This is a genomic window from Bifidobacterium sp. W8114, from assembly GCF_016101165.1.
In the GTDB taxonomy this organism is placed as follows: Bacteria; Actinomycetota; Actinomycetes; order Actinomycetales; family Bifidobacteriaceae; genus Bombiscardovia; species Bombiscardovia asteroides.
The window spans coordinates 115,344-230,686 of record NZ_JACFRA010000001.1 but is presented as its reverse complement, the minus strand read 5'-3'; the positions used below and the strand labels follow the sequence as shown (position 1 = coordinate 230,686).

The 115,343-nt window shown below is 59.5% G+C and carries 100 protein-coding genes, 2 tRNA genes, 2 pseudogenes and 2 riboswitches (2 of these 106 cut by a window edge); of the genes and pseudogenes, 51 read left to right on the top strand and 53 right to left on the bottom strand.

Going from position 1 to position 115,343, the window contains the following annotated elements; all coding sequences use genetic code 11:
• The 4 genes from H3T89_RS01000 to H3T89_RS00985 form a co-directional block, all read left to right on the top strand.
• On the top strand, positions 1 to 297 hold the 3' portion of the coding sequence (locus H3T89_RS01000) for a nitroreductase family protein (protein WP_198203475.1). It extends 483 nt beyond the left edge of the window; only the last 297 of its 780 coding nucleotides appear in the window; its start codon lies beyond the left edge, outside the window; the stop codon is at positions 295 to 297.
• A gap of 52 nt (positions 298 to 349) precedes the next feature.
• The gene (locus tag H3T89_RS00995) at positions 350 to 1,123 is read left to right on the top strand and encodes a histidine phosphatase family protein (RefSeq protein ID WP_198203474.1); all 774 of its coding nucleotides are present in this window, start codon (positions 350 to 352) and stop codon (positions 1,121 to 1,123) included.
• A gap of 137 nt (positions 1,124 to 1,260) precedes the next feature.
• A riboswitch (FMN riboswitch) is annotated at positions 1,261 to 1,395 on the top strand.
• Between the two features lie 5 nt (positions 1,396 to 1,400).
• On the top strand, positions 1,401 to 2,012 hold the full coding sequence (locus tag H3T89_RS00990; RefSeq protein WP_110417382.1) for an ECF transporter S component: 612 nt from the start codon (positions 1,401 to 1,403) through the stop codon (positions 2,010 to 2,012).
• Positions 2,013 to 2,045: 33 nt separating this feature from the next.
• Entirely contained in the window at positions 2,046 to 4,478 is a 2,433-nt protein-coding gene (locus tag H3T89_RS00985) for an energy-coupling factor transporter ATPase (protein ID WP_198215967.1), read from the top strand.
• Positions 4,479 to 4,898: 420 nt separating this feature from the next.
• On the opposite strand, the gene H3T89_RS00980 is transcribed toward H3T89_RS00985, so the two are convergent.
• The 6 genes from H3T89_RS00980 to H3T89_RS00955 form a co-directional block, all read right to left on the bottom strand.
• Positions 4,899 to 7,547 carry an ATP-dependent Clp protease ATP-binding subunit gene (locus H3T89_RS00980; protein ID WP_198215965.1) on the bottom strand — a complete coding sequence of 883 codons (2,649 nt, stop codon included), beginning with the start codon at positions 7,545 to 7,547 and terminating at the stop codon, positions 4,899 to 4,901.
• Positions 7,548 to 7,649: 102 nt separating this feature from the next.
• A complete protein-coding gene (locus tag H3T89_RS00975) occupies positions 7,650 to 8,654 on the bottom strand; it encodes a DUF3027 domain-containing protein (protein WP_198215963.1) in 1,005 nt (334 codons plus the stop codon).
• 68 nt (positions 8,655 to 8,722) lie between these two features.
• Positions 8,723 to 9,112: a cold-shock protein gene (locus H3T89_RS00970; RefSeq protein ID WP_015022102.1), complete on the bottom strand. Its 390-nt coding sequence runs from the start codon at positions 9,110 to 9,112 to the stop codon at positions 8,723 to 8,725.
• A gap of 86 nt (positions 9,113 to 9,198) precedes the next feature.
• Positions 9,199 to 11,154, bottom strand: a complete 1,956-nt coding sequence (locus tag H3T89_RS09075; protein ID WP_269748961.1) for a sensor histidine kinase — start codon at positions 11,152 to 11,154, stop codon at positions 9,199 to 9,201.
• A complete protein-coding gene (locus H3T89_RS00960) occupies positions 11,144 to 11,902 on the bottom strand; it encodes a response regulator transcription factor (protein WP_198215961.1) in 759 nt (252 codons plus the stop codon). The genes H3T89_RS09075 and H3T89_RS00960 overlap by 11 nt, the downstream gene beginning before the upstream one ends.
• Before the next feature lie 4 nt (positions 11,903 to 11,906).
• Positions 11,907 to 12,713, bottom strand: a complete 807-nt coding sequence (locus H3T89_RS00955; protein WP_198215960.1) for a TPM domain-containing protein — start codon at positions 12,711 to 12,713, stop codon at positions 11,907 to 11,909.
• 69 nt (positions 12,714 to 12,782) lie between these two features.
• On the opposite strand from H3T89_RS00955, the gene H3T89_RS00950 reads away from it, so the two are divergent.
• The gene (locus H3T89_RS00950) at positions 12,783 to 13,076 is read left to right on the top strand and encodes a WXG100 family type VII secretion target (protein WP_198215959.1); all 294 of its coding nucleotides are present in this window, start codon (positions 12,783 to 12,785) and stop codon (positions 13,074 to 13,076) included.
• 218 nt (positions 13,077 to 13,294) lie between these two features.
• Here H3T89_RS00950 and groL read toward each other — a convergent pair whose 3' ends face one another.
• From groL to H3T89_RS00935, 3 genes are all read right to left on the bottom strand, one after another.
• Positions 13,295 to 14,914, bottom strand: a complete 1,620-nt coding sequence (gene groL, locus H3T89_RS00945) for a chaperonin GroEL (RefSeq protein ID WP_015022107.1) — start codon at positions 14,912 to 14,914, stop codon at positions 13,295 to 13,297.
• Between the two features lie 318 nt (positions 14,915 to 15,232).
• Positions 15,233 to 15,436 carry a cold-shock protein gene (locus H3T89_RS00940; protein ID WP_015022108.1) on the bottom strand — a complete coding sequence of 68 codons (204 nt, stop codon included), beginning with the start codon at positions 15,434 to 15,436 and terminating at the stop codon, positions 15,233 to 15,235.
• Positions 15,437 to 15,604: 168 nt separating this feature from the next.
• Positions 15,605 to 16,249, bottom strand: coding sequence for a LytR C-terminal domain-containing protein (locus H3T89_RS00935; RefSeq protein WP_198215958.1), 645 nt, complete (start codon positions 16,247 to 16,249; stop codon positions 15,605 to 15,607).
• 150 nt (positions 16,250 to 16,399) lie between these two features.
• Here H3T89_RS00935 and H3T89_RS00930 point away from each other — a divergent pair, with 150 nt between their 5' ends.
• From H3T89_RS00930 to H3T89_RS00875, 12 genes are all read left to right on the top strand, one after another.
• Complete coding sequence (locus tag H3T89_RS00930; RefSeq protein WP_232347066.1) at positions 16,400 to 17,188, top strand: uracil-DNA glycosylase; 789 nt, start codon at positions 16,400 to 16,402, stop codon at positions 17,186 to 17,188.
• A gap of 47 nt (positions 17,189 to 17,235) precedes the next feature.
• The gene (locus H3T89_RS00925; RefSeq protein WP_415873464.1) at positions 17,236 to 18,291 is read left to right on the top strand and encodes an AAA family ATPase; all 1,056 of its coding nucleotides are present in this window, start codon (positions 17,236 to 17,238) and stop codon (positions 18,289 to 18,291) included.
• Positions 18,288 to 19,220 (top strand): DUF58 domain-containing protein, encoded by a 933-nt coding sequence (locus tag H3T89_RS00920; RefSeq protein WP_198215956.1) that lies wholly within the window; start codon positions 18,288 to 18,290, stop codon positions 19,218 to 19,220. Before H3T89_RS00925 ends, H3T89_RS00920 begins: the two co-directional genes overlap by 4 nt.
• Complete coding sequence (locus tag H3T89_RS00915; protein WP_198215954.1) at positions 19,217 to 19,750, top strand: hypothetical protein; 534 nt, start codon at positions 19,217 to 19,219, stop codon at positions 19,748 to 19,750. The genes H3T89_RS00920 and H3T89_RS00915 overlap by 4 nt, the downstream gene beginning before the upstream one ends.
• Positions 19,747 to 20,820 (top strand): vWA domain-containing protein, encoded by a 1,074-nt coding sequence (locus tag H3T89_RS00910; RefSeq protein WP_198215953.1) that lies wholly within the window; start codon positions 19,747 to 19,749, stop codon positions 20,818 to 20,820. Before H3T89_RS00915 ends, H3T89_RS00910 begins: the two co-directional genes overlap by 4 nt.
• Positions 20,817 to 21,845, top strand: coding sequence for a vWA domain-containing protein (locus H3T89_RS00905; protein ID WP_198215952.1), 1,029 nt, complete (start codon positions 20,817 to 20,819; stop codon positions 21,843 to 21,845). The genes H3T89_RS00910 and H3T89_RS00905 overlap by 4 nt, the downstream gene beginning before the upstream one ends.
• A complete protein-coding gene (locus H3T89_RS00900) occupies positions 21,842 to 22,393 on the top strand; it encodes a DUF6466 family protein (protein ID WP_110417395.1) in 552 nt (183 codons plus the stop codon). Before H3T89_RS00905 ends, H3T89_RS00900 begins: the two co-directional genes overlap by 4 nt.
• A gap of 337 nt (positions 22,394 to 22,730) precedes the next feature.
• Positions 22,731 to 22,922, top strand: coding sequence for a hypothetical protein (locus H3T89_RS00895; RefSeq protein WP_198215951.1), 192 nt, complete (start codon positions 22,731 to 22,733; stop codon positions 22,920 to 22,922).
• Positions 22,919 to 24,346 carry a PGAP1-like alpha/beta domain-containing protein gene (locus tag H3T89_RS00890; RefSeq protein WP_198215950.1) on the top strand — a complete coding sequence of 476 codons (1,428 nt, stop codon included), beginning with the start codon at positions 22,919 to 22,921 and terminating at the stop codon, positions 24,344 to 24,346. Before H3T89_RS00895 ends, H3T89_RS00890 begins: the two co-directional genes overlap by 4 nt.
• A 73-nt stretch (positions 24,347 to 24,419) precedes the next feature.
• Positions 24,420 to 25,865, top strand: a complete 1,446-nt coding sequence (gene purB / locus H3T89_RS00885) for an adenylosuccinate lyase (RefSeq protein WP_198215949.1) — start codon at positions 24,420 to 24,422, stop codon at positions 25,863 to 25,865.
• A gap of 2 nt (positions 25,866 to 25,867) precedes the next feature.
• The gene (locus tag H3T89_RS00880) at positions 25,868 to 28,339 is read left to right on the top strand and encodes a lysylphosphatidylglycerol synthase transmembrane domain-containing protein (RefSeq protein ID WP_198216175.1); all 2,472 of its coding nucleotides are present in this window, start codon (positions 25,868 to 25,870) and stop codon (positions 28,337 to 28,339) included.
• A 169-nt stretch (positions 28,340 to 28,508) separates the two neighbouring features.
• Positions 28,509 to 28,796: an HU family DNA-binding protein gene (locus H3T89_RS00875; RefSeq protein ID WP_015022121.1), complete on the top strand. Its 288-nt coding sequence runs from the start codon at positions 28,509 to 28,511 to the stop codon at positions 28,794 to 28,796.
• Positions 28,797 to 28,895: 99 nt separating this feature from the next.
• On the opposite strand, the gene H3T89_RS00870 is transcribed toward H3T89_RS00875, so the two are convergent.
• The 10 genes from H3T89_RS00870 to rpoZ all read right to left on the bottom strand — a co-directional run bounded on the left by H3T89_RS00870 (position 28,896) and on the right by rpoZ (position 40,396).
• Positions 28,896 to 30,311, bottom strand: coding sequence for a proteasome accessory factor PafA2 family protein (locus H3T89_RS00870; protein ID WP_198215948.1), 1,416 nt, complete (start codon positions 30,309 to 30,311; stop codon positions 28,896 to 28,898).
• 3 nt (positions 30,312 to 30,314) lie between these two features.
• Positions 30,315 to 30,518 (bottom strand): ubiquitin-like protein Pup, encoded by a 204-nt coding sequence (locus tag H3T89_RS09070; protein WP_015022123.1) that lies wholly within the window; start codon positions 30,516 to 30,518, stop codon positions 30,315 to 30,317.
• 24 nt (positions 30,519 to 30,542) lie between these two features.
• Positions 30,543 to 31,379, bottom strand: a complete 837-nt coding sequence (locus tag H3T89_RS00860) for an inositol monophosphatase family protein (RefSeq protein WP_015022124.1) — start codon at positions 31,377 to 31,379, stop codon at positions 30,543 to 30,545.
• A gap of 89 nt (positions 31,380 to 31,468) precedes the next feature.
• Positions 31,469 to 32,977, bottom strand: a complete 1,509-nt coding sequence (dop, locus tag H3T89_RS00855; protein WP_198215947.1) for a depupylase/deamidase Dop — start codon at positions 32,975 to 32,977, stop codon at positions 31,469 to 31,471.
• On the bottom strand, positions 32,974 to 34,536 hold the full coding sequence (arc, locus tag H3T89_RS00850; RefSeq protein ID WP_198215945.1) for a proteasome ATPase: 1,563 nt from the start codon (positions 34,534 to 34,536) through the stop codon (positions 32,974 to 32,976). Before arc ends, dop begins: the two co-directional genes overlap by 4 nt.
• 66 nt (positions 34,537 to 34,602) lie before the next feature.
• Positions 34,603 to 35,577, bottom strand: coding sequence for a methionyl-tRNA formyltransferase (fmt, locus tag H3T89_RS00845; protein WP_198215943.1), 975 nt, complete (start codon positions 35,575 to 35,577; stop codon positions 34,603 to 34,605).
• A 44-nt stretch (positions 35,578 to 35,621) separates the two neighbouring features.
• Positions 35,622 to 36,326 carry an HAD family hydrolase gene (locus tag H3T89_RS00840; RefSeq protein WP_198215942.1) on the bottom strand — a complete coding sequence of 235 codons (705 nt, stop codon included), beginning with the start codon at positions 36,324 to 36,326 and terminating at the stop codon, positions 35,622 to 35,624.
• A gap of 100 nt (positions 36,327 to 36,426) precedes the next feature.
• The gene (locus H3T89_RS00835; RefSeq protein ID WP_198215940.1) at positions 36,427 to 38,736 is read right to left on the bottom strand and encodes a primosomal protein N'; all 2,310 of its coding nucleotides are present in this window, start codon (positions 38,734 to 38,736) and stop codon (positions 36,427 to 36,429) included.
• A gap of 92 nt (positions 38,737 to 38,828) precedes the next feature.
• The gene (gene metK / locus H3T89_RS00830) at positions 38,829 to 40,049 is read right to left on the bottom strand and encodes a methionine adenosyltransferase (protein ID WP_198215939.1); all 1,221 of its coding nucleotides are present in this window, start codon (positions 40,047 to 40,049) and stop codon (positions 38,829 to 38,831) included.
• A 62-nt stretch (positions 40,050 to 40,111) separates the two neighbouring features.
• A complete protein-coding gene (rpoZ, locus tag H3T89_RS00825) occupies positions 40,112 to 40,396 on the bottom strand; it encodes a DNA-directed RNA polymerase subunit omega (RefSeq protein ID WP_015022131.1) in 285 nt (94 codons plus the stop codon).
• Positions 40,397 to 40,574: 178 nt separating this feature from the next.
• Here rpoZ and ilvD point away from each other — a divergent pair, with 178 nt between their 5' ends.
• The gene (gene ilvD, locus H3T89_RS00820; RefSeq protein ID WP_198215938.1) at positions 40,575 to 42,434 is read left to right on the top strand and encodes a dihydroxy-acid dehydratase; all 1,860 of its coding nucleotides are present in this window, start codon (positions 40,575 to 40,577) and stop codon (positions 42,432 to 42,434) included.
• Between the two features lie 85 nt (positions 42,435 to 42,519).
• Here ilvD and gmk read toward each other — a convergent pair whose 3' ends face one another.
• From gmk to H3T89_RS00770, 10 genes are all read right to left on the bottom strand, one after another.
• On the bottom strand, positions 42,520 to 43,155 hold the full coding sequence (gene gmk, locus H3T89_RS00815) for a guanylate kinase (RefSeq protein WP_232348401.1): 636 nt from the start codon (positions 43,153 to 43,155) through the stop codon (positions 42,520 to 42,522).
• Between the two features lie 97 nt (positions 43,156 to 43,252).
• Positions 43,253 to 46,627, bottom strand: a complete 3,375-nt coding sequence (gene carB, locus H3T89_RS00810) for a carbamoyl-phosphate synthase large subunit (protein ID WP_198203448.1) — start codon at positions 46,625 to 46,627, stop codon at positions 43,253 to 43,255.
• Entirely contained in the window at positions 46,620 to 47,849 is a 1,230-nt protein-coding gene (carA, locus tag H3T89_RS00805) for a glutamine-hydrolyzing carbamoyl-phosphate synthase small subunit (RefSeq protein WP_198216174.1), read from the bottom strand. The genes carB and carA overlap by 8 nt, the downstream gene beginning before the upstream one ends.
• Positions 47,850 to 48,045: 196 nt before the next feature.
• Positions 48,046 to 48,756: a transcription antitermination factor NusB gene (gene nusB, locus H3T89_RS00800; protein WP_198215937.1), complete on the bottom strand. Its 711-nt coding sequence runs from the start codon at positions 48,754 to 48,756 to the stop codon at positions 48,046 to 48,048.
• A 22-nt stretch (positions 48,757 to 48,778) separates the two neighbouring features.
• Positions 48,779 to 49,342: an elongation factor P gene (gene efp / locus H3T89_RS00795; protein WP_015022137.1), complete on the bottom strand. Its 564-nt coding sequence runs from the start codon at positions 49,340 to 49,342 to the stop codon at positions 48,779 to 48,781.
• A gap of 236 nt (positions 49,343 to 49,578) precedes the next feature.
• On the bottom strand, positions 49,579 to 50,778 hold the full coding sequence (gene tuf / locus H3T89_RS00790) for an elongation factor Tu (protein ID WP_015022138.1): 1,200 nt from the start codon (positions 50,776 to 50,778) through the stop codon (positions 49,579 to 49,581).
• Positions 50,779 to 50,973: 195 nt separating this feature from the next.
• Positions 50,974 to 53,100: an elongation factor G gene (gene fusA / locus H3T89_RS00785; RefSeq protein WP_015022139.1), complete on the bottom strand. Its 2,127-nt coding sequence runs from the start codon at positions 53,098 to 53,100 to the stop codon at positions 50,974 to 50,976.
• A gap of 26 nt (positions 53,101 to 53,126) precedes the next feature.
• Complete coding sequence (rpsG, locus tag H3T89_RS00780) at positions 53,127 to 53,597, bottom strand: 30S ribosomal protein S7 (protein WP_015022140.1); 471 nt, start codon at positions 53,595 to 53,597, stop codon at positions 53,127 to 53,129.
• Between the two features lie 3 nt (positions 53,598 to 53,600).
• Positions 53,601 to 53,972 carry a 30S ribosomal protein S12 gene (gene rpsL, locus H3T89_RS00775; protein WP_015022141.1) on the bottom strand — a complete coding sequence of 124 codons (372 nt, stop codon included), beginning with the start codon at positions 53,970 to 53,972 and terminating at the stop codon, positions 53,601 to 53,603.
• Positions 53,973 to 54,537: 565 nt separating this feature from the next.
• On the bottom strand, positions 54,538 to 54,906 hold the full coding sequence (locus H3T89_RS00770) for a DUF488 domain-containing protein (RefSeq protein WP_198215936.1): 369 nt from the start codon (positions 54,904 to 54,906) through the stop codon (positions 54,538 to 54,540).
• Positions 54,907 to 55,017: 111 nt separating this feature from the next.
• Here H3T89_RS00770 and H3T89_RS00765 point away from each other — a divergent pair, with 111 nt between their 5' ends.
• The 5 genes from H3T89_RS00765 to H3T89_RS00745 all read left to right on the top strand — a co-directional run bounded on the left by H3T89_RS00765 (position 55,018) and on the right by H3T89_RS00745 (position 58,386).
• Positions 55,018 to 56,016, top strand: a complete 999-nt coding sequence (locus H3T89_RS00765) for a YwiC-like family protein (RefSeq protein WP_198215935.1) — start codon at positions 55,018 to 55,020, stop codon at positions 56,014 to 56,016.
• Positions 56,013 to 56,582 (top strand): DNA-deoxyinosine glycosylase, encoded by a 570-nt coding sequence (locus H3T89_RS00760; RefSeq protein ID WP_198215934.1) that lies wholly within the window; start codon positions 56,013 to 56,015, stop codon positions 56,580 to 56,582. The genes H3T89_RS00765 and H3T89_RS00760 overlap by 4 nt, the downstream gene beginning before the upstream one ends.
• Entirely contained in the window at positions 56,572 to 57,030 is a 459-nt protein-coding gene (locus H3T89_RS00755) for an ASCH domain-containing protein (RefSeq protein WP_198215933.1), read from the top strand. The genes H3T89_RS00760 and H3T89_RS00755 overlap by 11 nt, the downstream gene beginning before the upstream one ends.
• Positions 57,031 to 57,150: 120 nt before the next feature.
• A tRNA-His gene (locus H3T89_RS00750) sits at positions 57,151 to 57,226 on the top strand.
• Between the two features lie 380 nt (positions 57,227 to 57,606).
• The gene (locus H3T89_RS00745) at positions 57,607 to 58,386 is read left to right on the top strand and encodes a hypothetical protein (protein WP_198215931.1); all 780 of its coding nucleotides are present in this window, start codon (positions 57,607 to 57,609) and stop codon (positions 58,384 to 58,386) included.
• Positions 58,387 to 58,429: 43 nt separating this feature from the next.
• Here the strand turns inward: H3T89_RS00745 and H3T89_RS00740 are convergent, their stop codons facing one another.
• Positions 58,430 to 58,627, bottom strand: coding sequence for a hypothetical protein (locus tag H3T89_RS00740; protein ID WP_198215929.1), 198 nt, complete (start codon positions 58,625 to 58,627; stop codon positions 58,430 to 58,432).
• A 1,186-nt stretch (positions 58,628 to 59,813) separates the two neighbouring features.
• Between H3T89_RS00740 and H3T89_RS00735 the strand changes: the two genes are divergently transcribed.
• Complete coding sequence (locus H3T89_RS00735) at positions 59,814 to 60,266, top strand: hypothetical protein (protein WP_198215928.1); 453 nt, start codon at positions 59,814 to 59,816, stop codon at positions 60,264 to 60,266.
• 1,171 nt (positions 60,267 to 61,437) lie between these two features.
• Complete coding sequence (locus H3T89_RS00730; RefSeq protein WP_198215926.1) at positions 61,438 to 62,013, top strand: DUF1643 domain-containing protein; 576 nt, start codon at positions 61,438 to 61,440, stop codon at positions 62,011 to 62,013.
• A gap of 437 nt (positions 62,014 to 62,450) precedes the next feature.
• Here the strand turns inward: H3T89_RS00730 and H3T89_RS00725 are convergent.
• Positions 62,451 to 63,295: pseudogene (locus tag H3T89_RS00725) on the bottom strand (DUF3737 family protein).
• Between the two features lie 406 nt (positions 63,296 to 63,701).
• On the opposite strand from H3T89_RS00725, the gene H3T89_RS00720 reads away from it, so the two are divergent.
• A complete protein-coding gene (locus H3T89_RS00720; protein WP_198215924.1) occupies positions 63,702 to 64,622 on the top strand; it encodes a LysR family transcriptional regulator in 921 nt (306 codons plus the stop codon).
• Positions 64,623 to 64,737: 115 nt separating this feature from the next.
• On the opposite strand, the gene H3T89_RS08835 is transcribed toward H3T89_RS00720, so the two are convergent.
• Both H3T89_RS08835 and H3T89_RS09095 read right to left on the bottom strand, forming a co-directional pair.
• Positions 64,738 to 64,941, bottom strand: coding sequence for a hypothetical protein (locus H3T89_RS08835; protein WP_232348366.1), 204 nt, complete (start codon positions 64,939 to 64,941; stop codon positions 64,738 to 64,740).
• 83 nt (positions 64,942 to 65,024) lie between these two features.
• Positions 65,025 to 65,120, bottom strand: a pseudogene (locus tag H3T89_RS09095) (VOC family protein); the annotation flags it as partial.
• A 325-nt stretch (positions 65,121 to 65,445) separates the two neighbouring features.
• Here H3T89_RS09095 and H3T89_RS00710 point away from each other — a divergent pair.
• Both H3T89_RS00710 and H3T89_RS00705 read left to right on the top strand, forming a co-directional pair.
• A complete protein-coding gene (locus H3T89_RS00710; protein WP_198215923.1) occupies positions 65,446 to 65,781 on the top strand; it encodes a carboxymuconolactone decarboxylase family protein in 336 nt (111 codons plus the stop codon).
• 136 nt (positions 65,782 to 65,917) lie between these two features.
• Positions 65,918 to 66,337, top strand: a complete 420-nt coding sequence (locus H3T89_RS00705) for an NAD(P)H-dependent oxidoreductase (protein WP_198215921.1) — start codon at positions 65,918 to 65,920, stop codon at positions 66,335 to 66,337.
• 209 nt (positions 66,338 to 66,546) lie between these two features.
• On the opposite strand, the gene H3T89_RS09150 is transcribed toward H3T89_RS00705, so the two are convergent.
• The gene (locus H3T89_RS09150; RefSeq protein WP_442859982.1) at positions 66,547 to 66,711 is read right to left on the bottom strand and encodes an aldo/keto reductase; all 165 of its coding nucleotides are present in this window, start codon (positions 66,709 to 66,711) and stop codon (positions 66,547 to 66,549) included.
• A gap of 13 nt (positions 66,712 to 66,724) precedes the next feature.
• On the bottom strand, positions 66,725 to 66,931 hold the full coding sequence (locus tag H3T89_RS00700) for a hypothetical protein (RefSeq protein WP_198215920.1): 207 nt from the start codon (positions 66,929 to 66,931) through the stop codon (positions 66,725 to 66,727).
• Between the two features lie 146 nt (positions 66,932 to 67,077).
• Positions 67,078 to 67,138, top strand: a riboswitch (guanidine-III (ykkC-III) riboswitch).
• A gap of 30 nt (positions 67,139 to 67,168) precedes the next feature.
• Between H3T89_RS00700 and H3T89_RS00695 the strand changes: the two genes are divergently transcribed.
• From H3T89_RS00695 to H3T89_RS00685, 3 genes are all read left to right on the top strand, one after another.
• Positions 67,169 to 67,468, top strand: coding sequence for a hypothetical protein (locus H3T89_RS00695; protein ID WP_198203433.1), 300 nt, complete (start codon positions 67,169 to 67,171; stop codon positions 67,466 to 67,468).
• Positions 67,357 to 67,818, top strand: a complete 462-nt coding sequence (locus H3T89_RS09145; RefSeq protein ID WP_442859977.1) for an ACT domain-containing protein — start codon at positions 67,357 to 67,359, stop codon at positions 67,816 to 67,818. Before H3T89_RS00695 ends, H3T89_RS09145 begins: the two co-directional genes overlap by 112 nt.
• A 351-nt stretch (positions 67,819 to 68,169) precedes the next feature.
• Entirely contained in the window at positions 68,170 to 69,072 is a 903-nt protein-coding gene (locus H3T89_RS00685; protein WP_198215919.1) for a hypothetical protein, read from the top strand.
• A gap of 158 nt (positions 69,073 to 69,230) precedes the next feature.
• Here H3T89_RS00685 and H3T89_RS00680 read toward each other — a convergent pair whose 3' ends face one another.
• Positions 69,231 to 69,389: a hypothetical protein gene (locus tag H3T89_RS00680; RefSeq protein ID WP_198203430.1), complete on the bottom strand. Its 159-nt coding sequence runs from the start codon at positions 69,387 to 69,389 to the stop codon at positions 69,231 to 69,233.
• A 176-nt stretch (positions 69,390 to 69,565) separates the two neighbouring features.
• On the opposite strand from H3T89_RS00680, the gene H3T89_RS00675 reads away from it, so the two are divergent.
• The 4 genes from H3T89_RS00675 to dcm all read left to right on the top strand — a co-directional run bounded on the left by H3T89_RS00675 (position 69,566) and on the right by dcm (position 74,765).
• Positions 69,566 to 70,756 carry an NAD(P) transhydrogenase subunit alpha gene (locus tag H3T89_RS00675; protein WP_198215918.1) on the top strand — a complete coding sequence of 397 codons (1,191 nt, stop codon included), beginning with the start codon at positions 69,566 to 69,568 and terminating at the stop codon, positions 70,754 to 70,756.
• Positions 70,753 to 71,121 (top strand): NAD(P) transhydrogenase subunit alpha, encoded by a 369-nt coding sequence (locus H3T89_RS00670; protein ID WP_015022152.1) that lies wholly within the window; start codon positions 70,753 to 70,755, stop codon positions 71,119 to 71,121. The genes H3T89_RS00675 and H3T89_RS00670 overlap by 4 nt, the downstream gene beginning before the upstream one ends.
• Complete coding sequence (locus H3T89_RS00665; RefSeq protein ID WP_198215917.1) at positions 71,118 to 72,527, top strand: NAD(P)(+) transhydrogenase (Re/Si-specific) subunit beta; 1,410 nt, start codon at positions 71,118 to 71,120, stop codon at positions 72,525 to 72,527. The genes H3T89_RS00670 and H3T89_RS00665 overlap by 4 nt, the downstream gene beginning before the upstream one ends.
• Before the next feature lie 969 nt (positions 72,528 to 73,496).
• The gene (dcm, locus tag H3T89_RS00660) at positions 73,497 to 74,765 is read left to right on the top strand and encodes a DNA (cytosine-5-)-methyltransferase (RefSeq protein WP_198215916.1); all 1,269 of its coding nucleotides are present in this window, start codon (positions 73,497 to 73,499) and stop codon (positions 74,763 to 74,765) included.
• Here dcm and H3T89_RS00655 read toward each other — a convergent pair.
• A complete protein-coding gene (locus H3T89_RS00655; RefSeq protein WP_198215915.1) occupies positions 74,734 to 76,116 on the bottom strand; it encodes a Sau3AI family type II restriction endonuclease in 1,383 nt (460 codons plus the stop codon). The genes dcm and H3T89_RS00655 overlap by 32 nt on opposite strands.
• A gap of 605 nt (positions 76,117 to 76,721) precedes the next feature.
• Here H3T89_RS00655 and H3T89_RS00650 point away from each other — a divergent pair.
• Both H3T89_RS00650 and H3T89_RS00645 read left to right on the top strand, forming a co-directional pair.
• Positions 76,722 to 77,747: a threonine aldolase family protein gene (locus H3T89_RS00650; RefSeq protein ID WP_198215914.1), complete on the top strand. Its 1,026-nt coding sequence runs from the start codon at positions 76,722 to 76,724 to the stop codon at positions 77,745 to 77,747.
• A gap of 272 nt (positions 77,748 to 78,019) precedes the next feature.
• A complete protein-coding gene (locus tag H3T89_RS00645) occupies positions 78,020 to 79,069 on the top strand; it encodes an NAD(P)-dependent alcohol dehydrogenase (RefSeq protein WP_198215912.1) in 1,050 nt (349 codons plus the stop codon).
• Positions 79,070 to 79,258: 189 nt separating this feature from the next.
• Here the strand turns inward: H3T89_RS00645 and H3T89_RS00640 are convergent, their stop codons facing one another.
• Complete coding sequence (locus H3T89_RS00640) at positions 79,259 to 80,164, bottom strand: sensor histidine kinase (RefSeq protein WP_198215911.1); 906 nt, start codon at positions 80,162 to 80,164, stop codon at positions 79,259 to 79,261.
• 49 nt (positions 80,165 to 80,213) lie between these two features.
• A complete protein-coding gene (locus H3T89_RS00635) occupies positions 80,214 to 80,906 on the bottom strand; it encodes a response regulator transcription factor (protein WP_015022157.1) in 693 nt (230 codons plus the stop codon).
• Positions 80,907 to 81,063: 157 nt separating this feature from the next.
• On the opposite strand from H3T89_RS00635, the gene H3T89_RS00630 reads away from it, so the two are divergent.
• Complete coding sequence (locus H3T89_RS00630) at positions 81,064 to 81,996, top strand: ABC transporter ATP-binding protein (protein ID WP_198215910.1); 933 nt, start codon at positions 81,064 to 81,066, stop codon at positions 81,994 to 81,996.
• Positions 81,993 to 82,757, top strand: coding sequence for an ABC transporter permease (locus H3T89_RS00625; RefSeq protein WP_015022159.1), 765 nt, complete (start codon positions 81,993 to 81,995; stop codon positions 82,755 to 82,757). The genes H3T89_RS00630 and H3T89_RS00625 overlap by 4 nt, the downstream gene beginning before the upstream one ends.
• Here the strand turns inward: H3T89_RS00625 and H3T89_RS09140 are convergent.
• Positions 82,735 to 83,289: a glycosyltransferase gene (locus H3T89_RS09140; protein WP_415873480.1), complete on the bottom strand. Its 555-nt coding sequence runs from the start codon at positions 83,287 to 83,289 to the stop codon at positions 82,735 to 82,737. The genes H3T89_RS00625 and H3T89_RS09140 overlap by 23 nt on opposite strands.
• Before the next feature lie 160 nt (positions 83,290 to 83,449).
• On the opposite strand from H3T89_RS09140, the gene H3T89_RS00610 reads away from it, so the two are divergent.
• The gene (locus tag H3T89_RS00610; protein ID WP_198215907.1) at positions 83,450 to 84,226 is read left to right on the top strand and encodes an ABC transporter permease; all 777 of its coding nucleotides are present in this window, start codon (positions 83,450 to 83,452) and stop codon (positions 84,224 to 84,226) included.
• Between the two features lie 12 nt (positions 84,227 to 84,238).
• Here H3T89_RS00610 and H3T89_RS00605 read toward each other — a convergent pair whose 3' ends face one another.
• From H3T89_RS00605 to H3T89_RS00585, 5 genes are all read right to left on the bottom strand, one after another.
• Entirely contained in the window at positions 84,239 to 85,411 is a 1,173-nt protein-coding gene (locus tag H3T89_RS00605; protein ID WP_198215906.1) for a glycosyltransferase, read from the bottom strand.
• Positions 85,412 to 85,501: 90 nt separating this feature from the next.
• Positions 85,502 to 86,365, bottom strand: a complete 864-nt coding sequence (locus H3T89_RS00600; RefSeq protein WP_015022162.1) for a MetQ/NlpA family ABC transporter substrate-binding protein — start codon at positions 86,363 to 86,365, stop codon at positions 85,502 to 85,504.
• Between the two features lie 33 nt (positions 86,366 to 86,398).
• A complete protein-coding gene (locus H3T89_RS00595) occupies positions 86,399 to 87,280 on the bottom strand; it encodes a MetQ/NlpA family ABC transporter substrate-binding protein (RefSeq protein ID WP_198215905.1) in 882 nt (293 codons plus the stop codon).
• 25 nt (positions 87,281 to 87,305) lie between these two features.
• On the bottom strand, positions 87,306 to 87,986 hold the full coding sequence (locus H3T89_RS00590) for a methionine ABC transporter permease (RefSeq protein WP_015022164.1): 681 nt from the start codon (positions 87,984 to 87,986) through the stop codon (positions 87,306 to 87,308).
• Positions 87,983 to 89,035, bottom strand: coding sequence for a methionine ABC transporter ATP-binding protein (locus H3T89_RS00585; RefSeq protein ID WP_198203419.1), 1,053 nt, complete (start codon positions 89,033 to 89,035; stop codon positions 87,983 to 87,985). The genes H3T89_RS00590 and H3T89_RS00585 overlap by 4 nt, the downstream gene beginning before the upstream one ends.
• Before the next feature lie 135 nt (positions 89,036 to 89,170).
• Between H3T89_RS00585 and purT the strand changes: the two genes are divergently transcribed.
• The 6 genes from purT to purD all read left to right on the top strand — a co-directional run bounded on the left by purT (position 89,171) and on the right by purD (position 99,075).
• A complete protein-coding gene (gene purT / locus H3T89_RS00580) occupies positions 89,171 to 90,478 on the top strand; it encodes a formate-dependent phosphoribosylglycinamide formyltransferase (protein WP_015022166.1) in 1,308 nt (435 codons plus the stop codon).
• A gap of 77 nt (positions 90,479 to 90,555) precedes the next feature.
• A complete protein-coding gene (gene purC / locus H3T89_RS00575; protein ID WP_015022167.1) occupies positions 90,556 to 91,308 on the top strand; it encodes a phosphoribosylaminoimidazolesuccinocarboxamide synthase in 753 nt (250 codons plus the stop codon).
• Between the two features lie 79 nt (positions 91,309 to 91,387).
• Entirely contained in the window at positions 91,388 to 95,167 is a 3,780-nt protein-coding gene (locus tag H3T89_RS00570; protein WP_198215904.1) for a phosphoribosylformylglycinamidine synthase, read from the top strand.
• A 17-nt stretch (positions 95,168 to 95,184) separates the two neighbouring features.
• A complete protein-coding gene (purF, locus tag H3T89_RS00565; protein WP_110417424.1) occupies positions 95,185 to 96,690 on the top strand; it encodes an amidophosphoribosyltransferase in 1,506 nt (501 codons plus the stop codon).
• 45 nt (positions 96,691 to 96,735) lie between these two features.
• Entirely contained in the window at positions 96,736 to 97,785 is a 1,050-nt protein-coding gene (gene purM / locus H3T89_RS00560; RefSeq protein WP_198215903.1) for a phosphoribosylformylglycinamidine cyclo-ligase, read from the top strand.
• Positions 97,786 to 97,803: 18 nt separating this feature from the next.
• The gene (purD, locus tag H3T89_RS00555) at positions 97,804 to 99,075 is read left to right on the top strand and encodes a phosphoribosylamine--glycine ligase (RefSeq protein WP_198215902.1); all 1,272 of its coding nucleotides are present in this window, start codon (positions 97,804 to 97,806) and stop codon (positions 99,073 to 99,075) included.
• Here the strand turns inward: purD and H3T89_RS00550 are convergent.
• A complete protein-coding gene (locus H3T89_RS00550) occupies positions 99,072 to 101,249 on the bottom strand; it encodes an LTA synthase family protein (protein WP_198215901.1) in 2,178 nt (725 codons plus the stop codon). The genes purD and H3T89_RS00550 overlap by 4 nt on opposite strands.
• A gap of 128 nt (positions 101,250 to 101,377) precedes the next feature.
• Positions 101,378 to 102,298, bottom strand: coding sequence for a metal ABC transporter solute-binding protein, Zn/Mn family (locus tag H3T89_RS00545; protein WP_015022173.1), 921 nt, complete (start codon positions 102,296 to 102,298; stop codon positions 101,378 to 101,380).
• Between the two features lie 219 nt (positions 102,299 to 102,517).
• On the opposite strand from H3T89_RS00545, the gene H3T89_RS00540 reads away from it, so the two are divergent.
• On the top strand, positions 102,518 to 103,882 hold the full coding sequence (locus H3T89_RS00540) for an alpha/beta hydrolase (RefSeq protein ID WP_198215900.1): 1,365 nt from the start codon (positions 102,518 to 102,520) through the stop codon (positions 103,880 to 103,882).
• A 53-nt stretch (positions 103,883 to 103,935) separates the two neighbouring features.
• Entirely contained in the window at positions 103,936 to 106,545 is a 2,610-nt protein-coding gene (locus H3T89_RS00535; protein ID WP_198215899.1) for a bifunctional lysylphosphatidylglycerol flippase/synthetase MprF, read from the top strand.
• Here the strand turns inward: H3T89_RS00535 and H3T89_RS00530 are convergent.
• The 3 genes from H3T89_RS00530 to purE form a co-directional block, all read right to left on the bottom strand.
• On the bottom strand, positions 106,517 to 106,960 hold the full coding sequence (locus tag H3T89_RS00530) for a Fur family transcriptional regulator (RefSeq protein WP_015022176.1): 444 nt from the start codon (positions 106,958 to 106,960) through the stop codon (positions 106,517 to 106,519). The genes H3T89_RS00535 and H3T89_RS00530 overlap by 29 nt on opposite strands.
• Before the next feature lie 69 nt (positions 106,961 to 107,029).
• Positions 107,030 to 108,196: a 5-(carboxyamino)imidazole ribonucleotide synthase gene (gene purK / locus H3T89_RS00525; protein WP_198203409.1), complete on the bottom strand. Its 1,167-nt coding sequence runs from the start codon at positions 108,194 to 108,196 to the stop codon at positions 107,030 to 107,032.
• Positions 108,180 to 108,686: a 5-(carboxyamino)imidazole ribonucleotide mutase gene (gene purE, locus H3T89_RS00520; RefSeq protein WP_198215898.1), complete on the bottom strand. Its 507-nt coding sequence runs from the start codon at positions 108,684 to 108,686 to the stop codon at positions 108,180 to 108,182. The genes purK and purE overlap by 17 nt, the downstream gene beginning before the upstream one ends.
• Before the next feature lie 179 nt (positions 108,687 to 108,865).
• On the opposite strand from purE, the gene H3T89_RS00515 reads away from it, so the two are divergent.
• Together H3T89_RS00515 and H3T89_RS00510 are read left to right on the top strand one after the other, a co-directional pair.
• Complete coding sequence (locus H3T89_RS00515) at positions 108,866 to 110,761, top strand: 1-deoxy-D-xylulose-5-phosphate synthase (protein WP_198215896.1); 1,896 nt, start codon at positions 108,866 to 108,868, stop codon at positions 110,759 to 110,761.
• Between the two features lie 45 nt (positions 110,762 to 110,806).
• Positions 110,807 to 110,883: transfer RNA gene (locus tag H3T89_RS00510), tRNA-Arg, on the top strand.
• 213 nt (positions 110,884 to 111,096) lie between these two features.
• Here H3T89_RS00510 and H3T89_RS00505 read toward each other — a convergent pair.
• Together H3T89_RS00505 and H3T89_RS00500 are read right to left on the bottom strand one after the other, a co-directional pair.
• Positions 111,097 to 111,717 carry an NUDIX hydrolase gene (locus H3T89_RS00505; RefSeq protein ID WP_015022180.1) on the bottom strand — a complete coding sequence of 207 codons (621 nt, stop codon included), beginning with the start codon at positions 111,715 to 111,717 and terminating at the stop codon, positions 111,097 to 111,099.
• Positions 111,718 to 111,738: 21 nt separating this feature from the next.
• On the bottom strand, positions 111,739 to 113,232 hold the full coding sequence (locus H3T89_RS00500; RefSeq protein ID WP_198215895.1) for a hypothetical protein: 1,494 nt from the start codon (positions 113,230 to 113,232) through the stop codon (positions 111,739 to 111,741).
• Positions 113,233 to 113,880: 648 nt separating this feature from the next.
• On the opposite strand from H3T89_RS00500, the gene H3T89_RS00495 reads away from it, so the two are divergent.
• Positions 113,881 to 114,126 (top strand): TM2 domain-containing protein, encoded by a 246-nt coding sequence (locus H3T89_RS00495; RefSeq protein ID WP_052108376.1) that lies wholly within the window; start codon positions 113,881 to 113,883, stop codon positions 114,124 to 114,126.
• 1,049 nt (positions 114,127 to 115,175) lie between these two features.
• Here the strand turns inward: H3T89_RS00495 and H3T89_RS00490 are convergent.
• Positions 115,176 to 115,343, bottom strand: partial view of an MFS transporter gene (locus H3T89_RS00490; protein WP_198215894.1) — the end only. 1,377 nt of this gene lie beyond the right edge of the window; only the last 168 of its 1,545 coding nucleotides appear in the window; its start codon lies beyond the right edge, outside the window — the gene reads right to left on this strand; its stop codon occupies positions 115,176 to 115,178.

Here is a 115,343-nt window from a genome sequence, read left to right as displayed (position 1 = left end):
CGAGCCTCCAAGAGCTATGAGGAGCTGACCTCAGCCATGAACGCGCAGGATCGCCAGGAGGCGCCGGAATGGTTCAAGGCCGGCGTGGCTGCCGCCGCCAAGGCTCCTTCTGCCATGAACGGACAGCCGGTGGTTCTCGCCTGGGACAAGGGCACAGGCGACGCCATCGCCACCTTGGACCCCTCGGTCGCCTACGGCTCCGCAGTTGACTTGGGCATAGCCAAAATGAACTTCCAGATCGGGGCCGGCGGCGGTACATGGACCTGGGGCGACGGGGGCCGTTTCATCAGATCATGAACATGGCTGTACCCCAGTGACCCGGCAAGGGGGCCGTGTAGGGTGATGAACTATGAACAATGGAGCATCATCATCGCAATCCGCCGCCGAACCGAGCGCTGAAAGAGGTTCGACAATCCTTTACCTGACCCGGCATGGAAGAACGACGGCCAATGTCATGCATTTGATGCAGGGCTGGTCCGATTTCCCGCTGACCAGGCAAGGCCGCGAGGACGTGCGCCAGTTCGGTCGGGGTCTGCGGCCCATTCGATTCCGGGCAGCCTGGAGCGGCAATCTGAGCCGACAGTATGAAACAGCCCGCCTGGCCCTTGACGTGTCCGGCAATGGGGACCTGCGCGTGGGCGTGGACCCCGACCTTCGCGAGGACAATTTCGGCAGTTTCGAAGGTCGGGACGAGCGCACTACCCTTAATCAGGTCTGCGCCGCCATGGGGTTCAAGGACTTTGCTGCAGCCAGGGCAGCCTACGGCAGGAACATTCCCATCCATATGCAGGACACCTTCCACAGGTTGGACGCCCAGGACATCCTGTCTGCCGGATTGGACGAACAAGATCGTGCCGAGACCACGGCCCAGGTCCGCAGCAGAATGATCGCGGTGATGACGCGCATCGCGCAGTCCGCCATCGAAGAGGGCGGCGGGCCTGTCCTGGTGGTCTCCTCAGGCATGTGCCTGCAACAGTTTCTGGTAGCCATCGACGACCACTCCCCAATCCCAGACATGGACAACACCGCCGTAACCAAGGTGATTTATGGGGATGACGGCTTCCGTCTGGCGGGCCCGGTCAGCTCCATGGAGTACTTCCAGGCAGGAAGCCGGGACAAGTAGCAGACAGAACTGCCAGGCGCGCTGCGCTTCTCCGGCTATTAGATTTTTATCGGTTTTATTTCCGTCCCGGCGTGTCTGGAAGTGCACCAGCAGCGAGAGGGAATTGACCATTCCAAGGACCGCAGCTATATTGAAATCGTCAGTTTCAGGGAAGGTGAAAGTCCTTACTGGCGGTATCCGGTTGAATACCGGGAGCCCGCGACCCGCGCAAGCGGTGGATATCGGTCAAAGTCCGAAGCCAACGGTTACAGTCCGGATGGAAGAAACGAGGCCCTCTATGAGCATGCCCAATTCTCATTCACATACCACTGCAAACGCAAACAAGGACACGCGCTTCGACGATGTCCACTCCACAGGTGCAGGCGGTTCAGGACGCTGGTCGACAAAGCGGATTGCGGTCTACGCGCTCTTCGTAGCCCTGGCCATGGTTCTGAGCTTCTTCTCCTTCCCAATCTTCCCTGCCGCCCCTTGGCTCAAATACGACCCCTCAGGCATCGTCGTCCTGGTATGCGGCTTTGCCTTTGGTCCGGCGGCTGCCGCCATCATCTCCATCCTGGGATTCGTCCCGCACCTGTTCACCAACCCCTTCGGTGCATTGATTTCGATGATTGTGGCCCTGGCACTGAGCGTGCCGGCAGCCGTGATCTACCGCAGGATGCACAGCCGTAAGGGAGCAGTCATCGGAATCGTCTCAGGCGCCATTCTGGGCGTGATCGCGGCCATTCTGTGCAACGTGGTGATCACCCCCTTCTATGCGCACATGTCCATGGCCAAGGTGATTGCCATGATCGTGCCGATCCTCCTGCCCTTCAACCTGATGAAGTTCGCCATCCACGGCGTGGTCACCTTCCTGATCTACAAGCCCATCTCCACGCTGATCAACAAGTAGGCCACGGCAGTTCGGAAAGTCATGGCAGTATCCATGACCCAAGCCACAGTCTCGGATTCAGCGGCATCGAAGGCAACGGTCGCCCGCCTCAGCCAGGTCTCCTTCTCCTATGACGGAGGCCGGACCTGGGCCTTGGACCACCTATCCATGGAGGTGCATGCAGGCGAGCATCTGTGCATCCTGGGAGCGAATGGTTCCGGCAAATCAACGCTGGGAAGCATCCTCTCGGGTGCGACTGCACCTGACCACGGCCAGGTCGAGCTTATGGGCCGGGCAGTCTGTTCAGATACCCCAGATCAAGGCCGACGGATTGACGCTGGAGCCTACCGACAGGCACGCCGACGCATCGGCATGGTCTTCCAAAACCCCGAGGACCAGATCGTGACCACAGTCGTCCAGGACGACGTGGCCTTCGGACCCGAGAATCTGGGCATGCCTCGACAAAAGATGCTCTCCTGCGTACCGGCTGCCTTGAAGCAGGTGGATCTGCAGACGCGGATGAATGACGATCCCACCCGTATGTCGGGCGGGCAACAGCAACGCTTGGCCCTGGCCGGCAGCCTGGCCATGAATCCAGGCATGATGGTGCTGGACGAACCCGGTGCCATGCTTGATGCGGCCGGCCGGCAGGAGATTCAATCAATCCTTTGCAGGCTGACGGCCCAAGGCACGGCTGTCGTCCACATTACCCACCTGCTCGAGCAGACCAGGCAGGCTGACCGGGTCCTCGTACTTGACCATGGGCGCATCGTGGCCTCCGGGAGTCCTGACGAAATCCTGACCAGGCAGGATCTGCCTGTTCTTTTTGACGAACCGAACCAAAATCCGCTGACTCAAAGCGGGGCATCAGATAGGAACGCGAAGATCGCAGTCGATGACCACGCCATCTCCATGGTCAAGTTGTCGGATGTCTCATACAGTTTTCCGGATGCCGGAAACAAAGCCCTCAGCCAGGTGAATCTGGAGCTTGCGCAAGGACATACCCTGGCCATTATCGGGCGCAACGGATCCGGCAAGTCCACCCTGGCCAGGCTCATCTGTGCCCTGGCCACCCCCGACAGCGGATCCATCCAGGTGGCCGGCCTGCCCCTGGCCGGACCCGACCGACCCAAGGCCAAGCATCTGCGACGCCAGAATCTCAAGCTTCTGCGCCAAAGGGTCGGCTATGTCATGCAATATCCCGAACATCAGCTTTTTGCGGATACTGTTGCCCAGGACATCGCCTATGGTCCACGCAACCTGGGCTATGGTCCCGATCAGGTGCAGCATCGGGTGGATGAGGCCATGCAGCTTTTAGGCATCAAAGATCTGGCCGACCGCTCCCCCTTCGACCTTTCGGGAGGTCAGCGACGCCTGGTGGCCATCGCCGGGGTCGTGGCCTGCAGCCCGCGACTGCTGGTTCTGGACGAGGTCACCGCCAGCCTCGACCCCCGGGCCTGCACACGCATCATGACACTGCTTCAAGTACTCCATAAGCGTGGGGTCACCATCGTCATGAGCACCCACACCGATCGCGAGGCCCTGGACCTGGCCGACCAGACCCTGCTCCTGGAACATGGGGAGACACTGGCCTATGGGCCTACTGCGGAAGTAGTGGAGCGCTACCATCAACTGCTCACCGTAGACGCAGCAGAGAAGCGAGCCGCTGGGGAGGAAGAAACAGGGAAGGAAACCGATCACACTCAGGCGGACCATAAACCCCCATCCTTGCTGGCAAGGCTTGACCCGCGAGCCAAGCTGGTGACCTTCCTCCTGGCCATGTTCACCGCCTTCGCCATCTCCACACCGGCGCAACTTGTTCTGGCACTGGTGGTCACTGTCGGCCTCTTCGCCGCCGCCCGCGCCCCGCTGCGTTCCATCATGAACTCGGTCAAGGGCTTTCTGGTCCTCATGCTTCTGCTGGCCCTGTTCAATCTTTTGGTCACCCAGACCGGTCATAGATTGGCTGCCTGGGGTCCATTCGTGCTGACCACCGGAGGCATCTGGGTGGCCGTACTATACGCCTGCCGCTTCATGTTGATCATCTTTTTGGGGGCGCTCCTGGTGGAGACCACCACCCCAACGCAGATGACCGATGCCTGTGAATCCCTGCTGAGCCCCCTGTCCAGGCTGGGTATCCACACCAACGAGATCGCCCTGGTCCTATCACTGGCTCTGCGCTTCATCCCCACCCTGGAGCGTGAGGTTCAGGCCATTGTGGAAGCCCAGGCCGCCCGTGGCGGATCCATCGAGTCCGGCTCGCTCTCGCAGCGTCTGCATGCGGCCATAGCCATCACCGTCCCTGTCTTCGCCGGAGCTCTGCGTCACGCTGACAACCTGAGCCGGGCCTTGGATGCCCGATGCTATGAGGGCAGCCGTCAACAGCGCACCCACTACCGACTGCTGCGATTGGGCAGGATGGACATCCTGTTCATCGCTCTCATGGCCCTCTATCTGCTGACCCTGCTGCTGCATCCCCTGTTCTGAGCGGGCAGACCGCATCAAGCGCTTACCCCGCTGTCCTTTCATCGTCACTTAGGCTTTCCTCCACGCCTAGCCTGAGTGCCCCATCACGCAACCGCCTGAATCACCAGCTACTTGAGCAAACGAGCAGGGATGAATGGAAGATTGATTTGGGAACATTAGCGTCACTTACTGTCAGTTTCATTGCAAACTTGAGTTTGATAGAAGAAAATAATCGAGCCTTTCTATGGACTCGTCTCTTAAGGCAGAACGACCGCAGATCTCACTCTGCCAATAGACGCCATATATCTCAAGTGACACTTCAAGAACGATATTGCAAAAAACAACACCAATCCTCGGCAATACAAAATAAGAGGGGCTGGAGCACATGGAGAGTGCTCCAGCCCCTCATAAGCTAGCTGCGTCAGGCATTAACCCTGTATCTCAGTCACTTGCAGGCGAACTCTGACCGGACTGCTCGGAACCCTGACCATCCTGGCTCTGGCTGTCGGCCTCGCCTACCGGTGGAACATCAACGTCGGAAGAACCAACCGAGGCTCCAACCAGTTCAGGGTCCTGGTTCTGCCCATCGGCAGGATTGGCCGCATGCCTGGGTCCCTCAAAGGGCTTGCCAGTGAAAGTGAACTCACCCAGAATGCCCTCGCCTTCGGCATCGACCTGGACGGACTCGTTGTCCGTAAGTTCGCCCATGAGGATCTTCTCGGAGACGGCATCCTCGATGTCCCGCTGGATGACACGGCGCAGGGGCCGGGCACCCAGGAGCGGATCGAAGCCCTTCTCGGCCAACAGATCCTTGGCCTTGTCGGTCAGATCCAGGGACATGTGGCGATCGAAGAGACGATCGTTAAGCTGGGCGATGTCCAGGTCGACGATCTGGCGGACCTGGGGCTCGGTCAGCTGCTGGAAGACGATGATGTCATCCAGGCGGTTCAGGAACTCGGGCCTGAACTGCTGCTTGAGCTCACTGGTCACCTGGTCCTTCATCCGCTGATAGGAGGTCTCGGTGTTGCCACTCACGTTGAAGCCGGTGTTGGCCGCCTTGGCGATGTCACGGGTTCCCAGGTTGGTGGTCAGGATGATGATGGTGTTCTTGAAGTCCACCATACGACCCTGCCCGTCGGTCAGATGGCCGTCGTCCAGCACCTGCAGAAGGGTGTTGAAGATGTCCGGGTGAGCCTTCTCGATCTCGTCGAAGAGAACCACGGAGAATGGCTTACGCCTGACCTTCTCGGTCAGCTCGCCGCCCTCTTCGTATCCCACGTACCCCGGAGGGGCACCGAAGAGACGAGAGGTGGAATACTTCTCCGAAAACTCGGACATATCCACCCTGATCAGGGCATCCTCGTCGTCAAAGAGGAACTGGGCCAGAGCCTTGGCCAGCTCGGTCTTGCCCACGCCAGTGGGGCCGGCGAAGATGAAGGAACCTGCAGGGCGCTTGGGGTCCTTGAGGCCCACACGGGTGCGCCGGATGGAGCGGGACAGGGCGGAGACGGCCTCATCCTGGCCGATAATCCGCTTGTGCAACTCCTTCTCCATACCCAGGAGCTTCTTGGACTCGGCCTGGGTCAGCTTGAAGACCGGAATGCCGGTGGTCGAGGAGACCACCTCAGCGATCACGTCCTCGTCGACGACCATCTTGACGTCGGACTCGCCCTCGTGCCAGGCCTTCTCCTTCTCCTTGCGCTCGGCCTCCAGCTTCTCCTGGCTGTCGCGCAGCTGAGCGGCCTTCTCGAAGTCCTGATCCTTGATGGCCTGGTCCTTCTGGGCGGAAATGCGATCCACCTTGGTGTCCAGCTCCTTGAGCTCCGGCGGGGCGGTCAGCCGCTTGATGCGCAGACGTGCGCCAGCCTCATCGATCAGGTCGATAGCCTTGTCAGGCAGGTTCCTGTCCTGGATGTAGCGTGCAGAGAGCTCAGCCGCTGACTGCAGGGCCTTGTCGGTGATAGTGACGTGGTGATGATGCTCGTAGCGGCCACGCAGACCCTTGAGAATCTCGATAGTCTGGGCGATGGTCGGCTCGGAGACCTGAATGGGCTGGAAGCGCCGCTCCAGGGCCGCATCCTTCTCGATGTACTTGCGGTACTCGTCGGTGGTGGTCGCTCCGATGGTCTGCAGCTCGCCGCGGGCCAGCAGGGGCTTGAGCATGTCAGAGGCACCCAGGGCCCCATCTGCCGAACCTGCGCCGACGATGGTGTGAATCTCATCGATGAAGAGAATGATGTCGCCCCGGGTCTTTATCTCCTTGAGCACCTTCTTCAGACGCTCCTCGAAGTCGCCCCGATAGCGGGAACCGGCCACCATGGAGCCCAGATCCAGCGAGTAGACCTGCTTGCCCTTGAGGGTCTCAGGAACATCACCGTTATGGATTTTCTGGGCCAGGCCCTCGACCACGGCTGTCTTGCCTACGCCGGGCTCTCCGATCAGCACCGGGTTGTTCTTGGTCCTCCTGGACAGGACGACCATGACCCTCTCGATTTCATTGGCCCGGCCGATGACCGGATCCAGCTTGCCTTCAGCGGCTTCCTGGGTCAGGTTCCTGCCAAACTGGTCCAGAATGGCCGAACCGGTCTGTCCACCCTTGTTGGAAACGCCGCCGGCATTGGCCAGATCGCCCTTGCCGGCATCGCCGCCTTCGTGGCTGCCGCGAATCATATCAATGGTGGCGGTCCGCAGATCGCTCAGATCCACACCCATCTTGATCAGCACCTGGGTGCCGACGCCTTCACCCTCGCGGATGAGACCCAGCAGAATGTGCTCGGTGCCGATGTAAGAGTGGCCAAGCTGAAGGGCCTCGCGCAGCGACAGCTCCAGGACCTGACGGGCGTGCGGTGTGAATGGGATGTGCCCATTGGGGACCGCATTGCCCTTACCGATCATCTCCTCGACCTGTTTGCGGGTGGCATCCAGCTCCACGCCCTTGGAGGCCAGGGCCTTGGCGGCGACACCGTCACCCTCCCTGATCAGGCCCAGGAGGAGGTGCTCGGTGCCGATGTAATTGTGCTGCAGGGTGCGGGCCTCTTCCTGCGCCAGCACAATCACCCGCCGCGCACGGTCGGTAAACCGTTCGAACATACTTGTCCTTCCCTTTGATCCGTAATTCACTCTACAGATTTACGGTGACGTTTATTCTCGGCCCACCGGGGATTGCGCTCTGAACGCAACGAGGCCTTGGAATCAGTCCTCTGAGTCGTCTTCTGACTCCATCTGCTCCATGAGTTCCACCTCAGGTCGCTCCTCGCGTGGCTTCTGCCTGACCACATCAATATGAAGATCGTCATAGGCGGGCTGGGACTGGACCCACAGATGGGACTCCTCCTGGGGCTCGATCTCGGAATGCTCGCCGCAGCCATGGTCCAGGGAGACAACACGCCCGTCGTCCGGACTCCAACGATTGGCGCAGACACCGAACATGGTGCCCAGATCACCTGCCAGGGGAATCATGAAGCCGCATGTCTCACAGGCCTTGCCCTTGGCCGTCCGGGTAGACAGGGACTTTGGACCGTGCTGCCCCTCGTACCAGCGCTTGGCAGTGGCGGACCGGGCCTCGGCGGTCATCACGTGTCGGCGGCTCAGAGCGAAGCAATCGACGGCCTCATCCAAGTCGGCGGAAGAGGTCTGTGCGTCAAGGGAAACCTGATTATTCGGTTCCTGCCCGTGAACGTCCTTATCGTCACCTGAGCGGTCTACCAGGCGGAAGACCGCACCGTAGGTCTCCTCGTCAGTACCGTCGGCATCAGCCGAGGCTGATTCTTTTTGGCTTTCTTCATCGTCCTCTGGGACTTGCCGTACTTCGGAATTCTGAGGTCCCGCCTGGGCAGGCTCGTATCCGGCTGTCAGCCTGGGGTCGTCGGGATCGGTTCCCATGACATCAGTCACGCTCAGATCCGAGGGCAGAAGGCGATCCTTCCAGGGAACCCATGCCGGGGGCTGCAGGGCCGCATCGGTGGGCACCAGAGAGGATTCATCCACAGTCCAGGTATCGGCATCCTCATCACGGTAGAGGGTGACCGACCACTGCCAGCCCTCGTAGCCCTTGATGGCCGAGGCGAACCGGTAGTCCCAGACACCATCCCCGATCAGGGTGCGGCCGACCAGCTGGCCGACCTCATCACTGTCGGCAGCCACGCTCAGAGCTACTCGCCTGGCCAGTCCCTCAGGATCCAGGTCCTCTTGAACCATCTATCACACCTTCATCATCAGTGGGACCGGACCAAACCGATCCACGTCGGATTCTTCTCGCCGTCCACTCAGTCCGGCACGTCAAAGTCATCAGCCACAGCCCTCAGGAGGGTGGCCAGCTTGGCGGATTCGGCCCGACCCGGGTAGTGGTGCCGACGCAGGCCATTGCCGGCCGAATCCAGCAGCTTGATCAAATCCTCCACGATGGCGGCCATATCGTCCGGATCGGGCCGCTTGGCACGCAGAATGGAGGGGGTCGGCCCCACAAGCTTCAGATCCAGGGCCTGGGGGCCCTTGCGGCCCTCAGCCACCGAGAACTCCACTCGGGATCCCTTGCGTATGGTGGACACCCCAGCAGGCAGGGCTGACGAGGGCAGGAAGACATCCCCGCCTTGCTCATCCGTGATGAACCCGAACCCCCGCTTGGCGTCGTACCACCGTACTCTCCCGCTGGGCATGCTCTGCCACTTCCTTACGTTGCTTCTTGAACAAATATATCCGGAATCAGTTTACCTGACCTGGACGCGCAGGACGACCCTTCTTGTCATAGGCGTACGGGACGGGCGGCGGCAGAATTGGCCTGGTCTTCAACGCCCCCCTGATCCCGCCTGACGCCCTGGGGTATGACGATGGTGAAGGTCAGGCCGCCTCCCGGGGTCTGCGAGGCGCATATGAACCCCTGATGGGCCTTGACAATGGACTGGACGATGGCCAGGCCAAGCCCCGTGCCGCCCTTCTCCCGAGCCCTGGACGGGTCAGCGGTATAGAAGCGCTCGAAGAGCCTGGACCTGGATTCCTCCGGGACGCCAGGCCCATGGTCGACCACGCGAATGATGGCATAGTCGGTGCCCACATGGCTGTTTTCCGCCACCTGAATCGCCTCGGCCAGGTGTCCCAGCGATGATTCGGTGGCATCCAACCTAGTCAGATCCGCTGGAGCGATGGTCGCCTTGACCAGGCCCAATCCCACCTGTACCGGCGAATCAGACGGGGTGTAGCGGTGGATGTTGCCCACGATATTGGTAATCACCTGACGTAGGCGGCTGGGGTCTCCTGTCACCTGTACCAAGGGCAAGGGTCCTTCCTGGATATCCAGACTGACCGATGGACCCAGGTGCCCGCCCACGGTTATTTTCTCCTTGTTGCGTCCCTTGAGGCCCGACAGTCCCTTGTTGGCCGTGGCCGGCATCTCGTGGGGGGCAGGCTGGTCCTCGGTATGCAGGCAAACCCTTCCGGTAGCCACATCCCTTCCCAAATCCAGGGCATGCAAGTCGTCCACTCCGTCTCGCACCAGTCCAGTCAGATCGACCGGCAGGGTCGTATCGATTCCCCTGCCCTCATCCAGACGAGCAAGCGAAAGCAGATCCGTGACCAGAACCGTCATTCTGGTTGAAGAGTCCTCGATGTGCTGGATGGACTTGTCGGCACGCTCCAGAGCCCCTGGATAGTCACGCTGCATCCTGTAGAGCTCTGCATAGCCATGGATGGCGGCCAGAGGAGTGCGCAGCTCATGACTGGCGTCCGAAACGAACTGCTTCATCTTTTCAGTGGTCTGGCGCTGCTCGTCGAAGGAATGCTCGATTCGCGCCAGCATGGCATTGAGGGATGCCGCCAGGGAGCCCACCTCGGTATTCTCCGGGAAGCTGGGAATGCGTTGGGAAAGGTCTCCGGCCGCTATCTTTGCAGCGGTCTTCTCGATGCGTTTGAGGGGAACCAGAGTGGACTGAATCAGCAGGACCGAAATGATTCCGCCCAGAAGAACCACCACGGCGGAGATGACCATGCAGAAAGCCGTCAGATCGTGTACTGCCTCATCCTGGTCGCTCATGGACAGTCCGATGAAGAGCACACCTCTGATTTCGGAACCGTCCAGTTCATTGCGCAGCTTCCACTGCATGGCCACTACCCGCCAGGAGGCCCGGGCTCGCTTCATGGTGTCCCGGTCGGGCGAGGCCTGTTGAGAGACGCGCACGTAGGCTGGTACCGTGGTCGGCTGGCCCAGGGGTATCGAACCCAGGCTACCGTCGGCGGGCAGACGCGGTCGGGAGATGACGCCGTTGACCTGCATGGGATTCAGATCGTCCGAAATGATGTGCAGGTCGTTGTCGCGGATCTGCAGGAAGTAGTCGGTGGGCCCCAGACCGTTCTTGCTCAGATCCTCCTGGCGCAGAAGGGTGGCGTTGCGGATGCCCAGGTTGGCCTGACGAATCAGCTGCGAGTCAGTGCGCTTCATCAGATAGTCGTCGGCCATCTGGCAGATGGCTACAGAGACGCCCACCGTGCCCACGATGAGCAGGATGAGCATGCTGGCCACAAGTTTGGTGCTTAGGGGTATGGCAGCCAGAGGCGACCTGGGCATGGAGCGACCCCTCGGCTTGCTGGAGCCGGCTGCCTTGCCGGAGTCCGGACCCATGAAAGACCTGGACCTGTCAGCCACCCTCGGATCGGGAGCGGACGACGGTTCTGTCTTGGGGACCGGACCCTGGGGATTAGTCGCCATCGCCGCCATCCGATGCGTTCTGCCTGGGTGCCCGGATCATGTAGCCGATGCCCCGCTTGGTCTCAATCAGCGGGGTGACCTTATGCTCCCCGCCATGTCCGTCGCTGACGGTGATGCCATCCACCTTCTTGCGTAGGTAGGAGATGTAGGATTCCACGATGGCCGCATCGCCTCCCCAATCGTATTGCCAGACGTGGTCCAGGATCTGGGCCTTGCTGAGCACGCGGCCTTCGTTGTCCATCAGATAGCGCAGCAGCTTGTATTCGGTCGGACTCAGGTCGATGGGTCGGCCGGCCCTGGTGACGTCGTGGGAATCCTCGTTGATCTCCAGATCGCCCACGCGGATGACCGGGTCGTCCTCCTGGTGCTCGCGGGTCCTGCGCAGTATGGCCTTGATCCTGGCAACGACCTCCTCCAGGCTGAAAGGTTTGGTCACGTAATCGTCGCCGCCCACAGTCAGTCCCATGACCTTGTCCTGGGTGTCATCCCTGGCGGTCAGGAAGAGCACCGGCGCATCGATTCCCTCCTGACGGATACGGGAGGTGACTGTAAATCCATCGATGTCAGGCAGCATGACATCCAGGACGATCAGATCTGGCTGGATACGTTCGATGACTTGAATGGCCTCGGAGCCGGATGCCGCGGTTTCGACAGCAAAGCCCGCGAAGTGCAGGGAGGCCACCAGCAGATCCCTGATGGACGGTTCGTCGTCGACCACGACCAGTTGTGCTTGCGTCGGTTTGCTCATGGTTTCAGCTTGCCGCCTCTTTCTGGGTATTGTCTGAAAGTTCGCTGACCGTCTTCGTCGGACGTGCCTCCTTTTTCGCGGCACTGGACTTGCGAATGTTGGACTTGCGATCATGAGCCCCGGTTCGGCTGCTCCGACGCCACCAGATCGCCACGGCCACGACCAGAATGACCAGGACCACGGCAGTCACCGAGAGAGCGATGATCATGACCCGGTGATGCCGCTGGTTTTGCTTCAGGGTCTCCACCTGGGTCATCATGGCCTTGGCCGAGCCCACCCAGTCAGGGTTCCGGCCCTTGGTGACCGGCTCCAGAGCAGCCTGCGAGAGCTGATCCACACTGGATTGGTCCTTGAGCCAGGCCTGCGAGTTACTCGAGACCGCCACGACCAATTTGCCGTCCTGAGAGGCCACGGCCAGCAAAACCGTGTCGTGGGCAGGCTTCATCGATTCGAGCACACGGGATGCCCAGGTCTCGGGCTTGACTCCCGCGTAGAAATGCGGCAGGTAGAGCAGTCGGACCGATACTCCGGTTTCCTCCGCAGTCTCCTTGATCGCATCCTTGACGGAACCCACATCAGAACCCAGCAGATTCTGCGGATCGGTGATCGTATCGGTCATGGTTCCGGCATCGGTCTGAGGTTCATCGGCATAACCCCTGGTAGGTCCAAGGGCACCGACCGCCAACACCATCGAGAGCAGGAGAGCCAGAACCCTCCTCATGGCCGAAAGGCTGAGCGGACTCGTCTTGTGGAGGGGAATTCGTTCGACCACATGGGTCCGTGGGAGGGGCAACTGCGTGAACACTGTCATAGTGTCCACAGTAGCGGTTGACGGTATTGGACTCCCCCACCATCGCCGCCATTCAAGGAAAGGACGACCATGACACGGTTCCAAGTTGATTCGGATCAGATACAGACGGCCTCCGGCGCGGTCAGCGGCTCGATAGGGGCCATCAGAGATGCCGTGGCGGGAATGTACACCAATCTGGACAATCTCCAAAGCGTCTGGCAGGGTTCGGCGGCCAGCCAATTCGCCACGGTGACCCAGCAGTGGCGTGCCTCGCAGGCCCAGATGGAACAGGCTCTTGAAGGCATCCAGGCGGCCCTGACCCAGGCTTCGGCCCTCTATGCAGACACAGAAGCCCAGGCCACCCGCCTCTTCGCCGGAGCCTGAGCGCCTGGCAGATGCACACGGACCTTCCGTCCGATCTTCCGATAGCAGACCGATGCAAAACCCGGAAAAACCAGATCCGGAAACCCAGATCCGGAAAACCGATAGTGCAGTGACAGAAAAGGCGAACAGGGGCCCGCACACCATTGTCCGGTGTGCAGACCCCTGTCCTTGGCGATCACCAGGTTCAGCCGAAAAGCATCTGGTTGAACCTATAAGGATCAGTAGCCCATATCACCCTGAGGCTGAGCGGCAGCAGGTGCCGGAGGCTCAGGCTTGTTGGCCACGACAGCCTCGGTGGTCAGGAAGAGCCCGGCGATGGAGGCCGCGTTCTGCAGAGCGGAACGGGTCACCTTGACGGGGTCGGCCACGCCGGCCTCCAGCAGATCCTGGTACTCGTTGTTGGCGGCGTTGAAGCCCTGGCCAGCAGGCAGCGAACGGACCTTGTTGATGACCACGTCACCGGAGACGCCGCTGTTCTCGGCGATCTGCTTGATGGGGGCCTCGATGGCACGGAAGACGATGGATGCACCGGTGGACTCGTCACCATCCAGCTTGACATCCTTCTCGGCCTTGGCAGCGGCCTGAACCAGAGCCACGCCGCCTCCGGGCAGCAGGCCCTCTTCGATGGCGGCCTTGGCGTTACGGACAGCATCCTCGATGCGGTGCTTGCGCTCCTTGGCCTCGACCTCGGTGGCTGCGCCGACCTTGATGACGGCCACGCCGCCGGCCAGCTTGGCCAGCCGCTCCTGCAGCTTCTCACGGTCGTAGTCGGAATCGGTGTTCTCGATCTCGGTGCGGATCTGGCCCACACGGGCGGAGACCTCGTCCTTGGAACCGCCACCGGAGACGATGGTGGTCTCGTCCTTGGAGACGATGACCTTCTTGGCTGTGCCCAGCACGCTCATGTCGATGGAGTCCAGCTTGAGACCGAGCTCATCGGACACGACCTGTGCACCGGTCAGAATGGCCATATCCTGCAGCATGGCCTTGCGGCGGTCGCCGAAGCCAGGAGCCTTGACGGCGCAGGAGTTGAAGGTGCCGCGAATCTTGTTGAGAATCAGGGTGGGCAGCGCCTCGCCGTCCACATCCTCGGCCACGATCAGCAAGGGCTTGCCGGTCTTCATGACCAGCTCAGCGATGTGGACCACGTCCTGCTGGCTGGAGACCTTGCCCGAGGTCAGCAGAATGTAGGGATCATCCAGAACGGCGGTCTGGTCGTCGTTGTTGGTGACGAAGTAGGGAGCGATGTAGCCCTTGTCGAAGCGCATGCCCTCGGTGAACTCCAGGTCCAGTCCGAAGCGGTTGTTGTCCTCGACGGTGACCACGCCGTCCTGGCCGACCTTGTCCAGAGCCTCGGCGATCTCATTGCCGATCTCGGGGTCGCCTGCGGAGATGGTTGCGGTGGCAGCAATCTGGTCCTTGGTCTCGACTTCCTTGGACTGGGCCACGAGCTCCTTGACGATGGCGTCAGCGGCCTTCTCGATGCCGCGGCGCAGGGCGATGGGGTTGGACCCGGCAGCCACGTTCTTCAGACCCTCATGCACCAGGGCCTGAGCCAGCACGGTGGCGGTGGTGGTGCCGTCTCCTGCGACGTCGTCAGTCTTCTTGGCGACTTCCTTGACCAGCTCGGCGCCGATGCGCTCGTAAGGATCCTCCAGGTCGATCTCCTTGGCGATGGAGACGCCGTCGTTGGTGATGGTCGGCGCGCCATAGGACTTGTCCAGCACCACATTGCGACCCTTGGGGCCCAAAGTGACCTTGACCGTGTCGGCCAGCTTGTCCAGGCCGGCAAGCATGCCCTGACGAGCTTCCTCGTCATACTCGATGATTTTTGCCATTGTTGCTTCCTCCGTCATGGCTTGAGGTTTCATGACCCACCGTCGGCGTGGAACGGAACCCGACCGTCAGCTGTCGTGTTATCACTCCCGCACCTCGAGTGCTAATTCAGCAGATTAGCACTCGTCGGGACCGAGTGCCAACCCGAGGCGAAAATACGCTGCAGGCTGTATGTCATATCGGCCCTTGCACATCGGTCGCGGCGGCGGATAATCCGCACTCTGCTCAGTCCTGGCTCGGCATCTGGGCATAGACAACGTGCCATAAAAAAGGACCCCGGAATGACCGGGGTCCCCCATGACGAATACAGAAGACGACAATCAGAGCTTGGTGACCTTGGTTGCCTGCAGACCCTTGGGGCCCTGCTCCACCTGATATTCGACCTTATCTCCCTCATCAAGGGTCTTGAAACCATCGGACTGAATGGCCGAGTAGTGCACGAACACGTCCTCGCCGCCATCGTCGGGATTGATGAATCCGTAACCCTTGCCAGCGCTGAAGAATTTCACAGTGCCTTGTGCCATAACTAACTTCCTTAACATAGGTGCCGCGTCACAACAGATACGAGACTGACCGCATCTGCCTGGTCGGCAAGGTCAGTTTAGGCCTATTTATGAGGCAATTGCAAAACGCCGAGCCGAAATTCTGAATGTTGCGCCGTCGCAATTCCTCCGCTGTCCGGCTGACCGAACTCACTGCATGAGGATGGCTTCCACCGGAGTGGAGGCCACTGAGGACTGCTCCACCTGGGTGATACCCAGCAGGTTGGCCACCTCTTGGGCAGTGGCCTTGTCGGCCTCGTTACGATAACGGACCGTGCTTACGCCAGGCAGGGCACCTTGCGGGTTGGATGCCGTGACCGCAGTGTAACCGGCATTGACCAGAACCTGGCGCTTGTTGCCGGCATACCCGGTGACCCTGGTTCCGTTGATGACAGTGACCTGCGTGCCCCGGTTGACTACAGGAGCCGGGCTGCTGCTGGAAGCGCTTGCCGAAGGCGATTGGGAAGACGGCTTGGAAGTCTGGTCCTGGGAGGCTTGATTGGTGGCGGTCGCACTGCTTGAAGCAGAGGAGGAGGCTGAGCGCTTCGGCAGATGGCTGCTGATGACCCGCGAAGCATCAGTGTGCGTCTGCTGCCAAGGCAGAGAACCGCTGACCGCGGCCCATACGCCCAGACCGCACAGCATCGCCAAGACAAGCACCAGCAGGTAGGGCAGAGCCCTGACCGACAGGGAACGAGGCCCACGATGCACGCCTACAGGCCCCTTGGGAGGGTTGTCGAACGCATCATGAACCTGAGGGCGCGCCTGCGTCCCATTGTCGCGCGTGCTAGCCATGAACTCTCCTCTGCTCCACCGAATCCTGAACCATTATAAGTAATGCGTCGCCGGGTCAACATTCCACTGACCATTCGACGTACTCCGCCAACCCTGGAGTGGCCAAGGCGACTCTGACCAGCCCATATGGCCAAGCGATATAGTGACCTTATGAACAGCAGCCAGCCTATTGCCGCAACCTCCCCTGAGCCGACGAACGGAACCGGTACTAACCCTCCGACCATAGCAGGAGGCCAGGGCCGACCCCAGCGCAAACCCCTAAGCGCCCTGGTGGACCCCGGCTGGGCTCGTGCCCTGGCACCGGTCGAGCCCAACATTCACCGGATGGGCGACTTCCTCAGAGCCGAGCTTGCCCAGGGCCACCGCTATCTGCCTGCCAGCAAGAACATCCTGCGCGCCTTCACCATCCCCTTCGACTCCATCAAGGTCCTGATTGTGGGCCAGGATCCCTACCCGACGCCCGGCCACCCGGTAGGTCTGAGCTTCTGCGTGGATCCTGCGGTCAGCCCCATCCCCGGCTCCCTGCGCAATATCTACACCGAGTTGAGCTCCGACCTGGGCCTGCCCACGCCTTCCAACGGCGATCTGACGCCTTGGACCAGGCGAGGGGTCATGCTGCTCAACCGCTGCCTGACTGTGCGGGTGGGCAAACCGGCCAGTCACCGCAACAAGGGCTGGGAGGAAATCACCGATGCCGCCATCCGCGCCTTGAACGACAGACGCGACCAGGAGGGTAAGGTCCGGCCCCTGGTCGCCATCCTTTGGGGACGGCAGGCCCAGAGCCTGGAGCCCCTGCTGACCAACGCCGCCATCATCAAATCCCCGCATCCCAGCCCCTTGTCGGCCCGGTATGGCTTCTTCGGCTCCCGTCCCTTTTCCAAGGCCAACCAGGCACTGGAGGCCATGGGCGCCCAGCCGGTGGACTGGTCCCTGACCTGAGTCCCTCTCTGGCTGGGTCGTCAGGAAATGCCGTTACCATGTCTGCTATGGCATTATTCCCACCCCGACCCAGTCAGTCCCCATCTGTTCAGCCCAGTCAGGATCGGCAGGTTCCACCAATCAGCCAGGACGACCTGCAACGCTGCCGTCAGTTGGCCGACCGGATCCGGACCCGCTTTTCAAGGACCCTGGTTGGTCAGGAGAACCTGCGTGAGGCCCTGATTTTGACTCTGGTCGCCTCAGGACACATCCTGATTGAATCCGTGCCCGGCCTGGCCAAGACCACTGCCGCCCAGACCCTGGCCACCTCGGTCTCCGGCAGCTTCAAGCGGATCCAGTGCACGCCCGACCTGATGCCCTCGGATCTGGTAGGCACCCAGGTCTACGACTTCTCCACACAGCGCTTCTCCACACAGCTTGGCCCTATTCATGCCAACTTCGTCCTCCTGGACGAAATCAACCGCTCCAACGCCAAGACCCAGTCGGCCATGCTGGAGGCCATGGCCGAGGGCGCCGCCACCATCGGCGGCGAGAGCATAGCCCTGCCCCGGCCCTTCATGGTGATCGCCACACAGAACCCCATAGAGGAGGAGGGTACGTACAACCTGCCCGAGGCCCAGATGGACCGATTTATGCTCAAGGCCGTCATGACCTATCCTGATGCCGACCAGGAGACCCGAATGCTGCAGATGCTGACCAATCGCGGCACTGATATGCCCGGCAAGGACGATCTGGACGCACTGACCATAGCCGACGTGGAATTCCTTAGGCAGAAGGCCCGGCAGGTCCACGTGGCACAGCCCATCATGCGATATGCAGTCGATCTTGCAGCCACCAGCAGGGGGGCTGGATCGCGGCCCATCCAAGGGCTGGCCGAACAGGTCAGGCTGGGAGCCAGCCCGCGCGCTTCCATCGCCCTGGTGCGCATCGGCCAGGCCAGGGCCCTGCTGACAGGCAGGGATTACGTCATTCCCGAAGACCTGAAGGAGTGGGCCCATTCTGTGCTCCGCCACCGTATCCTGTTGACATTCGAGGCCCAGGCGGACGGCGTCAGCAGCGACGACATCATTGACCAGATCGTCGACACGGTGCCGGTGCCATGAGCCGTCGACGCTCGGATCACGACCCGGTCCGCAGACGAATCGAGTCCTTGGACACCAGCCTGCGACTTCCCACGGTGCGCAGGGCCTTGGGTCTGCTGGAGGGCGAGCACTCCTCCGGCCGTTGGGGCGGTGGAGACGATCGGGCCGACCTGCGCGCCTATGAGTTCGGAGACGAAACCCGCATGATCGACTGGCACGCCAGTGCTCGGATGGGCCGCCCAATGGTGGTTGAGCGCGAGCGCCTGGTCACCAGCAGGGTCTGGCTGCTGCTGGACGTTGGTCAGGAGATGTCCGGAACATGCCCTGACGGAGAGCAGGCCATCCAGGTGGCGGCCAACGCCCTGTGCATGTTCGCAACCCTCTGCCTGCGCCGCAGCGATGAGGTGGATCTGGTTCTGGTCGATTCATCCGCCATCCGCCGCATACCCTGCCAGGGTGGCTTCGCCCGATTTGAGCAGACCCTGGACCGGGCTCTGGAGTCACCACTGAATCAGCCACGCAATCTTGAAGCCCTGCTGGGCTACGCCGCCGGCATCCAGGACCGACGGGCCATGTTGGTCATCGCCACTGACCAGTCGGCATTGAACGTTGACCTGATGCCGACCATCAGACGGTTGGCCACCACCCACCCCGTGAATCTCATCGGAGTGGAGACCATGAATCCACTGTGCCAGCAACCCAATATGGGCTCGGTAACGGATGCGCCCAGCGGACGGAAGATCCCGGCCTTCCTGCGCACTGCGAACGGGACAAGGGCTGTGGACCTGCACAGGCGTTATCAGATCGAGGCCTTTGGCCGGGAACTGTCCAGAGTCGGAGCCTCGCTGATCCGGGCCGACTCCAGCACAGCCATGTTCAACAGGTTTATCCACCTGCTTTCAGCCGGCCGACCAGGCATCCCCATGAGACGGACGGTGATGGCGGCATGAGTGCTGTCATCCTGACTCGTCTTGCCTCCGGTCATGGCCGAATCAAGGTCATGCCCACCATGACCCAGCCCACCTGGCTGCTGGCTCTGGCGACTACCGCCATCATACTGGCCCTGGCCCTGGCTGCTGCGGCTATTCTCCTGCCCGTGTTTCGACATCAGCAGGAGGTGCATCCGGCACAGGTGAGCTCCCAATCCCGCGATGCATGGCTCCAGCAGATTGATCAGGTGGTGGCCCGGTACGACAAGGGCCATCTGGACCGGAACCAGGCGATGACGGCCCTGGCCGCCATAGCTCGTGGATTTGCCTCCCGCTCCTGGAACAACGACATGAAGGCCAAGACTCTGGCCGAGATCCGGGCCCAGCCCCGTACGCCGAGCACACGAAAGGGCCTGGACCTGCTTCGACAGACCATTGATGCCCTCTACCCGCCTGAATTCGCCCCTCCGCGGGACAGCGCGGGAACGGACGCCACGGTGAATCAGGCAGCCGACTGGATACGGGATTTGATTGAACGGTGGCCGCGATGAGCATAGGCAATCTGTCCTGGAGGTGGCCCTGGCTGCCGGTTCTGGCCTTGGTCCTGGCTCTGGCATTCGGCCTGCTGGCCTACCGTAAGGACCGTCGTGGCAAGGACAAGGAACCAATAGCCCAGGTCTGGACCTTGAAGAGCGACCTGGACACCGAGGAGGGCCATGAGACCCTGCGGCGCTGGCGGCGATTGAACCGTTGCGCCGCAATCATGCTTTCCCTGGCCCTGCTGATGGCTTTGGGCCTTGCCGCAAGGCCTACCCGGGTCGATCGGACCTTGGAGCAGGGACATAACCGTGACATTGTCCTATGCCTGGATGTCTCCGGATCCACGCTGCCCTACGACCGTCAGGTGATTGCCTCCTATCTTGACCTGGTCCGCAACTTCCGTGGCGAACGCATGGCCCTGAGCATCTTCAACTCCACCTCGCGCACAGTCTTCCCCCTGACCGACGACTATGACATGATCACCGCCGAATTGAGCAAGGCGCGGCGGATCCTGGACGGGGTGCAGTCCCAGGACCGCATTGATGCCATGAGCGGACGACAATACCAGGACATCAGCGACTGGCTGGAGGGCACGCAGAACCGCCGGGACACCACATCCCTGATCGGAGACGGGCTTGTGGGCTGCGCTGCGCTCCTGCCCCAATTCGCTCCCAAGGACCAGAACGGATCGATAAAGGCCGACCAACGGTCAAGCTCCCTGGTTCTGGCCACCGATAACGTGGTTTCAGGCAAACCCACTTACACCCTGGAGGAGGCGCTCAAGCTGACCTCGGCTGCAGGAATCGCCGTGGACGGGCTCTATTCGGGACCGGAACAAGGCATTGAGGATGAGAGCACCCGGCAGATGCAGCGGCTGATCGAGGCACGCGGCGGCATCTTCCTGCGACGGCAGGATGGGAACTCCATCAACGCGCTGGTCCGCCAGATCGAGCATCGCCACGGAGCCGATCCCCGCCAGCAGGAGCAGTCCAGCCTGGTGGATGCACCCGGATGGTGGACTCTGGCCCTGGCCCTGACGCTGTCAGGATATTTGCTCCTGGCCTGGAGGCTGAAGCGATGAACATATTCAAGTCCCTGACATTTGAGCCCGCCCTGGGCCGGGTAGCCGGCGGCCTTCTGGCTGGCCTGTTATTGCTCCTGGCCATTGCACTGATCCTCCATGGCCTGCGCAAGGGGCGGGATACGGACGCCGATCGCTGGGCTCTGACCCGACGCACCGCCATGGTCCTGGTTCTGGCTCTCATGGTCCTGACGCCCAGCACAGTCAGCAAGACCACCAATAAAGCAGTCAACGCCACTGATATCTTCATTGCGGTTGACGTGACCGGATCCATGGCGGTCAAGGATGCCGGGTATGGCGACCAGGAAGGAATGAGCCGACTGGATGCGGCCCGGGCAGCCATCCACGACCTGACGATCATCTACCCGGATGCCTCCTTCTCGGCCTTGAGCTTCGGCGTCTCGACCAGCGTCGATCTGCCCCTGACCCCTGACGTGCGGGCTGTGGGCAACTGGGCCGGAGGGTTGGCTACAGAGCCCACATCCAGGTCCTCCGGCTCAAGCCTGGATGCTCCGCTGGATCGCCTGAGCCTCGTCTTGAAACAGACCAAGGACCGGCATCCCGAAGACCGAATCCTGCTCTACCTGATCAGCGACGGCGAACAGACCGGGCCTGATGAGCGGCGATCCTTCAGCGTTCTCAGGGAGGGACTGGACGATGCCTTCGTTCTGGGAACCGGCTCGGCCAAGGGCGGCATGGTGCCTTTGAGCTCCGATGTCGGTGGAAACGATGCCCACAGCTGGGTGACTGACCCCACGACCGGCCAGCCGGGCATCTCCGCCATGGACCCGAAAACCCTCAAGGCCATGGCCGACGAGATGAGCGGCCACTACCAGGCCCTGGCCAAGGGGACCACGGTGCGTGAGGGGGCCACGGCTGCGGCCTCCAAGCGCTACCGGGTGACCAAGGTCGACCAGGTCAGCCGGCATGTCACCCCGCTGGTCTGGCCGCTGGCACTGGTGGAGCTGGCTCTGATCCTGATTGAGGCGGGGCTCTGGATCCGCACTTCGAGGAGACTGCTATGAGTAGGAAGTCCCGGCAAGGCGCAAGAAGCGGACGCCGCCTGCGGGTGCGCCTGATTTTGGCTGGCTTGGCCTTGGTTGCAGCACTGGCCGGAGCCTGGTGCCTGATCAACGTCAAAGCCATCGCCACCTATAACGAGGGCACGCGAACGTTGAGCACCAACGTTCAACAGGCCCAAAACCCGCAGGCCGATCCTTCCTCCATCAAGGCCCTGCAAGACCAGGCCGAACACCTCTTCGACCAGGTCGAAAGGCCCGGACCCCTGATTCTGCCACAGACCAGGCAGGCTGCCCAAGCCAACCGGGCGGCCAACGCCGCGCTGGCCAGCCGCACCGAGCGTCTGCTCAAGGAGCAGAAGGCCGATAAGGCCCAAGACGGGAAAAACGGCTCCGGCAAGGGCTCCTCTTCAGGGCTGACCAAGCAGCAGGAGGCCGAGGTGGAGGATCTGCTCAAGCGCAACCAGCAGCAGAGCGAACCGTCGGCATCCCCGACACCAACAGGCAAGGCAAGTGACAACAAGGGTCAGGCGAAGAACGTCAAACCCTGGTGACCGGCCGCACACAGTCTTTCGCGTGAGTCATTTCACCGCCCCCTTTTCCAACAAATCGATCCCCATGCAGACGATTATCTCCCGGCTAACAGACTGACGGAATTAGTAGAAAATCCGTCCCCATCCAGACGAATCGGACCTCATTTGACCACATGGCCCTATGAGGCCCATTTCAGGATCACTGCCATGTTGTAGTAGAGGCATGTACAGGCCATCCTCTTCACTACCCACCCGGGGTCCCTTCCTGGAGCAAACCTCATACCTGACTGATCCGGACTCCGTTGGAAGCTGCCCCTGTCATGCGAGGGCGGCACGTTGCCGGGCCATACTGTCAGACATGGCTCGACAGTCACGAATCACTCTGGTCCATCTGAGTGAATTAGCCGACCAGGCTCTGAGGGTCGACTGGCAAGGGCGGGCCGCTGAAGCATATCGGGCCCAGGTGCGGGCCATGGATGCCCTCTGCCAGGATCAGCGCATCCAGGCGGGGCGCACACTGAACCTGATTGATCAAGAGAGCCGGCCATGAAGCGGACGATCACCGCTGCGCCCGATACCAACGGTTATACACGCACCGAGCTGGAACATCTGACCGGCATGGCGGACCGGCTCAACCAGGCAGGTGGAGCCCTGGCCACCTTGCAGTCGCAATGGATTCTGACCAACCAGGCCATCCGCAGAACCACACCCGGACTGCCGACCCTTATCTGCACCCAGACTGCCTTACCGCCGCCGGGTCACGCGCATCTGCCCCTGGATCTGATGGTGTCTTTCTGCAGTGACCAGGCCCAGGCCTGCGAAGACCTGCGCACCCGGCTCCAGTCTGTGGCCGACCGGCTGACCAAGGCCTACGGGCTGTACTCGCAGGCTGAATCATTCATGGACAGGCTGATGGGCTCCCTGACCTCCAAGGCCTTGACTGTCTTTCGACCCATTGCCCCGTTCATGCTGGGTTCCATCGGTCTAGGCCTGGGAGTAGCCAAATTGACCGACCACTTGGATGCATCGCAATTACAGGAATTTCTGGAAACCACGGCCAGCATCCAACAGCCCCTGCTGACCGCAGTCGCATCCGGCCTGTCCTCGGACCATCATGATCCCATTGGCGGATTGGTCACCGGCCCAGGCCTGCTGATGCCCTTGATACTCGCGCATTTCCAGGGTGATCGAATCGTGATGGATCCTGTTCATCCGCAGGGCAAGGGATTGGGCGAGGCCCATGACATCGCCGGTGCTCTGCACAACCTGGAGACCCTGGGATCCTGCCGGGACGGCATTCCCTACGCAACCATCGCCGTACAGCGTTATCGGAAGGCCGACGGCAAGAACCACTGGCTGGTCTACATACCCGGCACCAGCTCCCATTTGGACTCCCCAATCGGCTGGGCCCAGAACATCCAGCTCATGAGCGACAAGGCTGCAGTGCGCGGCAGGGCGGCCTCCATGCGTCTAGTGGACCAGGCCATGCGGGATGCGGGGGTGCGTCCGGACGATCCGGTCAGCCTGGTGGGCCATTCCCAGGGTGGCATCGTGGCCGCCACCATGGCCTCGGATCTTTCGGACCGCTACAGCTTCAATCATGTCGTGACTGTCGGCTCGCCCATCGCCCATCGCAGAATAAAGTCAGACACCTGGGTCACCAGCGTGGAGATGCGCGAAGAGCTGGTCTCCAGCCTTGATGGAGCCGACAATCCCTCCCGACCCAATCAGCTGACAGTAAGGGGAAGAGCGGGCGGACCTCCCCCTCCAGGCGGCAACCAGACTGGCCGGACAGTGACCACTGCCGAACCCGGAAAGGAATCAACCCATGGCATGGCCTACCAGCAGGCGGCCTGGGCTGATGCCCGGGATCAGAACTCACCAGCGGTACGACGTCAGGACGATCACTTCGCCCAGGCCATCGATGGCGATTTGCAGGAGACCCGCTACTACCGTGGCAGGCTACGACGATGAGCGGGACACGCCCCCCCCCCGAGAGCACCCATGCCGGTTCCTGCTGGTTGACCCGGTCGTCTAGGCTGGAGGCATGAACCTGAGCCGAATCACACCAGTCATCCCCCTCAATCCCTTGGACGGACGCTACCGCAGACAGACTGCCGATCTGGTGGACTATTTGAGCGAACCCGCCTTGAACCGCGAGCGCATGCGGGTCGAGGTCGAATGGATGATCATGCTGTCCAATGGTTACCAGGGCAATGGCCAGCAACCGGTCCTGCCGGGCGTGGAGCCCCTGACCGAGGCCGAACAGGCCTACCTGCGAGCCATTCCCGAGGATTTCGACGCCGAAGGCATCACCGAACTGGCGGGCATCGAAGCCCAGACCCGCCACGATGTCAAAGCTGTGGAATACTACATCGACCGCCGTCTGGAGGCTGCAGCCACAGCCCTTGGCCCCGGGTCCCAACTTCCCAGGCTGGCGCCCCTGGTCCACTTCGCCTGCACCAGCGAGGACATCAACAACCTGGCCTATGCCCGCTGCATCCGAGGCGGGGTCGAGCAGGTCTGGCTCCCCAAGGCCTCCAGGATCGAGAACCATCTGGCAACCATGGCGGAGCAATACCGGAATCTGCCCATGCTCGCCCTGACCCACGGCCAGCCTGCCACACCCACCACCCTGGGCAAAGAAATGGCGGTCTACGTCCACCGGCTGCACCGGCAGTTGAATCGGATCCGCAATCAGGACTACTTGGGCAAGATGAATGGCGCCACTGGAACCTTTGGCGCCCATCTGGCCGCCCTGCCGCAGGTGGATTGGATCGATCTGACCCGGACCTTCATCGTGGAGCGAATGGGCCTGGTCTGGAACCCACTGACCACCCAGATCGAGTCCCACGACTGGCAGGCCGAGCTCTTCGGCAATATCGCCCACCTGGGCAGGATTATGCACAACCTGGCCGTGGATGTCTGGATGTACATCTCCCGCGGTGTCTTTGCCCAGGAACCCGTCAAAGGCGCGACAGGGTCCAGCACCATGCCCCATAAGGTCAACCCCATACGCTTCGAGAACGCCGAGGCCAATCTGGAAATCTCAGGAGCCCTGCTGGACACCTTGGCCACCACCCTCACCGAAACCCGCTGGCAGCGGGACCTGACCGACTCCACCACCCAGCGCAACATCGGTTCGGCCCTGGGCTATAGCCTGCTGGCTTTGGACAACCTGGACGGTGGCCTGCAGACCATTCACCCTGACGAGGCCCTGATGGCCCGCGAGCTGGACAGCAACTGGGAGGTCCTGGGCGAGCCCATACAGACGGCCATGCGGGCCGCGGGACTGGCTGGACGTTCAGGCATGGATCATCCCTATGAGCAGGTCAAGAAGCTGATGCGCGGCAAGAGGATCGGCCGGGAGGATGTCGAGCAGTTCATCGATGGTCTGGACCTGGACCAGGACACGGCCAGTCGGCTCAAAGCCTTGACGCCGGCAACATACACCGGCGCAGCTGGAACCTTGGTGGACTTCGATCGCGATTGACCATGTCCCCGTCCCAGTCGACCATAACCCCCGAGGACACCGATTCCACCGACCCTGTTAAGGCAGATAAGGTCGTCATCCGGGATACCCCGCCAGAACGAGTCCATGACGCCGAGGACCTGCTGCGAGCCCTGGCGGCTCTGATCCTGGGAATCCTGGTCACCCTGGCAGCCGTCTACCTGAAAGGCATAGCGGCCGGGGTCGAGTCGGACATGCGCCAGGCCGGCAATGCCATGGACTGGCTCATGGACGTACCTACCGCCTTCCTCCAGCAGGCAGTGACCGTGACCGTGGTCCTGACCGTGATTGTCCACCTGCTGGTCAACAGGGAATGGATTCAGGCGATCACTGCCCCCCTGGCCATGTTCCTGGGGTTTGGACTGGTCATGCTGACCTCCAACCTGATACTGAAGGCCGGCAACCCGACCCTGATCGCCTCATTCAGCTCACAGAACGCCATAGGGTCGCCCGTCCTGTTGCCTGACTTCTATGCCGGTCTGGCTGCCTTCCTGAGCGCAGCAGGACCCCGTCGCTTGAGAAGCTCGGTCAAATGGGGATGGAACGCTCTATATATTGTGGCCATCATCATGGTCGCCATATCCTCCAATTCAGCCAGTGGGGTTCTGGTCTCGCTGATTCTGGGACGAATCATCGGCATGGTGGTCCGATACCTGGCGGGCACTCAGAACAAGGGTGCCTGGGGACAAGGAGTGGTACAAGCCATAGCCTCCATCGGCATCCATGCCGTCAGCCTGGAACGTCAGGACTCCAGTCTGGACGCCGATGGTCAGCCCCTGCCCGCACTTGCCGACGACCTGATCGAGGCCTCCCGCATCTACAGGGTTCATGACAAGGATGGCCGAACCTACACGGTGTCGGTCATGGACGGCCAGCTGCACACCATGGGCTATCTGATGCAGCTCTGGCAGTGGATCAAGCTGTCCGGAGTCTCCATGCGCCGGGACCGGTCGGTCAGAAACTCCATGCAACACCACATGGCTATCCTGGCTGAATTGCGAGACCTGGGGCTGACCGCCATGCACCCCTATGGCCTGGCTGAGAGCGCGGAATCCTCAATCCTGGTCCTGGAGGATGACGTCCACCTTCGGCCCCTGAAACCCGGAAGCCTGGATACGGACAAGGCCAAGCAACTGATGGATTACCTTCGCCGGGCCAACGAGCGCGGATTTACACACCGCCGCATCCGCCCGGAGACCCTGGCCGTAGACCAGTCAGATTCCATGGTCATCGCCGGCTGGGAGAACGGCGACAGCGCCAGCTCCCAGGCCAACATCGCCCTGGATCGAATCCAGCTTCTGGCTCTGATTGCCACGCTGATCGGGGTGAATCAGGCCATTGAGGCCGCCCGTGCCTCCTGGGGGATCAAGACCCTGGCGGGGCTGTCGCCTTTCTGCCAGATGGTGGCCATTCCTTCAAAGACCCAGGACCTGCCCGGCTGGGACCGACAGATTCTTACTGACCTGCGCAAACAGTTGCAGTCCTTGGCTCCCCCTGAGTCGGTGGCTGAGACCGGCCAGGTGACCCTTTCCCGCTTCAGTCTGCGCAGTTTCGTGGCCCTGGCCCTCCTGGTAGTGGCGCTGGCGGTCATCGTCACCCAGTTCAACCTGCCCCAGGTCATCAGCGCCGTCCGCAACGCCAACCCTTGGATGGCCGGACTCTCCTTCCTACTGGGGTCACTGTCCTGGGTGGGCTGCGCCATCACCCTGGGAGTCTTCATCGACCCGGCCAAGCGCGACTTCAAGGGCATCTTCCTGTCCCAGGTCGCGTCCTCGTTCACCTCGGTCTCCATGCCCGCCGGGGTGGGGCCTGCCTTCGTCAATTTGCAGTTCCTGCGGCGGGACGGTTATGACAACACCATGGCCACAGCCATCATGAGCGCCGTGGTGGCCGTCCAGTTCGCAACCACCTTCTGCCTGCTGATCGTCATCGGGCTGTTCACCGGACGGAACACCCTATCCGGGATGATCCCCACCAACACCCTGGTCATCGTCATCGGGACGGTGGCCATCATCGCGGCCCTGATCATGGCCGTGCCTTACACACGGCGGCTGGTCATGGAACGGCTGATGCCCATCGTGGCCTCCTATGCTCATCACCTTGTTGAGATTCTGACTCAGCCCAGGCAACTGGTGGTGGCCGTCCTTGGGGCCGTACTGCAGTCAGCCGCCCTGGGCATGAGTTTCTGGGCCGCCCTGATGGCCTTCGGCTGCCGAACCAACGTTTTCGAAACCACCTTCGTCTTCCTGCTGGCCAACACGCTGGGATCGGCCGTCCCCACGCCCGGCGGTCTGGGGGCCATAGAGGCGGTGCTCTTCTCCGCCTTCCGCCTGGCTGGCGTTCCCTCAGGTGTGGCCATCTCGGCCACGCTGGTCTTCCGGGTGGCCACCTACTGGCTGCGCATCCCCCTGGGAGCCCTGGCCATGCGCTGGCTGAGCAGCCACAATCGCATCTGAAGAGCCCTTGGGGCATTCCCAATCTCGAGGACCTCAAAAAACGCTTGATGAAATGTCGGAAACCCCCGGAAAATGCGGTGTTTGGGCCTAATCTGCGGTAATATCGGTCATTGACCGTTGGGCTTTCCCCAAATCAAGCAATGGGAGGCCCCCGAAAGAAGGATGTTCTATGGCATACAACAAGTCTGATCTCGTTTCGAAGATTGCGCAGAAGTCCAACCTGACCAAGGCTCAGGCGGAAGCTGCTGTCAACGCCTTCCAGGATGTCTTCGTCGAGGCCATGAAGTCCGGTGAGGGTCTGAAGCTGACCGGTCTGTTCTCGGCCGAGCGTGTCAAGCGCGCCGCCCGCACCGGCCGCAACCCCCGCACCGGTGAGACCATCAAGATTCCGGCCAGCTATGGCGTGCGTATCTCTGCCGGCTCGCTGCTGAAGAAGGCCGTCACCAACAAGAAGTGAAACCAGCCTTGCTGCAGGGCCCCGGCATCCGTGGATGGATGCCGGGGCCCTTCTTGTTGGAGAAGACCTAAGGGAAGTCCCGCAGTGCGAACTGGGCTTCTAGACGCAAGGTTCCGCGGCACTCTTTAGAAAGTCCATCAGGCAGTGATATCGAGGCGGGCCCAGATGGTCGAAGGGGTCGGGCAGGCCCACCTCGACTCGGCGAGAACCCCCTAGGACCAGGTGGCTCCAATCACATGACCATGTGCGTGTTCCCGTGTCTGCTGCACGGACGAATTCACCACGCAGACGGGCCCGGGTATCCTCTGGAGGTCGATTCATGGCATGCTCCACCTCGGAGTCGTCGACAGGCGAGCGCATGAGCCCATGCCTGACCAGGCCGGGGAAGGATCTTCCCGCACTCAGATCGTGATAGTCCAGATTCATCGCATCGGCCAGATCCTGTCCGGCGCCTCGTCGGTTCAAGCCCTTGAGCAGCCGCAGCTTGGCAGCCCAATCCACCCAGTCAGCCAGATCCTGCCAACGCCCTGCGTCCAGCGCATCCAGGGCCGACCTCCAAAGATGCAGGGCGCGCAGAGCCTGGGATCGGTCGATGCCTATATCCTCCTGCTGATCCACCAAGGCATTGCAGGCCGACCAATAGGTCTCTTGCAGATTCAGAGCGCTGATGCCACCGGTCTTTGTGGCAAGGGTTACCCTGCCGGTCCGATCCCTGCTGACGGCTCGGATGGCTGCACCTGGATCAGCCAGGGCCCAGTCGGCCAGGTCCGGCCGGCAGCCCCGGCGACAGGCCTGCTCAATCAGGTTCAGGACCAGGTGGGTGCTGGCCATCTTGAACCAGGTAGCCAGCGGAGACCGGTTGGTATCCCCTACGATCACATGCAGACGCCGCCATCGTTCAGGATCAGCCAATGGCTCGTCACGGGTATTGACCATGGGACGGGCACGGGTGGTGGACGAGGAGACCGCTTCGTCCAGAAAGTCGGCCCGCTGGCTGAGTTGGAATCCATCAGGACTCAGACGACCCGCCCCGGTGATCAGCTGCCGGGTGACCAAGAAGGGGACCAGGCAGGCCCCTACCATGTCCAAGGGGACTCGCCGGTCCAGCAGGTAATTCTCATGGCAGCCGAAGGCATGGCCTTGGGCATCCACATTGTTGGCAAAGACGTGAACCTTCACTGGCCTGCCCAGGTTCTCCGCCAAATGTTTCCGGGCGCGCTCCGCAAGATCGGTCATGATCCGCTCCCCTGCCAGCACCTGTTTCAGGGCTGTCAGCGGATCACGGGCCTCGGCAGTGGCATACTCCGGATGGGAGCCCACGTCCAAGTAGAGCCGGGCGCCATTGGGCAGATAGATGTTGGTTGACCCGTGCTTCTCAATCAGAGGCCGGAACATGGCCATAGCCACCCTGCCGGCGGTATATGGGCCACTGGCGCCGGTCAGGCTCAGTCCATACTCGGTCTCGATGCCGAATATCCTGCGAAAGTCCGAGTCAGTACCCTGCCCGTCCGCCATGAATCACTGGCCGCCCTTCTGGACGAAGCCCTGAACATATTCCTTGGCGTTGGTCTCCAGGGTGGTCTCGATGTCATCCAGGACGGCATCCAGATCGGACTCCGCCGCCTGGTCCTGCTCACGTGCCCCGGTCTGCGGCAGGTCCTCTTCCTGTTCCTGCTGCTGCCCGGCTACTATGCGCCGTCCCTGCTGTGATGCCTCAGCCATGGTCACTCTCCTTCCCGGCGCGGATCAGCGCCCGCTCAGATAGGTGTCCAGATCCTCCGCGATAAGTCCGTTGGTGGCCACCACGTCGTTGCTGCCCTCCCAGCGCACGTGTCCTCCGTCCCAGCGCCAGAGGGTACCCTTGGCCTCCCGGACCACGACAGCCGCCGCGGAGACAGCGGGGATGTCCCAGGAGTGCAGGGCCGGTTCGAAGTAGGCGTCGTAACTACCGTCCGCCACCCTGCACAGGTCCAGCGAGACCGGACCAACGCGCTTGATATCAGCAGGCTTGCCAGCCATGCGTGAGACGATCTGCAGTACCTTTTCGGACTCGTTGGGGAAGTATGACATGCCGAAGCTGATCACAGATCCATTCAGGGTGGTCATAGTGGAGGGGATGATCTTCTCCCGCTTGTCACCCACGATAGTCCGTCGGATTCTGATCGCGCCCTGGCCCTTGGCGGCCAGATAGGTCAGGCCCAGGACCGGCGCGTGCACGATGCCCAGGACCGGTGATGCGTGGCCCTTCTCATCCACGGCAAAGAGGGAGATGGTCAGCGTCCATTCGGCCATGTTGCGTACATAATTGACCGGTCCGTCGATGTGGCCCAGGCACCAGTAGCGGCCACCCGGACGACGGTTGCCGGCCTCCTCCTCCCAGAAGCCGTCCATAGGGTCCAGGGCGGCGATCTTGGTCCTGCAGTATCGGATCAGACGCGTGTCGATGCCCGGCGAGAACTGGGTGCCCTGGCCGATGGCAGAGGTGGAGCGGGGATCGTGGGGGTTGATCTGGTCCTGAAGGGCATGACGGCCGGCCTCCACAGCAATAGTGGCGGCCTGCATGGCCAAATCGCGCAATTCCATACTTCTCTTCTCTTTCAAACGGATGGTCAGGCATTGCCGACCGTGGTCAACCGGTGGTCGTCCGGTCGAATATCGAACTATTTTCTGCGCTATGAGCAGTATATGTCGCGGTCATCCCGGCAGGAAGACCGTGTGTGACCCAGCGGATCGGACAGGTCCACAACCCTGGTTGCAGGCCCTCCCTCCGGTCCCTGCTCCTCAAGAACGACACGACTCCAAGAGACGGCTCTGACCGCATCGGGACAGCGGTGAAGCAACTGGGAACGGCACCAGGCCCGAGTCTGCTCCGGACCCTGGTCCATGGCCCTGACGACCAGGTCGGAATCGGCCAGTTGCAGGACGGATCCCCTGAGTCGCCAGGGCAGGTCACGGCCGGGATCCACTCGCGCCCAGGCCAGATCCAGGGCCGCCAGACGGGCATCCGACCAGTCCGGCATGGCCCGGCGACGACGCAGACGCTCCAAGAGCTGCCACTTGAGCAGCCATTCCAACCTGCCTGCCTGGTCGTGCATGACCAAACGGGCCTCGTCATCACCCGAACGCACCATAACCAGATCCTCGAGCACCTGGTTCCATAGGTCCAGAACCCGGTCATCGGCACAATCCGGCCGGTCAGAATCGCGTCTTACCTGCCTGGCCGCATCCAGCAACGCACCTTGGATGGTCAGTGCATCGGCGAATCCTCCGTTCGCCAAGGCCAGTGGCTTGGTCAGGGTGAAATCTCGTGAAACCGTGTGCAGGGCCGACACCGGATCATCCAGCGTCCAGCGATCCAGCAGCTCATCGACCTGGCTGGTCGAATCGCCCTCGGACTCCAAGAGACCCAGCAGCAGATCGGTTGTTCCCAGCTTGAGAACCAGGGGCGCATCCAACCGGTTGGCATCACCCACGATCACGTGAAGACGGCGACTGTCCGGCCCTGCATGTGACTCGTCCCTGGTATTGATGATCGGCCGACCGAAGGTGGTCTGCAGTCCAATGCGGCTGGTCAGATAGTCGGCGCGCTGGCTGAGCTGGAAGCCGGCCCCCTCGCTCCTGGGCCCCAGGCCCACTCTGCCAGAACCGGTGTAAATCTGCCTGGTGACGAAATGAATGGTCATCAGAGCCGCCACCCTGGCGAAGGGCACCGCCCTATCCATCAGATAATTCTCATGGGATCCCCATGCGGCACCCTTGCCGTCCACGTTGTTCTTGTAAAGAGCCAGGCCCCCGGCCCTTTCCGCGGCCCGGGCCATCATCCGGTCCCCCGCGCGGTCCTGGACCAGCGCGTCGAAGGCATTCACTGTTTCCGCCGAGGCATACTCGGGATGAGCATGATCCACGTAAATCCGAGCGCCATTGGGAGCTGCCACATCGATCAGTCGGGCACCGGGCGCATCAGTGAGCATGCTCGGAGCGGCAGCGGAACGCGGCAGCCGACCTCCCCTGGCATCATTGACCGGATCCTCACTCCCGTAGTCCCAGCGGATGTGAGCCAGGTCCGGCTCGGCTGCAGCTCTTACCAGACGCAGGGCCAGTGCACGCGGATCAGCGTCAGGATCCCGGGGGTCGGCAATGGCGTACTCAGTCTCGGTGCCCATAACCCGCCCGGCATTCATGACCGCTCCTCTGGCTCGCCGACCGGGCGAACCTCCTGGACCTGTCCTGGGCGCAGTCCGGCCAGATCGGCCCAGCGGTCCGGGTCCTGTCCGCGAAGTTCCTCCAGAGTGTCCTCATACTGCCCGTGGACCGCCCTCAAGCAGAACCGACGGTCAAGACCAACCTGTCGGCCTTGTTGGATGGAGGCCTTGACCGCCATGGTCTTGACCCGATCAACCAGGTTGTGCAGCATGGCGCCGGAGACCACAGACTCCAGGTAGAGGGGCTGCCAGCGGCCCGTGGCATCCATGATTCTGCCCAGCAGGTGGTCATCATCCCGGGCGAAGAGTCCGTCGACCAGTACCCTGATCAGCCCTTCAGGCCCGGCACCATCGTCCATGGGCATATCGGAGCCCAGGTACTTGCCCAGAATCGCGGCTGACCTGGTCCTGTCGGGCCGGTCGATGCGGATTTTGACGTCCAATCTCCCCGGGCGCAGAACCGCCGGGTCAATCATGTCGATGCGGTTGGAAGCGCCGATGACCATGACCTGGTCCAGGGACTCGACACCGTCCAGCTCTGTCAGAAACTGGGGGACGATGGTGGTCTCCACATCCGATGAGATGCCTGACCCCCGAGTGCGGAGCAAGGCGTCCATCTCGTCGATGAAGACCACCACTGGACCACCCTGGCCTGCCAGGCTGCGGGCCCGAGCGAAGAGACGGCGAATCAGGCGTTCGGACTCGCCCACGAACTTGTTGAGCATCTCGGGGCCCTTGACCGAAAGAAAGACCCCGTGGCCGTCGCTCTCCTGGGCCAGGGCGCGGGCCAGTGCCTTGGCGATCATGGTCTTGCCATTGCCAGGCGGCCCGTAGAGCAGAACACCCTTGGGGGCCCGAAGCCCGTAACGATGCATCAGATCAGCGTGCTGGAAGGGCAGCTGGACAGCATCACGGATACGCTCGATCTGCCTGTCCAAGCCGCCAATATCAGAGAAGTCCACGTCAGGAGTCTCCTCCAGCAGCATGTCGGATTGGTCCGACTCAGGCAGAACAGCCAGGGCCACTGAGCAGCTTTCGTCCATGAGCAAAGCGCTGCCCGCCTCGATGGGCAGGTCCTGCAGAGACCCTGCCCGTGCAGCGACGCGGGTCTGTCCGGAGGAATCTTCCACCAGCAAGGCACCGGATTCCAAGGTCTCCCGTAGCGTGCGGACCTGCCCTGTCACCGGCTGATCGCCCACACGCACCACAACCATATCGGCGTTGAGCAGAACCTCCTGGCCGGCCCTGATCCGTTCGGCGCGGATATTGGGTGCCAGGGGCACCACCATCCGCCTGGAACCGTTCAGGATCAGCAGGCGGGCCTGCTGCACCCCCTGGCTGTCATAGGCGACAGAATCCACTCCCAAGGCCAGGGCGACCGACAAGGGCGGCTGGCCCAGCTGGGCCAACTGACTCTTGGCCTTGGCCAGTTCCTTGGCGGCCCTGGTCAGCGCCGCAGCCAGGGCCCGGTTGCGCCGATCCCCGGCCTGGTCCTGGTCATTTGCATCGTCGGCCTGGTCAACATCATCGGACTGCATGGCTTCTCTCCTTCGTCCGTCCCTGGAATCCCCGCTCGGCCTGGACAGCCAGCCGAGCGGAAGGGCTCAGCTGCAGCATGCCCCTTCCTCCAAGCGAGCGCCGCGGGCCCAGTCCATGGCCTTCATGGCACGCTTGCCGGCAGCCTTGACCATCTGCAGCTCCAGTGGCAAGGTCTTGGTGCCCACCCAGAGGTGGCGACGGTCCATGGCCAGGCGACCCGGTTCCAAATGCGAGGGAAGACCGGGCTCATCCCCTCGGGCTGGTGCAGCCTTGAGTACGGTCAGTCCCGTCTGCCCGTCCTGCGGATCATCGCCCTGCCGGTACATGCACCAGGCTCCCGGTTCCGGGTTGCAGGCCCGGATCTGCCGATCCAGGGCAAAGACGGGCACGTCAAAACGCATGCGGGCATCCTGGTGGGTGATTTTGGCAGCCACCTGGTAGGCGCCCTGCGGCTGCTCCTTGGGTTGAATCCGACCTTCCGCAAGGGCCTCCAGGCTGGCGGCCAGCAGGTGGGATCCGTCCTCAGCCAGCCGACCCAGCAGCTCGCCCGAGGTCTCGTGCGGTCCGATCTCCACCGTGGACTGGGACAGGATAGGCCCTTCATCCATACCGGCCGTGAGCCGAAAGACCGTGGCTCCAGTGATGGTGTCCCCGGCCCAGATGGCACGCTGGACCGGCGCTGCACCCCGCCACTGCGGCAGCAGGGAAAAGTGCAGGTTGTACCAGCCACCCTCAAAGGCATCCAGGACCGGCTGGCGCAGAATCCGCCCGTAGGCCACCACAGCCGCATAACTGGCACCCGTATCCTGCAGCCGCGCCGGAAAATCCGGATCGGAAGGATTGTCCTCAAGAACGGGAATCCCCAGCTTCAGGGCCTCAGCCTTGACCGGGCTGGGATGCAGATGCCTTCCACGACCCTGGGGAGCGTCGGGCCTGGTGAGCACGGCAGCAACCCGGAAATGCTCCTGGTCGGCCGCCAGCAATCTCAGAGATGGCAGAGCGACCTGAGGTGTGCCCGCAAACAGCAATGTCATGACCATATCGGCAATCTCCTTTTCATCTGGCGGCTTTCGACCTCTGCATTTCACTGCACCTGAGGAATATTCACCCCTGCCTCGATCAGGGCGGTGCGCAATCCGTAGGGGTCACTGAATCGCAGGCTGCGGATGCCGGCCTTGTTGGCACCCACTACATTCATACCCTTGTCATCCACAAAGAGGGTTCTGTCAGCTTGGATTCCGAACTGATCAAGGGCATAGTGGTAGATGGCCGGGTCAGGCTTGCGCATGTGGATGGGCCCGGAGACCACCACCCCATCCAGCCTATGCAGGAAGGAGTCGCCGTCCCAGGCGTAATGGAAGAGCTCGGCACCCCAGTTGGTCAACCCCCAGACGCCTATACCAGCCGCCTTCAGGTCCTCCACCAGCATGCGGGCACCGGGAACAGGACCGGTCAGTGAATCGATAAAGTGGTCACAGTAGTAGGCGAACATGGCATCCCAGGGAGCCCCGCAGTTGGCGCCCACCCAATCACGGGCCTGGGCACAGGTGGCTCCGCCGTCCATCATGTTGTTGGCCCGGTAGAAGCCGGAACGGCTATCGTCCAGCATGGCCTCGATGCTCCTGCGCCCGTATCGGGCCACCATGGCCATCTCGGGCTGCCAACGAATCAGGACATTGCCGAAGTCAAAGATGACCTGTTCAATGGGCCGACCCTGGGCTTGAGCCGCTTCCTGCTCAGCCTGGATCACATCTGCCTCAACCCGGATCTCGCCCGGCCATCCCTTCATGACTCTCCGCCTTTCCTGAATCCGTTCATATGCGCCTCTCCTGCGCCCCCTCATGAAACCACGCCGCATAGACCCCGTGCATATCCGCCTGGAGCGCCAATCAGGTCAGATCCTTGGGATCCATCCGGAAGCGCAGCTCTCCTCGCCCGCGACCGGCCACGTACCTGGCCTGAGCCTGTTTGAGATCGTCAGCCAGCTTGTCCCGGCGGCTGGTGGGCACCCGAACCAGGGCTCTGACCCTGTCCTGGGTTCCCTCCAGATAACCCACTTTCAGTGTGGACGGCGCTGGTATGGGCACAGGCCCAAGTAGGGCAGGGACCGGCTCAGGGCCAACTTCTGTCACAGCCTCCTGACCCGGCGCGATCCCGACGGCGTCCAGCATCCAGATGACGGCCTCCCTTTCGCCCCAGATTGCAGCCATGCCGACCGCAGGGGGCATGGCAGTCAGCCGACGGTCCTTCAGGTCGGCAGCCGCCAACACCGGCCCCTGCCAGGTCATCAACGCCTGGGCCAGCTGTGGATCACACTCTCCCAGAAGAAGCACCTGCCCCCCCTTGGCCCGGGGGCGACAGAATGATGCCACGCGCATCCAGGCTCCCAGAGTGTCCATACGTGCATCGACGCCAGGGGCATACAGGCTGGTCCAGGCATCCAGAATGGCCACGGCCCGGTATCCTCGCGACAGCCGTGGCAAACCCGAATCGCCAGTGTCCTTATTGTTATTGTTGCCATCGACGCTCGAGCCAACCACCCTGGGCTCAGCGCCCGGGGTGGCGATGACCAGACTGGGACGATCCTGTACACGCTCGACCACCCCACGGGGCTGACTGGCCGAAGATATGACGATTGGTACATTTCTGAAAAGCATGCGCAGCTCCTGTGCCGTCCCGGCGGCGCCCACCCTGACCACTCGGAGCCGTGAACCCCCGCAATCCGGACAAGACCAGTCCGTGGCCGCAGCCCCGCACCAAGCGCATCGGGGCGCGCCAGGCCGCCGCGCCCGCAGGGGCCCGGTGCAACGCGAGCAACGAGCCTGATGATGGCAGCGAGCACAACTCAGGCTTTCGAAGATGCCGTCCTGAGGGATGGACAGTAGAACCGGACCACGCTCCAAGGCTTTGTTTATAACGGCGACGGCGGTGTGAGGAACCCGGGCGCCTATGGTCGGATCAGCCAGATGGCTTAGTTCCTCTCGGTTGAGCCAGCGAATCCAAGGCAGCAGGGTCGTCACTGCAGACCGGTCAAGCGTCAAGGCTGTGCCTGGACCGGTCACTCCGGATTCTGCTTCAATGGCTTCGGGCAGACTCTCCCAGTGGGAACGCACGCTTCTGGCACGGCACATGGCCAGGAAGACACCGCCGTGGGCACGCGCCCGCAGCCTCAGCACTCCCCGGGCATTGGCGTAGGGCATCATCCCGTCGGCGTACTGGTAGCTGGCATCGTCCATCAGAGCGAAGAGGGCGGGACCTTCCACCGGGGCGTACATGGCAGCCCGCAACCCGATGGCGCAGCGGACCTGGCCTGAGGCCAGCGCGAGGTATGCCCTGTAGCGTTCGGCAGGAGCCATGCCGCTGTCCAGAATGGCGAAATCACCGGACCAGCCGTGGGCCTCCTGGTGTCCAGGGCCTGCGGTGACGGGAGGGCCGAAGGGATGCAACCCCAGCTGTTGGAGGACTGCGGACAGATGAGCCACCTGACGGGTGCCCGGCAATACCATAACCGCCGATCGACCGGCCAGCAGGGCCTCTATCAGTACCCTGGCAGCAAGTAGAGCGGCCTGGTCCATACCGGGCAGAATGTCAGTCAGATAGGCGGCGAAGGTATCCTCTTCCAGCGACTGATCCAGTTTCTCCAACCCTTGATAGCCCGGATCAAGCTCCAGTTTCAATTCCTTCTGCCGCTGGGCCAGTCCTGCCACCCAGGCAGGGTCGGACGCCAACCGAGGCTGACCGGGAACCAGCTGCTGCTCCTTGTCGATGCGGGCCACACGAGGGGGCAGAGCCAGCCGCAGAATGTTGGCCTCAGTACCTCCATAGGCCCTGGCGATGGCAGTGATGTCCGCGCGCAGAGAAGGTGAAATCAGGCTACGATCCAACACCACCCGCTCCAGGAAGCGCAGGGAGGCGCGGGAAACCTGGCTGTCTGCCACACGCGCCCAGATGATGCCGTTGACCCTGCGCGCCCCGAACCGGACGCGAACCAGGCATCCCGGCTGTGCATGACCGTCCTGGTCGGCATCCACCAGATAATCAAAGGTCCCACCCAGATGAGTGGCCTGCACGTCCAGCACCACCCGTGCCACAGGGAGTTCATCGGCCGGTCGGCGCGGAGGTTTTTTTCGACTGCTGCTCGAACGACGGCGCGGAGCAAGACCGTCCAGGGCGGGCTGACTGACTTCCTGCGAATCCATGACTCCTCCCCTCGCTTTGACAATTAAGAGGGCCACGGCGGATTCCCCAGTCGATGACCTGGGAACCCGCCGTGGCCCTTGATGAACAGCTACTACCTGGTCATGCCGATGGCGGCCTTGAGCTCGCCCACCTTGTCCACCTGCTCCCAGGTGAAGTCGGGATCCTCCCGGCCGAAGTGCCCATAGGCTGCAGTCTTGGCATAAATGGGCCTCAACAGATCCAGCTCATCGATGATGGCAGCGGGCCGCAGGTCGAAGACCTCGCGCACGGCCTGCTGGATCTGATCTCGGCTGACCCCCTGCTCGGTGCCATAGGTCTCAACGTTGACGCTGACCGGATCGGCCACGCCAATGGCATAGGCCACCTGGACCTCGACCTTGTGGGCCAGTCCAGCGGCCACGATGTTCTTGGCCACCCAACGCGCGGCGTAGGCAGCGGATCGGTCGACCTTGCTGGGATCCTTGCCGGAGAAGGCACCGCCTCCATGATGGGCCGCACCGCCATAGGTGTCTACAATGATCTTGCGCCCGGTCAGTCCTGCGTCAGCCGCAGGGCCGCCCAGAATAAAGGAACCGGTCGGATTGACCAACACCCGGTAGCCCTGGTGCTCGACGGCCTTGCCGCAAATGCGATCCAGCACGGGCGTGATGACATGCTCCGTCAACTGCTCCTGCAGCCAGTCATGCCCAACCTCGGGATCGTGCTGGGTGGAGATGAGGACCGTGTCCACCCGGCGGGGGCGGTCATTCTGATCGTATTCGATGGTGACCTGGGTCTTGCCGTCAGGCCGCAAATGAGGGATGATCCCCTCCTTGCGCACCTGCGCCAGTCGGAAGGCCAGCTGATGCGCCAGATGGATGGGCAGGGGCATGAGCGTGTCTGTCTCATCGCAGGCGTAACCGAACATGACCCCCTGGTCGCCGGCCCCCTGGGACTGGTAACGCTCCTCACGGGTGGCAGCGTTCTCCTGGCTGGCCGACAGCCGTTCCACACCCTGGTTGATTTCCTTGCTCTGCTCGCTCAGGGCCACGGTCACGCCGCAGGAATCCGCATCCAATCCAATATCGGATGAGGTGTAGCCGATTCTGCGCAGCACCGACCGGACCTGGGACTGAATGTCCGTGTAGCCCTGGGATGAGACTTCTCCGAAGACGAAGAAGAGGCCGGTCGCCGCCGATGTCTCCACAGCCACATGCGAGTGCGGATCCTGGGCGATCAAATCGTCCAGGATGGCATCGGAAACCTGGTCGCAGACCTTGTCAGGATGGCCCTCGGTCACCGACTCGGCCGAAATCAGCCGTCGTTCTGTCATTTCATCCACCTTTACCTTGAAACCGTCACCGCCCGAGGACCCTGCACTGAGAGTCGAAAGGTTCAGTTGCCTTCGCTCAGATCGTCCTCGCCCAGGGTCTCCTCAAGCAGGCCTTCGTTGATCTCGCGGAAGGCGATGGACAGAGGCTTCTCCTGATTCTGGTACTCGACCAGGGGGCCGACGTTCTGCAGCAGACCCTCATTGAGTTGCGTGAAATAGGAATTGATCTGACGGGCCCGCTTGGCCGCGAAAATGGACAGCGCATACTTCGAATCGGCGTGCTTCATGAGATCGTCGATGGGAGGATTCGCAAATCCCTGCGGATGGGGCTCGGTACCGAATGCCATAAGATGTTTCTCCAATTCAACTGGATGAACCATTCATTCAATCTGTATGATTTTACCGCCCGGGCTCGATTTTAGCCTCAGATGCTTTGCTGCCGGGAAAAGCATTGCAAGCACGCCGAAAATTCCAACATGTGGTCATGTTCGGGCCGCCGCTGTCCCTGTTCACTTGAATGAAACTATGCAGATGCGATCAGCCAAATTGATGAAGGAACGAGAGTTCGCGGGCGCCCGTGCTCTCTACCGTGCCGCTGGCGTCAAGGGTGAGGACTTCGGCAAGCCCATCGTGGCCATCGCCAACTCCTTCTCCGAGTTCGTGCCCGGCCACGTCCACCTGAACAAGGTAGGGCGCATGGTCTCCAAGGCCGTCAAGGAGGCGGGCGGCATCCCCCGTGAGTTCAACACCATCGCCGTGGACGACGGCATCGCCATGGGCCATACCGGCATGCTTTATTCTCTGCCCAGCCGTGACCTGATCGCGGATGCCGTGGAGTACTCGGTCAACGCCCACTGCGCCGATGCCCTGATCTGCATTTCCAACTGCGACAAGATCACGCCGGGCATGCTGATGGCCGCTCTGCGTCTGAACATTCCCACGGTCTTCGTCTCCGGCGGCCCCATGGAGGCAGGACGCACGGTCATGCCTGACGGAACAGTCAAAGAGAGCACCGATCTGATCGACGTCATGTACGCCTCGGCTGACGACAGCATCGACGATGCCGGCCTGCTGGCCTTGGAGAAGACCGTCTGCCCCACCTGCGGCTCCTGCGCCGGCATGTTCACCGCCAACTCAATGAACTGCCTGACCGAGGCCATGGGTCTGGCCCTGCCCGGCAACGGCACCACTCTGGCTTCGCACACGGCCCGAAAGATGCTCTTCGAGCGGGCTGGCAAGCTGGTCGTCGAAATCGCCAATCGGTACTACCAGGATGACGACGACTCGGTCCTGCCGCGTTCCATCGCCACCAAGAAAGCCTTCGAAAACGCCATGACCATGGACGTGGCCATGGGAGGATCCACCAACACCGTCCTGCACATCCTGGCCGCCGCTCAGTCGGCGGATGTGGACTTCACCCTGGACGACATCGAGCGCATCTCCCACACGGTCCCCTGCATCTGCAAGGCCTCCCCCTCCGGAGACTGGGAGATATCCGACGTCCACCGGGCTGGCGGCATCTGCGGCATCCTGGGTGAGCTGGATCGAGGCGGGGTACTGCATAAGGACACGCATTCCATTGATTACCCGGACCTGGAGTCCAAGCTCAACGACTGGGACATCATGCGACCCACCTGTCTGGACCAGGCCAAGGAGCTCTACCACGCAGCGCCCGGACACATCACCTCCCCCGAGCCCTTCAACCAGTCCAAGGAATGGAAGGATCTGGACACCGACCGCATCAATGGTGCCATTCACGACCTGGATCACCCGGCCGTCTCCGAAGGCGGTCTTGCTATACTGCGCGGCAATCTGGCCCCAGACGGCTGTGTGGTCAAGACCGCAGGCGTGCCCAAGGAGATCTGGAACTTCCGCGGACCGGCCTTGGTTGTCGAATCACAGGAGCAGGCCGTGGAGGTCATACTCAACGGCACCTTGCACAAGGGTCAGGCCCTGGTCATCCGTTACGAGGGACCCAAGGGCGGCCCAGGCATGCAGGAGATGCTCTACCCCACCTCATTCGTCAAGGGCAAGGGCATCGGCAAGGACGTGGCCCTGCTGACCGACGGCCGCTACTCCGGCGGCTCATCAGGCCTGGCCATCGGCCATATCGCTCCCGAGGCTGCCAGCAAGGGCCCCATCGCCCTGATCCGCAACGGCGACATGATTCGCATCGACATCCCCAACCGACGTGTGGACGTCGAGCTGAGCGATGAGGAACTCGCCCAACGCCGCGCAGAACTGGAGGCCGGCGAAGGCTATGTGGCCCACAGGGACCGCAAGGTCTCCCTGGCTCTGAAGGCCTACGCCGCCTTCGCGCGTTCTGCAGACAAGGGCGCCACACGCGACCCGGATCTGATCAACCGGTTGTCCGGCCTGGACTGATAAACCCAAATCCTCCAATCGGGCTCTTACTCGATTGGGGGATTTTTGACTCTTCTGAAATAAAGGCCAAGTAAAGGCCAGGTGCTCAGAGACCGTATTCCTTGGCGATTGCTTCCCAAAGCGTCCGGGCTGCTTTATCCACGCTGTCGTTGACTATGACCTGATCGAACTGACCCTCGGAGGCCAGCTCCACCTTGGCGGTCTCCAGCCTGCGGGCACGCTGCTCCTCATTTTCAGTTCCCCGCATGTTCAGCCTGGTGACCAGATCCTGGAATGAGGGCGGCGCCAGGAAGATATAGAAGACTTCCAGGCCCAGTTCCCCCGCCCGTTGGCGGACACGATGCGCCCCTTGCAGGTCGATCTCCAGAATTGTGGGCACACCTGCTGCCAGATGATCCAGGACCGGCTGCAAGGGAGTGCCGTAGTAGGACATGCCATGGACCAGGGCGGTCTCCAGAAAATCTCCGGCAGCCTCCCTGCGGGCAAACTCCTGCTCATCCATGAACCAGTAGGTGACGCCGTCCTTTTCGCCTGGACGAGGTGCCCGGGTGGTAGCCGAGACGGAGACCCAGACCTCCGGGTGAGCATGGCGCAGGGCTGCTTCCACAGTACCTTTGCCGACGGCTGTGGGCCCCGTCAGCACGATCAACCGGCCGCCTGTCTTCCCCTGCCTCCTGGTCTGTTCCCCCGAAGAGTCCTGAGAAGAGTCCTGACTCGACATGTCGGCACCGCTGATCGCTGACACGGCCACTTCCTTTCCTAAAGGTCACCCTCCGGCGTAACTGGACCGGAACATGGGTCAATCATATAGCCAGCACCTACCTGGCCTTCTCCAGCTCCAACAGCCGTGCCGCGTGTTCCTGGATGCTCATGACCTCATAGTCGTCTTTTTTGACCACGTCAATGGCCATCAGGGCAGCTGAGAACTCGGTAATGGTTGTGAACTGTGGCAGATCAGCTGCTATGGCAGCCACGCGAATCAGATAGCCATCGGAGCGCGAACCCCTGGAGCTGGGCGTGTTGAGGATCATGTCGATGGCCCCGTCCTCGATAAGCTGGACAGGATTTCGGCCCATATGTCTTACCCCGTCGGCATCAGTGAAGGCCTGCCCCTGCTCCTCCCCGTCGCTGATCTTGTCGACAACAGCCACGTCGAAGCCGTACCGACGCAGGACGGAAGCTGTGCCACTGGTGGCGCAGATGCTGAAGCCCTGATCAAGCAGACGGGCGGCCAGCATGGGCAGCTGGCGCTTGTCCGCGTCATTGACCGACAGGAAGGCGACCCCACCGGCGGGCAATCCGCCCTGGTATGCGGCCAGCTGGCTCTTGGCGAAAGCATGCGGGAAGTCCCGATCGAAACCCATGACCTCTCCGGTGGAACGCATCTCCGGACCAAGCAGGATATCCACGGTCCGGCCAACCGGAGTGCGGAAGCGCTTGAAGGGCAGGACCGACTCCTTGACAGCCACAGGCTGGCCGACACGGACCATGCCGCCGTCGCCGACAGGCAAGAGCAGACCATTGGCTCGTTGCTGCTCGATAGTCTCCCCCACCATGATTCGCGCCGCAGCCTTGGCCAGTGCCGTGCCTGTGGCTTTGGAAGCGAAAGGAACGGTCCGGGAGGCGCGGGGATTGGCCTCGATCACATAGAGGGTGTTGGCCATGAAGGCATACTGAACATTGATCAGTCCCTGGACCCCACAACCCTGGGCTATAGCCAATGTAGCCTGCCGCAACCGGTTGATCTGGTCGTCAGAGAGAGTCGATGGTGGCAGGGTGCATGCAGCATCCCCGGAGTGGACCCCAGCCTCCTCCACATGCTCCATGATTCCGCCGATATAGAGTTCTTGCCCATCATAGAGGGCATCCACATCAATCTCGATGGCATCCTGAAGGAACTTGTCAATCAGCAGGGGCGAGGGCAGGCGGCCAGAGACCACCGTATCGGCCTTGGCCTCCTCCAGGGCGCGATCCACGTAGGTGGCCAGCTGCTGATCGTCATAGACAATCTCCATGCCTCGTCCGCCCAGCACGTAGGAGGGCCTGACCAGAACCGGGTAACCGATGGCATGGGCCGCATCTCTGGCTTCATCCAGGGAAAGGGCAGTGCCGTACCGAGGAGCGTTCAGATGCTCCTTGCTGAGCACCTGACCGAAGAGCTCGCGGTTCTCAGCCAGGTCGATGGACTCGGGGCTGGTCCCCAGGATGGGTACCCCGGCGGCCTTGAGCCTGGCCGCCAGGGAGAGGGGCGTCTGTCCGCCCAGCTGAACGATGACCCCTTTGACAGGTCCCATGGCCTTCTCGGCCCGGTAGATCTCCAGGACGTCCTCGAAGGTCAAAGGCTCGAAATAGAGCCTGTCCGACATGTCATAGTCGGTGGAGACCGTCTCGGGATTGCAATTGACCATGATGGTGTCATAGTCCTTGCCCAGCTCCTGGACGGCGTGCACGCAGGTGTAGTCGAACTCGACCCCCTGGCCGATCCGGTTGGGACCCGAGCCCAGGATGATGACCGCCTCGCGCTGCCGGGGTCGCAGCTCGGACTCGTCGGCATAGCAGGAGTAGTAGTAGGGCGTGACGGCATCGAACTCGGCTGCGCAGGTGTCTACGGTCTTGTAGACAGGATGAAGACCGAAGGCCCAGCGCAGCTCCCTGACGACTGCCTCGCCCTGGTCGCCCATACCGCGCAGGTGGGCGATCTGCAGATCGCTCAGTCCCGATTGCTTGGCCCGACGCAGCAGGTCTTCGTCCAGAACCTCGGACTGGCGCACCTGAAGGGCCAGGTCATTGATCATGCTGATCTGCTCCAGGAACCAGGGGTCGATCCTGGTGGCCTGGTGAACCTGTTCCACAGTGGCTCCGCCCCAGAAGGCCCGCTGGATCTGCAGGTAGCGATGCTCGGTAGGGGTGTGCATGGCCTCCAGCAACCGATCCGTTTCGGCCTGGTCGGGCCGGGGGCCATCCCAGGAGAAGGTCATGTGCCGCTTGTCGATGGAGCGCATGGCCTTGCCCAGGGATTCACGGAAGTTTCCGGCCAGCGCCATGGCCTCGCCCACAGACTTCATCGAGGTGGTCAGGGTCGTATCCGCCCCGGGGAATTTCTCGAAGGTGAAGCGCGGGATCTTGGTGACCACATAGTCGATGGTCGGTTCGAAGGAGGCGGGCGTTGATCGGGTGATGTCGTTCTCGATCTCATCCAGGGTGTATCCCAGGGCCAGCTTGACCGCAATCTTGGCGATGGGGAAGCCGGTGGCCTTGGAAGCCAGGGCCGAGGAGCGCGAAACCCGGGGATTCATTTCGATGACGATGATCCGGCCATTCTTCGGATTCACGGCGAACTGGATATTGCATCCGCCTGTGTCCACCCCAACGCCGCGGATGATGGCGATGCCGATGTCGCGCATGCGCTGATACTCTCGGTCAGTCAAGGTGAAGACCGGGGCCACGGTGATGGAATCGCCGGTGTGCACGCCGACCGGGTCCACATTCTCGATGGGGCAGACCACAACCACATTGTCCAGGCGGTCGCGCATGAGCTCCAGCTCATACTCCTTCCACCCCTCGATGCCCTCCTCCAGAAGGATCTCATCGGTGGGCGAATAGTGGATGCCCGCACCGGCGATCCGCCTCAGCTCCTCGCGATCATGCGCGATACCGGAGCCCAGGCCGCCCATGGTGAAGGATGGGCGAACGACCAGGGGGTAGCCCAGTTCGCCGGCTACCGCCTCGGCCTCATCCAGGCTGTGGGCGATGCGGGACCTGGCTGATTCGGCACCGGCCTGGTCCACCACCTGCTTGAAGAGCTCACGGTCCTCTCCCCTGTCGATGGCCTCCAGCGAAGCGCCGATCAGCTCAACCCCGTAGCGCTCCAGCACGCCAGCCTTGCCCAGCTCCACGGCCGCATTCAGCGCGGTCTGGCCACCCAGGGTAGGAAGGAGGGCATCGGGCCGCTCTTTGGCGATGATCCGTTCCAGGAAGGGCAGGGCGATGGGCTCGATGTAGGTGGCATCGGCCATCTCGGGGTCCGTCATGATGGTGGCGGGATTGGAATTGACCAGGATGACGCGAATCCCCTCTTCGCGCAGCACCCGGCAGGCCTGCGTCCCCGAATAGTCAAACTCGGCAGCTTGCCCGATGACGATGGGTCCCGAACCGATGACCATGACCGAATGGATGTCCTGCCGCTTAGGCATGTGCCTTCCCTTCCTTGGCGTCCTGCATCAAAGTGACGAACCTGTCAAACAGATAGGAGGCATCATGCGGACCAGCCGCCGCCTCCGGATGGTATTGGACGGAGAAGGCCGGAATATCCAGGCACTCCAGACCCTCGACCACTCCGTCGTTGAGATCGACATGAGAGACCCGGACTCGACCATACCGGCCTTCACCATAGGGCGAAGGCACCGGGTCCCCCTTGGGCGCCTTGACTGCGAATCCGTGATTATGGGCGGTGATCTCAACCTTACCGGTGCTCAAATCCATGACCGGCTGATTGATGCCGCGATGACCGAATTTCAGCTTATAGGTCTCGAAGCCCAGGGCACGGCCCAGAAGCTGGTTGCCCAGGCAGATGCCGAAGAATGGCAGTCCGGCATCCAGAACCTGTCTGAGGAGCGACACCTCCCCGTTTGCGGTCGATGGATCGCCTGGACCGTTGGAGAAGAAAACCCCGTCAGGCCCCAGGGCCTGTATCTGCTCGATAGTGGTGTCCACGGGAAGTACGTGGACCCTGCACCCGCGCTCAGCCAGCCTGTGAGGGGTCATTGACTTGATTCCCAAATCCACCGCCGCCACCGTGCAGACGGGCTGGCTCCCCTGACGATCTCCGGTTGGTTCGACGATATAGGGCCTGTCCGTGCTGACCTCGCCGGTCAGGTGGGATCCACTCATCTGGGGGGCCGAACGGACCTGGTCAAGGAGTTCCTGCATGGTTCCAGGCCTGCCGCCGTCGTTGAACATTGTCTCCGGGCCTGAAAAAATACCGGCCCGCATGACACCTGCAGAACGCAAGTGCCGCACGAGCCGGCGGGTGTCTATATGACTGATACCGACGATGCCCTGATCGACCAGCTGGTCGTGGAGACTGCCACGGGCCCGCCAGTTGCTGAAGTCGGGGCTGGGTTCCCGGACCACATACCCTGCCACCCAAATCCTGTCCGACTCCCCGTCCTGGTCGTTGACACCGGTATTACCGATGTGGGGGAAGGTCTGCACAACGATCTGCCGTGCATAGCTGGGATCCGTCAGGGTTTCCTGATACCCCGTCATTCCGGTCGAGAAAACAATTTCACCTATGGTAGTGCCCACCGCTCCGAAGGCTCTCCCCGGATACACTTCCCCATCCTCAAGGATGAGCAAGGCCCGATTGGAGAAACGGCTATCGGAGGTGATGGTGTTGGTGTCTTTCAGGTTCACCGAACCCCCTTGATTACCGCGGATATTCGCACCCATATTAATGACCCCCATGGATTATGCCGGTCGAATCATCCACAAGACCGTTGGGTAAATTTCGCAGGATAGACTGCAGGTCAACCAGTCCGGATATGGCAAAAGGCCGACCTGATGCCCTAACAGCCAGCGGACATCGGTCGGCCTTTATTCGGATCATTGCTCAGTCGCCTGAAGGACGATCCACGCCGGGGGTCAGTTCATCCGGTAAGGTCAGTTTCAGCTGGTCCAAGCTTGGGGCCGACTGGTCGACCGCATGGTCAAGAACCTGGTCGGAATCGGAGTCCTCTCCTGCAGATCCCCTCGCTACCGATTCCGACTCGCTGCCAGCATAGGCGGACTTTGAGGAGGCAGGCTCGGAATCCGCAACCTCTGCTTTTGCACCATCGGATTCATCATCAGAAGTGTCCGCATCGGCCTCGGCATCAGCCAAGGCAGCGATCCGATCGGCTTGTTCGCGACGAGCCTGATGCTCATCCTTCTCCTGCTCCAAGGCGCTCAGAACGCCATGGATGAAGGAGGGAGCATCGGCATCCGACAGGGTTTTGGCCAAGGACAGAGCCTCATCGATGGCCACCTTGTCGGGGACGTCAGGGTTGTAGAGCATCTCCCAGGCGGCGATTCGCAGAATGTTGCGGTCGATGGCGTGCATGCGGCTCAGCGGCCACCGGGTGGAATGGGTCTGTAGGGACCCATCGATATCTCGACGGTGCTCTGCGACGCCCTCAACGATGGTCACGGCATAGGCGGGCAGAGGTGTCTGCGCCCCCGGCCGAGCCTTGCGCTCCTCCAGCAGGGAGAGGAAATCCTGGCTCTTCTCATCGGCCTCATACAGGGTGTTCAAGGCCCGCTTGCGGGCTGTGGAACGTGCCATGGATGTGTGGTTTCCGCCTTGCTCAGTTCTCGCGGCCCAGGTAGGAGCCGTCGCGGGTATCCACCTTGACCTTCTCACCCTCGCCTACGAAGAGGGGCACCTGGATCTCGGCCCCGGTCTCCACAGTTGCGGGCTTGGTGCCGGCGTTGGAGCGGTTGCCCTGGACGCCGGGCTCGGTTGCGGTCACGGTCAGCACCACGGATGCAGGCAACTCCACAGACAGAGGGTTGCCATCATGGAAGCTGATAATGCAGTCGGTGCCCTCAAGCAGGAAGCGCTCCTGATCGCCGACCAGGGCCTCGGGGATGTTGACCTGCTCGTAAGTGTTCATGTCCATGAAGACGAAGGAGTCGCCGTCCCGGTAGGAGTACTGCATGGTCCGATTGTCCACGGTCTCGAAGTCCATCTTCATGCCCGCATTGAAGGTGCGGTCCACGATCTTGCCCGAAAGGACGTCCTTGATGGTCGTGCGGACAAAGGCAGGCCCCTTGCCCGGCTTGACGTGCTGGAACTTGATGACAGTCCAAAGCTTGCCATCCAGGTTGATGACCGATCCGTTCTTGATGTCGTTGGAAGTCTGTGCCACCTTGATACCACCTCATTCTGATGAACGTTCCTTCGGAGGGCTCCTGGCCATCTGCCGAAAGCACCGGGCCACACAGGATCCGGCCCGCTCGCGATAAATCCTCGCCTATTATGCCACGGCGCATGAACACCGTGGATGGTCCGGCGGCGAAGCCCGCCGGATATGGGCGGGGCCCGGAATCACAGATAGGATTCCGGGCCCCGTCATTGGATCGTGTCGACAAGCGACAGGCAATCCTACTCGATGATCTTGGTGACTCGACCTGAGCCGACCGTGTGGCCGCCTTCACGAACAGCGAAGGTCAGGCCCTCCTCCATGGCGACGGGCTGGATCAGCTCGACGGAGAAGGTGGCGTGATCGCCGGGCTGAACCATCTCCACGCCCTCGGGCAGGGTGATGACGCCGGTGACGTCGGTGGTCCGGAAGTAGAACTGCGGACGGTAGTTGGAGAAGAACGGCGAGTGGCGTCCACCCTCGTCCTTGGTCAGCACGTAGACCTCACCCTCGAACTTGTGGTGAGGGGTCACGGTGCCGGGAGCAGCCACGACCTGGCCGCGCTCGACATCCTCACGGCCGATGCCGCGCAGCAGCAGACCGGTGTTGTCGCCAGCCTCGGCCTCGTCCATCTGCTTGTGGAAGGTCTCGATGGAGGTGACGGTGGTGGACTGGGTGTCCCGCAGACCGACGATCTCCACGTTGGTGTTCACAGGCAGCTTGCCGCGCTCGACACGGCCGGTCACCACGGTGCCACGGCCGGAGATGGTGAAGACATCCTCGATGGGCATCAGGAAGGGCTTGTCCAGGTCGTGGACAGGGGTGGGGATGTAGTCGTCGACGGCATCCATGAGGTCCTTGATGGTCTGGACCCACTTGTCGTGGTCGGGGGCATCGTCATGCAGGGCGCCGTAGGCGGAGGTGCGGATGACGGGGCAGTCACGGTCGAAGCCGTTCTCATCCAGCAGATCGCGGACTTCCTCCTCGACCAGCTCGATCAGCTCTTCGTCGTCGACCATGTCGCACTTGTTCAGAGCGACCAGGATCTTCGGCACGCCGACCTGGCGGGCCAGCAGCACGTGCTCGCGAGTCTGGGCCATGGGGCCGTCAGTGGCGGCGACCACCAGGATGGCGCCATCCATCTGAGCGGCGCCGGTGATCATGTTCTTGACGAAGTCGGCGTGTCCGGGGCAGTCCACGTGGGCGTAATGCCGCTTTGCAGTCTGGTACTCGATGTGCGCGATGTTGATGGTGATGCCGCGCTCCTTCTCCTCGGGAGCGGCATCGATCTGAGCGAAATCGTACTCGGGGTTGACGTCCGGGTACTCCTCATGCAGCACCTTGGAGATGGCCGCGGTCAGGGTGGTCTTGCCGTGATCGACGTGGCCGATGGTGCCAATGTTAACGTGCGGCTTGGTCCGCTCGTACTTTTCCTTTGCCATTGTGTTTTGTCCTCCTGGACGTCTCGTAGGTTGCCTGCGCGAACCACGCACAGAGCACTCGCTACATATTACTGGGTTATCAGGTTCTTTGCCACTTTTGCCCTCCGCCCAGTCAGCGCTACAAGAGTGTAACGCCGACTTGTGACAGAAGAGCCTTTTTGCGGCGGCCCGCCGTGGCGGCGGACCGGACCGGCATTACTCGCCCCGCTGGGCCTTGATGATCTCGTCGCTGACGGCCTTGGGGACCTCAGCATAGGAGTCCATCTGCATGGTGAACATGGCGCGTCCCTGGGTCTTGGACCTGAGGTCGCCGATGTAGCCGAACATCTCAGACAGGGGCACCTTGGCGTCGATGACCTTGACGCCGGTGGCGTCGGTCATGGACTGGATGGAGCCACGACGGGAGTTGATGTCACCCATGACGTCGCCCATGTACTCCTCGGGGGTACGGACCTCGACAGCCATGATGGGCTCGAGGATGACGGGTTTTGCCTTGGGAGCAGCCTCCTTGAAGCACATGGAGCCGGCAATCTTGAAGGCCATTTCCGAAGAGTCGACCTCGTGGATCTGGCCATCGGTCAGGGTCGCCTTGACGCCCACGACCGGGAAGCCTGCCAGCACACCGGACTCCATGGCCTCCTGTACGCCCGCATCGACCGAGGGGATGAACTCCTTGGTGATATGGCCGCCGGTGACCTTGTTCTCGAAGACGTAGGTCTCGCCCTCGGTGGTATCCAGGGGCTCGAAGTTCATGAGCACCTTGGCGAACTGGCCGGAGCCGCCGGTCTGCTTCTTGTGGGTATATTCCTGGTTCATGACGGCCTTGCGGATGGTCTCGCGGTAGGCCACCTGGGGCTTGCCCACGTTGCACTCCACATGGAACTCACGGCGCATGCGGTCCACCAGGATGTCCAGCTGGAGCTCGCCCATGCCGGAGATCAGGGTCTGGCCGGACTCCTCGTCCGTCTTGACCTGGAAGGTGGGATCCTCCTCGGAGAGTTTCTGCAGGGCGATGCCCATCTTCTCCTGGTCGGCCTTGGTCTTGGGCTCCACGGCCACCTCGATCACGGGATCGGGGAAGGTCATGGATTCCAGCACCACCGGTTCCTTTTCGTCGCACAGGGTGTCACCGGTGGTGACGCTCTTGAGCCCGACAAAGGCGTAGATGTTGCCGGCGATGGCCTCGTCGACCGGATTCTCCTTGTTGGAATGCATCTGGAAGAGCTTGCCGACGCGCTCCTTCTTGCCCTTGGTCGAGTCCAGGACGGTATCGCCCTGGGCCACCTTGCCGGAGTAGACGCGCACATAGATCAGCTTGCCATAGAAGGGGTGGGTGGCAACCTTGAAGGCCAGGGCCGAGAAGGGCTCGTCCACGGTGGGCTTACGGTCGATCTCGACGGACTCGTCGCCGATCTTGTAGCCCTTGATGGCCGGCACGTCCTCGGGGCTGGGCAGGTAGTCCACGACCGCATCCAGCATGGGCTGCACGCCCTTGTCCTTGAACGCGGACCCGCAGAAGACCGGGAAGGCCGTCTGCTCGATGGTCATCTTGCGCACAGCCTTGCGGATCTCCTGCTGGGAGATCTCCTCGCCGCCCAGGTACTTCTCCAGCAGATCCTCGTCCGACTCGGCCACGGCCTCAAGCAGCTCGGTGTGGTACTGCTCGGCCTTGTCCTTGAGGTCGTCAGGGATGTCGATGGTGTCGTACTTGGCGCCCAGGTCGGCCTCGTCCTTCCAGTAGTAGGCAACCATGCGCACCAGGTCGACCACGCCATGGAAGTCGCTTTCAGCGCCGATGGGCAGCTGCATGACCAGCGGCTTGACGCCCAGCTTGTCCTTGATGGTGTCCACCGAGTAGTAGAAGTCGGCGCCCAGCTTGTCCATCTTGTTGATGAAGCAGATGCGGGGTACGCCATACTTGTCGGCCTGACGCCAGACGGTCTCGGACTGGGGCTCCACGCCCTCCTTGCCGTCGAACACCGCCACAGCGCCATCGAGCACGCGCAGGGAGCGCTCCACCTCGGCGGTGAAATCCACGTGGCCGGGGGTGTCGATGATGTTGATCTGGTAGCGGTCCTCAGGATCGTGGGACTGGCGGTTCCAGAAGGCCGTGATGGCGGCGGAGGTGATCGTGATGCCACGTTCCTTCTCCTGGTCCATCCAGTCCATGGTGGAGGCGCCGTCGTGGGTCTCGCCGATCTTGTAGTTGACGCCGGTGTAGTAGAGGATACGCTCGGTCGTCGTTGTCTTGCCGGCATCGATGTGGGCCATGATGCCGATGTTGCGGACCTTGGTCAGGTCCGTGAGCACGTCTTGTGCCATAATTCCTTGTTCTCGCTCTCTTGGGATTACCAGCGATAGTGGGCGAACGCCTTGTTGGCCTCGGCCATCTTGTGGGTGTCCTCGCGGCGCTTGACCGCGGCACCCAGGCCGTTGGAGGCGTCAAGGATCTCGTTGGCCAGCCGCTCCGACATGGTCTTCTCACGACGGGCGCGGCTGTAATCGGTCAGCCACCGCAACGAGAGCGTATTGGCGCGGTTCGGCTTGACCTCGACGGGGACCTGATAGGTAGCGCCGCCGACACGACGGCTGCGGACCTCCAGGCTGGGACGAATGTTGTCCAGGGCTCGCTTGAGCACGGCCACGGGCTCCTGGTCGGTCTTCTCCTTGACCTGCTCCAGGGCGGTGTAGACGATGTTCTCGGCGATGGACTTCTTGCCGTCCAGCAGGATCTTGTTGATCAGCTGGGCCACCACGGTGGAACCGTAGATGGGATCGGGCAGGAGCTGGTGCTTTTTAGCTGGTCCTTTGCGTGACATGTGTTACTTGGCCTTCTTTGCTCCGTACAGGGAACGGCCCTGCTTGCGATCCTTGACTCCCTGGGTATCCAGCGCACCGCGCACGATGTGGTAGCGCACGCCGGGCAGGTCCTTGACACGTCCGCCGCGCACCAGCACGATGGAGTGCTCCTGCAGGTTGTGGCCCTCGCCGGGGATGTAGGCGGAAACCTCAATGCCGGAGCTCAGACGGACACGGGCAACCTTACGCAGAGCCGAATTCGGCTTCTTGGGTGTGGTGGTGTAGACACGGGTGCACACGCCGCGACGCAGCGGGCTGCCCTTGAGTGCCAAAGTCTTCGACTTGCGAGGCTTGGCCTTGCGCCCTTTGCGGACGAGCTGTTCAATTGTTGGCAACTGACTCTCTCCGATTCCTTCGATGAACTTGTCTTCGTTTGCACTGCGAGACCGCCGCACCGCAGCCGCAGTCGCTCCCAGGAGGAGAGATCAGCCACTGTCCACCGGCCCGATGGCCCCTGACCCTCCTGCCGGGCATTGCTGCCTACACTCTTCGAATCCGGGGATATCCCGACAAGCCCACCTGTGACATAAGGCGTGCTGTCGGCACACACGTTGAAAAGTATATCACTGGGGCAGACATGGCCATGTCTTGCACTTGGAAGTATGCTCTAGGCTTTGCTTACTGTGGTGTCGCACCGGAACCATTAAGAGAAAGGCCCTTGCAACAGACCTTTAACCGACTCTTGCGTGTACCTATATTCAATATTCCCAATAAACGAACGGGAGCCCGCCTATAACAGCTTCCTAATACATAGGTATCGGAAAATACATAGCATGTCTGGGCCAGTGAATATAGATGCCAGAAATATAAAACCGCGTGTATGGTGACGTAAGGTGTCGGCATCCGTTGACATAAACGTCAACGTCCTAGATGCTCTGAAATTTGTACATGGCCAGGCGGCTACTTGTCTTCCTTCTCAAGAACCTGACGGATGTAGTCGCGCAGGATCAGGGCATGGTTGACGGCTGGATCCTTGGCCGCATAGACCAGTGTCGTCCGATCGTGTTCGCGTACGATGCTCAGCAGATCCTCCAAGGCGGGGTTATCGTCCAGCTCAGTGCGGTAGCGGCGGGCGAAGTCCTCGAAACGATCCGGATCATGGTGCCACCAGCGCCGCAGATCTGGACTGGGAGCGACTTCCTTAAGCCAGCCGGACAGGGCTGCCCGCTCCTTGCTGACACCGCGCGGCCAAAGCCTGTCGACCAGGATACGAACCCCGTCCTCATTAGCGGCCTGCTCGTATACGCGCTTGATATCCACCTGACCCATCATCTACCTCCTGAACCAGGAACCCGTATGATTCATGACTCCTTCGACCATGATATTGACCGAATCGGCATTACGGAAGAGGCAGCGACAGCCATACCAGGGCGTAGGCTGATGAGTATGCTTACAGACGCAGACAAGGGCAAGGCCGCCGGATCAAGCGGCAGCAGACCAAGCCCTCAAGCCCGCAAATCGTCAAAATCGACCAGATCTGGATCCAAGGGACGGCAGTGGCGGCGCCTGTGGATACCCGACCAGATTGGCGGTTGGGCCATGGCCTTGATGCCGGGCCTGGCCGGTCTGCTGGTCGGAGGCCCAACCTGGAGGAGCCTGCTGCTCATGGTCGCCTGGGCCTTCTGCTACTGCTTTGAATTCACCGGTTCACGATGGATGGTCTCGCACCGAGCCGCCAGATTCGCGACACCCGCTTTGGGATATGCCCTACTCACGGCCGTGACCGGGCTGATCCTATTGGTCGGCACCCCTGGGCTCCTGCGATGGGCGCCGCTCTACCTGATCCTAGGCGTGTTGAATTTTGCCGCCGCCTGGATGCGCAGGGAACGCTCCTGGTGGAACGATACCGTGGCCGTGATTGCGGCCTGCACGCTCTGTTTGATCGCCGTCTCCCTAGGGTCACGATTCCAGAAGCCGGGACCAGGACTGGAAGGTGCCAACACCGGCTATTTCGGATGTCAGCCGAATCCTGCTGTGGACTGCTTCGCCAGTGGATTCCTGCCAAGCGCCGCCCTGCCGTCAGTTGGAGTGGTCAGTGCAGCTGTCTTCGCTGTAACCCAGTTCGGTTCGGTCATCTTCGTCAAGACCATGATTCGGGAGCGCGGCAAGACCTGGTGCTACCTGCTTTCGCTGGCTTGGAACCTGGCCCTCTGCCTGGTCGGAGTTGTCATGGTGCACACCGCGGGATGGTGGACTCTGTTGACGGCCCTGGTTCTCTTGGTGCGCGCGGCCCTACTGCCTGCCATCTCCCGTCGTCGGCGTATTCCTGTGCTGTATGTGGGCTTGGTCGAATGCGCAACCAGCCTTCTCGTCTTCATTCTGGTGATTGCACAGGCTGACGTGATGACCGCGTCTCTGACAGGCCTGCTTGGCGCATGACTGCGGGTTCAGTCACTCACGTCACCCACGAGTTCGGCCCTGTCTGGGACCACCGTTCCCGTGTGCTGATCTTGGGATCCATTCCCAGCCCGAGTTCGCGCGATGCTGGCTTCTACTACATGTTTCCGCGCAACCGCTTCTGGCCCGTGCTGGCGGCGCTCTTCCACCAGCCTGTTCCAGAGCCCGATCCGGCGGTCCGCGCCCGATTTGTCCTAAATCACTACATAGCACTCTGGGATGTCATCCAGGAATGCGACATCCATGGTGCCTCCGATGCTTCAATCACCAATGTCGTACCTACCGACATCGCCGGCTTGCTGGACCGTGCGCCTATCGACACCATATTCACTACAGGACGCAAGGCCGGTCAGCTTTACCGTCGCTACTGCCTGCCGGATCTGGAGAAGAAGGGGTATCGACCTACGATGATCAATCTGCCATCCACCAGCCCTGCCAACGCCGCCATGAGTCTGGCTGATTTGATCAAGGCCTACCAGCCCATAAGCAAAGTGCTCGACGGTAAAGAGCCTGACAGGCAAGACAATCACAACGATTATGGCGAATAGACAAATACCAACGGTCAAAGCCCAGGATGTTGCGAATCTTCCCAAGGATGAATTCGCCTTCCCCGGTCCGGAACGTGATCGCCTGGTGGAAGCAATCCTGGATGGGCGCAAAGCTGCTACGACCAGCCTTATGGCAGAGTTCATCCACGATCATGAACCACTCCCCTCCTCCGGCCGACGAACGGTTCTGGTGGACTCAGACGACCAGCCGCTTGCAGTCCTCAGATATGCCTCGGTAAGCGTGACCCGACTTGGCCTGGTCACGCTGCAGCATGTTCTGAACGAAGGAGAAGGCTATAGAAGCCTTACTGAGTGGCGTGAGGCTCATGAGTCCTTCTGGACCTCAGAAAACATGCGACAAGCGCTGGATGATCCGAACTTCATCGTCGAAGATCGGACCCTGGTGGTGCTGGAGGCTTTTTATATAGAGGCCATGGTCGTGAACTGAAGGCCCAATGACAAGCACGGTCTTTACCGCACTGGGGACACTTCACCGGCGTGCCATGTCATACCATCGTGTATAGTTTCATCTGTTGCATTGATTCGCTATGCGGGTCGATTCACTATGGTGGCTATAGCTCAGTCGGTAGAGCACCTGATTGTGGTTCAGGAGGTCGCGCGTTCGAGCCGCGTTAGCCACCCCACATCCAACCTCTACTCCCGCTCAGGAAGTAGCATTTTCTCATATGTGAGAGAACCGTCTTACTCCCAAATTTTGTGTGCCATTCGTGTACCGCAGTGGGCAAAAGCTAGCGACCATACCGGTACCTGTGCTGAATCTCCCTGACGGTCCTCTCAATGGCTCCCTATCTGATGGCGACGAGGACGACTCTGATCTGCTGATAGATGGCTGTTAGGCGCTCGCGGCCCTACCGGCTGAGGCCGGATTCCCGCTCATGGTCGGTGATCTGTTCGAGGCGCGCATCCAGGTGATACGGGAGGGCCTTTTCATACTCACCTACCAGTGGGCCAGCGTGATATGAACCTGGCCCTCCTGCAAGCCGTGGAGGAGGGCCGGCCGCTCATGGATTCCCAAATGCAGCGGATGGAGCAGGAGGAAAGCCGGCAGAGCGGCAAGCAAGTAACCATCAGCGTCATCCTCTTCGCCCAACTCATGGACGCCGGAGCGATGCATGAGGCCGGCAGGATAGCCGGCATGCTCAAAGACAAACGAAAGCCGGCGCTCCTTATGGATGCGACGAGCGAGGAGATCAGGACTGCCTTGAAGCGGCGGCATCTGGTCGACAAGACCCACCATTACATCCTGGTCAATCCTTCGCTTTTAAGCTTTGCCTCCCCCAATGATGCACTGCTTCCGCATATTATCTCCAACACGCCTGGCGTGAGGAAAGCCGAGGGCATCCTTCTGTACGATGATGAACATAAGCAGTGCCTGGGATACTTCCCGGGAGACCCAGATCAGGACACGCAGACCAAGCTCCCACAATGTCAAAGGACCACACTACGACACCACCGACCAGGGCCATACGGATCTCGGACGAGCCGACGGCTGATCTGGCACCTGCACCGTCTTAGACGATTCGAAGCAGGAATAAGCCGTTTCTTCTACAAAACGCAAAAAATGCCCCGCTCCGGTCTCCCGAAACGAGGGCGACTGTTGTGTGTGGCTACTTGCCTGCCAGGCGCAGGGGTTGTGGGCGACACCAAATCCTCCGGCGATGGCTCCTGCCGCTGTCGAGATGAAACCTCCGATCTCAGGGTGGACGAAGCTGATGAAGCCCAGGCCGACCACACACACGGCCACATGATCCCGGTCGTTGAGCAGGATGTCCCCTGGGCATGAGGTTCCCGTCCACCGACAGGCGCACCCAGCCAAGGGCGGTCAGCTAGCATCTCAGGCTGCCCGTGTAGAAGGCACCGCCTGTATCAAACCCGGCCTCCTGCAAGCTATGAAGCACCCGGCTGGAGCAGCCGCAGGAACCGCCGACCGGCTTGCAGCCCCAATGACCCGTCTGACTGTAGCCCATGTCGGTCACATCGCACCAGTTGCGCATACGCGCGATAAGCACCTGGATGTCAGCCATGCGTCTCCTCCGCCGTGTCGAGTGCGGCCAGAGCCTCCCCAAGCGTGTACACGTGTGCACGCCGCAACGGGGCGGGCTCATCCTTTGCTGCTGATGTATAGGGTGACCTATCACTCCTTCGATCCGCCCCCGACAGGGCATAAGAAAAGCCAACCCGGAAAGGAATGGCTTACGTTCTATAAATGCGGAAAGCCCCGCCTGCTTATGGTGGGCAGGACCATGATCTACTCATACAATTTGGTACCGGTACCATTGCCGCCCAGACCGTGGTAGGCAATATAAATGCGATCAAACTCCTCGGCTAGGTCCACCTCCAACGGCTCATGCAGGTCACAGAACCGGTGGTGGTCCTCCTTGAGCTCCGAACGCTGAAGGGTGGCAACCCGACCTCGATGGCCTTGCCCCTGGCCTCCTTTCTGCAGTGGCTCTTCCACAGCCACAGCCGCAGGCCCCACTCAGCCCGGTCAGCAGCATGGGGATTACGGCCTCCAGCAAGGCTTGCAAAAGCTCGGTCAAGTGGACTCCTTCATTCCAGTTGGGAGACACTTCATATAGAATTGAGCCTTATGACAGAGAAGCGAGGACGCATATCATGGATCGACGTCGCCAAAGGCATCGGAATTGTCCTTGTCAGTTTCGGCCACCTTCCAAACGGAGATGGGCAAAGTGTCTGACTGCCTGCGCTGGCCGTGCCAATATGGGTCATCTACCTTTTCCACATGCCGTTCTTCTATTTCCTTGGCGGATTCACACTCAACAGCAACAAACCATTCGGCCAATTCCTGAGACGCAGGGTACTGACCCTTCTTGTCCCTTATTACATATTTTCCCTCTACTTCTTGGCAAAACCCGTGGCCATGCTCCTAAAAAGCTCCCTGGCAACAACATTCCGTTCTGCTCATGACTACGATTTGGGCCGGCAGCTAGTCGACGTTTTTATCATGGGAACGGTTTGTGGTTCTTATGGGCTTTCTTCATCGGGGAGGTCATCACCTATGCTCTTTCCCGATTGATTTACAGAAAACCCCTCCTAGCCCTGACTAGTATAGCTTTCATTCTCATTTACGGCCTATATACAACGTTTATCCCCACAATCCGGATTCCCCTCCAGATTCCACGAGGCATTCAAGCTGCGGGATACATGCTCCTGGCGCTTTCATTGCGGTCGTGGGTGAAGGAACTTACCATGTCTCGAATAGCACCAATCACATTGGGCTGCTTAATGGTGTTCGCGTGCGTTGTCATCGTCCTCAGCAACGCCAACGGCAATGGGACAGCGAGCCTCCTGTTGCAAGTAATTGCGGCTACCGCGGGCACATTCGCCTGCACGGAACTGGCCATGGCAATCAACAGCAATACAATTCTGGAATATATTGGACGCGGCAGCCTGGTCTTCTACGCATTGAACGCACTGACCTTGAATGTGGCAAAACTCTTCTTCTTCCGAGTGCTGCGAATCAAAGCCTGGGACGTGTCCTGGCCGTTACAGACTGTCATAGGATTGGCAGTGGTCGCTTTCAGCCTCGTTCTGCTAGCTTTAGAAAACGAGATCGTCCACAAATGGTTGTGGTGGGCCATCGGCGCTCAAAGACCCGTACGTGTCGTCAGACAAACGCCTGCAACGGAGGATCAGGGCTGACAGGTCTCGCATCCCTGAGAACGTATGATTCTTCTGCTGACTCAGGCCAGAGAGCCTGCAGTTCTACACGCATCAGGGCCCTCATGAGGCACCGTTCTTGGTGCGCAGATAGACGGTGCTGTACCACCGCCACCGTCAGATTAGCGTTGCTGGTCTCACTAATGACCCGAGCTTGGAGCCAACCCACGTTATTTACTGTGTGTATTCGCTCTGGTAGTCTCCCATCGCTGTCCTTACCTTGAAAACGAGCGGCACCCTACCTGGTCTTGGCGCGTAGGATTGGCACGGCCCCCTGGGCGGGTATCTTGACGAACCCTCCCGCCGTGGCAGGCACGGGCCGGCAAGCCGACTTGTTGCTGATGTCCAGCAAATGCCCCGGGTCGCTGACCAACGAAAAGTTGCGTATCGACCAGAAGTGAAGATCGGATAGACACCAATTGTGGTTCATGAGGTCGAGCGTTCAAGCCGCATTATCTCGCCACCGCAAACCCCTACTCGCGACCGATAAGCAGGGGTTTTCATGTATGCAGAAGCACTTTCTAAACCATTGTTGTGAGCCATCTATGTACCATCAATGAGAAATCCTGACAATTAACATACGAATTAACGACCACTATGTTCATTTCGCGTTTCTAAGGAACCGGTGCAAGCTTTCTCATATGCAGTCCTGTAGTCGAGGTTCATGTTTGCGGAAAGTTGTTCCGATTAGCTTAAAGATTAAAGACCGTGAAAGAAAGAAATAGTTGGCAATTAGAAGAGTGGCGCTCAAAGATCAGGGAGAGTAGTTGATGATGGACTTGGTTCTCACATATTTATTTTAATTCCAAATATCTTTAGTGCTACGCTAGCGGTTAAGTAATTGATGTTAGTCACATTAACCTTACAGATTTGTAGTGAACAGAGCTTAAAAAGGGCGATTGCATACAGAACCTCGAAATTGACTATGTAAAACGCTTCATACTTTTAATGAACACTAGGTACTTTGACAGTGAGGATAATACATGTGAAAGTATGCAGCTTTCCTCGATACAATGCAATCTTTCCGAAATGCAAAAAAGTAGCTTGCTCCATAATACTCAAATAACTCATAAACAATGGTAAAACGGACAGCCTATGCAACTCGGTATATTTTAATGCCTCTTACCCTATAATCTATTTTGAAAGGAGAATCATGGTAGATAAACCTTCTTCACTTTTGCCGCAAGTACAAAACATGAAACAGACGGCAGTTTTTGCTGATTCAAAAGACAAAAAAAGAGCATACCGTTACCTGCTTACCAGAGAATGGAACACCAACGCTGAAAAGCCGAATTTGGCGTGCTTCATTATGCAAAACCCTTCTACGGGCGACGAATACGTTGACGACCCCGCTATAGATAAATGCATAAAGCTCGTCCAATGCTGGGATTGTAAAAACAATCTATCCCATGATGGCATAGCAATAGTCAATCTTTATGCCCGTGTCGGATCTTCTGGCAAACAAACATTTCAGGGAATAAAAGACGCAATTGGCCCTGAAAACGACGAATTTATAAGAGAGGCAATCAGTCAATATTCTGATAGCATCATTGTTGCTTGGGGAAATGGATCAGGTAATCCGCCAAAATTTATGCATCGTTGTAAATCAGTATGGGCAATGTTGCCAAAGGCTGGAATTTACTGTCTAGGCACTACGAAAATGGGACAACCCCGCTATCCTACTTCGGCTGATAATTTACATATTCAAAAATGGCCAAGAGAGTTGTGATTTAAAGAAAAACAATAAGTACCAGACTTATATCTAGCTTCGCTTATGTCCTTCATCATTGGGAGCCGCAATAGCCTCTAAACTGTATATCAGTAATACTGAGGCAAAACTGACACAAAGACTATATTCTATAACAAACACACACAGTAAATTATTTCGATTTATAAGCTGCTTAACTTAATGAAAGATATTTACATGAGGGGAACACCAACATGCTCTCCTCATTACGAAATACATGACTCAACTCTCGTAATTAATCAAATAACGCTTCTGACCCCATTCCGGTGACAAGACCAGCTGGCGACCCTGCAGACAAGGTTCTCTGTATACTCATAATTCCCGCAGTGCCAGCAGGCACAGCAAAACCAATCCAATCGCAAGACCTGTCAACAGGCTGATCATTATTACTCCCGATAAAGCAGCAGGCTCTGACGCAATTACCGCGTACACGAAGTCGCAGAATTGTCTTCAATGACGGTTTTCTCAGGATCGACTCGCTCAGGCTCTAAAGCAATCTTGCCGAATCCATCCGCCCGAATGGTTCCAGACTGTGGATTGAATATGCTGTCTACATAACCCTTGGCCTCCACATCCACAGTTGAATACTCGAAAGCCAGGGTTGTGTTGATCAGACGGCAGTTGCGCAGAACAAGGTTATCTATGTAGCACATGCCCTGCAGACTTTCAATCTGACAATTCTCAAAGGTCAGATTTTTAGAGTTCCAACCTAGGTATTCCCCTGAGATGGTCGAATTCCGTACTGTTACATTCTCTGAGTTCCAAAATGCGTCCTTGGACAGTATTCGAGCATGGTCAATATTATGTCACTGGCACCATCAAAGGAATAATTGCCATCCAAGCTAAAATCGCGTGCTCTGATGCCGTGGCTGTTCATCGCAAAATAATCACCTTGCGCGCTGACGTGCTCCATATCGATGCCGCGACAATTCCATAGCGTCTCCTCCGCATTAGGCATCGTTATATTCCTCATCACTATGCCGCTGGAGCGTCTGAAAGTTTTAGGGGCCTGAATAGTTGTGTCCTCAAGGCTTATGTTTTGTGTATACCAGATTCCAGCTCTGGCCATGGTGAACAGCGTGCAATCCATCAAGGAAATATCTTTGCAATACCATAGCGGATACTTCCACTGAAAACCGCTTTGGCTAAGACGTATATCAATGGCATGCTTGAGTGGGGATTCCCCATCCGCAAAGGTGACCGAGTCAAAATCATGATGTTTGCAGAAGAAAGCCGCGCGTTCACCCGTCAATCGCCTTTGCATGGTTTTAGGACGCGGGCCGGGTTCTGCTTCCACTTCATTTGACTCTCTCACCCCAGAGACCTGCGACTTCCCCTTGATTTGTACTCCCGATTCAGATCTATTTGTATTGATTTGAAATGAACTGGAAGTAATTAGCTGTTCCTTTCGTCAAAGTAGCAAGCAATTACAAGATATTCACAAGGACGAGGACGCCCATGTGCCGAGACTAAAAATAGTAAACACCATTGGATGATTCATATCAAATACCTATATTTAATGTATAATCATGCTTAATAGATATGACGAGATAAGGGATTGGACATCTAATTTGCCCATGGATGCCAGCTTGACATGAGCAGGAGCATCATGCAAAGAATCAAGCCAGTGATCATGATCTCGTCAAAAGAGGACCGTTTGGAGGCTAAAATTGAATTTACGGGTGCTGAAGTATTTCCTGGCCATCGTTGAAGAGGGGAGCATCACTGGGGCAGCTGAGTACCTGAGCATATCCCAACCATCCCTGTCCAGGCAGATAAAAGATTTGGAAGAGCATCTAGGACATAAGCTCTTTGACCGCGGAAGCCGCACAATTACGCTGACACCAGCAGGGGAACTGCTGCGTGACCGGGCACGCGAGATCGTGCTCATGGCTGACCGTGCTGAAGCTGAGCTCACAAGCATGAACAAGCCAATCAACGGCAATATCTACATCGGCGCAGGGGAAACAGAAGCCGTGCGCTTCCTGGCGAGGGCCGCCGGGTGCATGCTGCAGCAATACCCTCAGGTAAAGTTCCACATTTTCAGCGGCAATGGTCAGGCCATAACAGATCAACTGGAATCAGGGCTTTTGGATTTTGGCCTGCTTTTTGAGCCCTCGGACAACACCAAATACTCCTATATCAGCTTGCCTACAGCCGACAGATGGGGATTGCTCATGCGCAAGGACTCCACGTTGGCCAGCCGTGATGGCATCCGCCAGGAAGATCTTGAACAGATACCCCTCCTGCTCTCACGGCAGGTCAGGTTCGACAGCGAATTCAGCGGATGGAGTTCCTTCTCAGAGCACGAACTGCATGTTGTAGGAACCTACAATCTGCTCTTCAACGCGTCACTATTCGTCAGCGAAGGATGCGGTTACGCGCTTTGTCTGGACCGCATCATCAATCTGACCAATAACTCAAATCTGGTCTTCAAACCTCTGATGCCTGAACTTAGAAAAAAAGTGAACCTGGTCTGGAAGAGCGATAGGCATTTCTCATCGGCTGCGAGTCATTACCTGGAAATATTACGAAGGCAGATTGGAACAGAAAACGCCTGCCAATCTACAGGAGCCAGGAAAACGCTATGATGCGACTCGAAATATAAGGAGGACCACGAAACCCAGCCTGCAATAATCGAACTGCCGGCTCAAAGAATCATGACACAAGAATGCATGTGCTGACGCATCCGGTTCTTGTTCAATATCAATCCTGGTCGTATCTGGAAAGCTCGATCAGGTTCCTATCGGGGTCCCTGACATACACCGAGGTGATGGTCCCATGCGCGCCGGCCCGTTCGACCGGACCTATATAGTCGACACGATGCTTATGAAGCGCGGCAACCACATCATCCAGCGAATCCTCCACGAGCAGACACAAATCAGCCGAGCCAGGCGTAGGCCTATCCACCTTGGGTCAATCTCATGGCCGGCCTCGTGAATGTTGATCTTCTGCTGGCCGAATTTCAGTGCTAACCGCCCATCGCCGAACGCCTGCACCTGCATGCCCAGCACATCACGGTAAAACGCGCAGGTCGCGTCGACATCCCGTACTGTGATGACCAGATGATCCAAAGCAGTGACTCTCATTCCCTCAACTCCCATCGCTGAATAACCCAAAAGGCAGCCTAGGCACACACATGCGAAAAAATGGCATTGAGGGTCAGCAAAAAACGATCCGTTGTCACAACAGATAAGACCCATACCAGAGCCAAGAAGAAACCAATCGGGTGAAAGCTCGACGATAGACCCATGCAAAAAACGAATACCAACATATAAGCAATCGGTATTATACATATCACTTCGAGAGCCCTAGACTGTTGCCGTTCACATCCAAGATGGAAGTGAATCTGCGCATGCCGGCTGGCGCCAGGGGGTCTTGGGCGATCATACAGTCAGCAAGGAAGGGAACAGCATGGCCACAAAGCAAACAGCAGGAAGAAAGCAGTTGGGCGAATTCGCTCCTCAGTTCGCAGCTCTGAATGACGATGTTCTATTCGGCGAAGTCTGGGATGATGAACAAGCACTGTCCGCGCACGACAGAAGCATGATCACCATAGGCGCATTGATTGCCATGGGTAGCACAGAACAGCTCGACGCTCACCTGAACATCGGGAAAAAGAACGGTATCACCAAGGACGAGATAGCAGCGGAAATCACCCATCTGGCCTTCTACGCAGGCTGGCCGAAGGCCTGGTCGGCTTTCAACCGCGCCAAGCAAATCTGGCAAATGACGGCTGAAGGTGATTAAAGCATGAAGCAAAACGCCAAGACGGCGGTCCTGGTCTTCCACCCCCATATGGAACCTCACGGATCAATGCCCGCCTGATGCGGGAAGCCAAGGGCATGATGATGAGGGTATCCTGGTCCGGGACGAATATGCTGCCTTGCGCTCAGGCCAAATCGACATTCCTGGCGAGCAAGCATTCGTCAAAGGCTGTGACCGTCTGGTATGGCAGTTTCCCATGTATTGGTACAGCTGCCCTCCGCTGCTCAAGGAGTGGGAAGACCTGGTGCTCACCTACGGATGGGCCTATGGTACCCATGACGATGCCATGAAAGGCAAGGAACTCATGCTTGCCGTCTCGGTCGGCTCTGCTGGAGAGAACTATGACCATGAGGGTGAATTCGGCTATACAGTGGACGAGCTCCTGGCTCCGTTCAAAGCTACCAGCAATCTCATCGGAACTATCTATCGGAAGTCTTTCATTCTGACCGGCGTTAGCTCAGGCATGAGCGACCAGAGCCTGGAAAAGGCAGCCAAGGATTATTTGAGCTGTCTGCAAGACGACTGGCCAGCACAATAGGCCTCAGCGACAATCTCTGACGTCAAGACGAGGGCGCCCACACTGGAATCTTCAGGTGCGGGTGCCCTTTTCTTATCGGCTCAGCGGACCTCAGTCACTGTGTATAAAATATCCCGTGCAGACGTGTAGCCTCCTCAGGCGTATCCACATCAACAAGAATGAGCGGCCCTCCCGTATCCATAGCCCTGATGTCATGCATATCGTCATCATCAAGACTGAAAATCTACAATATTGTGGTTCTCGTGAATCCGTTCCTCATGCACGGATTTCGGGATGGCGCATATCCTCTGCCGGGTCAGCCAACGCAATACCATCTGGGCCGGGGTCTTGCTATGGGGCTGACCAATACGTCTAAGGACAGGATTATCGAAAATACCCCGACGACCATCAGTCAGAAGTGCCCAGGCCGTGGGTACGCCCCCCCTGCTCGGCCATGACCTTTCGAAGTGGGATCTGCTGGGTGAAAGGATGCAGCTCTATCTGATGGACTATGGGAGCGATTCTGCTGGAAAGAATCAAATCGATCAGCCGGTCAGGCAGGAAATTGCAGACTCCAATGCCACGAACTCGGCCTTGCTCGTACAGATCTTCCATGCGCTGTCGTCTCCTTGGTGATGCCCTCCTGCAATCTAACAAAGTGTGGGAAAACAGTACAATACCTGCAGTATATGGCTGCCCATTCATCTTCTGCATATGCGGCGCATCAGACCTTCGGCCCCCTGACAGTGGTGCTCCGGTGTCTTCCGGAAGCATCCCTTCCCCGAACGAGAGGCGCCGTACCCGGATTGACGACGACGCTCATTGGGTAACTCGTGGAAGGATGTGGTTGGTTTGTTCATGCCGATTCAACTTATTGGATTTTTACTGCTGCTCATGGCCTTTGCTTCGCGGCAACTGCTAGGTCTGCCCGGCAGCAGTAAAGTCAACCTTGTTTTGAACCTTGCCGGCGCAAGCTTGCTGGCAGTCGATGCCCTGTCTAACCGGCAGCGGACCTTTCTGCCCTCGAATGCGGATGGGCTTTGGTTGCGCTATACGCCTTCACCCGTTCCTACTCAAAAAGCAAGTTACTTACGACCAAGAATTGCAGCTCAGCGACAAGGCAAGGGCAAGGCATCTGCATCCAGCTTATAGAAGCGAAGCTGACTGTCTGCAAAGTTGCTAAGTACACAGAGATTGATCTGAACTCACCTTATGTTTTTACGGGGCGAACCGACCAAGAGACTTCATTGGTCTGCCCAGCCGACATTGTTCCCAGCCAGACCCTGGAACGCAGCGACGGCTGGCGGGCCTTCCGCATCCAAGGTATTCTCGATTTTTCGCTCATTGGCATCATGGCGCCGATTGCAACAATTCTGGCAGACAAGGGCATAGGTATTTTCGCCGTCTCCACTGCAACACAGACTATGTCCTTACCAAGACCGATGACTTCCCTGCCGCCCTGGGTGCCCTCGACAAGTCAGGATATACAATCTTCTGATTGACACACAGCAGCATAGCGGCACAAAATACTCCTTCTGCAGAAAGAACGTGCTGAGGAATAAAAAGACGTGAGAGTGAAAAAGCAGCATAGCCAAGAGTCGAAGTTTAGAATATGACCGCTGATACTGCACGTCCATAAACAAACGTCTTTCGTCTTTGAATACACTGCAACGAATCCAGCACTTCACCCGCAAAAGTCGATATCAAAATGATGCTGACTTAGTGCTGGTCAATGCCACTTTTACGAGAAAAGGACACATACACTGGCCTCAACGGAGGTTGCTTCCTGAAAATGGGCAGGCCGCCAGATGACCTGCCACAAGTAAAGGGGAAGAACAAGCCTGGAGGGTCAGATGAGCAACAATCGAAACGAGCATGCGAATAAGAACCAAGGCAGGCATGAGGAATCGCGGATGCCCGATAACCAGCAAAAGAGGTACGAGGGCAACTCCTCGCGGAGCAACGGCACCCGGGAAAGTTCCCAACAATCAACAATGAATGACAAGAACCGCATGCCAAAACCAGTGGAGAATACGAACGTCAGAAAGGAAAGCCCGACAGAAAATGCCCCCAAGCCTGCATCAGGACAAACAGGCGAGAAGGAAGGCAGGGATTCATCCAGCAAGAACGCCGAACATGGCAAACCTGAAACGGAAAATAAGCAGGAACAGGCTCTAACCGCCAGCCATGTGCAAGCCGGCCATCCAGACAAAGGGCATAGCCCCTCCCCTGACGACAAGCCGAATCAACCCAGTAAGCCTGTCGACAAGCCATCTCAGCCGACGAGCGTTGCCAGCTTACCTAAACCGCACAAGGCGAAGAACCATGATTCCTTCTATCTTGGCCTGGCCTCGGCAGTCCTGGTCGCGGCTCTGGGCCTCAGCCTAAGCACCATGCCGATCTTCTTCTCCCTGCCTCTTGCCGCTGTCCTCTTCGGAATCGGCATCTGGCTCCTCTCCTACGCCAGCTTCAAGTCTCCCGGCAAACCAGAGGAAGAAGGAACGGAGGCGGACAGGCACACCAGGACGGTAGTTGTGGCGACGGTCCTTCTGGTTCTGCAGACCTTCATCATGGATGTCTTTATCTTCACCCGCATGGGAACAGTCGGCAAACATCAGAACGCCATCGTCATAGCCTGGATCATCGCCAGCATGATCGAGACCCTAGCAGCCTTCGCCCTTATCTACCATCACAATCCACTGCAGTCCAAGCCAAAGGACCCTGCGGCGAACGATCAACACGAAGGAAAGGAATAAGGCACTGCGGCGAGCATGGATCTGAAATGGCACGGAAGGCCAGAAAGGCCAAATGGCCGGCCGTGGATGTGAAATTGCCACGACGTTCTGTTCGACATGGTCTTCAGCCTCAGGGTGCCGCTCGTCCTTCTTGAAGATGCGTGGCACCCTTTGCATGATCATGTCCCCTCCTGCTGCAGATTGACACGGACCGCAATGCCATGAACCATGCCAACCGGCTCATAAAAATCCGGCATGAAAACCGCAAAACCACTCTTCAGACAATCCGTGAGCTGCATGGTCACAACTAGGCGAGTATGGCTTTTTACTTTTTCCACTTTTCATCCTCTTTAGCCAGGTACCTTGCAAGGTGCCTTGAACTTGGTTTCTCCCCGGCTGATACCTATAAAACACATTTGCATAACAGTTATGTTGACCTCCCAGTGGCAACAATCAGCCACTAGAATCATTGATGAAATTACTCACACACAGTTGTGCTTGGAAAAGGAAAGACATGAGTGGACCAGAACAACCTCACGTAACCTTCGGGGTCCTCAAGGAGACAGACAAGGAGGAGTCGCGCGTGGCTCTGACGCCTGACATCGTGACCCGGCTGACCAGGCAAGATATTACCTGCCTACTGGAGTCCGGGGCCGGGGCCCAAGCCGGCTTCCGGGATGAGGACTACCAGCAGATGGGAGCCATAATCACCGACAGGAACACCGTCCTATCCAAATCACAGGTCCTGGGTTTTGTCAACAGACCTGATAGCTCCTTGCTGAAGCGGATTCCAGCCGGAACATGGATCATCGGCATGCTGGGGTCTTTGAGCGACAGCGACTACATCAAGTCCTTGGAGGCGGCCGGGCTTACAGGAATCGCTATGGAGCGCCTCCCCCGACAGCTCAGCTCCGCCCAGTCCATGGATGAGATGACCTCGCAGAACTCGGTCATGGGATACAAGGCGGCACTGGTGGCTGCCGATGCATATGGATCCTTCTTCCCCATGATGACCACTGCAGCGGGAACCATCCGACCGGCCAAGGTCCTGGTCCTGGGCGCGGGGATTGCAGGCCTGCAGGCCATCGGGACCGCAAAACGTCTGGGAGCCGTGGTCACCGCCTATGATGTCAGACCCGCTTCCAGGCAGGAGGTGGAATCCTTGGGAGCCAAGTTCCTCGACCTGGGATTGGACTTTTCCAAGGGACAGGGCCAGGGCGGCTATGCGCGCCAGCTGACCGATCAGGAGCAGGCCCAGCAGCAGGCTGCGGTGGATGCCAAAGCGGCGGGCTTCGATGTGGTCATCACCACGGCCAAGGTTCCAGGCGGAAAACCTCCCCGCCTCTTGAGCGCCAAGGGTGTGGCCAATCTGCATCCCGGAGCCGTGATCGTAGACTGCGCTGCCAGCGACCTGGGCGGCAATGTCGAGGAATCACAGGTGGGAACCAGGACCACCGACAAGGGTGTCATCATGATCGGGGCACCATACCTGGCCAGCGGCGTAGCCACGACGGCCTCCAACCTTCTGTCCAGAAATGTAGCGGACGTGCTGGTGCACTTCCTTCGCGATGGCACGCTCGGCATCAAGGCGGATGACGAGATTGACCAAGCACTGATTGTAACTGGAGCAGCCGAATCCGGCACACATGGAAGCGCGGATGTTCCAGATGCCGAAGAGACCGGGGAGAAAGGTCAAGAGCAATGAATTCTTTGGTCATAGCAATTACGCTTTTCATTCTGGCCCTGCTGATTGGCGTAGAGGTGATTGGCAAGGTTCCGGCCACGCTTCACACACCGCTCATGTCGGGTGCCAACTCCATTCATGGCATTGTGATCGTCGGGGTGGTCATCATCGCGGCGGAAGCTCACTCCCCGCTTTCCTACGTACTTATATTCCTCGCTGCCGTCCTTGGCGCCATGAACGTGGTGGGCGGCTACGTGGTGACCGACAGGATGCTGGAAATGTTCAAGTCCTCAAAACCCGACAAGGGGAAGGATAAGGCCAGCCAGGACGAACAGGCTTCGTCCGTCACGACTCAGACCGCCAAGAACGAGGGAGCAGACAAGTGAATACCCTCGACATCGTCACCTGGTTCGTCTACCTCCTTTCCTCGGTCATGTTCGTCATGGGCTTGCACTACATGAATTCCCCCAAGACGGCCCGTACAGGCAATCGGATTTCAGCCGCAGGCATGGTCATCGCCGTGGCCATGGCCTTCATCCACCTGTTCGCCACCGGTTTCACCTCTTCCCTGGCCATCGTTCTGCTCGTGCTCGGCATTCTGATCGGATCCGCAGCAGGAGTCTACTCGGCCAAGAAGGTGAAAATGACGGACATGCCTCAGCTGGTTTCCGTCTTCAACACGGTCGGCGGCGGCGCTGCAGCCCTGGTCGCTCTGAACGACATACTGACTTCTGAGGGCGCCCCGACTCTGGTGGTGCTGATCACCGCCGGCCTGGGCGTGGTCATCGGTTCCATCACCTTCACCGGCTCCCTGATAGCTGCCGGCAAGCTCCAGGGCATCAGCCTGATCAAAAACCTGAAGCTGTCAGCCAAGGCCGTCTGGAATGTGCTCTTCGCTCTGTTGACGGTCCTCAGCCTGGTCATGCTCTGCCTGAATCCGGACCACCGGACCCTATGGGCCCTCCTCACGGCCATATTCGCCCTGGGCTACGGACTGGTCTTCGTCATCCCCATCGGCGGCGCCGACATGCCCGTGGTCATCTCCGTCTTGAATGCCTGCACCGGCACAGCTGTAGCAATGAACGGTCTGGCCATCGACAACGTCGCTCTGATCGTGGCAGGCGCTTTGGTCGGTGCAGCCGGTGCCACCCTATCCGTCCTGATGGCCCAGGCCATGAACCGTCCGCTCCTGAGCGTGCTGGCCGGAGGGTTCGGCGGCTCCTCGACTAGCACATCTCAGGACGCGAGCGCCCAAGGGACCATGAAGGAGACCACGCCCGACGATGTAGCCGTCCAGCTGGTCTATGCGGACAAGGTCATCTTCGTCCCCGGCTTCGGTCTGGCGCAAGCCCAGGCCCAGCGCGAACTGGCCGACCTGGGCCAGCTGCTCAAGGGCCGTGGCGTGGAGGTCTCCTATGCCATCCATCCTGTGGCCGGCCGTATGCCCGGACATATGAACGTCCTCTTGGCCGAGGCCAACGTCCCCTATGAGGAATTGATCGACCTCGACGACATCAATCCCCAGTTCCCATCAGCCAACGTCGCCTTGGTGGTCGGCGCCAATGACGTGACCAACCCGGCTGCACGCCGACCGGGGACCGCGGTGTCTGGCATGCCCATCCTGGACGTTGACAAGGCCCAGCATGTTGTCGTCCTCAAGAGAGGCAGGGGCAAGGGGTACGCCGGCATCGAGAACGAGCTCTACTTCAACCCGAACACGCAGATGCTCTTCAATGATGCCAAGGCCAGCCTGCAAGCGATCATTGCCTCCGTCAAGGAGCTCATCGCCTGAGCATCTGATGGGCGACACGTCGCATATGCTGTAGTGAGAACCATGGCTCCGGATCGGCTTGGCTGGTCCGGAGCCTATTGTCATCGAGCAAGATGGACCTACATGCTAATTTTTACATTCCAAATTGCCTATAGATGCTTTGCCGCCAAATTAGAGAACAGTACATAAAATTTCTGAAACGACAGCTCAGCTTGCAACTGGATAGATCTTGATTTCAGCGAAAGCGCTACAATCACAAGTCGCATACAAATCCCAGGTAATACGTAGCTTGCCCAGCGCAAATCTATGCTAGCTTGTGCTAACTTGCGATACATATCTGGTAAATTCTCAAAGAGTTTTCCAATTAAGAAAACTCAAGTATCGCAAATCGATGTATGTTCACACTCCATATGTATTGGACCTCGCACTCGATTATTGAAGACGGCTAAGCCCGTGGTTTTCATATCTAACGTAGGATGATATTTAAAGTCACCGAACTGCACTATTTGACATTTAAGCATGTTGATTATTCTCATACGGTCTGATTTAAATTTAAAGTAGTATTGCTCCCAGACTTTGCGATACTTGCATAAAAGAGTTACTTTGAAATGTAACGATAGGCTGGGACCGTTCGCGATGGTGAGTAATAAGATGTATCTGCTCAGATACATCCAAAGAAGGCAAGGAACCCGGATTTTTACTAGGCGACATGAGAAGACCGTTGGGCTCAGTGCAGCCCACGCAGCTATTCAGAACAATCGGCAACATGTATAGTCAGGCCGCAATGTTGACGATAGCTGTTGACTAGCAGCAAAATATGAACATTTCGTCAACCTTTATCGGGAAAACCTCATACCAGTTTTCGTCTCGACTTAGTCCTTGTCGAACATACGGTTGAACGCTGCCGAGAACCGCTACCTGTTGATCAAATCCATAAATCCCCGTATCATTGGTGTGTCAGAGTTTCCTCGAAAGTAAGTTGGTGCGTCTATGTCCATCAGGGTGGTCGAACTGTTCGCAGGTGTGGGCGGATTTCGTCTAGGCCTGGATGGTTACAACAATCCTGAACATCCCGAATTCAACATGGAAGCCGCCGGTCCCTTCCAGACCGTATGGGCCAACCAGTGGGAACCCAACGGAAGCGAAGCCAAGCAATTTGCATGGCGCTGCTACGAGGATCGTTTTGGAACTGGATCCTGCGTTAACGAAGATATAGCTGAAGTACTCAGGAAATTCGACAAGGGAGAAGCCAATATTCCACAGTTCGACATGCTTGTCGGCGGCTTCCCATGCCAGGATTACAGCGTGGCTAAGCCACTCTCTCAATCTTCGGGTATCGAGGGCAAAAAAGGCGTCCTCTGGTGGAGCATAAATACACTTTTGGAGAAACGTAGACCACGTCTTGTGTTGCTCGAGAACGTAGATAGGCTGTTGAAATCACCATCTACCCAGCGTGGACGTGATTTTGCCATCATTCTTTCCTGCTTGTCCCGACTGGGTTACTCGGTCGAATGGAGAGTGATTAATGCTGCAGATTATGGAATGCCCCAACGGAGGAGGAGGGTCTACATCTTCGCAGAACTCACCCGGAGTGTATGGGACCTCTCGACTCGTCTGCACAGCAGTGGAATCATGGCGGAAGCCTTTCCGGCAGAGCCTTCCGGGAAAAAAGATTCAAGTACATTTCGTATCAACGATGACCCCTATGACGTAACCAAACGATTCGGCATCGATTCGAAGACTTCGCTCTTCCGGAATGCAGGCGTAATGCAGGGCGGTGTCGTATTCAGCGAACGGGTAGAAGCCGTGTATGCTGGCCAAAAAACTGTCTTGGGAGACATCCTTGTACCTGCGCAAGATGTTCCACCGCAGTTCTGGATTGACGAAGGCTCCCTATCGAAATGGTCGTATTTGAAGGGCGCAAAAAAGGAAAAGCGGGAGGCGAAGTCAGGTTTTGAATACACTTACGCCGAAGGACCCGTCACCTTTCCAGATTCTTTGGACAAACCCAGCCGGACCATTCTGACAGGTGAAGGCGGCAAGGGGGCCAGTCGCATGAAGCATGTTGTCGAGCAGGACGGCAGGCTCAGAAGGCTGGTACCAGATGAACTCGACCAGCTGCAGATGTTCCCACGGGGCTGGACAGATGACGGCATGAGCGACGGGCACAGGGCCTTCTGTATGGGCAATGCCCTTGTCACCGGAATTCCCCACAGGATTGGCAAAGTCATTGCAGGTCGTCTAATGCCTGGTCGATGATTTGCTGAACATATTTGTTCGTAATCCAGAAAGATTTCTTTGTCTCCCTAGTTCCCTGTGGGGTAAGACAGGTCTCACCTTTCGTGGCGTGAGGGCGCACGTGTATATGCGAACCCTTACCATCCAAACCCTTGATGCCAGGAAAGTGATCATAATCATTGGATAGGATGTGCCGTTTCGTTGTCATGTAGACTCGCTGAGCTTCAGCTAAGTCCTCGTCCGTCGGCGTCCACCACACCAACTGCGACAAAAACAGGGGTCCGTGCTCCTCACACTGCCTGAAGACGACAAACAGGTAGGGAGTGGTCATGTATCCGTATAGTTTGCTGTCCTCCCAATCAGTGCAGGCTACTTTCTTATAGTCCATTGCAGGAAATGAAAGTGACTCTTTGACACGTCCTGTGTGGCTCCGCCTGATTGTGCGCACCATGATACCGGCCTTGTCGAATTCCTCTATGCTCTTATCAGTACCTATACCGAGGATTTTCTTTGTTATTATCGCGTAATAGTTCTTAGCACGCTCACTTGCGGAGATTTGCAGGATGGATTTCAGCTCTTTCTTCGTTTTTCCCATGTAAGGGTGGAATCTCGCCTTCACCAACTGGTGAAGGGTCAGATTCTCCTCGTCCTTTTCCCTCTTGATTGGAGCGTACTTATTCTTTTGGAAGAGCTGATTGATGACCGTGGTCATATAGGATGATTTCAGCGCCCACCTTCTTGGCTTGGCGCACCGGTCCGATTTGGGTTGCGGATATTTTTTCCCGTGACCGGAACCGGTAGTTGCAGCTTCAAGGTAAACGGTGTCACGGCCGCTTACCTTATCTGCGTCCCCATTCCTCACTTTTGCGAGAACCGTATTCCAGTCCGCCAGCATCTGAGGCTTATCTCGTTCCGGCACACCCCACATGGTGGCCAGTCTGAATCTCATATCCAAAACGCTGTCGCTACCTGGGTCATAGTCGTAGGCCAGAAGGAGAATCTTCGACATCTTATCCATAAGATGGCTCTTCTTGAAATCCTCGTTGAGAATCGTCATCCAGTTAATGTTAGTTATAGCAAGTCGTTCCTTGGCACAAGGCTTGTTGTGGGCATCGTATCTCAAACCTGTAGTCTTGAGCTCAACACCGACTTTTGGAAAATCGGGACCTTGAACATTGTTGTTTTTAATGCGAAAGTAGTACTCTTCGACAGTCTCGCCCATGGCCCCCTTGCCTCCGCTACCCTTGGGTGTGGCATCCTGGGGCAAATCCAAAGCTTCTCTCAATGTTTTATTTACAATACGCTTGGCATACTCTTCAATGCTGCTGACATTACTGTCATCATATGGTACTTGTCCCTGCTTCTCTGCCATGTGTCAAAAGTATACTTACTTCAGTAACGCACTATCCTGGTGGTAAAGGAACTGGCAGACTGGTTTATGTAATATTATGCCCGTTTCTATCAGATACCACTTGGTAAAGAGTAGACGTGTAACTTCTGTCTCCGGTAGCAATGTCTTCTTCATGACTGCTCCAGATGGTCAGCGTGTACCTTGCCTATTTTTCTCCCTGTTATGAATACAACCCTCTCTGATATTTGTACGTGTTTCCTAACTTATTGGATTTACTCCCTCTAGCACGAAAAGGACGGGAGAAGCCCGACTAACAGTAAGAGCCGGGTGCTCACAGTTGCTACCGTCATAATTACTGTTTAGGTCTTCATCATTGGCGACTTTTCTTCAACTGAACGAGAAGTGGAGACAACGAGCAAAATTCAATCATCAATACTTGGATTTGCCCCAGTTTGGACCAAATCCTCGCTGCATTTGACCTCATCTTCGCAACCTTACGCACCAACCTCTCTGATTACGCGCCAATGCTCCGAACCAGCATGAAAGAAGAGCTCATAGAGGGAGTTGGAATTCAATTTACGTGTACCATAAGGCATACACGGGTACGGTCCTCAGAAAGGATATTTATGCTGTCATTCGTCAACGACTATTCCGAGGGTGCCCACCCCGAAGTCTTGCAACGGCTGATTGATACCAACATGGAGCACCTTCCCGGCTACGGCAAGGATCGGTACTGCCTCTCCGCCGCTCAGAAGATCGCCTACGCCTGTAGCTGCCCGCAAGCGCAGGTCTATTTCCTGGCTGGTGGGACCCAGACCAACCAGGTCGTCACCTCCTGCCTGCTGAAGTCCTACCAGGGAGTGGTCGCTGCGGACACGGGCCACGTCAACGTCCACGAGGCCGGCGCCATAGAAGCCATAGGTCATAAGGTCCTGACCATCCCAGGAGAACAGGGCAAGATTCGTGCAGATGATCTCAATACCTTCCTGGATGGCTTCTACGCCGACGGAAACCATGAACAGATGGTCTTCCCAGGTATGGTCTACATTTCCCACCCCACCGAGTATGGAACCCTCTACACCCGCCAGGAGCTGGAAGACCTCTCACAAATCTGTCAAGAACACAAGATTCCGCTCTACCTGGACGGGGCCAGGCTGGGATACGGACTGGTCGCGCCCGGAACCGACGTCGACCTGACGGACATAGCCCGTCTCTGCGACGTCTTCTACATCGGCGGTACCAAGGTGGGCGCACTCTGCGGCGAAGCGGTGGTCTTCCCCAAGGGGAATGCCCCCGAGCATTTCAGCACCATGATCAAAAGAAGGGGAGCCCTCCTGGCCAAGGGAAGGCTCCTGGGGGTACAGTTCGATGCCCTCTTTACCGACGACCTCTACTCACGAATCAGCCGCAACGCCATCCAGACAGCAGCGATGATCAAAAAGGCCCTGCGGGAGAAAGGGTATCAGATTGTCATGGACTCCCCCACCAATCAGACCTTCGTCCGCCTGGACAATGAGCGTATGGAGGAACTGTCCAGGCAGGTCGCCTTCGACTTCTGGGAACGCAGCGATGCCGCCCACACGGTAATCCGACTGGCAACCTCCTGGGCGACAACCGTCGAGGACACCCAGGCTCTGATCAATCTGCTGTAAAAGCCACTCAAGCTAAACCCCGGCAACCAAGGTCATCCTGCCAACTCTCCCCTGCTGATCATCCTTTGGGGAGAGGTATTCGTATATATACACACACATATACTTTTCATCCGCCCTCTAAACACGACCAGTCCCACAGTGTTGGACATATCACACTCGTTCGGGTGAGTACATGATTATCTTTGGTTAAGATTTTTATTGCACCGATGCTGATGCAGATACCCCCGCCCTGAGCATAAGAGCAGAAATGCTTCAACGATGAAAGGAAACTTATGAAAGCCGTTGTTTTCGAAGAATTCAACACCTTCCCCACCCTCAAGGAAGTGCCGGAGCCGACGCCCGGAAGCGGCGAGGTTCTCCTCAAGGTGGCTGGTGCAGGTTGCTGCCATTCCGACGTCTCCGTCTTCCAGGACTACACCCCCGAAACCGGCAGCCACACCAAGCCGCCATTCATTCTGGGACATGAGACCACTGGTTGGGTCGAAGAGGTAGGGCCCGACGTCACGGGCTTCAAGAAGGGCGATGCCTACATCGTCTATGGTCCCACCGGATGCGGCCACTGCCCTCACTGCGTAGCCGGCCAGGAGAACTACTGCTCCAGCGCTGCAACCAATAAATCACTGGCCCTGGGTCTGGGTCGCGACGGCGGCATGGCCGAATACATGACCGTCCCAGCCCGCAACCTGGTGCCCCTGGGCGATGCGGATCCCATCGGCGCAGCACCTCTGGCTGACGCTGCCCTGACCCCATACCACGCCATCAGGGCTGCCATGCCCCACCTGAACGGCGGCGGAAAGTACGCTCTGGTCATTGGCCTGGGCGGACTGGGCCAGATCGCCATTCAGATTCTGCACGCCCTGACCGGCGCCACCGTAATCGCCACCGACACCAAGCCGGAGGCTCTGGCAAAGGCTGAGGCCAAGGGTGCCATCCCTGTAGTCAGCGACGAGCACCAGGTGGAGAACATCAGGAAGATCACCCATGGCGAGGGCGTGGATGCCGCCTTCGATTTCGTGGGTGTGGCCCCGACCATTGCTGCCGCACAGGCTTCGGGCGGCCCGGGATCCCGTGTGACCGTGGTCGGCATCGCCGGCGGCAAGGCGGAATACGACTGGTACTCCAAGCCCTGGGAGCAGGAGCTGCTTGGCGTTTACTGGGGTTCCATCCCTGAGCTCTACGATGTGGCCAACATGTATCGCAACGGCCAGATCGAGACCGAGATCGAAACCTACTCGCTGGACAATGCCCTGGATGCCTACCACAAGCTGGTCGACAACAAGCTCTCGGCCAGGGCTGTTATAGTGCCCCACACCAAGGTCTGATTTCGCCTGATTGTAGACGCAGAAGCGACTCATCTGTCAGTCGGATTTAAGCACAATCAGATTTAAGTACTGTCGGATTCATGTGCTGACCCCATCCTCCGCCTACATGCGCTGTGGCCTGTCATGGTTTTGCCATGAAGGCCGTGACAAGCCACAGCGTCTCACCAAGCTACCTCGAACCTTGGTTATTTACAGCTCCTTCGATTGCGGAGCATCACTCAGCAGCAAGTGGACCAAGAAAATACCGTTGGTGGATTCCAGCCGCATGGAGCCGCCCAGTGAATCCACCAAGGAGTCAACAATACTGAGACCTAGGCCTGTGCTTCTGATCTTGGTCCGTGATTGGTCATCGGTCTGGAACCGTTCCATGAGCCTGTCCACATCGACTGCTTCGCCCGTAGTTTTGTTGCCGAAGTCCAAATGAATTCGTCCATCTTCACTCTTGTGCAGGTCCACCCAGGCTGATTCCTCCGCATACTTGAGCCAGTTGCCAATCAGGTTCTGAATTATTCGACTCATCATGATCTGATCCGTCGTAATTTCCACACCAGTTTGAATTCTGGGCTCCACCGTGACGGACCGCGCGGTCAGAGAATCGAAGGCATTGAAGAGCTCCTGCTGAACCAATGCCGATAGGTTCACCCTGGTCAGATCCAGGCTCACGCTCTTCTCCTGTATCAGATTGAAATCCATCAGGTAATGCAGATAGTGATCCACCGATTGCAGGTTGTTGAGGATCCTGCTCAATTGCTCCTGATCAGCCGATCCCTCCTTGAGCAGCTGGGCGTATCCCCTGGCCACGGTCAGCGGGGTCTTGATGTCATGGGTTAGGTTGGTCAGCATCTGCCGGACTTGCTTGTTCTGCTCAGCCTGGGTGATCTGCAGCCGCCTGGTCTTGTTCAGAACGGCATTGATCCTATCCGCCAGAGTGCGGATGAGCCCGATATTGGACCCAGTGGTTACCAAGGCGTTAGTGTCGGCATGGTTGATGAAGTCCAGATCGTCACTGATTCGTTTGAGGTCGACAATCAGCATTATCAGGCCAATCGCCAGGGCGAGGGCGACAAGACCCAAAACAAGTGCGGCCACCTTCACGGATTCACCTCCGACGACCCTTATTCATCGTTCTTTCTTCCATCCGAATTCAGACCAGGCGAACGCCGATGCCCCAGACCGACACGATGTAGCGCTGACTGCCGGCGTATCTGTTCAGACTGGTCCGCAAGGTGCTCAGGTGCACATTGAGAGTATTCTCGGCATTGATGTATGGCTGGTTCCAAACCTGCCTGTAGAGGTCCTCCTTCTCGAAGACCCGATGTGGATGGTCCATCAGAAGCTCAAGGATGGCGAATTCCTTGCGTGCCAGTTCGACCCTGTGCCCATCAACGCTGACCGTGTGCTCCATCCGGTCCAGCTCGATCCCCTGAAAACAAATCTTGGCGTCGGATTCACCTGCTGCATCCGCATCGGCTTTCAGTGCCCCGGATTGGCGCAGCTGGACCTGGACACGAGCGCGGAGCTCGTCAATGTCGAAAGGCTTGGTCACATAATCATTGGCGCCCTGCTCCAGGAGGCTGACGGTTCTGGTCTTATCCTGAATGGCCGTGAGGATGATGACCGGCACCGACGACATATGCCGAATGGCCTTGAGGACGCTGTCCCCGGTGACTACAGGGAGCATCAGATCCAAAAGGATCAGGTCGGGTTCCTCCTGCTGAAAGCGGGCCAAGGCCTGGGCGCCCGTCGTCGCCTGGATAATCCTGTAGGTCTCGCCCAGCACATCCTTGAGCAGGGACTGGATGTCCTCCTGATCCTCCACGACCAGAATCGTCGGCATACTGTCTTCCTTTCGCAGGTCACTCTCATGTTACTGAAGCCACCTAACGAGGCCGGTCTCGCCCAAGCGGATTTATGCAATTCTTAATGATTTCTTAGCCATGCAATTAAGAAAGGCACTTTAGATTCTCTGATAGCGACATAGAGAAAGGAACCCCATGGACGATACCATTCTGGATATTAGCCATGCCAGCAAACGGTTCAGACGCTTTCAGGCACTGGACGATGTCAGCCTTTCCATAAACAAGGGCGAGGTCTACGGGCTGATCGGTGAGAACGGCGCCGGCAAAACCACTCTTATGCGTCTGATCACCGGGCTCTCCCCCATCCAGGAGGGAACCATAAGGCTGATGGGGCACACAATTGGCAAGGACAGCCGGATACTAAGCAGAATAGGCTCGATCATTGAGGCTCCGGCCGCCTTTAAAAAACTCACCGTCAGCCAGAACATGGAACTGACAGCCATCCAGCACGGGCTGACCGACGACAAGGCCATCGCTCAGACCATCGACTTCGTCGGCCTGAGCGAAAAGGCCAAGACTCGTGCCGGTCACCTCTCTCTGGGCCAGCGTCAGCGCCTGGGGTTGGCCATGGCCATCCTCACCCGACCCGATTTCCTGATTCTGGACGAACCCATCAACGGCCTGGACCCGGGAGGAATCATGGAATTCAGAACACTCCTGGACAGGCTCAACAAGGAGCGCCGGACGACCATCCTCATCTCCAGTCACATTCTGAGCGAACTCTACCTGGTCTCCTCCCGGTTCGGGTTCATCAGCCACGGTCGCCTGATCAAGGAAGTAAACAAGGATGAACTGGACCGGATCAATCAAAATGGACTGTTGATAGACGTGGACCAGAGCTCCAGGGCCGCTATGATCCTGGATCGCCGGGGAATCGGCCCCTTCCAAGTCCTTGACGACCATCAGATTCTGATCAGGCAGGAGAACCTGGAGCCGGGCCCCATCAACAGACTTCTGGTTCAGGAAGGCATCCTGGTCAATCAAATCAGCCAGCAGAAGGGATCGTTGGAGGAATATTTCACAGATCTGCTCAACAAGGATTCTCAAGAGTCGAGGAAACAACAATGATTAACCAGATCAGGGCCGACTTTTACAGGCAGCGGAGATCCATCGGCATGCTGATTCTGCTCATTGCCACTATGGCACTCGGCATAGTGACCACATGGCGCAAAACCCCTATGGGACCCACCATCGGGGGCGAAGAACTGTTGGCAATCGGACGCCCAGGTTGGACAGTCAGAACAGGCCTGCAATCGGGTGTCGCCTCCGCCTCGTCTCTAATGTACTTTTACATCGCGGTCTTCGTCATCGTCATTGGCGCAGAATACAGCCAGCACACTCTGAAGAACACGCTGACATCGGGCATCTCGCGCATACAGTTCATCCTCGGCAAGTATGTGACCATCCTGACTGACATCATCCTCCTAACCCTGTGCTACTTCATCACCATCCTGATCACCGGACTGGCCCTAGGAAGGAAACCGGGTGTAGGCTGGGGCATCCTATGCAAGGATGTGGCCGTCATGACCCTATCGGTCAGCTTCTGCATCTCCGTCATCATCAGCCTAGGCATTATCCTCTTGATCCTTACCAAATCCCTGGTCATCCCAGCGGTGGTGATCGTGATATGGCCCATGCTTATCTCCCTTGTGGAGTATGCCTTTAAATTGAACTGGCTGAAATACTTCGACTTCGACGGGTTCGGCGAACAGATCGCCCTGAACACTCTGAAGGCTGATCAGGCCTGGATCTATGCCGGAGTATCCGCAGGCGTGGTCCTGGTGGCCATCTTCGGATCGGCTCTGATCATATCCAAGCAGGAGATCTAAGCCAGGTCAAGCCTATACCCGGCCCGGCTCCTGATCGCTGACGGCCTGCACGGCCATATGGGCAAAGGCCCTGACAGAGGCATCCAGGGGTAATCTTCCTTGGCGTAGTCGCGTTCTGATGGAATCCAATAGAGACCTGCATGCCGCCCAGCTGCCGGGCGGCTTCGGCCTTCAGTCGGCGTTCCATGGGCCCTGTGCCTGCTATGGTCAGACGGATCCTGCGTCTGTTCCTGCACAAGGCCAGGGCGCGGATCAGGGTCAGATGGTCCTTTTCCCGGGCCAGCCTGCCAGAAGCCACGACTGGAATCAGCTGGACAGGCTCAACAAGGAGCGCCGGACGACCATCCTCATCTCCAGTCACATTCTGAGCGAACTCTACCTGGTCTCCTCCCGGTTCGGGTTCATCAGCCACGGTCGCCTGATCAAGGAAGTAAACAAGGATGAACTGTTGATAGACGTGGACCAGAGCTCCAGGGCCGCCATGATCCTGGATCGCCGGGGAATCGGCCCCTTCCAAGTCCTTGACGACCATCAGATTCTGATCAGGCAGGAGAACCTGGAGCCGGGCCCCATCAACAGACTTCTGGTTCAGGAAGGCATCCTGGTCAATCAAATCAGCCAGCAGAAAGAATCGTTGGAGGAATATTCCCGAATCTGCTGAACAAAAACCCTCAAGAGCATAGGAGGAAACAATGATTAACCAGATCAGGGCCGACTTTTACAGGCAGCGACGTTCCATCGGCATGCTGATTCTGCTCATTGCCACTATGGCACTCGGCATAGTGACCACATGGCGCAAAAGCACTATGGGAATCACCACCGGAGGCGAAGAATACGCTCATAAACTGTCGGAAATCGAAGGGCAAAGCTGGACCATTAAGACAGGCCTGCAAGCAGGTGTCGCCTCCGCCTCGTCTCTAATCTACTTTTACATCGCGGTCTTCGTCATTGTCATTGGTGCGGAATACAGCCAGCACACTCTGAAGAACACGCTGACATCGGGCATCTCGCGCATACAGTTCATCCTGGGCAAGTATGTGACCATCCTGACTGACATCATCCTTTTGACCCTGTGCTACTTCGTCGCTATTCTGCTGACCGGACTGGCCCTAGGAAGGAAACCTGGAGCCGGTTGGGGCATCCTATGCAAGGATGTGGCCGTCATGACCCTATTGGTCAGCTTCTGCATCTCCGTCATCATCAGCCTGGGCATTATTCTCTTGATCCTTACCAAATCCCTGGTCATCCCAGCGGTGGTGATCGTGATATGGCCCATGCTGATCGGCCTCGTGGAGTTGACTGCGAAATGGCAATGGCTGAAATACCTCGACTTCGTCGGGTTCGGCGAACAGATCATCCTTAACACTCTGAAGGCTGATCAGGCCTGGATCTATGCCGGAGTATCCGCAGGCGTGGTTCTGGTGGCCATCTTCGGATCGGCTCTGATCATATCCAAGCAGGAGATTTAAGCCAGGTCAGGCCTATACCCGGCCCGGCTCCTGATCGCTGACGGCCTGCACGGCCATATGGGCAAAGGCGCTGACGGAGGCGTCCAGTAAGTAATGTTCCTTGGTATGTTCGGCATAGCGACTGGACCAGACTGAAAGGGCATGAGGATGGTCTACCCACCAGTCGATTTGCGAAGCTAGCGCCTGAGCCTTGCCGACCGGGAAGAGCGAATGCTGCGTCAAGGCGAAATGACCGGCGGCGCTCAGGCTGGATCGGGCGATAACCGGGACTGCGCCGCAGGCCATCCCCTCCAGGACGCTGACCGATTCCAAATCCGCTATTGATGGGTGAACCAGCAGGTCGGCCTGCCTGAGCAGATCGGGCATGGTCGCGTTCTGATGGAATCCAATAGAGACCTGCATGCCGTCCAGTTGCCGGGCGGCTTCTGCCTTCAGTCGGCGCTCCATGGGTCCTGTGCCAGCTATGGTCAGACGGATCCTGCGTCTGTTCCTGCACAGGGCCAAGGCACGGATCAAAGTCAGATGGTCCTTTTCCCGGGCCAGCCTGCCAGAGGCCACAACCTGGATCAGCCGACCGGATCGCTGCCGTTCGTATCGGTCCCGCTCATATCGGTCACCAGGGTTGAACCTGGGCTGGTACCCATTGGATATGACGTGCAGGCAGGCCTTGTACCCATGCGAGCGCAGCAGGTCGGCCGTCAGCTGGGTGGGAACGTGGATGTGCCTGACATGGTCGTAGAGCCAGAACCGAAACAGCCTGTAAATGGCCGCGTCCACCCCGGGCAGGTAGCGCAATGGGCCAGAGGAATAGGTGATGTTCTCAGGCTGAATGTGAAAGCCGGCGGTCACCGGTATGCCCATGGATCTAGCTTGGGACAGGGCGGCGCGACCGAAGGCGAAAGGTTCGTAAATATGAACCAGATCCACACCGGCAAAGGCTCTTCGGAAGAGATCCGGATCAGCACGAGCGAAGCTCATCTGCTGCCTGGCCGCCACTGCGGAGACCAAAGGAATGCGATGCACCCGTGCCGGATAGTCGGTCGACCCCACCCCCACCAGACGGACCCGGTGCCCCAGCGCCTCCAGACCCTGGGCGTATTGGATGGCGGAATTGGAGGTCCCGTTGCCCCTGTTGCCAAAGGAGTCCAGGACCAGGGCCAGCGTCAGGCGATTATGATCCTTCATCAGCGTTCCCTTCGCTGTTCATCATTAGCAGCCTTGGGCCGGACCAAGACAGGGCGACGACCCGATTGCACCCACTAATTGCAGTCACTATTAGTAGGAGAAGGCCGGGACGGCCGCCCCACGATAGTAGCGGTTGATGGCATCAGCCACATATCGGCTGTGATAGGCGGAGACAAGGGCTTTGTATGCGGGGTCGTTTTTGTCGGCCTGCCTGGCCACGATGATGTTGACATAGGGGTGATTGGCTGGTGATTTCAGATCACCAGGCACCTGATAGATGGCATCCTGAATCTTCATACCGGCATCCAGGATGAAATTGGTGTTGGTGATGCCGGCTGCATAGTCGGGCAGGACCTTGACGATTCCCGGTGGATCGACCTGGTCCAGGACCAGCCCGCGCGGGTTGTCGACAATGTCTTCAGGAACCGGCGTGGTGGCCTTGGGGTCTCGCAGACCGATCAGCCCGGCGCTGGCAAGCACCTTCAGGGACCGGCCCAGGTCGATGGGATCGCTGGGAATGGCCAGCCGCTCACCATGCCCTATCTGGTCGACGCTCCGGTATTTCTTTGAGTAAAGGTTGAGCGGTGAAATGTAGGTGTCGCCGATGGCGGCAAACCGATACCCGTGCTGCTTGGACTCCTGCTCCAGAAAGGCATAGTGCTGGAAGGCGTTCAGGTCGATCTCCCCGTTGGCCAGCGCCTGATTGGCGTAACGCCCGTATTGGAAGGACCGAAGCTTGATTTTTATGCCTGCCCGGCGCTGGTCCAGTTCGTGCTGAACTGCCTTCCAGATTTCCTCATCAGCATCACCCACCAGGCCGATGCTGATCTCCCGCTGGCCACGTTCGGGCTGGTTGACCTTGACATAGGCCACGCCCATCAGGACGGCGACCACCAGGATGACGACCGAGACAGCCGCCAGCTCTCGCTTGGCCCTGGTTCTTCTGGTGCTCATATCCGTCCTCCTTCATTGCTGGAACCTATCGCATCAGGAAACCTTGAAAGCCGGCAGGCAGGCGCCCTTGTAGACACGGACGATGGTATCGGCCACGGGCTTGGAATGGTAGGCGCGCACCACCGCGGCATAGGTGGGGTTATCCCGCTGATCCTTGGTGGTGACGATGATGTTGATGTAAGGCTTGTTGGCCGGGTTCTGCAGATCGTAGGGAACCTCATGGATGGCATCGTGCACGCTGCGACCTGCGTCAACCACGAAGTTGGCATTGGTGACCCCTCCCGCATAGTCGGGCAGCAGGTTGAGGATGCCGGCCGGATCCACCTGCTCGATATGCAGATGCCGGGGGTTATCCACTACATCCTCGGGCAGCGGATTGGTGGCCTTGGGGTCGCGCAGCCCGATCAGCTTGGCATCGGCCAGGACCTTCAAGGCCCGGCCCATATTGGTGGCGTTGTTGGGGATGGCCACCCGGTCGCCGTCCTGGAACTGCGAGGGCTTGGCATAGCGCTGTGAATAGAGGTTCATGGGCGAGATGTATGTATTGCCAAGCACGGCCAGCTGGTAGTGGTGGGTCTTTACATCGTCCTCCAGGTAGGCGTAGTGCTGGGCGGCATTGAAGTCCACCTCGCGGTTGGCCGTGGCCTGATTGACGTAGATTGCGTCCTGGAATGGTTTGAGCTCAATCCTGATGTTTTCGCCCCGCCTATCCAGCTCCGCCTGGACAGCCTTCCAGATCTGATCGTCCGAACTGCCGATGACGCCGACCCTGACGACCTTGACATCGGCACCTACCTGGTTCAAACGGACATCGGTACCTACCACCAGCGTCAGCAGGAGGACGATGACCAGGCTGAGCGCCGCCAGCTGGACCTTGGCTCTGTTCTTTTTGCCAACGCGACTACGACCGACCACGATAATCTGACCTTTCCCGGATTGCTCAGTGTTCGACGACCTCGGCCAGAAGCCGGCCGAACAGTTCGATCAGGGCGATGAAGATGACCAGCACAATGATGGTGGCGATGGTCACGTCGTTCATGGACCGCTGGTAGCCCAGACGGATGGCGAAATCACCCAGGCCACCGCCGCCAACGATGCCCACTGTGGCGGTCTCGCCCACAAGGCTGACGATGGTGATGGTGGTCACCCGGATGATTGAGGGGATGCCCTCACGCAGGTAGACGTGCCAGATGATCTGCCAGGTGGTCATGCCCATGGACTCCGCCGCCTCGACATACCCGGGGTCCAGACCGGCAAGGGCCGACTCGATCTGCCGGGAGAAGAAGGGGGTGATGCCTACAACCAGCGGGAAAATCGCCCCCTTGGGCCCGATGGCCGTACCCATGAGCATCCTGGTCACCGGCACCAGGGCCGCCGCCAGAATGATGAAGGGGATGGAGCGGAAGAGGTCGATCAGTTTGTCCAGGATGGTGAAGACCAGGCCGTTGTGACGGATGCCGTCACGTCGGCTGATGATCAGCCCCACCCCGATGATCAGAGCGAACAGGAAGGAGATCACCCCGGAGACACCGACCATGACCAGGGTCTGAACCATGCTGCTGAAGAACTCCGGCAGTCGGCTCATGACGTTGGGGAACCAGGTGGTAAGCAGGGACGTCATGACTTGAGAACCTCGATTCCGATGTTGCGCGAGCGCAGGTATTCCATGGCCTGACGGATGTTTTCGGGGTCGCCGCCCATCCTGACCACAAGTCCGCCCAGGGGTGCCCCCTCCACAACATCGATGTCACCGAAGATGATGTTGACATCCAGATTGTAGCGACGGCTGATGGTGGAGACCAGGGCCTCGGAGACCTCCTTGGATACATAGGACATGCGCATGAGAATCTGCCCGGGTTCAAGGGCCACCAGAGGCGAATCGGCGGCCATCAGATCCCTGACCTTGTCCAGGTTGGAGGTGGTGGCCACGAAGGATTTGGTCAGCCGGGCCTTGGGGTCCGCAAAGACGTCGAAGACCCTGCCCTGCTCCACGATGACGCCCTTATCGATGACCGCCACGCGGTTGCAGATCTGCCTGATGACCGACATCTCGTGGGTGATCATGACCACGGTGATGCCCAGCTGGTCATGCAGATCACGCAGCAGTTGAAGAATGGAGCGCGTGGTGGTCGGATCCAGTGCGCTGGTGGCCTCGTCGCTGAGCAGGATATCCGGCTCGTTGGCCAGGGCTCGGGCGATGGCCACCCGCTGCTGTTGGCCGCCGGAGAGCTCAGCGGGATAATGATCGGCCAGCTCGGTCAGTCCCACCAATTCCAGAAGCTCGGACACCCGGGCCCGTCGAGATGCACGGTCGCGGCCGCTCCCCCGCAGAGGAAGGCCAACATTGTCAGCCACCGTCCTGGAGGGCATCAGGTTGAAGTGCTGGAAGATCATACCCGTACGACGTCTCAAGTCCCTCAACTCGGCCGGGGCCAGATCCTTGACCTCGCGGCCGCGGACCTTGACGCTGCCCGAATCATAATCCTCCAGCCCGTTGATGCAGCGGACCAAGGTGGACTTGCCCGCTCCGCTCAGGCCAATAATGCCAAAAATATCCCCGGTCTCGACGGTCAGATCAATGTCGGCCAGGGCCGTCTTATCTTCGTCGTCGTCGCTGTGATAGGTCTTGGTCAGGTGCTCCATCCGCACCGCCGGTGTCCGCTCGCTCACGTTCCCGCCTTCCCTGGTCGACTGCCTGACATGGTAATCGTCCCGGCGGCCAGCGGACAAGCAAGCCTCTATAGGTGTCGGTTATAGGCATGTATCGATGACCCATCTTCTTGGTCGACGGGTCGGTGGCAGAATATGGGTATGAGCGCATCCGGTCAGCAACGGATTATCAACATCATCAATCCAGGGGAGCGACCGTTCGGCTCTCCTCTGGGGCCAAGACCCACACGAGTCCTTCTCCTAGGCGCCGGCGAACTTGGACGCGAGATCACCATCAGCCTGATGCGGCTGGGTGCCTGGGTGGGTGCGGCGGACTCATATTCCGGCGCGCCGGCCACCCAGGTGGCCCATGCCGGCTACCAGGTGAAGATGAGTGACCCACAGGCTCTTGAGGAGCTGATCGACAAGGTCCATCCCGATTTGATCGTGCCCGAGGTGGAGGCCATTGCCACCGACCGCCTGGTCGGTGCCGCGACCCGGGGCATCCAGGTGGTGCCTGCCGCCCCCCTGGCGGCCATGTGCATGGACCGCAGGGCCCTACGAGTCTTCGCCCACGAGCAGGTGGGCCTGCCCACCACCCCCTACCGATTCGCCGACTCTCCCGAAGAGCTGGCCAGCGCGGCGAATCAGGTGGGCTACCCATGCATGGTCAAACCACTGATGAGCTCCTCCGGCCACGGACAGACCTTGGTACGCAGTAAAGAGGGCTTGTTACAAGCCTGGAATTCGGCACTGACCCAGGGCCGTGCAGCCACCAAGCACCAAGGTAAGGCCGAGGTCATTGTGGAGGCCCTGGCCCCCCTGTCCCATGAGCTGACCGTACTGACCGTGGCTTCCTCTGCGGGCGTGGCCACCTGCACGCCCATCGGCCAGCGGCAGGAGGACGGGGACTACCGGCTCTCCTGGCAACCGGCGGAGCTCAATCCCGACATCCTGCAGCAGGCCCGGAACATGGCCACCCGGCTGGTCCAGGCCATGACCTCCCTGGCCCACCAGAGTGGCGAGACCGGTTGGGGTATTTACGGAGTGGAGATCTTCGTCCTGCGCGACGGCTCACTGCTCTTCAACGAAGTGGCCCCGCGCCCCCATGACACCGGCATGGTGACCATGATCTCCCAACGGCTGACTGAGTTCGACCTTCACGCCCGAGCCATCCTGGGCATTCCCGTCCATCAAGAGGATCTGGCCCTGAGCCTGCCGGAGGGCACATGCGCGGTCAGCCGTCCCATCCTGGTCAAGGGCCAAGGACCGGTCAGTTTCCAGGGTTTGCCGCAGGCCCTGGACCACCCAGGCACTGATCTGCGTATCTTCTCCAAGCCCGAAGTGCATGGTCAGCGTCGCATGGGCGTAGTCCTGGCCCTGGGTCCTGACCTGCAGACCGCCACCGGGCGTGCCGAAGCCGTGGCCAGCGATCTGAAACCCCGGGTGGGCGCGGGGATGTAACCCCGGCTTGCTATGGTGGTCGTGTCCCAAGCAGTGCAGAAGTTTCCAATTCGCAACAAACTCGAGGAAGGCGAACAGTGGAAAAGTTGGGAATGCGCTATCAAGGCAAAGCCAAGAAACTGTACGAGACGGATGACCCGGACATACTCTGGGTTGAGTACACTGACCAGGCCACCGCGGGGAACGGGGCCAAGAAGGCCAATATCGAAGGCAAGGCCAGACTGAACAACAGGATCACCACGGTGATATTCTCCCTGCTGGCCCGCCGGGGCATCCCCAGCCACTTCGTACGCAGCATCTCGGACACCGAACAGCTCAACCGCCGGCTGGACATGTTCCCCCTGGAGATCGTCATGCGCAACCGGGCTGCAGGCTCTTTCGCCAAGCGATACGGGGTTGCGGAAGGCACCACCCTGAGGCAGCCGGTGCTGGAGTTCTTCTACAAGTCCGATCCTCTGGATGATCCGTTTATCAACCGGGACGACATTCTGGCCCTGGGACTGGCCACTGAGCAGGATCTGGACATCATCGCCGCTAAGACCCGGGAGATCAACGGGGCACTGACCGGCATCTTCCGCGCCATCAACGTGGAGCTGGTGGATTTCAAGATCGAAATGGGCAAGACCGGATCGGGCATCATCCTGCTTGGTGACGAGATCACCCCCGACACCTGCCGGCTCTGGGCGATTGGCAACAATAATGACGGCCATGTCACCCACCTGGACAAGGATATCTTCCGCAGGGATCTGGGCAGCATCATTCCGGCCTATCAAACCATTCTGGACGGGCTTACCGAATTGGAGGAGCGCGAAAGCCAATCGAACAGCTGAATCGGTCGACCCGGAAGCGAGCATATCGCCTCCGGGTTTTTCATTGGTCCCCAACCAGTCCATCGCGAAAGGATCCATTGTGCTCTTCCGTGTCTATACCGAGAAAAAGCGGGGCTTTGACCAGGCCGCCGACAGGCTTGCCGAACAGCTGCGCACCCTGCCGGGCGTGCAAGGGCTGACCGGCCTGCGCATGATCAACCGTTACGATCTGGAGGGAATCGACGAAGACCTCTTCAAACGTTGCCTGCCCACGGTCTTCGCCCAACCCCAGACCGACCTGGTGGCCACCCGATTGGAGGAAGCCCTGCGCATGAAGGGCTCCGAAAACCTGCCGCCGCTGGACTCCCCCATGCTTTTCGCCGTGGCCCCCCTGCCCGGTCAGTTCGACCAACGAGCCGACTCCGCAGCCCAGTGTGTCCAGCTAGTCGGCCAGGGCGCCCGCCCCCTGGTGGCCACGGCCACTGTCTACCTGCTCCAGGGCGAGCTGGATGCCGGGCAGATTAAAGCCATCCGCAATTATCTGGTCAATCCGGTCGACTCGCGGGTGGTGGGGCTGGAGCAGCCCAAGACCCTGGCCATGCCTGACGAGGATCCTGATCCAGTGCCCGTGTTGGAAGGGTTCCGCGATCTGGGTGATCCTGAGCTTAAAGCGCTGATTGACAAGCTGGACCTGGCCATGGATCTGCCGGATATCCGCTTCTGCCAGGACCACTACCGTCAGGAAAAGCGAGACCCCACGCTGACCGAGCTCAAGGTGATAGACACCTACTGGTCCGACCACTGCCGACACACCACCTTCAACACCAGGCTGGAGCGGATCGAGGCGGACAACCCCCGAGCCCGTGGCACGCTGGAACAGTATCGGGCAATCCGCGAAGAGCTGGGCCGCCAGGACCGGCCGGAATGCCTGATGGACATGGCCACCATCGGAGCCAGGTACCTGCAGAAGCAGGGCATCCTCAACGACATGGACCAGTCCGAGGAGGTCAATGCCTGTACGATCCGGACCAAGGTCGATGTAGACGGCCAGGATCAGGACTGGCTCTTCCTCTTCAAAAACGAAACACACAACCATCCCACCGAGATCGAGCCATTCGGAGGCGCCGCCACCTGCATCGGCGGAGCCATCCGCGATCCCCTGTCCGGAAGGGGCTATGTCTACCAGGCCATGAGGGTCAGTGGAGCAGCGGACCCTCGTCAGCCCCTGGACCAGACCCTGCCGGGCAAACTGCCCCAGAGCCGGATCGTCCGTCAGGCGGCCGATGGCTACTCCTCCTATGGCAACCAGATCGGACTGGCCACCGGTCAGGTTCGGGAGATCTACCACCCCGGCTATGCGGCCAAGCGGATGGAGGTTGGCGCAGTGGTGGCCGCCACCCCGGCCGACCATGTGATCCGTCGTCGACCCGCCCCCGGCGATCTGATCATCCTGGTGGGCGGAAGGACCGGCCGCGATGGAATCGGCGGCGCCACCGGGGCCTCCAAGTCCCAGGACGAGCAGAGTCTGGAACGTTGCGGGGCCGAGGTGCAGAAGGGCGATGCCCCTGAGGAGCGCAAGCTCCAGCGCCTCTTCCGCCGCCCGGAGGCAGCCAGGCTGATTGAACGCTGCAACGACTTCGGAGCCGGCGGCGTTGCCGTAGCCGTGGGCGAGCTGGCGGACGGGCTGAACGTGGATCTGGACCGGGTGCCGCTCAAGTACCAGGGGCTGGACGGGACCGAAATCGCCATTTCCGAGAGCCAGGAACGCATGGCTGTGGCCTTGGCTGCCGAAGACGCACCAGCCTTCATCGACTATGCCCGACAGGAGGACCTCGAAGCCACCGTCATCGCCGAAGTCACCGAGGAACCCCAGCTGCGAATGACCTGGCGATCTGAGACCATCGTGGACATCCCCCGATCCTTCCTGGCATCCAACGGCGCCCCTCATAAGGCCGATGCCCAGGTGGCGGTCCCTGCTCCCTACCATGCCCCCTTTGAGGTCCAAGGCAACCTGGACGCACGCATGAAGGCCCTGCTTACAGACATCAATGTCTGCTCCCAGCAGGGTCTGGCTGAGCAGTTCGACTCCACCATCGGCGCAGGCACCGTCCTCATGCCCTTCGGCGGAGCACGGCAGCTGACACCGGCCCAGGCCATGGTGGCCAAGCTGCCGGTGGATGGGCACACCACCACCGCCTCGGCCATGGCCTGGGGATTCAACCCCTGGATCAGCAGCCAGGACCCATACACCGGCGCCTACCTGGCTGTGGTCGAAAGCCTGGCCAAGCTGGTGGCCAGCGGCTTCAGCCGGTCCCAGGCCCACCTGAGCCTGCAGGAGTACTACCCCAAGCCCGGTGACGACCCCCGACGCTGGGGCCTGCCGGTGGCAGGTGTCCTGGGAGCTCTCCAGGCTCAGCTGGATCTGTCCGTGGGTGCCATAGGCGGCAAGGACTCCATGTCCGGCAGCTTCGAAGACCTGGATGTGCCGCCCACCCTGATCAGCTTTGCTGTGGCCCTGGGACGAGCCAAAAATGCAGTCTCCCCCGAATTCAAGGCAGCGGACCGCCAGATCTACCTTTTGACACCCGAATACCAGGAGGAAGGATTGCTGCCCGACCCGGAGAGCCTGCGGACCGTCATGGACCAGGCTGAGGCGCTGATCAGCCGGGGCCTGGTGGATGCTGCAGCCACTCCGGGCTACGGATGCATCGCCCAGAACCTGCTGGAGATGTGCCTGGGCAACAGAATCGGACTGGACCTGGCATCAGACACTGCCATACCTGCGCTATTCCGCCCCGCCTATGGGAGCTTCATTCTGGAGACCTCAGGCCCAGAGCCCCTCTACATTCATAATTCCGGCCTGCATCTGCGCCTCCTGGGGCACACCCGCGAGGATTACCGCCTACGCTGCGGCAGCGAGAGTCTGGACCTGGCCGAACTCGAGGAAATCCGCGCCGAGGGTCTGGAATCGATCTTTCCATACCGGGGCCAGGGCGACCCTGTGCCGACCATCGGCCGCACCGATCGCGAGCCCGGCAGGCCAGCAGCACGCAAAACCAAGGGACCTGCCAAGACAGCCCGACCCAGGGTGGTCATGCCAGTCTTCCCCGGCACCAATTGCGAGTTCGACTCAGCTCGGGCCTTCCGGGACGCTGGAGCCCAGGTGGATACCGTGGTGATCCGCAATCTGAATGCCCAGGACGTGGCCGAGAGCTCCCGCCGCCTGGCCCAGGCCATCCGCAGCAGCCAGATACTGATGCTGCCAGGAGGTTTCTCCGGCGGCGATGAACCCGACGGTTCGGCCAAGCTGGTTGCATCTTTCCTGCGTTCGCACCAGGTTGCAGATGCCCTGCAGGAGCTTTTGCATGACAGGGACGGGCTGGTTCTGGGCGTCTGCAACGGCTTCCAGGCGCTGATCAAGCTGGGCCTGGTCCCTTATGGCAAAATCGTCACCGGTTCGCCCGAGGATCCCACCCTGGCCGTCAACACCATCGGTCGGCATCAGAGCCGTCTGGTCCATACTCGGATCAGCTCCACACGCTCCCCCTGGCTGAGCGCCTGCCGGGTGGGAGATATCCACACCATGCCCATCAGCCACGGCGAAGGGCGGTTCGTGGCCGAGCCCGGCCTCCTGCGTACCCTGATCGACCGAGGACAGGTCGCTGCCCAGTATGTAGATGAGCAGGGCCGTCCCTCCATGAATCCGCTGATCAACCCCAATGGATCCGATATGGCCGTCGAGGCCATCACCAGCCCGGACGGCCGGGTGCTGGGCAAGATGGGCCACACGGAACGCAGCGGCCCTGACCTGTATCTCAACGTGCCCGGAAAGCATACGCAGCCGCTCTTCCAGTCGGGGGTGGACTACTTTGCCGCCTAGGGGAAAGGACATAGACCATGTCGTTGGAGCTTGAAGGCATCCACGAGGAGTGCGGGATCTTCGGGGTCTGGGGCCACCCCGACGCCGCACGGCTGACCTATTTCGGCCTGCACGCCCTGCAGCATCGCGGCCAGGAAGGCGCCGGCATCGTTTCCAACGATCAGGGACACCTGATTGGAAGACGGGGTCTGGGCCTATTGACCCAGGTCTTCCCGGACGAGTCCAGCCTGACACCGCTGACCGGGGACCGGGCCATTGGCCATGTGCGCTACGCTACGACCGGATCGGGGTCCATCGAGAACATCCAGCCCTTTGTCTTCCGCTTCCATGACGGGGACATAGCCCTGGCGCACAACGGCAACCTGACCAACTGCAACAGTCTCAAGGCGCAGCTGGAGGATCAGGGAGCGATTTTCCACTCCAACTCCGACACCGAGGTGCTTATGCACCTGATCCGACGCAGCCCTGAAAAGGACTTCATGGCGGCACTCAAACAGGCCCTGCGCCAGGTCCATGGCGGCTTCGCCTACCTGCTCATGACAGAGGATGCCATGATCGGAGCCATGGATCCCAACGGCTTCCGTCCCCTCTCCCTGGGCCAGCTGCCAGGAGGGGCCTACGTCCTGGCCTCGGAAACCTGCGCACTGGACCTGGTCGGCGCCAGGCTGGTGCGGGACATCGGCCCCGGCGAAATCGTCCGGGTGGACGACTCGGGCTACAGCATCGAGCGCTATACCGATCAGACCTGCCTGTCCATCTGCTCCATGGAGTTCATCTACTTCGCCAGGCCCGACTCCAACATTTATGGGGTCAACGTCCACTCGGCCCGCAAGCGGATGGGGGCCAGGCTGGCCTGCGAAGCCCCGGTGGACGCCGACATGGTCATCGGGGTGCCCAACTCCTCCTTGTCCGCAGCCTCCGGCTATGCCGAAGCGGCCGGACTGCCCAACGAGATGGGGCTGATCAAGAACCAGTACGTGGCACGCACCTTCATCCAACCCAGCCAGGCCATGCGCGAACAGGGCGTCAGGATGAAACTGGCCGCTGTACGCGGAGTCGTAGCCGGCAAACGAGTGGTGGTCATCGACGATTCCATTGTCCGAGGCACCACCTCACGCAGAATCGTCCGTCTGCTCCGGGAAGCCGGGGCCAGCGAGGTGCACATGCGCATCGCCTCACCGCCCCTGCGGTATCCCTGCTACTACGGCATCGACATCCAAAGGACCTCCGAACTGATCGCCGCCAAGAAGTCCGTGGAGCAAATCAGAGAAGCCATCGAGGCCGATTCCCTGGCCTACTTGAGTCTGGACGGTCTGGTGGATTCAATCGGCCTGGGCCGTGATGCACCCTACCAGGGACTCTGCGTGGCCTACTTCAATGGAGACTACCCAACGCGGCTTGACGACTACGAGCAGGGCTTCCTGGCTTCGCTGACCCCAGAGGACCGGGCCCGGCTGGAAGCCTCCAAGGGATCCTACGGGCTTGACATGCCTGCAGGGTCGGGGCAGAAAACAGACCAATGAGCATTAGCGAAAAGCAGAACAGACAGCGCAGAGAAAGGGGCACCCATGCCGAAGGCATATGAGCAGGCCGGGGTATCGGTGGAGGCCGGATACGAACTGATCGACAGGATCCGTTCCCATACGGCCAGAACCCATAGGCCGGGCGCCGGAGACATCGGCGGCTTCGGCGGCGACTTCGACCTGTCTGCGCTCAATTACCGCCATCCGGTCCTGGTCTCGGGCACTGACGGCGTGGGCACCAAGCTGATGGTGGCCCGGGAAGCCGGTCGCCATGACACCATCGGTCAGGACTGCGTGGCCATGTGCGTCAATGACATCATCGCCCAGGGGGCCGAGCCGCTGATCTTCCTGGACTACATAGCCTGCGGGCACAACGACCCGGCTCTGCTGGAGCAGGTGGTCAAGGGCGTGGCGGACGGCTGTGTCCAGGCCGGGGCCGCCCTGGTAGGCGGGGAGACTGCAGAGATGCCCGACATGTACCAACCCGACGAGTACGACCTGGCCGGATTCACCGTGGGTGTGGTCGAACGGGAGTCTCTGGTGGATGGTTCGGCCATCAGAGAGGGCGACCAGTTGATCGGCCTGCCATCCTCGGGAGTCCACTCCAACGGATTCTCCCTGATTCGCCAAGCTCTGCTGGACCAGGGGGGCATGAAGCTGGAGGATCGGCCCTACCAGCTTGGAGGACGGACCCTGGGTGAGGAACTACTGACACCCACCCGAATCTACGTCAAGGCCCTCCGCCCGCTCTTCGCCTCCGGCCTGCTCAGGGGCGCGGCACACATCACCGGAGGCGGCTTCGTGGAGAAGGTACCCCGGATCCTGCCCGAAGGGCTGGCCGCCAGCTTCAACCTGGATGCCTGGAAGGTGCCGCCCATCTTCACGATGATCGAGGAGATGGGCAGGGTCGACCATCTGGAGATGTACAACATCTTCAACATGGGCATTGGGATGGTTCTGGTCGTTTGCCCTGATCAGCTGGACCAGGCACGCGCAGTCCTGGATGAGGAGCAGGAGCCTTACACCCTGATCGGACAGGTGGCGCGTGCTCAAAACGACCAGCAGGTCATCCTTAACGAAGACGGTCGTCAGTAATAGCGAGAGGAGCCCATCATGGCGTACAAGGTACTGGTCATCGGGTCGGGAGCCAGGGAGCACGTTATCGCCACCACCCTGCTGGCAGGTCCAGGAGTGGATCGGGTCTGGTGCGCCCCGGGCAACCCAGGCATGGAGCCTGACGGCATCGGCCTGCTGCAAGAGGATTCCTCACAGCCTGAAAGACTGATCGCTGCAATACGTGAACTGGGAATCGACTGGGTCTTCGTCGGACCCGAGGCTCCTTTGACGGCTGGATTGGTCGACGAACTGCATGCTGCCGGCATCCCGGCTTTTGGACCCACCAAGGCTGCGGCCCGCATCGAGGGATCCAAGGGCTTTGCCAAGGACCTGATGCGCAGGCATGGGATTCCTACCGCCGACTATGCGGTCTTCCATGATTTGGAAACAGCCAAAGCCTATGTGCGCTCGCACGGCGCACCGGTGGTCATCAAGGCTGACGGGCTGGCAGCCGGCAAGGGCGTGACTGTGGCCGCCGACCTTGACCAGGCCATGCAGGCCCTGGATGCCATTTTCATCGATCATAAGTTCGGGCAGGCCGGAGCCCAGGTGGTCATCGAGGATCAACTGGTGGGTCAGGAGTGCTCGCTCATGTGCTTCGTACGGGGCGATCGGTTCTGGCCCATGCCCCTGTCCCAGGACCACAAGCCCGCCTATGACGGGGATCGGGGTCCCAACACCGGCGGCATGGGGGCCTACTCCCCTCTTCCGCAGTTCGGACCGGAGCTGACCCAAAAGGCCCTGGATACCATCGTCGCCCCCACCGTCCGTGCCCTGGCCCAGGAAGGCAGTCCCTTCACCGGGGTTCTCTACACAGGTTTGATGGTCACCGACAAGGGCCCTGAAGTCATCGAATTCAACGCGCGATTGGGCGACCCGGAAACCGAGGTGGTCCTGCCCGCCCTGACCAGCGACCTGGGCACGGCCATCCGCACGCTTATGGAGGGCGGAGAGCCGCAATTCACCTGGGACGACTCCCACAGCCGCCTGGGTGTGGTCCTGGCAGCCCAGGGATACCCCGGCAATCCCAAGACTGGGGTGCCCGTGCCCTTGATCGCTCCGGAGAAGGACCTGAGAGCCTACTACGCCGGAGTGTCCGGCTCGGCTTCAACTGGCCTGATGTCCTCCTCGGGAAGGACCGCCCTGGTTGTGGCCCAAGGTGACGACCTGGCCCAGGCAGCCCGCCGAGTCTATGACCGGCTGGATGGATTGTCGATGCCCGGCCTCTTCTATCGGCACGACATCGGCCACCGAGGTCTGGAAGCCTAGTTGGCCGAGCTGGTTGAGCCCTCGCTGTCCTTATCCTGGTTCTGCTCCTCCTGGCGAGCTTGCTCTTTTGCCTGCTCCTTGGCCTGACGCTCCATTTCGGCCTTCTGCCGGGCGGCATCCGAACGGCGGGTGGGCGTGGCGGTGAAGCCGGTTCCCTGCAGGTAGTGCTTGCCTGCCATGATGTCGTACTGGATCAGCTTGTAGTCATTCAGGAGCTGCCGTGTGGCCCGGTCGAAGTCACGGGCGTTCATGGGCTGGCCCTGTGCATCCAGATAGTTGGTCTGCCCTGCAGGAATCCTGTTCCAGTCCTGGATCTGGTTGGCCACCGGAGGCTCGATAGCGCTGATCTTTTCGTGCAGCTCGGTCAGGAAGGCTGTGAAAGGCGAGACCTTGGCACCCATGTGCTCGGCCGCCTGGGCCTGGAAGAAGTTGGGCGAGGAGTAGGCGCTGTTGCTGACCTGTGCTCCCGAGGAATCCGAGGCCTTGTTGGACCAGATGAAGTAGTCGGTAAGATGCAGGGCCAGGGAGTTGCGCTCGTCCCAGCTGGCCGTGCCATAGATGCCTGGCAGGTGATCCCCGTAGAAGACCACTGTGACCGGCTTGCTCTGGGAGTCCAGACTGTTCAGGAAATCGGCAGTGGCCTGATCGGTTAGACTGACACCCTTGGCGTAGGTGCGGATGGATTGCATCTCATCGTCGCCTAGAGGCCTGTCGGGGTCGGAGGAGTCGACCGAGAAGTTGTTGTCGTCATACCAGTCGTTGTAGGGCATGTGGTTCTGCATGGTGATGACCTCGACGAACTGGTTGCCCTTGTCGTCACCCATCTGCTCCAGGGCGGAATCGTAAGCGGAACGATCCCCCACATACTGGCTGCGGTCGATACGGTCCTGGTGGGCTATCTGGTCAGGGCCAGTCAGCGAGTAGAAGTGCGAGAAGCCGAACTTCTTGTAGTTCTCGGCCCTGGAATACATGGAGGACTCGTAAGGATGGAAGGCCAGGGACCTTGATGGCGACCCCCATGCCTGGTTGACCGTGGGTATCCAGTTCAGGTGAGGGATGACCTGCTGATAGGGGGAGGTCAGCGAGGGATCGAAGTTGGCCATGGACAGGCCGGTCATGGCCTGGAACTCCAGATTGGCCGTGCCCCCGCCGTAGCCTGAGGAGAGCATGAGCCCGCTGGTGGTGCCCTCCTTGATGGATCTGATATGAGGTATTGGGTCCTGGTTGAGGGTAACGCCCGGTACCCGTGTGGGATCCGAGAAAGACTCGGAGAGGATGTAGACCAGGCTCGACTCATTCATATAGGACTTGCGGTCTTTATTTATGCGGTCCGCCGAAAGCTGGTAGCGGCGGGCCAGAGACTGCATGGTGGCACGGCTGTATCCTGCGGGCTGATCCATGACCTTGGGGCGCAGCTGCCGGGAGAAGGACACGAAGACCCCGTTGCGCTGGGCATCATAGACCGAGTCCCACATGGAGGGTATGTCACCCATGAACTGCGAGAAGCGGTAGGCGGGGCTGCCGTAGGTGCCCACAGTGGACATGAAGAGCGCCACCACCAGGACGGGGACAAGGACTCCTACCGTACGCAGCCCAGCGCCCATGGGCTTGTTGCCAGTGTCCACCGGACGTCCGCGACGGGCATCCATCCGTGTCACCATCCAGCAGAGCACTCCGAGAACGACCAGGGCCACGACCCCCAGCCCGATCATGAGCAGGGACCGGGCCGGCAGGAAGGAGACCAGGTTGGCCGCATCGGCATGGAGGAAATCCAGATCGGAGGGCAGAACGGCCTCGTAGCGGGCGCGCACCTTGAAGCGTTCAATGATCGCAATCACCGCGCAGATGGCCAGGATCAGCCCTGACGCCACCCAGAAGCGATTGGTCAGGTAGGCCAGAGCCAGGTAGACCAGGCCCACGGCCAGCATGTTGAGCACCAGGACGAACCGACGCTGGGTCCACATAGCCGAGATGAACCCCCAGAAGCCGATCAAGGGATTGGACAGCTCTACGCGGGAGCTGTTCAGGGAGACACCCCACTGCAGAATACCCACCGACAGGAAGTCGATCAGGATGAAGGCGAGCAGGTAGACCCACCCACGCACCCGAAGACGTCCGGTCATGTTCTGCATCCAGGATGTCCACCGGCCGGGCTGACGCTTACGATCCTTCACCGCTTACTCCTGACTTTGGCGACTGGGCCCAATGGGCCTTTTACCGATACCTGTGCCATTGTTCCCATCAAGGACGACAAGCCCCCATGAAAACACCCCTCAGCGAACACGGAGAGCGAGCTGGCCCATCAGGCCTTGGCACCCGGCACCTGATGGACCAGGGCGCTGATCCAATCCTCCAGGTTCCGGTACCTTTCGGGGCGCTGCTCGCTGACCTCGAAGACCGGCAGATGAGCCTTGCGCGCCTCAATGGCCAGATCCTTGGAGGTTCGATTGACTTCCTGAACGTTGAGCACCAGCATGTCCAACCGCCCGGAGGTTAGCAGATGGCGGAAGGCCACCAGGTCCTCGGGCGAGGGCTCGCTCTCGTTGGCTGCCGCCCGCAGGTAACCCTCGGGAGTCAGATCCTCCATGCCCAGATCATGACAGAGATAGTAGGCAGCTGATTCCGTGGCAGCATAGTGCCGGCCCTGAGTCTGCTTGCGTGCATCAGCAATCAGATCGTCGAGCCGGGCCTGTCGACCCTGCCAGTCCTGGTAGGCCTTATCAAAGTCGGCCTCGCGACCTGGGCGCAGCTGCCGGTAGGCCTCATGCACGGCCTTGGCCGCTGCCCTCCTGCTCTGGGAGGAGAACCAGAGATGGGGGTTGTCGCCGGCCTTGCGCCCCGATGCCTTGGATATGTCCACCAGGCTGGCCTGCCCGGTTTCAGCAGCCTTGGCCGCCCAGTCGTCGATACCGGCCCCGTTGACAATGACCAAATCGGCACGGCTGATCCGGGCGATGTCGGCCGTTGTCGGCTCATAGTCATGGGCGTCAGTCGAGGTGTTACTCAAAATGGTATCCACCCGGGCCTGGTCGCCGCCCAGGTCCACGGCAAGGGACTGCCACTGATTGATGCTGGTAACCACTTGCAGAGTGCTGGACTTTGCGGTGGACGGGGATGATTCGCTCTTCCCGCAACCAGTCAGACAGGTCAGCAGGGTCAGTCCGACCAGCAGGGCTGCGGCCAAGGTTCGGGTCCGACGGAAGCGTGGACTGCTGGAGTGCATGGATGCGGATTCCTTCCTGGCGACGGCGAGATATGGGCTTGTTGCCAGACCTGCCGAACGTTACTGAGATTGATTATCAATAAATCTACCATAGACGAACCTGTGACCGGAATCCGGGGATTCGGGCCAGTCAGGAATGAATGCCTGCTCGAATTGCCTCCGAAAACCCGAACATTCCTTATACTGAACTGCGGATGTATTTTGCTCGGAAGGAATGGCATGGGTGCATGGCTGGCAAAGGTCCATCTGACCCAGGGGTGGTTGCCCGCGTCACTGTTTTCATTGACGGCCCTGGCCCTGATCGTGCTGACGCTGACCGGACTGACACACGGACGCTGGCGGACCCTGCTGCGGCAGGCGGCCATTGCCCTGGGCATAGGAGCCTTGGGACTCTTGGCCACCTGGCTGGTCTCCGATGTCTTCATGCTCTTTGGTGTCTCCCTGGGCTGGATGGTTATCATCAGCGTGGCCTTGGGCTTTCTTACCGTGGGGTTCGCCGTCTGCATCCTGATCGCTGCCCGGGGGCGGCGCCGGATTCTGGCCGCCCTGACCGCCCTGCTCTGTCTGCTTTCCACCGGGCTTCGCGTGGATATCATCTACGGCGAATTCACCACCTTGGGGTCCCTGTTCAGCATCTCCCTCTACCCTGATTACAGAGACCACAAGGCGGCCAGACCGGCCATGAGCGTGGCCCAGTGGCGATCCCTGGCATCAAGGGGCGAGCTGCCCTCGCATCCGAGTGCTGGCCGCTCCTACAGCATGCACATCCCCAACGGCCGTTCCCGATTCACGGCCCGGCCAGCTGATGTCTACCTGCCGCCCGCCGCCTTGAGTGACAGGCCGCCTGCCCTGCCAGTATTCGTTCTTCTGGCCGGCCAGCCCGGCAGCCCCGACCGGCTCTTCACCGCCGGAGCCATTCCGGCCATGATGGATGCCTACGCCGCCCGGCACGAAGGCCTGGCGCCAGTGGTGGTTTCCCCCGACCAGAACGGGTCCTCCTCCCGCAACAGTCTGTGCGTGGACTCCCCGGTCTACGGGAAGGCCGAAACCTACCTAAGCGAGGACGTGCCCGCCTGGATCCGCACCGAGCTACCCGTCGCCGACCAGCCCCAACAATGGGCTATAGGCGGTTTCTCCCAGGGCGGGACCTGCTCTACCCAGCTTGGAGCAAGGCATCCCGACGTCTACGGGAACATGCTCCCCGCAGACGGAGAGCTGGAACCGACCCAGGGTCGGCAAGAGCAAATGATCCGTGACTACTTCGGCGGCGATAAAAGGCGCTTCCTGGCCCAGGTCCCGGCCAGGGCCATGCTGGAACGGACGCCCTCCCGCCAGCGCCTGTTTACCGCAGCCGGATCCAATGACAAGGAGTCCCGGCACAACATGATGGTCATCGCCAAGGCCGCCGACCAGGCTGGCATGGAGGTGCGGGCGGTCATCACCCAGGGCTCGGGCCATGACTGGCACACAGTCAAGACCGCCTGGGAACCCGGGCTGGAGTGGCTGGGCGAAGCCATGGGACTAGGGCCCATGTCCCGACCTATTGAAGATTTTCCGAACATTGTCGAAACAACAATCGGCTGAAACGCCTACAGGTCAGAGCGTCCAAGCTGATAAGCAGAAAGAGCCTCGCAATCATGGAAACAACGAATAAGGGATCCGGACTGATGGAGCCTTCGGCCAAAACCGTGCTTTTGCGGGACCTGACCCGCTGGATCAGACGTCACGCCTTTGCACTGGCTTTCAGCCTCGGACTGATTCTGCTCAACCTGATCAGCTGGCTGCTGATCTGGCTGCTGCGCATCCCCGGCAGGACACGGTTGGGAATGCCCTTGTCCGACCTGATCATTCACCAGGCGCCACATTCCGTTCATGGACAGGGGCGCCCCTCGCTCCTGGTCCAGTTCGCACGGCTGATGGTATCCCTGGTCATCACCCCCGGCCCCCTGCAACTGGCCATAGATGTGGCCCTGGTCCTGGTCATGCTGTGCATCGCCGAGACCCGACTGGGTCGCAGACGCACCGTGCTCGCCGCAGTCATCAGCGCGGTAGGCGGCGCGGCTATCGGGCTGGTCATCTGCACCCTGATCAATGCCATCCAGGACCATTGGGCCTGGTTCATCCGAGTGCCCATGACACTCAGTCCCATCATCCTGGTGGTCGGATCCCTGATGGCATCAATCCCCTTCAGCGACTTTCTCTGGCGGCGCAGAATCGCCACCATAGGCTACACGGCCTTGATCTTGATAGTTTTGTATACCGGCAACCCCGGCTACTATTGCGCCCTGGCGGCAGCACTGATCGGCCACCTGACCGGCCACCTCTGGCACGGACCGGTCCAGGACGCCAATCCGCCCGGCCATAGCGGCTCATACGAGACCCGCCACCTGCTGGGGGCCGTCTCCACGGTTCTGGCCCTTGGTCCCCTGGTCACCGTTTCCTCCAGAATCCGTGCAGGATTCTTCACCCCGCTAGGCATGTTCCTGGGTTCGGACCCTGGCGGCAGCGCCGCCCTGTCCCGTTGCCTGGCCAAGGACAACCAGGCCAGCTGCTATGCCCAGTATGGTCTGGTCGCCGGTCGAGCGCCCACCGATGTCTCGTCCTTGATCATGCCCACCCTGGTCCTGCTGGTGGTGGCCTGGGGCATCTACCATGGCCGCCGGATTGCCGCTGTCACCGGTCTGGTCCTGAACAGCCTTACCATCGTCCTGGCCGTGCTCTACTACCTGGTTTTCCCGTTGACGATCGGCGACGGCCTGCCCCGGGCCATCCGTCATGGCGCCATCCCCTCCTTGATGATCATCACTCTGCCGCCGCTGATTCTCAACTATTTCCTGGCGCGTAACCTGCGCATCTTCCTGGTACGGACCAAGGCCTCACGCCTGCAGGTAGGCTGGGCAGCCATCGGTCTGGCCTTCCTGGCCACAGCCATGGGCTATCTGGTCTTCACCGCGGTCAGCCCCGGCTCCTTCCACCCCTGGCCCACAACCGGCAGAGCCCTCTCCCAACTGCCCGAGCTTTACCTGCCCAATGGGGTGGCCTCGCGCTTCCGTCCGGCCCTGGCACCACGCACCCCGACGGGGATAATCGTCAACCACGGAGTGGGGCTGATCTTCTGGCTGGTGGTACTGGTAGTCCTGCTCTCCTGGATGCGCAGCTCGGTCATCCAGAACGGCAGCGAGCGCCAGGAGGCCGATCGACTGGTCGAGTATGGAGGCGAGAGTATGTCCTTCATGACCACTTGGGAGGGTAACAGCTACTGGTTCTCCCAGAGCGGCCGTTCAGCCATCGCCTACCGGCTCCTGCACAGCATAGCCCTGACCACCACTGGCCCCTTCGGCGACCCTGACGAATATGCGGATGATCTGGACGAATTCACCCGTTTCTGCAACGCCCATTCCTGGTCACCGGTCTTCTACAGCGTCCACAAGCCCCAACGTGACCTGCTGGCAGCCAAGGGCTGGTCCACCCTGACGGTCGGCTCGGAGATGGTGGTCACTCCCAGCCTTTGGCAGACCAAGGGCAAGAAATGGCAGGACATTCGCACAGCCATCAACAAGGCCAAGCGCGACAGGATCACCGACGTGCTGACCACATTCAACGACGCCTCCTGGGACGTCCAGTCGCAGATTGTGGACATCTCCGAGCAGTGGGCCGAGCTCAAGGCGCTTCCTGAGATGAAGTTCACCCTGGGTGGCCTGGATGAGCTGAGGGACCCGCGCATGGCCATCCTCTACGCCGTGGACGACCAGGGCAAGGTGCTGGCCGTGACCAGCTGGATGCCCACCTACCGCCAGGGCCAGGTGATCGGATGGACCCTGGACTTCATGAGGCACAGGACCGACAGCCCCAATGGAATCATGGAGTTCCTGATCGCCCGGATGGCCGAACGGCTGCGCGACCAGGGCACGGCGGAATTCATGAGCCTGTCGGCCGCTCCCCTGGCCGGCATGGACAGCAGCGAAGATGACGAAGAGGATCAAAGCGAAGATCGGACCGCATTCCTGCAACATGCCCTGCGTCTGGTGGCCGACCTGATGGAGCCGGCCTATGGCTTCCGTTCGCTCTTCTTCTTCAAGAAGAAGTTCCAGCCCAGCGAGCACCCAGTCTATATCTGCTACCCCGACCCGGCTCAGCTAGCCCAGATCGGACTGGCTGTAGTCCAGGCCTACCTGCCCAATCTCAAGGCTTCGCAGGCCTGGGATGCCATCAAGACCATCATGCCCAAGGGCCGGGAGGAGCACTGAGATCCGCCTGACCAGAGTGGTTACGACAGCTGTTGCAGAGGCCGTATACCTCCAAGGTGTGCGAGGAGACCGTAAAGCCATGCTCAGCCGCCACGGCCTTCAGCCAGCCATCGTCCGGAGGGCTGATCTCCACGGTCCTGCCGCAGCGTTCACAAACCAGATGGTGATGATGTTTCCGCTGGGCCAGGCAGACCCGGTAAAGGCGAATGCCACCATGTTCGATGCAGTCCAAGCTGCCGGACATATGCAGGGAGCCCAGCTGTCGATAAACCGTGGCCAAGCCGATTCGCTGGCCCGAGTCGCGAAGAAGTCTGTGCAGCTCCTTGGCTGAGACGAAGTCGTTCTGGGTCTGAAGAACCCTCCAGATGGCGTTTTTCTGCCGCGTCCGGCGGCCGACGGATGAGCCAGCGTTCATGATTGGATACACTCCTTGGGCTTCACCAAGCCTACATCCGGATTGCCGGGACAGATGTGAGGATTCAGTTCAGTCCAGGTCGGACCAGCAGCCTGTGGCCTCCAGATCCTCGGCTGTTCGCTCCGGATCGTCGGTCAGCACCGTCAGATGCCCCATCTTGCGGTCGGTGCGCACCTCGGCCTTACCGTAATCATGCAGGAACCATTCGGGGTGCTCACCAAGCAATCCTCTGACCGGAGCCACATGCTGGCCAAGAACATTGACCATGACCGCCGGGCTGAGCAGGCGGGGATTGGGCAGGGGCCACCCGGCGATGCCCCGAACGTGTGCATCGAACTGGTCCATCGAGCAGGCCTCAATGGTGTAATGACCGGAGTTATGGGGGCGCGGGGCCAACTCGTTGACAACCAGACCGCCATCGGGCATGACAAAAAGCTCAAGGGCCAAAGTCCCCGCCAGCTTGAAGCCGTCGGCCAGCGTCAGCGCCATGTCACGCGCCCGGTCTGCCATCCCAGGCTCGACCTTTGCCGGCGCCAGGGTCATGTGCAGGATGTTGTGACGATGCTCGTTGCGCACCATGGGAAAAGTGACATAATCCTTCCCGTTGCCTGAGACCAATATGGAGGCCTCGAAAGCAAAATCCACGAAACCCTCCAACACGGAGGGTGGGAAGTCCCGGCCCTTCATCCGCGCCTGCAGGGCCTGCAGATCCTTCTTCGTGCGCAGGACAGCCTGGCCGTGGCCGTCATAGCCGCCGGTTCGTGTCTTGAGCACAGCAGGCATTCCCAGCTCTTTCAGGGCTGCGTCAAGCTGATCAAGACTGTCAACCTGTTTCCAAGGGGCGGTATCGATGCCATGGCGGTTGATGAAGGTCTTCTCGTGGACCCGGTCCTGGGTGACCCTGAGCAGGTCGGTCCCCTGGGGGATGGCCGCACGGTCCCTCACCTGATCCAGAGCGTCGGCATCCACGTTCTCGAACTCGTAGGTGAGCACATCACTGCGTTCGGCAAGCCGTTTGAGGGCATCAAGGTCGCCATAGTCAGCTGTTTCCTGGAAGTCGGCCACCTGGGCCGCAGGAGCGTCAGGCGTGGGATCCAGCACACCAATGCGGAATCCATGGTAGCGGGCGCTCAATGCCATCATCCGTCCCAACTGACCGCCGCCCACGATCCCGATGACGGATCCAGGCTCCAGGTGATCAATTCTCCCCTTGGTCTCCTCAGACAAGCTGGGCATTGGATGCCTCCACGGATCGGGCCAGCTCGGCACGGTAGTCATCCAGGGCCTGCGCCAGTTCGGAATCGTCGATGGAGAGAATCGAAGCCGCCAGCAGGCCGGCGTTGGTGGCCCCGGATGCCCCTATGGCCGTGGTCGCCACAGGAATACCGGCGGGCATCTGCACGATGGACAGGAGAGAATCGACCCCGTTCAGGGCGTGGGATTTCACTGGCACCCCGATGACCGGCAGCGTGGTCTGTGCTGCTACCATACCAGGCAGATGGGCTGCTCCGCCGGCCCCGGCGATGATGACCCCTATGCCCTGGCTCCGGGCCTGATGCGCAAACTCCGCCATGCGCCCGGGTGTGCGATGAGCGGAGATGACCTCCTTGGTGTAGACGATAGCAAATCGGTCCAGCATCCGACAGGCTTCCTTCATCGTCTCCCAGTCGCTTGATGATCCCATGATCACTGCGACTCGTGCCCCTTCATGTGTATTGTCAGCCATCGGCCCTCCAATGTTCATGCACATCCGATACTACGCAAGACCGGGGAGAAGCCGGCCAATCGTGATGGTCCTATGGATGTAAGGGCCGGGCCTGGTGAACATCGGGCTTTCAGCGGGTCCGAACAGCCGCTCCAGACCTAGAATCATTGGATTGAATTACGGAAACAGACAGGAGGGTTATGGGCAAGCTTCTGGACAGCATCGACTCCCCAAAGGATCTGAAGGTTCTCTCCTTGGAAGAGCTGAATCGACTGGCCGACGAGATCCGCCAGCTCTTGATACGCTTCTGTCGACGTCACGGCGGCCACCTGGGCTCCAACCTGGCCACCATCGAGCCCATCATCGCCCTGCACTACGTCTTTGACATGCCTGACGATCATGTAATCTTCGACGTCTCCCATCAGGCCTACACCCACAAGATCCTGACCGGTCGGCGCCGGTCTTACACAGACCCCGAGCATCAGGAGGATTTGTCCGGATTCACCTCGCCTAAGGAGAGCCGCTACGACGACTTCATGCTGGGGCATACCGGCACCTCCATCGGCCTGGCCTGCGGGATGGCCGCCCAGCGGGATGCGACCGGCGGCAAGGCCAACATCATCGCCTTCATTGGCGACGGCTCCCTGAGCAGTGGGCCGGCCTTCGAGGGGCTGGATTGGGCTGCCGAACAGGGCGGCAACCTGATCATCGTGGTCAATGACAACGAAATGTCCATTGCAGAGAACCATGGGGGGCTCTACAGGAGTCTGGCGGCCCTGCGTGCCAGCGGGGGACGCAGCCCGGACAATCCCTTCCGCGCCCTTGGACTGGACTACCGTTACGTGGAAGAGGGCAACCGGATCGAGGACCTGATCGAGGCCTTCCGTCAGGTCAAGGACACCGACCATCCGGTGGTGGTCCATATCCACACCCGCAAGGGCCTGGGGCTTGGCCAGGGCAGTCGGGGGCAGATTGGGCCGGCTTCCATGGCCCAGAACAATGGGGAAACAGCACGTATGACTTCCCTGCCGGATTTGCCCGCCGAAGGTCCGGTGGAGGCCAACCACTGGCAGGACGGCTTGGACTCTCTGAATCGCCTGCCAAATTCACGAAAAACCTACGGAAGAATGGCCATGCAGGCCCTGGAAGCCAGGTTCCCACAAGAGCCGGGCCTGATAGTCATCTCCCCAGCCACGCCGCTGTCAAACGGCATCGATCCCGACTTCCGCCAGCGGGCTGGTAACCACTACCGGGACGTGGGCATCGCCGAATCCCACGCGATAGCCTATGCCGCGGGAATCGCCAAGGCTGGAGGCACTCCCGTGGTCGCCACTTCGGCCACCTTCTTCCAGAGGGCCTACGACCAGATCGAGCAGGAGATGGCTTTGAACGGCAGTGCGGTGACTCTGCTCGTTTTTTCAACTGGCGTTGCCAAAACCGATGCCACGCATTCAGGTACGGCCGACATGGTCATGATGCGAGGCATCCCTGGATTGACCTGCCTGGCTCCGACCAGCGGGTTCGAGTTCCTGGACATGCTGGCCTGGGCAACGGGTCCGGCCCGGCAGCCGGTGGTCATCAGGGTACCCGGCGAGCGCACTCTGGCGACAGAACGCGCAGGCAAGCCAATGGAGCTGGCTGCAAATTCCTCGAAGACCAATGCTGAATGCGGATCGGACGCTGCTCCCTGGAATCACTATCGAATCCTGCAAGAAGGTAAGACCGTAGCCCTGCTGGCTCTCGGCGATGCCCTTCCACTTGGCCGTGATCTTGCTGATTCCTTGGAGAGGTCCACGGGGCTGAAGCCCACACTGGTGGACCCGCATCGCTATGACCGCCTGGATGAGCAGACCCTGGACACCCTGACCGTTTCTCACTCCCTGGTGGTCACCATCGAGGACGGCCAGTTGGACGGCGGCTGGGGCCAAGCCGTGGCTGCATACTACGGGCCTAGTCAGGTTCGCACACTGGCCTTCGGAGCGGACAAGGAGTTCAACGACCGGGTCCCCAAGACCACCCTGCTGGAAAGGTATGGCATGACCGTTCCGGCTATGACTCGAGCCATATCGGATGCCCTTGCCGACCAGGCTTCATAGATCTGACCCGCCGATGGACTCCAGGCGGGTACAATGAAAGGGTTTGGCCCCGTAGCTCAGCTGGATAGAGCAACTGACTTCTAATCTGTAGGTCGAGAGTTCGAATCTCTCCGGGGTCACCAATTGCGCTCCTTGCTCTCAATACTTAAAGCAGGGTGTCAGCTCGTGCTCACCTCTCCTAAGGCAAAAAGCAAGAAGCAATAAAGAGTAGACGATTTGCGTTAGTTAACGACTACTTTCCATGGGCACTGGTCTGTTCATCGTTGGCAATATCAGGCACGCGACAGTCCGAACTTTGTGCAGCAGAGCGCATATACGCAAATCGCACAAGGACCTCACCGCCTTCGCCTATCAATCTCCCGTATTGAGAATGCAGCTATGGTAGGCCCATCAATCAGTCGACCATCACGAATCATATTTGTTATATCAGCCGATCGCAGCCAATGCAGATCCTCTAATTCCCAATCACCGCCCTGGTTGACGCTGTCGACTACAGGGATAGATGAAACGTCATCAAGCCGTATTTCCATCACCCGCACGTCGTCTTGGAGCACCCCGGCATCGGCATGAAGCCTATGCAACTGGTGGACGGCGTCCGGCTGAGCCCACAATCCGGTTTCTTCATGCAATTCACGAATGGCTGTGGTCTGGGGATTTTCACCTTGTTCTCCCATGCCTCGCGGAAATTCCCACAACCAGTCTTCTACAGCAACCCGCCAGTGGCGCGCTATAAGATAGAAGTCCTCTCCCCCCTGTTCTACGACCGCCACACAAATCACGCCTGGTTGACCCTGTTTGACAGACGCAACGTGCAAGGTCATGTCAGCACCCGTGTCCCTTACCTTGACGTCCACAGCAGTCACGGTAAAGTCGGCTCCCCCTGCTTCCTCGAAGACTTTTCTACGCCTTATCTCCTGCAAAGGACTCGTAGAACCGAGCTCATCAGCGTTGTTCACAGCCACCTTCTTGGTCGATGATTACCGTTGAGCGAATACCATGGTTTGTGTTGCCGAATGCTGGTCGTGCATCCACTCCATCATTGTCAGTAACTCGGGAAATACTTCAATGAACCAGGCCGCAATCAATATCAGGATAATGGACATTGATCCGGAGAAAATAATCTTGTCGCAAAAAACGGATACGGATGCGATGATCAGGGTCGCAATGAACTGCTTGATGATTTTTGAGTTGTCCTGTCTTCGGTCAAGCTGCGATGCTGACTTTTGCACACAGTAGGCGATGTTGCGAATATGCCGCTGCTGGGCAGAGTCCGGAGCATCCGGTCGACACTTACGCCACTGCTGTATCGCATCTCTTGACTGATAACAGAACTGCACAAAGCAGGCGGATGGCATCTGCCCCAATAATTCCGTGACCTGTCCCGATAGCATCAAGGAGCGCCCACCTGTTCGGCCTGCATAGCGCTCATACGAATTCGGCTCACTTTGTACGGCCATGAGACAGCAGTCCAGGTAATCCGCCATTGATAAGCGGTAGACAAACTGGTACCAATCAATCAGTGTCTGCTGGTCGCATTCCATGGTCCTATTGCAATCGGCCCTACCTACAGGCAATGCCGACTGCCTGATAAGAGCAAACGCCTTGGACCGTCTCGGTTCATGACTTATCCTGTCCAGAACATCCCGAAATACGGTCTTTTCTGCCTCGTTCGCCTGGGATGCAGAACACCATGAACGCAGACAATCGGCGTTTTCAGTGACAACAGGAAGAAAGGCATCGTTGAAGCTGCGGGAGATACCGGCATTCGACTCGGTTTGGGAATTCTGCGGCTTATACCTGATGAGGCCCTTTCGCTCTGCATCTATCCATTCCTGCCAACGCTGGGCCAGCAATTGGCAGGTACCATCAGACGGACCTTGCTGGCAGTATGCGGAGTACAAGCAGGCGATCCTTTGAGCTATCGACCAATGATCCTCTGCATGCTCATTCAAGACGGCTCTGGTCTGGGGAACGAACCGTTGACTTTCTTCAGAGGTGATGGTCTCCTGTAAAACCTGATATTCAAGCGGCCGTAGCGTACCTATATCCGGCAGGGTGACCGCCCCTCCTTCAGCCGAAAGTTGCTGATTGTCAGGCGGCACTGTGGTGAACCGCAGCAGGCACTCCTCCAGGGTCCGTTGTCTGCCGGATATGGTGAGGAAAGGCTTTTCATAACCGTTCTGCCCAATAAGGTCAAGAACGACATCAGGACCAAATGCCAGAAAATAGATGCCATCAAAGAGCTCTGCATCAGTGACAAGAACCTGGGGACTATAAAGGAATGCCGTTCTGAGAATGCCGGCAAATCGTTCAAGAAACTCCGGGTGCTGCTGAATGGTTCTCTCGCAGATGCTCAACCCGTCAGGACCATCTGACCAGAACCGCCAATTCACCTCTTGATCGCACTCGCATTGCCGCCTGACCCGATTCCAATCGTTCAGCTGTTCCTCTGAATCGAAATTGGTCAGCATGATGGCATCCTGACGTAAACTCTGACTCATGTCTATATGCTAGACCTCGTGCTTGCCGGCCCGTTGAGTACGACCTCTTTAAAACTGATTCAAGAAACCCAGGCATGAAGGAAAATTCCGGAAGTACCAATCGCTAATCATTGACAACCGGAGTGCCTTACGCCGTGGTTGCTTCTTTCCCTTGAAGTTGCCTGCATATTGACAGGAACTCGAATATCCATGGCCGATGCCTGAACAGTTTTCAGACCAAATCAGCCCTGCAACCAAGCCCTTTCGGGGATATAATGATACATTCCCACGCAGGTATCCACAGGAGGGGCAACCATGAACGATTGGTATCAACCTATAGATAAGCAAACAAGCGAGGACCAAGAGCCGGCCCCGGCAAATCGGAATTACTCCGGCGACGAGGGATACGACCAAGAGCCTTCCAACCACAGCTACGGGATTGCTTCCCAACAGGGGAATCCCTCGTCAGCCGCCACTGGATACCCCAATGCGGATCAGTCCTGGCAGGCTTCAAACGCACCGGGAGGACCACAGAATCCGTACGGCCAAACCGCATATGGTTCTCAGTTCAACAGCAACCCCGGACCGGCCCAAATTCAACCGTGGCAACTTCAGGCCCAATATGTCAGCGGACCGGGTATGTCGAACAAGTCGAAGGTCACGGCGGCCATCCTGGCTTTCTTCCTGGGCGGCTTTGGCATACACAACTTTTATCTGGGCAAGACCGGGCGCGGGGTCGCCCAGCTGCTGATCACCATCTTCGTTCTCTTCATAGGCCCTCTCATCTCTTCGATCTGGGCCATCGTAGAAGGCGCGCAGATTCTTGGCTCACATCCGGGGTCGCCTTACCACATGGACGGCAAGGGACTCCAGCTGCAGGATTAAAATCGCACGGATCCTGCCCACAGTGGCCTCGCCTGCCTGAGCTTCCCTTGGATGCTTTTGCATCGTTTAACCTCCTCCAGCCAAGGACGAGAGACAATCAAAAGGCACGTCACAACAGACCACGCAGACACACCCTTCCACGAGGTCAGGGATCGGATCTGCCCCAAAACTTGGCGAGCATCTGGTTCAAGCAACGAATACCGATTGACCATCTCAAGACACCGCAGGATGCCGTGGGCACCTTTTCGGGCCAGCGTCAAGAACCCAGATGCGCACCCTTTGCCCCTTCCCCAGCTTGAGGGGATGGGCGTCATATTGAAAGGCCCGGCCATTGAAGGTCACGATATCCGGGCTCATGGCCGCCACCTTTTCAGCATCGGCGGCCCCTCCATTGGACCCCGGAAGATTTGTGCGCTTAACTCCCCTGACGGCGGCGCCTCTGGACAGCATCAACGGCAGTTCCGCTCTCCATGGCTCGACTGCAGCGGCCCGGAAGCATTTATTCCGACATTGCAGAGTCATCCCTCACGAAGCTTGCATAGCCCTGCACGAGTGAGATATGAGCCTGGGTTCACCAGGTGCTGACGAAGGAAATTGACCGGCGATAGAAGTAGCGCATAAGGTATCCATGCGACGGCTCTGATTCGCGCCGCTGCCGCCATGCTCTGAGCAATCCAGGAGCACAATGATTCACTGGAACCGCTTTTATTTATCTACACGGCATATGGTGCGACACGAGACAAAAACAGGACCCGGCCGCACCTGGCACGAAACCAGTCGTCATATCCATGGACGAAGCATTGAGCCATCTGCTTATTCGAGGGGGCCGTATGACCCAGTAAGAGCAGGCTCAGGTCAACAGCAGTGCCGCAGGGCCGAAATCAAGAAACGCCGATAGGTGAAATTTGCCGACTGCTGCTTGTCCATCGTCTCCCCCGCAGGCATCGGCATTCCCCTGCCTGTGTATTCTTTATCAAACCCAATACGTGGTCATGGCAAGGCCTGCCTCAAGCCATGCCTTGCCATGACCACGTCATCATTGAGTACTTCTACTGTCCGGTCTTCCAAACATCCTCATACCGGTAACCTGTCAGGTCCTCAACGACACGCTTGGTGTCTGGGTCGACATCGGCCTTGGAGCCACCAGCCTGCAGACGGTTGATCTCGTCTTTGATTATCTTGTGCGAATGCTGATCAAGGTTGAAGGTACGGGCCAG

What these genes read in the sequence shown, in the direction of transcription:
- H3T89_RS00760 (WP_198215934.1), top strand. Translation starts at nt 56,013, where the DNA reads ATGACTGCGGGTTCAGTCACTCACGTCACCCACGAGTTCGGCCCTGTC.
- tuf (WP_015022138.1), bottom strand. Translation starts at nt 50,778, where the DNA reads ATGGCAAAGGAAAAGTACGAGCGGACCAAGCCGCACGTTAACATTGGC.
- H3T89_RS00625 (WP_015022159.1), top strand. Translation starts at nt 81,993, where the DNA reads ATGATTAACCAGATCAGGGCCGACTTTTACAGGCAGCGGAGATCCATC.
- nusB (WP_198215937.1), bottom strand. Translation starts at nt 48,756, where the DNA reads ATGGCACGTTCCACAGCCCGCAAGCGGGCCTTGAACACCCTGTATGAG.
- H3T89_RS00870 (WP_198215948.1), bottom strand. Translation starts at nt 30,311, where the DNA reads ATGGCGGACGGGCAGGGTACTGACTCGGACTTTCGCAGGATATTCGGC.
- H3T89_RS00990 (WP_110417382.1), top strand. Translation starts at nt 1,401, where the DNA reads ATGAGCATGCCCAATTCTCATTCACATACCACTGCAAACGCAAACAAG.
- purM (WP_198215903.1), top strand. Translation starts at nt 96,736, where the DNA reads ATGCCGAAGGCATATGAGCAGGCCGGGGTATCGGTGGAGGCCGGATAC.
- H3T89_RS09140 (WP_415873480.1), bottom strand. Translation starts at nt 83,289, where the DNA reads ATGGTCGTCAAGGACTTGGAAGGGGCCGATTCCCCGGCGATCCAGGAT.
- H3T89_RS00610 (WP_198215907.1), top strand. Translation starts at nt 83,450, where the DNA reads ATGATTAACCAGATCAGGGCCGACTTTTACAGGCAGCGACGTTCCATC.
- H3T89_RS00730 (WP_198215926.1), top strand. Translation starts at nt 61,438, where the DNA reads ATGGTAGATAAACCTTCTTCACTTTTGCCGCAAGTACAAAACATGAAA.
- dop (WP_198215947.1), bottom strand. Translation starts at nt 32,977, where the DNA reads ATGAATGCCGGGCGGGTTATGGGCACCGAGACTGAGTACGCCATTGCC.
- H3T89_RS00635 (WP_015022157.1), bottom strand. Translation starts at nt 80,906, where the DNA reads ATGCCGACGATTCTGGTCGTGGAGGATCAGGAGGACATCCAGTCCCTG.
- H3T89_RS00650 (WP_198215914.1), top strand. Translation starts at nt 76,722, where the DNA reads ATGCTGTCATTCGTCAACGACTATTCCGAGGGTGCCCACCCCGAAGTC.
- H3T89_RS00980 (WP_198215965.1), bottom strand. Translation starts at nt 7,547, where the DNA reads ATGTTCGAACGGTTTACCGACCGTGCGCGGCGGGTGATTGTGCTGGCG.
- H3T89_RS00880 (WP_198216175.1), top strand. Translation starts at nt 25,868, where the DNA reads ATGTCCCCGTCCCAGTCGACCATAACCCCCGAGGACACCGATTCCACC.
- H3T89_RS00940 (WP_015022108.1), bottom strand. Translation starts at nt 15,436, where the DNA reads ATGGCACAAGGCACTGTGAAATTCTTCAGCGCTGGCAAGGGTTACGGA.
- H3T89_RS00930 (WP_232347066.1), top strand. Translation starts at nt 16,400, where the DNA reads ATGAACAGCAGCCAGCCTATTGCCGCAACCTCCCCTGAGCCGACGAAC.
- H3T89_RS00970 (WP_015022102.1), bottom strand. Translation starts at nt 9,112, where the DNA reads ATGCCCAGCGGGAGAGTACGGTGGTACGACGCCAAGCGGGGGTTCGGG.
- H3T89_RS00995 (WP_198203474.1), top strand. Translation starts at nt 350, where the DNA reads ATGAACAATGGAGCATCATCATCGCAATCCGCCGCCGAACCGAGCGCT.
- purK (WP_198203409.1), bottom strand. Translation starts at nt 108,196, where the DNA reads ATGCCCAGCTTGTCTGAGGAGACCAAGGGGAGAATTGATCACCTGGAG.
- rpoZ (WP_015022131.1), bottom strand. Translation starts at nt 40,396, where the DNA reads ATGGCATTCGGTACCGAGCCCCATCCGCAGGGATTTGCGAATCCTCCC.
- H3T89_RS00890 (WP_198215950.1), top strand. Translation starts at nt 22,919, where the DNA reads ATGAAGCGGACGATCACCGCTGCGCCCGATACCAACGGTTATACACGC.
- H3T89_RS09070 (WP_015022123.1), bottom strand. Translation starts at nt 30,518, where the DNA reads ATGGCTGAGGCATCACAGCAGGGACGGCGCATAGTAGCCGGGCAGCAG.
- H3T89_RS00535 (WP_198215899.1), top strand. Translation starts at nt 103,936, where the DNA reads ATGGAAACAACGAATAAGGGATCCGGACTGATGGAGCCTTCGGCCAAA.
- H3T89_RS00895 (WP_198215951.1), top strand. Translation starts at nt 22,731, where the DNA reads ATGGCTCGACAGTCACGAATCACTCTGGTCCATCTGAGTGAATTAGCC.
- H3T89_RS00745 (WP_198215931.1), top strand. Translation starts at nt 57,607, where the DNA reads ATGGATTCCCAAATGCAGCGGATGGAGCAGGAGGAAAGCCGGCAGAGC.
- H3T89_RS00935 (WP_198215958.1), bottom strand. Translation starts at nt 16,249, where the DNA reads ATGGCTAGCACGCGCGACAATGGGACGCAGGCGCGCCCTCAGGTTCAT.
- H3T89_RS00985 (WP_198215967.1), top strand. Translation starts at nt 2,046, where the DNA reads ATGACCCAAGCCACAGTCTCGGATTCAGCGGCATCGAAGGCAACGGTC.
- metK (WP_198215939.1), bottom strand. Translation starts at nt 40,049, where the DNA reads ATGACAGAACGACGGCTGATTTCGGCCGAGTCGGTGACCGAGGGCCAT.
- purB (WP_198215949.1), top strand. Translation starts at nt 24,420, where the DNA reads ATGAACCTGAGCCGAATCACACCAGTCATCCCCCTCAATCCCTTGGAC.
- H3T89_RS00755 (WP_198215933.1), top strand. Translation starts at nt 56,572, where the DNA reads ATGGCGAATAGACAAATACCAACGGTCAAAGCCCAGGATGTTGCGAAT.
- H3T89_RS00765 (WP_198215935.1), top strand. Translation starts at nt 55,018, where the DNA reads ATGAGTATGCTTACAGACGCAGACAAGGGCAAGGCCGCCGGATCAAGC.
- H3T89_RS00950 (WP_198215959.1), top strand. Translation starts at nt 12,783, where the DNA reads ATGACACGGTTCCAAGTTGATTCGGATCAGATACAGACGGCCTCCGGC.
- fmt (WP_198215943.1), bottom strand. Translation starts at nt 35,577, where the DNA reads ATGGTCATGACATTGCTGTTTGCGGGCACACCTCAGGTCGCTCTGCCA.
- purE (WP_198215898.1), bottom strand. Translation starts at nt 108,686, where the DNA reads ATGGCTGACAATACACATGAAGGGGCACGAGTCGCAGTGATCATGGGA.
- H3T89_RS00840 (WP_198215942.1), bottom strand. Translation starts at nt 36,326, where the DNA reads ATGAAGGGATGGCCGGGCGAGATCCGGGTTGAGGCAGATGTGATCCAG.
- gmk (WP_232348401.1), bottom strand. Translation starts at nt 43,155, where the DNA reads ATGTCGAGTCAGGACTCTTCTCAGGACTCTTCGGGGGAACAGACCAGG.
- dcm (WP_198215916.1), top strand. Translation starts at nt 73,497, where the DNA reads ATGTCCATCAGGGTGGTCGAACTGTTCGCAGGTGTGGGCGGATTTCGT.
- H3T89_RS00590 (WP_015022164.1), bottom strand. Translation starts at nt 87,986, where the DNA reads ATGACGTCCCTGCTTACCACCTGGTTCCCCAACGTCATGAGCCGACTG.
- H3T89_RS00905 (WP_198215952.1), top strand. Translation starts at nt 20,817, where the DNA reads ATGAACATATTCAAGTCCCTGACATTTGAGCCCGCCCTGGGCCGGGTA.
- H3T89_RS00700 (WP_198215920.1), bottom strand. Translation starts at nt 66,931, where the DNA reads ATGGAAGATCTGTACGAGCAAGGCCGAGTTCGTGGCATTGGAGTCTGC.
- purD (WP_198215902.1), top strand. Translation starts at nt 97,804, where the DNA reads ATGGCGTACAAGGTACTGGTCATCGGGTCGGGAGCCAGGGAGCACGTT.
- H3T89_RS00925 (WP_415873464.1), top strand. Translation starts at nt 17,236, where the DNA reads ATGGCATTATTCCCACCCCGACCCAGTCAGTCCCCATCTGTTCAGCCC.
- purF (WP_110417424.1), top strand. Translation starts at nt 95,185, where the DNA reads ATGTCGTTGGAGCTTGAAGGCATCCACGAGGAGTGCGGGATCTTCGGG.
- H3T89_RS00770 (WP_198215936.1), bottom strand. Translation starts at nt 54,906, where the DNA reads ATGGGTCAGGTGGATATCAAGCGCGTATACGAGCAGGCCGCTAATGAG.
- H3T89_RS00955 (WP_198215960.1), bottom strand. Translation starts at nt 12,713, where the DNA reads ATGACAGTGTTCACGCAGTTGCCCCTCCCACGGACCCATGTGGTCGAA.
- H3T89_RS00960 (WP_198215961.1), bottom strand. Translation starts at nt 11,902, where the DNA reads ATGAGCAAACCGACGCAAGCACAACTGGTCGTGGTCGACGACGAACCG.
- H3T89_RS00740 (WP_198215929.1), bottom strand. Translation starts at nt 58,627, where the DNA reads ATGGCTGACATCCAGGTGCTTATCGCGCGTATGCGCAACTGGTGCGAT.
- H3T89_RS00645 (WP_198215912.1), top strand. Translation starts at nt 78,020, where the DNA reads ATGAAAGCCGTTGTTTTCGAAGAATTCAACACCTTCCCCACCCTCAAG.
- purT (WP_015022166.1), top strand. Translation starts at nt 89,171, where the DNA reads ATGGGTATGAGCGCATCCGGTCAGCAACGGATTATCAACATCATCAAT.
- H3T89_RS00710 (WP_198215923.1), top strand. Translation starts at nt 65,446, where the DNA reads ATGGCCACAAAGCAAACAGCAGGAAGAAAGCAGTTGGGCGAATTCGCT.
- H3T89_RS00735 (WP_198215928.1), top strand. Translation starts at nt 59,814, where the DNA reads ATGTCTCGAATAGCACCAATCACATTGGGCTGCTTAATGGTGTTCGCG.
- H3T89_RS00910 (WP_198215953.1), top strand. Translation starts at nt 19,747, where the DNA reads ATGAGCATAGGCAATCTGTCCTGGAGGTGGCCCTGGCTGCCGGTTCTG.
- carB (WP_198203448.1), bottom strand. Translation starts at nt 46,627, where the DNA reads ATGCCTAAGCGGCAGGACATCCATTCGGTCATGGTCATCGGTTCGGGA.
- groL (WP_015022107.1), bottom strand. Translation starts at nt 14,914, where the DNA reads ATGGCAAAAATCATCGAGTATGACGAGGAAGCTCGTCAGGGCATGCTT.
- H3T89_RS09075 (WP_269748961.1), bottom strand. Translation starts at nt 11,154, where the DNA reads ATGGCGACTAATCCCCAGGGTCCGGTCCCCAAGACAGAACCGTCGTCC.
- H3T89_RS00670 (WP_015022152.1), top strand. Translation starts at nt 70,753, where the DNA reads ATGAATTCTTTGGTCATAGCAATTACGCTTTTCATTCTGGCCCTGCTG.
- H3T89_RS00835 (WP_198215940.1), bottom strand. Translation starts at nt 38,736, where the DNA reads ATGGATTCGCAGGAAGTCAGTCAGCCCGCCCTGGACGGTCTTGCTCCG.
- H3T89_RS00530 (WP_015022176.1), bottom strand. Translation starts at nt 106,960, where the DNA reads ATGAACGCTGGCTCATCCGTCGGCCGCCGGACGCGGCAGAAAAACGCC.
- arc (WP_198215945.1), bottom strand. Translation starts at nt 34,536, where the DNA reads ATGCAGTCCGATGATGTTGACCAGGCCGACGATGCAAATGACCAGGAC.
- H3T89_RS00915 (WP_198215954.1), top strand. Translation starts at nt 19,217, where the DNA reads ATGAGTGCTGTCATCCTGACTCGTCTTGCCTCCGGTCATGGCCGAATC.
- H3T89_RS00900 (WP_110417395.1), top strand. Translation starts at nt 21,842, where the DNA reads ATGAGTAGGAAGTCCCGGCAAGGCGCAAGAAGCGGACGCCGCCTGCGG.
- H3T89_RS00540 (WP_198215900.1), top strand. Translation starts at nt 102,518, where the DNA reads ATGGGTGCATGGCTGGCAAAGGTCCATCTGACCCAGGGGTGGTTGCCC.
- H3T89_RS00605 (WP_198215906.1), bottom strand. Translation starts at nt 85,411, where the DNA reads ATGAAGGATCATAATCGCCTGACGCTGGCCCTGGTCCTGGACTCCTTT.
- H3T89_RS00515 (WP_198215896.1), top strand. Translation starts at nt 108,866, where the DNA reads ATGGGCAAGCTTCTGGACAGCATCGACTCCCCAAAGGATCTGAAGGTT.
- H3T89_RS00685 (WP_198215919.1), top strand. Translation starts at nt 68,170, where the DNA reads ATGAGCAACAATCGAAACGAGCATGCGAATAAGAACCAAGGCAGGCAT.
- H3T89_RS00600 (WP_015022162.1), bottom strand. Translation starts at nt 86,365, where the DNA reads ATGAGCACCAGAAGAACCAGGGCCAAGCGAGAGCTGGCGGCTGTCTCG.
- H3T89_RS00860 (WP_015022124.1), bottom strand. Translation starts at nt 31,379, where the DNA reads ATGGAATTGCGCGATTTGGCCATGCAGGCCGCCACTATTGCTGTGGAG.
- H3T89_RS00975 (WP_198215963.1), bottom strand. Translation starts at nt 8,654, where the DNA reads ATGGTTCAAGAGGACCTGGATCCTGAGGGACTGGCCAGGCGAGTAGCT.
- H3T89_RS00920 (WP_198215956.1), top strand. Translation starts at nt 18,288, where the DNA reads ATGAGCCGTCGACGCTCGGATCACGACCCGGTCCGCAGACGAATCGAG.
- rpsG (WP_015022140.1), bottom strand. Translation starts at nt 53,597, where the DNA reads ATGTCACGCAAAGGACCAGCTAAAAAGCACCAGCTCCTGCCCGATCCC.
- H3T89_RS00495 (WP_052108376.1), top strand. Translation starts at nt 113,881, where the DNA reads ATGTCGAACAAGTCGAAGGTCACGGCGGCCATCCTGGCTTTCTTCCTG.
- H3T89_RS00675 (WP_198215918.1), top strand. Translation starts at nt 69,566, where the DNA reads ATGAGTGGACCAGAACAACCTCACGTAACCTTCGGGGTCCTCAAGGAG.
- H3T89_RS00630 (WP_198215910.1), top strand. Translation starts at nt 81,064, where the DNA reads ATGGACGATACCATTCTGGATATTAGCCATGCCAGCAAACGGTTCAGA.
- H3T89_RS00875 (WP_015022121.1), top strand. Translation starts at nt 28,509, where the DNA reads ATGGCATACAACAAGTCTGATCTCGTTTCGAAGATTGCGCAGAAGTCC.
- H3T89_RS00545 (WP_015022173.1), bottom strand. Translation starts at nt 102,298, where the DNA reads ATGCACTCCAGCAGTCCACGCTTCCGTCGGACCCGAACCTTGGCCGCA.
- ilvD (WP_198215938.1), top strand. Translation starts at nt 40,575, where the DNA reads ATGCAGATGCGATCAGCCAAATTGATGAAGGAACGAGAGTTCGCGGGC.
- H3T89_RS00655 (WP_198215915.1), bottom strand. Translation starts at nt 76,116, where the DNA reads ATGGCAGAGAAGCAGGGACAAGTACCATATGATGACAGTAATGTCAGC.
- H3T89_RS00500 (WP_198215895.1), bottom strand. Translation starts at nt 113,232, where the DNA reads ATGCTGACCAATTTCGATTCAGAGGAACAGCTGAACGATTGGAATCGG.
- fusA (WP_015022139.1), bottom strand. Translation starts at nt 53,100, where the DNA reads ATGGCACAAGACGTGCTCACGGACCTGACCAAGGTCCGCAACATCGGC.